The sequence below is a fragment of the Streptomyces sp. NPDC005791 genome, from assembly GCF_042871485.1.
Taxonomy (GTDB): domain Bacteria; phylum Actinomycetota; class Actinomycetes; order Streptomycetales; family Streptomycetaceae; genus Streptomyces.
In genome coordinates this window covers 333804-446698 of record NZ_JBIAIP010000001.1, presented here as the reverse complement: position 1 = coordinate 446698, position 112895 = coordinate 333804, and the positions used below count along the sequence as shown (strand labels likewise).

Genomic DNA, 112895 nt, shown 5'->3' with positions numbered 1-112895 from the left:
GCCTTCATCGTGCTCTGCATGCTCTTACGCATGGCACGACGGAAGGAGACACGGGAGGAGAGCTGCTCGGCGACGGCCTGGGCCACCAGCTGAGCGTCCACCTCGGGGTTCTTGACCTCGAGGATGTTCAGCTGGACCTGCTTGCCGGTCAGCTTCTCCAGCTCGCCACGGATGCGGTCGGCCTCGGCGCCGCGGCGGCCGATGACGATGCCCGGGCGGGCGGTGTGGATGTCAACGCGGACGCGGTCGCGGGTGCGCTCGATCTCCACCTTGGAGATGCCGGCCCGCTCCATGCCCTTCGTCATCATGCGACGAATGGCGACGTCTTCCTTGACGTAGTCCTTGTACAGCTTGTCGGCGTACCAACGGGACTTGAAGTCCGTGGTAATGCCGAGCCGGAACCCGTGCGGGTTTACCTTCTGGCCCATTACCGGGTTCCTTCCTTGCTGCTGACGACCACGGTGATGTGGCTGGTCCGCTTACGGATCCGGTAGGCACGGCCCTGAGCACGCGGACGGAACCGCTTCAGGGTCGGGCCCTCGTCCACGTACGCCTCGCTGATGACCAGCGAAGAGGCGTCAGGGTGGTCGTAGTTGTGTGCAGCGTTGGCGATGGCGCTGTCAAGCACCTTGCCAACCGGCACGCTCGCGGCCTGCGGGGCGAAACGCAGGACCGCCTGAGCCTCCGTGGCATCCATGCCACGGATGAGGTCCACCACGCGGCGGGCCTTCATGGGCGTGACGCGGATGTACCGCGCCTGGGCCCTGGCTTCCATGGTTGTCCCTTCGGTGTGAGTCATAGTCGTTTCCACCCCGCGCTAGCGGCGCTTCGACTTCCGGTCGTCCTTGACGTGGCCGCGGAAGGTGCGAGTCGGCGAGAACTCGCCGAGCTTGTGGCCGACCATCGACTCGGTGACGAACACCGGGACGTGGATCTTGCCGTTGTGCACCGCGATGGTGTGACCCAGCATGGCCGGGATGATCATCGAGCGACGGGACCAGGTCTTGATGACGTTCTTGGTGCCTGCCTCGTTCTGTACGTCCACCTTCTTGATGAGGTGGCCGTCGACGAAGGGCCCCTTCTTGAGACTGCGCGGCATCTAAACCCGCTCCTAGCGCTTCTTGTTCGTCTTGCGGCGGCGGACGATGTACTTGCTCGATGCCTTCTTCGGCGAGCGAGTACGACCCTCCTTCTGACCCCACGGCGAGACCGGGTGACGTCCACCGGAGGTCTTGCCCTCACCACCACCGTGCGGGTGGTCAACCGGGTTCATCGCGACACCGCGGACGGTCGGGCGGACGCCCTTCCAGCGCATGCGGCCGGCCTTGCCCCAGTTGATGTTCGACTGCTCGGCGTTGCCGACCTCGCCGATCGTGGCGCGGCAGCGGGCGTCGACCAGCCGGATCTCTCCGGAAGGCATACGAAGGTGGGCCATCGTGCCCTCCTTCGCCAGCAGCTGCACGGAGGCACCAGCGGAACGGGCGAACTTCGCGCCGCCGCCGGGCCGCAGCTCGATGGCGTGGATGGTCGTACCGACCGGGATGTTGCGCAGCGCCAGGTTGTTGCCCGGCTTGATGTCGGCGCCCGGACCGTTCTCGACGCGGTCACCCTGCGACAGGCCACGGGGGGCGACGATGTAACGCTTCTCGCCGTCCGCGTAGTGCAGCAGCGCGATGCGCGCGGTGCGGTTCGGGTCGTACTCGATGTGCGCGACCTTGGCCGGCACGCCGTCCTTGTCGTGACGACGGAAGTCGATCACGCGGTAGGCGCGCTTGTGGCCACCACCCTGGTGGCGAACGGTCACACGACCGGCGTTGTTACGGCCGCCCTTGCTGTGCAGGGGGCGGACCAGCGACTTCTCCGGCGTGGACCGCGTGATCTCGACAAAGTCGGCGACGCTGGAGCCACGACGGCCCGGGGTCGTCGGCTTGTACTTGCGGATACCCATTTCTCAGTCCTCGTCCGATTCCGGACGACTCGACCTCACTAGGAGGTCGGGCCGCCGAAGATGTCGATACGGTCGCCCTCGGCGAGGGTCACGATGGCGCGCTTCGTGTCGGCGCGCTTGCCGAAACCGGTCTTGGTGCGCTTGCGCTTACCCTGCCGGTTGATCGTGTTGACCCCGGTGACCTTGACCGAGAAGACCGCTTCCACGGCCTGCTTGATCTGGGTCTTGTTGGAGCCGGGCGCCACGATGAACGTGTACTTGTTCTCGTCGAGCAGCGCGTAGCTCTTCTCGGAAACAACCGGCTTGACGAGAACGTCACGCGGGTCCGAGTAGGTCTTGCTGGTAACGGTCGCCTCACTCATCAGGCGGCGCTCCCTTCGGTCTCAGCGGTCTGGGGGCCAGACACGAAGGACTCGAAAGCGGCCTGGGTGAAGACCACGTCGTCAGAGACGATCACGTCGTACGTGTTCAGCTGGCCCGGCTCCAGGATGTGCACCTGGGGCAGGTTGCGCGCGGACAGCCACGCGGCCTCGTCGGCGCGGTCGACGACCAGGAGCAGGTTGCTGCGCTCCGAGATCTTGCCGAGCAGCGTCTTGGCGGCCTTGGTGGAGATCCCACCCTCGACCACGCCGGTGACGACGTGGATGCGGGAGTGACGCGCCCGGTCCGAGAGGGCACCGCGCAGGGCGGCGGCCTTCATCTTCTTCGGGGTGCGCTGCGAGTAGTCACGCGGCTGCGGGCCGTGGACGACGCCACCGCCGGCGAACTGCGGCGCGCGGGTCGAACCCTGGCGGGCGCGGCCGGTGCCCTTCTGGCGGTACGGCTTGCGCCCACCACCACGGACTTCGCCGCGGGTCTTGGTCTTGTGCGTGCCCTGACGGGCAGCTGCCAGCTGTGCGACGACGACCTGGTGGATCAGCGGAACGCTGGTCTTCGCGTCGAAGATCTCCGCGGGGAGCTCGACGGTACCGGCCTTGTCGCCTGCCGGCGAAAGGATGTCAATGGTGCTCATTACCTCAAGCCCCCTTGGCCGCGGTACGGACCAGGACGAGGCCGCCGTTCGGACCGGGGACCGCGCCCTTGATGAGCAGCAGACCCTTCTCCGCGTCAACCGCGTGGATGGTCAGGTTCTGGGTGGTGACGCGCTCGTTACCCATCCGACCGGCCATGCGCATGCCCTTGAAGACACGCCCAGGGGTGGCACAGCCACCGATCGAACCGGGGGAACGGTGCTTGCGCTGGACGCCGTGGCCGGCGCCGAGGCCCTTGAAGTTGTGACGCTTCATGACACCGGCGAAGCCCTTGCCCTTGCTCTTGCCCGTGACGTCTACCTTGACGCCGGACTCGAACACCTCGGCAGTGACCTCCTGGCCCAGCGTGTACTCGCTGGCGTCAGGGGTGCGGAGCTCCACCAGGTGGCGGCGCGGGGTCACGTCGGCCTTGGCGAAGTGGCCCTTGAGGGGCTTGTTCACCTTGCGCGGGTCGATCTCGCCGAAGGCGATCTGGACCGACTCGTAGCCGTCGCTGTCGTTGGTGCGGACCTGGGTGACGACACAGGGCCCGGCCTTGACGACGGTCACCGGGACGACCCGGTTGTTCTCGTCCCAGACCTGGGTCATGCCGAGCTTCTCGCCCAGGACGCCCTTAATGTTCTTAGCCATCTCGCGCGTCACCTCAGAGCTTGATCTCGATGTCGACGCCCGCCGGCAGGTCGAGACGCATGAGCGAGTCGACCGTCTTCGGCGTGGGGTCGAGGATGTCGATGAGGCGCTTGTGCGTGCGCATCTCGAAGTGCTCGCGCGAGTCCTTGTACTTGTGCGGCGACTTGATGACGCAGTACACGTTCTTCTCAGTGGGCAGCGGCACCGGGCCCGCGACCGACGCACCAGTGCGCGTCACCGTCTCGACGATCTTCTTCGCCGAGGAGTCGATGACCTCGTGGTCGTAGGCCTTGAGCCGGATGCGGATCTTCTGTCCCGCCATGGCTACTAGTAGTCCTGTCTCTCATAACGCCCTGGAACCCGGGAGTTCTCGTAACTTCGCCTCCGACCCACGCGGTCGGGCGTGTCGCATCCCCTCTACGAAGATCTCCCGAAGGATTTCCCAACCAAGGGGGTGCGGGCCGAAACCGCGCTGCCGGGGGCGAAACCCCACCGGGTGCCTGGTCAGCGCCCCACTGACGCTTCCCGAAAGATTCCCGTACGTCCGACCCTGGGGGTCGACGAGTACTGTGGGACTCGCTTCCGGTCCTCCCGGCGGGAGGCGCGCAGCATTGACACTCAACCGAGCAACCTGACCAGTGTGCCACACGGCTCACGCGCCTGGCCAATCGGGTGGGGGATCTTACCCCCTGCGGGTGGCCCGGCCAACGCAGGCGCCCGTCCGCCGGCCTCACCCCGTCCGGCACGGCCCATGGCCCGACGGCACGCGGGTGCCGTCGGGCCATGGTGAGGCGGGGCGTTCGCAGGGTCCGCCCCGGCCGGATCAGGAGTTCAGGAACTTGCCGCAGTCGCCGTGCCAGACCCACTGGTGGGAGCTGATGCTGTTGTTCACCGAGCTGCCGTCGGTGAAGGTGTACCCGGAGAGGTCGTCCATGTAGTACTCGGCCTTCGCGAGGCAGGTGTGACCTCCCGCGTAGCCCGCGTGCCGGAAGAGCTTGACGGCCATGCCGGAGGTCCCCTTGTTCAGGACCGACTGGGCGTCGTCGTTGTCCGCGCCCTGGAAGCCACCGGAGGAGTCGGCCCAGCTGTAGTCCTCGTCGGCGTCCCTGCCGAGGTAGCCGCTGCAGCTGTCGTAGTCGTAGGCGTAGAAGTAGCCCGAGGTCGCGTTCTTGTAGGCGGTGTCACAGGCCGCGGAGGCCTGGGCGGTGGCCGCCGGGACGATGACTCCGAGGCCGGCGAGGCCGAGCGTTGCGGCGGTGGCCAGGATTCTGCGCATGGTGATTCGCTCCTTTGTTCGGTCGGTGCGAGGTGTCCCGCGGCCTTGGTGCCACGGAAATCTGAGGAGTCCGGGGATCTCGATCGGATGCCGGACCGCGCCGGAGCGCCCTCGGGCCTGGTTCCGGCCGGAAGAGGCGGAGCCGGCGGCCCGTACGGCTCAGGCGGCCGGACCGGTGATCTTCCCGGCCCGGCCCAGCGCGTCGAGGCTCATCCGCCGATAGGTGGCGATGTCCTCGGCGTACGGCTGGAGCTTCTCGTCCTGGTACTCGGTCTGCAGCGCGCGCGCCGTGGTCCCCAGGGGCGTCGCGTCGGCGCAGGTGGCTTCGGCGACCGCGAGTTCCACCTCGGCGGCGTACGCCTCCTTCTCGTCCGCCCCGGCGCCGGGGGCCGCGCTCTTCTCGCGGATCTCCGGCGGGTCGGCGTAGACGTGGCCCTTCTCCCGCATGCAGGCCGACCACGCCTCGAGCGCCCGCACGAAGCGCTGGTCCGCGACGAGGGCCGGCACGTACAGCGGGGTCAGGTTCATCGCGGTCTTCTCGGCCCGGAACCAGGTCTCGACGTCTCCGTAGAGCCGTTCCGCCGCTTCGGTCAGACAGCTCTCGCGCGGCATCCGGACGGTGCCGCCCCCGGGCAGCCCTGCCGTCAGCGTCCCGCGCGACGGTGAGCCTTCGAGAGCCGTGGCGTACCGGACCCGCTCCGCGGCCGGAAGCCCGTCGGCATAGGCGTGGTTGCGGTCGGTCCGCCGGGCGTCCTGGGCCTTCTTCCGCAGCCGGCTGCCGTAGCCGTGCTCCTTCGCCCAGGCGACGTCGGTCAGCACGTAGCCGCCACCTTTGAGCTCGTCGACGGTCGGTGACGGCTCCACCCAGTACGTGAAGCCCTCGGCCGCCATGCACTCCTGGACGAGCACCTGCTCCGCACGCTCGACCCGGATCCGCTCGGCGTCGGTCAGTTCGCGGGGCCGCGGGGCGGAGGTCTCGGCCACGGTGTCGGCACCGTCCTGCCGCGCGGGTCCGCCGGGCCGGTCGTCACCGGCGGTGCAGCCGGCCAGCACCCCCGTGAGGGCCAGCACGACCGCGGATGCGCAGGCGAACGAACGCCCCATGGTGACCCACTCCCCCGAGTAGTGGCGCGAGCCCCTCGCGCCTCTTTGCCCTACGAGCTTCGCTGACGCGAGCATGGCCAACCAGGGTTTTTCGCCCGTACCGAAAAGCCCAGGGACACAGGGGGAATTCGATGCTCCGTATCCACTTCACCGATGCCGACCTCGTCAGGACCCGGGTGGCCTCCGTGCCCGACCCGCTGTGGGAGATCTGTCTGAGCCTGCACCGCCTCCAGTCCCGCCACGGGCGCTGGGCCTACGCGGACTGGCACCGCACCGCCCGCACCCGGATGCAGGCCGCTCAGTTCACCCGCACGCTGCGCACCCTGTTACTGCCGCTCGTCCCGCGCGCCGTCTACTTCCCCGACTTCCTCACCCCGCCCGAGGGGGGTGCGGGACTCGACAGCGGCCTGGAGGCCATCCTCGCGGCCCCGCGCAGCCGGGTGCTCCGCGAGGTCGGCGTCCTCGGCCGAACGTCCAGAACTCCTTCCTGGGCGCCTCGCCTGGCCGAGCCGGACATGCGCAAGGAACTGGTCAGGGCGCTGCGGGCCTACCACGACATGGTCATCGCCCCGCACAGCGACCGCGCCCAGGCCCGCATCGACGCCGAACGGTCCGTCCGCGCCCGCACCGTGCTCGACCACGGAGCCGACGGCGTCCTCCAGAGCCTGGGGCCCTGCCTGCGATGGCAGCGTCCGGTACTGCACACCGTCTATCCCGAGGACCGCGACATGCACCTCGGCGGCCGTGGGGTCCACCTGGTCCCGTCGTACTTCTGCTGGGGCAATCCGGTGGCCTTCGCCGACGACTCGCTCGACCCCGTCCTGATCTACTCCCTCAGCCACGAGCCCCACCACACCACCCTGCCGGGAGACCTCAGCAGCGGTGCGCCCCTGGCCACCCTGCTCGGGCGCACCCGCGCGACCGTCCTGCGCGCCGCCGCCCACGGTGCCACCACCGGCGAGCTCGCCCGCGTCGCCGGAGTCTCGGCGTCGTCAGCCAGTCAGCACGCGACCACCCTCCGGGACAACGGCCTCATCGTCAGCAACCGCCACGCCTCCTCCGTCCTGCACACCCTCACCCCGCTCGGCGCCGCCCTACTGCGGGGCAGCACCCGGGCCCCCGGATGACGGGCACGCTTGGCCACGGGACGCCCGCTCTGACATCATCGACAAACGGAGCTTCGCTCCGTTAACGGAGGTGGCGGAGGGGATGGCGCGGTGAGCGACAGCGACGACGGTACGACGCAGGCGGCGGGCCGGCCCAGGCGGGCAGACGCCCGACGCAACAAGGAGACGCTCCTCGACGCGGCCGCGTCGGTCTTCGTGGCGTCCGGAGTGGAAGCGCCGGTACGCGACATCGCGGCCGAGGCGGGCGTGGGGATGGGCACGATCTACCGCCACTTCCCGACGCGGGCGGATCTCATCGTCGCCGTCTACCGGCACCAGATCGAGGCCTGCGCCGAGGCCGGACCCGCCCTGCTGGCGAGCAGTGCGAGCCCGCACGCCGCGCTGGGACGGTGGATCGACCTCTTCGTCGACTTCCTGGTCACCAAGCACGGCCTGGCGGCCGCGCTGCAGTCCGACAGCGTGGGTTTCGAGGCGCTGCACGCCTCCTTCCTCGACCGACTCCTGCCCGTCTGCACCCAACTGCTCGACGCCGCGGCCGAGGCCGGCGAGATCCGGCCCGGCCTCCAGGCCTACGAGCTCATGCGCGGTGTCGGGAACCTCTGCGTGGGTGCGGAGAGCGATCCCCGTTACGACGCGCGCCGCCTGGTCGCACTCCTCGTCGAGGGGCTGCGCCCGCCTCGCTGATCGCGGACACACAAGAGGTCCCTCACCCACGGGTGGGCGAGGGACCTCCGTCCGCACCGGTCTGCAGGGTCAGCTTCCAGCGGTGTGCGACAGGAAGTCCGCCCATGCGGCAGGCGTGAAGCCGAGCTGCGGGCCCGATCCCGGCACGTTCTTGGAGTCCCGCACCTGGATCGTGCTGGAAGTGGCCGCGACCTCGACGCAGTCGGGGCCGTCGTTGCTGCTGTAGCTGCTCTTGCACCACGTCAGCGCGAAGTCGTCTCCGGCAGTGGGCTTGAGGCTCATGTCTCCCCTCGCACTTTCTCGATAAAGGCCGACGACTCACGCGGTGTGAGCGCTTGGGCCCGGATCATTCCATACCGCATCTCCAGGATCTGGACCTCCCTGAGATCAGAAATCAGACGACTGGTGAGCTGCGCCTCCGAGTAGCCCACCGTCGTACCGTCCTTGATCTTCAACACGCGCAGCTCCCCGGCCATACCGGCGTGCTCCTCGCGATCCGTCGGCATCACCTGAATCTCCACGTGCCGCAACTGTCCGACGTCCAACAAGCGTTGGAGCTGACGTCGCAGTACCGACCGTCCGCCGATCGGCCGTTGCAGCGTCACCTCTTCCAAGACGAAGGTGAGCAGCGGGGCAGACCGACGGCTGAAGATCTCCTGCCTGGCCATGCGACCGGCGACATGGCTGTCGATCTCGTCCTCGCCGTACGCCGGACGGCGCATGGCGAACAGCGCTCGCGAGTACTCCTCGGTCTGCAGCAAACCGGGCATGTTGTGGTTGCTGTACGCACCCAGCTCGACCGCGTTGTCCTCCAGCTTCGCCAGATCCCGCACCTTCTTCGGGTAGCGGACCACCGCCACGTCCCCCTGCATCGCGGCGATCCTGCCGCCCGCCTCCAGGACCCGGTCCGCGTTGTCGAGGAACTCGGCTTTCGGGGCCCGCCGACCGCGCTCGACACAGGAGACCATCTCCTCGCTGTATCCGATGGCCGCGCCCAGCTCCGCCTGTTTCAGGCCCGCGGCCTCGCGCCACAGCTTGACCTGTCGGCCGACCGCCTTGAGCACCGCGCCCGAGTCGTCCTCGAGACCGGTGTCCCAGAGCGAGCCGTCCGCTCCATCCGTCGCGCAGTCCACCCGTCCCGCGTCACCACTGTCCACGCCCATACCGCGCCCACCTCCGTCGTGCTCGTGTCCAACAGCGCCCGCTGTCGGCACGTCACGGCGTACCGGCCGGGCCGCTCCGGGCCACAACCGGACAAGGACTCCCAGCACGGGCATCACTCCTTCCGAGAGTAGGCACGGAACGACCACGCTGAGTGACGTGGACCAAGAAATCACCCGAACCGAACATTCCGCTCCTGCGCGGCAGTTCACCGTGCTGCTGTCCCCCACCCGCCGAGCGGCCAGACTCGCCCGCCTGCTCACCACGGCCCATCTCGGCGGCTGGGGACTACCGAGCGAGTCGGCGGCGCACATCGTCGCCGAACTGGCCAACAACGCCGTGCTCCACGGCCACGTACCGGGGCGGGACTTCCGGCTCGGCCTCGCGGTCCGGGGCCCGCTCCTGCGGATCGAGGTGACCGACACCAGGGGCGATCGGCTGCTGTCCGACACCGTGAGCACCCCGAGCCCCGACGCGGAGTCCGGGCGTGGCCTGTTGATCGTCGAGGCGCTCGCCGACCGCTGGGGCGTCACTCCCGGACCCGTGCCCCGCAAGACGATCTGGGCGGAAATCGACCTCGCACCGTGACCGCCGCACCGGGTCGTGGTACCCCGCGACCCGGTGAGCCGCGTGCTGGCGCCCCACGACGCATAAAGCTTTCAAGCACGTGGAGCAACGTCCGGCACAACCTCCCGTTCATCACGGACGTGGCCGAAGCCCGTAAGGACCTCGCACTCGCCGCACTCTCCGCCATCACACACGCCGACAATCCGGACGTCGGTGCCATACTGAAAGCGCTGTCCACCGCGCTGCGGGACACACCGGAAAAGATCGCCAACCCCCTCGTCGAGCTCACCGCACAAGGCCTGGGCACCCGTCCGGCCGCACAACAGTGGAGGAACCAGGTGGCCGTGGACCTGTCTTTCTACACCTCGCCCCTCTCGGAAGAGATCCGAGACGAAGGCCGAGTCGAAGGCCGAGCCGAAGGCCAGGCGAAGAGCCTGCTGCGTATGCTCGACATGCGCGGTGTCGACATCCCCGACGAGGCCCGCGACAAGATCACCGACTGCCGCGACACGGAGCTTCTCCGGTTCCGGAGGCGAGGCCCGGCTCAGGTGCGCGTGACCGTGCCGCAGGACCCGTCCGGCTGCCACTCACTGCGGTCGTACGGGTCCACGTCAGGCCCGGTGGGATTCGGCTCCGCCCTGTCGCTCGGGAACGTCGGATGCAGGAAGCCGTCGTTCACCTCGCACGAGGTGTTTCCGAAGTTCTGCTCGGAACTGACGACGGAGAGCTTGCCGCGCGTCGCCACGAACCGCTCCGGGTCGTGCAGCGCCGTCGTCAGTCTCCGACGCACGATCGTGCGCGCCACCTCGTCCCCGTCCGGCTTCACCAGCGGGTAGACGAAGGTGTAGTCGGCGTGCACCTCCACGGAACCGGCGGCGCCCGTCTCGAAAGTCATCCGCCCCCGGGTCTTGACGACGTCCCCCACCAGCCGTGCCTCGTCCGGATCGAACCGGCTGAACAGCATCAGGGGGTCCTGTTCCGCGCCGGGCTCCGCCAGTGACTGCTCAAGTCGCTCCCGCTCCCCCTCCTGCAGCGGATCGAGCAGCTCCAGAGCCCCGTCAGGCTTCTCCCCGCGCAGGGTGGCCGGGTCGAGGTTGGCGGCGATGAGCAGCTGCCGGGTCGCCTCCAGCGCCTGGTCGACCTGGGCCTTGCTCATTCCTCCGGCCGCCTTGGCCTCGGGGACCTCGATCCCCGCCGCGCCGTCCGCCCAGCGGGCCGCGGGCGAGCCCCGGAACGGCTCCTCGCGCGTGGGCCGGTCCAGCGCGGACCCGGCGGCGGGCGCGTCGGTCGGCGTCGCCGTTTCCGCCGGCAGCGGCGCGGCGTCGTCCCCCGGGAGGTGGTCGGTCAGCAGGCTCGGCCGCATGGCGACCACGAGGCCCCCCACGACCACGGCCATCCCCAGAATCGCGGCGAGGCGGCGTCGCTTCTGCCGCCGGCCGTCGCGCTCCCGCCAGGCGGGTCCGGTACGCCAGCCTTCCGGCTGCCACGGTTCAGCCGGTTCGCTCTTCCCGCCCCAGCGCCGCCTGCGGCCCCGGGTACGCGCGGCGTCCTCGTCCAGGGCCCGCAGCCGGTCGGTCACCATGCGGGCACGGGCCGAGGGTTCCTTCGGAGCTCCGCCGGTCCCGCTCTCCGCCTGCCGGACGAACTCGGCCCACTGCTCGTCGGTGGGGGAGCCCGGGCCCCCGGGCCGTCCCGGACGGTCTTCCGACGGCGCGCCGTTCCCGCTCACTGTGCTGCCCACTCCCCCGTGCCGCTGTCCCCGTCAGTTCATAACCTGACGCCCCGGCAGACAAGGGGCAAGCGCGTTCTGTGACGGTCATGTGATCGTCACGTGGCAGCCCTGGCTGCCGTCCTGCTTGACAGGTGACGGACGGATACATGTAATGAGCGCGGTGTCGCGTGGCGCCGGCCACAGAGCAGTGGGCCGGCCGGCGATCGGGCGAACACCCATCAGTCAGGGGATCCGCCATGAGTTCGTACTCCGCGCCCTGTCCATGACGTAGCGCAGCCGCACGTCGTCTTCCCTCGCGCTTCCGGCACAGCCCCGCGCCCCGAGACCGTGCGGCCACTCACTCCGCCCTGCGCACGTCATCCCCGGCCCTGCCCGCAGTCACCGCGGTGCGCGCCCGTATCCACCGGAGACACACAGCCGTATGCCCACGTCCTTCAATGAATCGGTCATCGAGGAGTTCCGTGCCAACCAGGGGAAGGTGGGCGGCCCGTTCGAAGGCGGGGACCTGCTCCTGCTGACGACCACCGGCGCCAGGTCCGGGACCGAGCGGACCACCCCCCTCGGTTACGTCCGCCATGGCGAGACCCTTCTCGTCGTCGGTTCCGACCTCGGCGGCCCGCGCCACCCCGCCTGGTACCACAACCTGCTCGCCCACCCCGTGGTGCGGGTGGAGGTCGGCACCCGCACCTTCCAGGCCCTCGCGGTCCCCGCCGAGGGGTCCAGGCGCGAGGAGCTCTTCGCGCACGCCGTGCGGGAGGCCCCCGGGTACGGCGACTACCAGGCCCGGACCACCCGCACCCTGCCGGTCGTGGTGCTGGAGCGGGCCGAGCCCGACGGGTGGGACGCTCCCCGCGAGGTCGTCACCCTCGCCGACAAGCTGATGGAGGTCCACACCTGGCTGCGCGCCCAGTTGCGCCACGTGAAGGCGGAGGCCGACGCCCACTTCGCCGCACGCGCGGCGCACCGGGGGCCCGGCGAACCACCCCCGCCCGGTCTCGGACTGCAGATCCGGCAGCGCTGCCTGGCGTTCTGCCAGGCCCTGGAGTTCCACCACACCAGCGAGGACGACCATCTGTTCCCGGGGATCGCCCGCCACCACCCCCACCTGACCGACACCTTCGACCGGCTGCGCGACGAACACCTCACCGTCGCGCGCATCCAGGGTGAGCTGGTGACTTTGCTGGCCGGTATCACCGTCGCCGACCCGGAGCGCTTCCGCACCGAGCTGGACGCGATGTCCACGGAGCTGAACGCCCACCTCGACCACGAGGAGGAGTCGCTCCTGCCCCTGTTGGCCGATGTCCCCTGGCCACCAGCACCCCCCGCGCGCCGGGCGCAGGACGGCGAAGAGGCCACCGGCTGACACGCTCGCGGGGCCGGTTGCCCGATCCGTACGCCAACGCGGCACACGGTGCAGGCAACCGGTCCACCCCCGACTCCGTCTGTCCGTGCGGGACGGCTCGACCCGCCGGCCCCCGTCGAGCGACGGGTACGCAGCACGAGGCAGTCGGCCACCCGCTGCGGGGGAAGCGGATGGAGCACACGGCATGACGGATCGATCCCGCACGCACCTGCACGCCCAGGGCCCGGCGGCCACCGGCACGCCGTCCCCGCCCTCCACCCCGACCGGTCCACGGCGCCGCACGGTGGTCGCCGCCCTCGCCGCCGGGACCGGCACGGCGGTACTCGGCGCCTGCTCGGTTCCGGCGCCCCGGCGCACCGATCCCGCGCCCGATCCGGCGCCGGGCCAGCCCATCAGCACCGCGCGACGGGCCCTGCTGATGCAGATACTCGCCCACCCGGACGACGACCTGTACTTCATGAATCCGGACACCCGGCGCGCCCTGGACGCCGGCACCCCGCTGGTCTGCGTGTACCTCACGGCCGGTGAGGCCGACGGCGTCAACAAGATCCCCGGCGCACCCCGCCCCCGGCCCGACAAGGCGGCGTACTCCTCCGCCCGCCACCAGGGACTACGGCAGGCGTACGCGACCCTGCTCGGGCTGGAGATGTTCGCGCCCTGGGAGGTGTCCGTCGCCGATCTCGGCGACGGACACCGCGCCGAGGTCAACACCCTGACCGCCGGGACGCGCAGGGTGGAGCTGATCTTCCTCAACACCGCCATGCACACCGGACGGCGCCGGCTCGGGTTGCCCAGCCTCTGGCAGGACCGCCGGCTCACCCTGCGCACGGTCGTCGCCGACGACTCACCACTGCGGCACGCCGGTTCGTACACGTACGACGAGCTGATCGACGTCCTCGCCGGGCTGCTGGAGCGCTACCGGCCCACCGTCGTGCACACCCTGGACCCCGACCCGGACATCCAGCACAGCACCGAGGCGGTCCGGCGCGCCGACAGCGAACAGCACGGCTACTCCGACCACGCGGACCACACCGCCGCCGCCTGCTTCGGATGGGCGGCGATGATCCGGTGGGTGGCCGGTGTCAGGGCGGGCGGCGGCGACGTGCCCGGCTTCGTGACCACCGCGTTCCGCGGCTACTACAACCGGCACTGGCCGAAGAACCTGCCGCCCGCCGTGCTGCGCGAGAAGGCCGCCCCGCTCGTCCCGTACGGCGGCTCCCCCGACTGGGAGTGCGGCAATCCGTCGGGGTGCGGGGACTACAACGTGGGGGGCGACCGGCCGCTGACCAACCGGAAGGGGTGGGTCCGCTCCACTCGCCACCGCTACCCGGGCCCCCGGGCCGTCGTCACCACGGAACCCGGTGGGCGGCTCACCGCGTACGCGGTGGTGGGGCTCCGCGTGGTCCGGTGGCAGGAGACCGAGGCGGGCGGTGGCGTCTGGGGCCCACCGCACGACCTCGGCGGCGGTCCGCTGGCACCCACGCTGGGGGCCGCGACCACCCCCGACGGGCGCCTGCTCCTCTTCGGTCTCCGCTTCACGGCGTTCGGCGGCCACGGCGCCGACAACGAGCGCGAGATCGTCCTGCTGGAGCAGGCGGCACCCGCCGGCGGCTTCCGCGCGTGGCGGGGCCTGGGCAATCCTTCCCCCGGGCGGGACGAGGGCCGGCGCGTCGGCGTACCGGTCGCCGTCACGTCGCCTGACGGCCGGATCCACCTCTTCGTACGCAACGCCGAGAAAGGGCTCAGCACCCGGGTCCGGGAGACGGACGGATCCTGGGACGGGTGGCGGGACACGGGCGGCGGAGAGATCCAGGACGGCCTCAGCGCCGTGGTGGACGGCGCCGGCCGGGTCCACGTCCACGCGGCGGGCCATCACGCTGTGCACCACTGGACCCAGGACGCGCCGGGCGCCGCACTCACGGCCCGTACGCAGATCGAGGCCGGCCCCGTACCCGGCGGAGCCCCCGCCGCACGGCAGGCGGCCGACGGGTCCGTGGACCTGTTCTACCGGGCCGAGGCATGGGCCGGGACGACGGCCGTTCGGGGCGGGGCGGCCTCGGACCTCACCGGCTTCGACGGATACGGGGAGCTGACCGCCGCCGGCCCCGCGCTGCTCGGCCGCACCGCCGAGGGCCTGCTGCAGCTCCGTACCGGAGCACGGCACTCCGTGCGGTCGCAGGGACCCGTCGCCCTGGACGGGCCCGCGCTCCACCTCGGCGGCGACGACCGCCCGGTGGTGGTGGGGCTGGGCCCGGACGCGCTGCCCTGGACCTGGCGCCCGTAGGGCAACCGGCCACACCACAGCAGAGGGGCCCCGTCCCACCGCTCACGCGGTGGGACGGGGCCCCTCGAGGTGCTCTGTGCGGAGCAACCAGGTCAGACAGTCAGGTGATTACTTGACGATCTTGGTGACCTGGCCGGCGCCCACGGTCCGGCCACCCTCACGGATGGCGAACTTCAGGCCCTCTTCCATGGCGACCGGCTGGATCAGCGCGACGTCCATGAGGGTGTTGTCACCCGGCATGACCATCTCGGTGCCCTCGGGAAGGGTCACAACGCCCGTCACGTCCGTGGTACGGAAGTAGAACTGCGGGCGGTAGTTGTTGAAGAAGGGGGTGTGACGGCCACCCTCGTCCTTCGACAGGATGTAGGCCTGGGCCTGGAAGTCGGTGTGCGGCGTGACCGAACCCGGCTTGATGATGACCTGGCCGCGCTCGACGTCCTCGCGCTTGATGCCGCGAAGCAGCAGACCGACGTTCTCACCGGCCTGGCCCTCGTCGAGCAGCTTGCGGAACATCTCGATGCCGGTGACCGTGGTGGTGGTCTTCTCCTGCTTGATGCCCACGATGTCAACGGTCTCGTTGACCTTGAGGACACCACGCTCGATGCGGCCGGTGACGACCGTACCGCGACCGGTGATCGTGAAGACGTCCTCGATCGGCATGAGGAACGGCTTCTCGACGTCACGCTCGGGCTGCGGGATGGACTCGTCGACGGCCTTCATCAGGTCGAGAACGGTCTGGCCCCACTCGGCGTCGCCCTCGAGGGCCTTGAGCGCCGAGACCTTGACGACCGGAAGGTCGTCGCCCGGGAACTCGTACTCGGAGAGGAGCTCACGAACCTCGAGCTCGACGAGCTCCAGGATCTCCTCGTCGTCCACCATGTCGGCCTTGTTCAGCGCGACGACGATGTACGGCACGCCTACCTGGCGGGCCAGGAGCACGTGCTCCTTGGTCTGCGGCATCGGGCCGTCGGTGGCCGCGACCACGAGGATGGCGCCGTCCATCTGCGCCGCACCCGTGATCATGTTCTTGATGTAGTCGGCGTGACCCGGGCAGTCGACGTGCGCGTAGTGACGCGACTCCGTCTGGTACTCGACGTGCGCGATCGAGATCGTGATACCGCGCTGACGCTCCTCAGGAGCCTTGTCGATCTGGTCGAAGGCCGAGGCCTCGTTCAGGTCCGGGTACGCGTCGTGCAGCACCTTGGTAATGGCGGCCGTGAGGGTCGTCTTACCGTGGTCGATGTGACCGATGGTGCCGATGTTGACGTGCGGCTTAGTCCGCTCGAACTTTGCCTTCGCCACTGGGGTCCTCCTGAGTGGTTCTGTACGCCTTGCTTCATCGGCGCCAGGTGATCTTTGCTGGAATGCCGGTGCCGGGGGCATTCGCCACGAGAGCGAACTCTGCGACGAATGCCCTACCGGGCTCCGGTGACAAGCCTAAAGCGTGAACTCGGAAGAGTTACTCGCCCTTGGCCTTCGCGATGATCTCCTCGGCGACGTTCCGCGGAACCTCGGCGTAGGAGTCGAACTGCATCGAGTAGCTTGCGCGACCCGAGGTCTTGCTGCGGAGGTCTCCGACGTAGCCGAACATCTCCGAGAGGGGCACGAGGCCCTTCACGACGCGAGCGCCGCTGCGCTCCTCCATGGCCTGGATCTGGCCACGGCGGGAGTTGAGGTCGCCGATCACATCGCCCATGTAGTCCTCGGGCGTGGTGACCTCGACGGCCATCATCGGCTCGAGGAGCACGGGGGACGCCTTGCGGGCACCCTCCTTGAACGCCTGCGAACCGGCGATCTTGAAGGCGAGCTCCGAGGAGTCGACCTCGTGGTAACCACCGTCGAGAAGGGTGACGCGGACGCCGACCATCTCGTAACCGGCCAGGATGCCGAACTGCATGGCTTCCTGGGCACCCGCGTCCACCGAGGGAATGTACTCACGGGGGATGCGGCCACCGGTGACCTTGTTGACGAACTCGTAGGAGGCGTCGCCACCCTCGATGGGCTCGAGGGCGATCTGCACCTTCGCGAACTGGCCGGTACCACCAGTCTGCTTCTTGTGCGTGTAGTCGATGCGCTCGACGGTCTTGCGGATCGTCTCGCGGTACGCGACCTGGGGCTTGCCGACGTTCGCCTCGACGCGGAACTCGCGCTTCATGCGGTCGACGAGCACCTCGAGGTGAAGCTCGCCCATACCACCGATGATGGTCTGGCCGGTCTCCTCGTCGGAGTGCACCTGGAAGGAGGGGTCCTCCTCGGAGAGGCGCTGGATGGCTACACCCAGCTTCTCCTGGTCACCCTTGGACTTGGGCTCGATGGCGACCTGGATGACCGGCGCCGGGAAGTCCATGGACTCCAGGATCACCGGGTGCTTGTCGTCGGACAGCGTCTCACCCGTGGTGGTCTGCTTCAGGCCCATGACGGCGACGATGTCACCGGCGCCCACCGACGCGATCTCCTCACGCTTGTTCGCGTGCATACGGTAGATCTTGCCGATGCGCTCCTTCTTGCCCTTGACCGAGTTCAGCACCGCGGTGCCGGCCTCGAGGCGACCGGAGTAGATCCGGACGAAGGTGAGCTTACCCAGGTGCGGGTCGCTGGCGATCTTGAACGCGAGGCCGGAGAACGGCTCGTCGTCCGAAGGCTTGCGCTTGACGACCAGCTCCGGGTCCTTGACGTCGTGGCCTTCGATGGCCTCGACGTCCAGGGGGGAAGGCAGGTAGCGGACGACCGCGTCGAGCAGGGGCTGGACGCCCTTGTTCTTGAACGCCGTGCCACAGAAGACGGGGGTCACGGTGACGGAGTCGGCCGAGCCCTTCGACGCAAGGGTGATCCTACGGATCGCGTCGTGCAGCTGCTCCTCGGTGGGCTCGACGCCCTCGAGGTACAGCTCCATCATCTGGTCGTCGTTCTCCGAGACGGCCTCGAGGAGCTTGCCGCGCCATTCCTCGGCGGCCTCCTTGTGGGTGTCCGGGATCTCGACGGTGTCGTACATCTCGCCCTTGGCGGCCTCTTCCGACCACACGAAGGCCTTCATCGACACGAGGTCGACGACGCCCTTGAAGTCGGCTTCGGCACCGATGGGGAGCTGCATGACCAGCGGAACCGCACCGAGGCGGTCGACGATCATGTCGACGCAGCGGAGGAACTCGGCACCGGTGCGGTCGAGCTTGTTGACGAAGCAGATACGCGGCACGCCGTAGCGGTCCGCCTGACGCCAGACGGTCTCGGACTGCGGTTCGACGCCGGCCACACCGTCGAACACGGTGACGGCGCCGTCGAGGACGCGGAGCGAACGCTCCACCTCGACGGTGAAGTCCACGTGACCCGGGGTGTCGATGATGTTGATGGTGTGGTCGACATCATCGAGCGGCCAGTGACAGGTCGTCGCGGCGGACGTGATCGTGATGCCGCGCTCCTGCTCCTGCTCCATCCAGTCCATCGTGGCTGCGCCGTCGTGGACTTCACCGATCTTGTACGAGACGCCGGTGTAGAAGAGGATCCGCTCAGTGGTGGTCGTCTTGCCCGCGTCGATGTGGGCCATGATCCCGATGTTGCGGACCTTGGCCAGGTCAAGCGAAGTGGTGGCCATAAGGCTCAATCTTCTCTCGGTCTCGATGGGGTGAGCGACTACCAGCGGTAGTGCGCGAAGGCCTTGTTGGACTCGGCCATCTTGTGGGTGTCCTCGCGCTTCTTGACGGCAGCGCCAAGACCGTTGGAGGCGTCGAGCAGCTCGTTCATGAGGCGCTCGGTCATGGTCTTCTCGCGACGGGCGCGGGAGTAACCGACGACCCAGCGCAGAGCAAGGGTGGCGGCGCGACCGGGCTTGACCTCGATCGGCACCTGGTAGGTGGCGCCACCGACACGGCGGGACTTGACCTCGAGCGAGGGCTTGACGTTCTCAAGCGCGCGCTTCAGCGTGATAACCGGGTCAGCGCCGGTCTTCTCGCGGAGGCCTTCCATGGCGCCGTACACGATCCGCTCGGCGGTGGAACGCTTGCCGTCGAGCAGGATCTTGTTGATCAGCGAGGTGACAAGAGGAGAGCTGTAGACCGGGTCGATGATGACCGGGCGCTTCGGGGCGGGGCCCTTACGAGGCATTCTTACTTCTCCTTCTTGGCGCCGTAGCGGCTGCGGGCCTGCTTGCGGTTCTTGACACCCTGGGTGTCGAGCGAACCGCGGATGATCTTGTAACGAACACCCGGCAGGTCCTTCACACGGCCACCACGCACGAGCACGATGGAGTGCTCCTGCAGGTTGTGCCCCTCACCCGGGATGTAGGCCGTGACCTCGATACCGGAGGTCAGACGCACACGCGCGACCTTACGGAGCGCCGAGTTCGGCTTCTTCGGGGTGGTCGTGAACACACGCGTGCAGACGCCACGACGCTGGGGCGAACCCTCGAGCGCGGGCGTCTTGTTCTTCTCGACCTTGTCCTGCCGGCCCTTCCGGACCAGCTGCTGGATCGTAGGCACTACTTCTCCGGTTTCTGTGTGCCGTTCGGTGAAACTAACCTGGAACAGTCACCGACCCACGCGGTCGGGTGTGTCGAATACTGCACGCCCCCGCTGGAAGGCAGGAGGAACACAGATTGCGGTGGCCACTTACGGACTCGCCATGCGGTTGAGGACACGCACCCGAGCCCAGGCACACCCCAGGCACAAGGCTTGAGCGTACCTACCTCACGGAGCTGGGTCAAAACAAATGCTGTCCACCCCGCGCCCCCGGACCTCGTGGCTCGGCGCGACCGGACGGGACATCGGCCCGCAGCAGCGGCTTTCCGGCCCGGACAGGCGTCCTCACCTGCGTGAACGAGCCGACCGGAGACACGGAACCGGTCACCCGGCCGGCCGGCACGACCGGACGCCGGTCACCCCGGGTGACCGACTTCACGACGGCCCGCCCGGACACACAGAAGGGCGGCCACCCCGTCGCAACGGGATGGCCGCCCTTCTCACTCACTTCTACTGGTTGTACGGACCGTAGTCGTAGTCCTCCAGCGGAACGGCCTGGCCGGAGCCCGTGCCGAACGGCGAGTAGTCGATGTCGTCGTAGCCGACGGCCGAGTACATCGCGGCCTTGGCTTCCTCGGTCGGCTCGACCCGGATGTTGCGGTAGCGGGACAGACCCGTACCGGCCGGGATGAGCTTACCGATGATGACGTTCTCCTTGAGGCCGATCAGGGAGTCCGACTTGGCGTTGATCGCCGCGTCGGTCAGGACCCTGGTCGTCTCCTGGAAGGACGCCGCCGACAGCCACGACTCGGTGGCGAGCGAGGCCTTGGTGATACCCATCAGCTGCGGACGGCCGGAGGCGGGGTGTCCGCCCTCGGTGACCACACGACGGTTCTCGGTCTCGAACTTCGAGCGCTCGACGAGCTCACCCGGCAGCAGCTCCGCGTCGCCGGACTCGATGATCGTCACACGGCGCAGCATCTGCCGGATGATGATCTCGATGTGCTTGTCGTGGATCGACACGCCCTGCGAGTTGTAGACCTTCTGGACCTCGCCGACCAGGTGGACCTGGACCGCGCGCTGACCGAGGATCCGCAGCACGTCGTGCGGGTTGGTGGCACCGACGGTGAGCTTCTGGCCCACCTCGACCGGGTCGCCCTCGCCCACCAGGAGACGGGCACGCTTGGAGATCGGGAACGCCGTCTCCTCGCTGCCGTCGTCCGGGGTGACGACGAGCTTCTTGGTCTTCTCGGTCTCCTCGATCCGGACGCGGCCGGCCGCCTCCGAGATCGGGGCGACACCCTTGGGCGTACGCGCCTCGAAGAGCTCGACGACACGCGGCAGACCCTGGGTGATGTCGTCACCGGCCACACCACCGGTGTGGAAGGTACGCATCGTCAGCTGGGTACCGGGCTCACCGATGGACTGGGCGGCGATGATGCCGACCGCCTCACCGATGTCGACCAGCTTGCCGGTGGCGAGCGAGCGTCCGTAGCAGAAGGCACAGGTGCCGACCGCGGACTCACAGGTCAGGACCGAGCGGGTCTTGACCTCCTCGACGCCGGCGCCCACCAGGGCGTCGATCAGGACGTCACCGAGGTCGACGTTGGCAGGCGCGATGACCTTGCCGTCGACGACGACGTCCTCGGCGAGCATGCGGGCGTAGACCGAGGTCTCGACGTCCTCCGTCTTGCGGAGCACGCCGTCGGCGCCCTTGACCGCGATCTTCAGCTTGAGGCCGCGGTCGGTGCCACAGTCCTCCTCGCGGATGATCACGTCCTGCGAGACGTCCACCAGACGACGGGTCAGGTAACCCGAGTCGGCGGTACGCAGGGCGGTGTCCGCCAGACCCTTACGGGCACCGTGCGTGGAGATGAAGTACTCCAGAACGGTGAGGCCCTCACGGAAGGACGCCTTGATGGGACGAGGAATCGTCTCGTTCTTGGCGTTCGACACCAGACCACGCATACCCGCGATCTGACGCATCTGCATCATGTTTCCTCGGGCACCCGAGTCGACCATCATGAAGATGGGGTTCGTCTTCGGGAAGTTCGCGTTCATCGCCTCGGCGACCTCGTTGGTCGCCTTGGTCCAGATCGCGATGAGCTCCTGCGTGCGCTCGTCCTTGGTGATCAGACCGCGCTCGTACTGCTTCTGGACCTTCTCGTCCTGCTCCTCGTAGCCCCTGACGATGGCCTTCTTGGCCTCGGGCACGACGACGTCGGAGATGGCCACGGTCACACCGGAGCGGGTCGCCCAGTGGAAACCGGCCGCCTTCAGGTTGTCGAGCGTCGCCGCCACGATGACCTTGGGGTAGCGCTCGGCCAGGTCGTTGACGATCTCGGAGAGCTGCTTCTTGCCCACCGAGTAGTCGACGAACGGGTAGTCCTCGGGCAGCAGCTCGTTGAAGAGCGCGCGGCCCAGGCTCGTACGCAGCCGGAAGGTGTCACCCGGCTGGTACTCGGGCTCGCCCTCCTCCGCGACCGGCGGCACCCAGCCACGCGGCGGGATGGTGCCCACCGGGAAGCGGATGTCGACCTTCGCCTGGAGCGACAGCTCGCGGGCGTCGAAGGCCATGGTGGCCTCGGCCGTGGAGCCGAACGCGCGGTCCGTGCCCTTGGCGTTGCGGCCCTCTTCGTCCGTGGTGAGGAAGAAGAGGCCCAGCACCATGTCCTGGGTCGGCATGGTGACGGGACGACCGTCGGCCGGCTTCAGGATGTTGTTCGAGGACAGCATCAGGATGCGGGCCTCGGCCTGCGCCTCCGCGGAGAGCGGCAGGTGCACGGCCATCTGGTCACCGTCGAAGTCCGCGTTGAACGCGGTGCAGACGAGCGGGTGGATCTGGATGGCCTTGCCCTCGACCAGCTGCGGCTCGAAGGCCTGGATGCCGAGGCGGTGCAGGGTGGGCGCACGGTTCAGCAGCACCGGGTGCTCGGCGATGACCTCTTCGAGGACGTCGTACACGACGGTGCGGCCGCGCTCGACCATGCGCTTGGCCGACTTGATGTTCTGCGCGTGGTTCAGGTCCACCAGGCGCTTCATCACGAACGGCTTGAAGAGCTCCAGCGCCATCGCCTTCGGCAGACCGCACTGGTGCAGCTTGAGCTGCGGACCGACGACGATCACGGAACGCGCGGAGTAGTCCACGCGCTTGCCGAGGAGGTTCTGACGGAAACGGCCCTGCTTGCCCTTCAGCATGTCGCTGAGGGACTTCAGGGGACGGTTACCGGGACCGGTGACCGGGCGACCGCGGCGGCCGTTGTCGAACAGCGCGTCGACGGCCTCCTGCAGCATCCGCTTCTCGTTGTTCACGATGATCTCGGGAGCGCCGAGGTCGAGGAGACGCTTGAGGCGGTTGTTGCGGTTGATCACACGGCGGTACAGGTCGTTCAGGTCGGAGGTCGCGAAGCGGCCACCGTCCAGCTGCACCATCGGACGCAGGTCCGGCGGGATGACCGGCACGCAGTCGAGCACCATGCCCTTGGGCTTGTTGCTGGTCTGCAGGAACGCCGAGACGACCTTGAGGCGCTTGAGCGCACGGGTCTTCTTCTGGCCCTTGCCGGTGCGGATGATCTCGCGGAGGCGCTCGGCCTCCTCGTCGAGGTCGAAGGACTCCAGGCGCTTCTGCAGGGCGGCAGCACCCATGCAGCCGTCGAAGTACGTGCCGAAACGGTCACGCAGCTCGCGGTAGAGCAGCTCGTCGCCCTCGAGGTCCTGGACCTTGAGGTTCTTGAAGCGGCTCCACACCTCGTCGAGACGGTCGATCTCGCGCTGCGCACGGTCACGCAGCTGCTTCATCTCACGCTCGGCACCTTCGCGCACCTTGCGGCGTACGTCGGCCTTGGCGCCCTCGGCCTCGAGCTCGGCCAGGTCGGTCTCGAGCTTCTTGGCGCGGTTCTCGAGGTCCGAGTCGCGACGGTTCTCGACCTGCTGACGCTCGACGGAGACGTGCGCCTCCAGCGACGGGAGGTCACGCGTGCGGCGCTCCTCGTCGACGAACGTGATCATGTACGCGGCGAAGTAGATGACCTTCTCGAGGTCCTTCGGCGCGAGGTCCAGCAGGTAGCCGAGGCGCGACGGGACGCCCTTGAAGTACCAGATGTGGGTGACGGGAGCGGCAAGCTCGATGTGACCCATGCGTTCACGGCGCACCTTGGCGCGCGTGACCTCGACGCCACAACGCTCACAGATGATGCCCTTGAAGCGGACACGCTTGTACTTGCCGCAGTAGCACTCCCAGTCCCGGGTCGGACCGAAGATCTTCTCGCAGAAGAGTCCGTCCTTCTCGGGCTTGAGCGTGCGGTAGTTGATGGTCTCCGGCTTCTTCACTTCGCCGTGGGACCAGGTCCGGATGTCGTCCGCGGTGGCAAGGCCGATCCGCAGCTCGTCGAAGAAGTTGACGTCGAGCACTTGTCGTCAATCCCTCTTTCGGGGGTTCGAGCCCCCTCGCTTCACGCGAGAAATCGGGGCACTTCAGCAATGGTCTGAACGGGTCCGGGGAGAGCCGGCCGGATCACGGGGATCCGGCCGGGCAACCCGTCAGACCTCTTCGACGCTGCTCGGCTCGCGCCGGGACAGGTCGATACCGAGCTCCTCCGCCGCGCGGAAGACGTCCTCGTCCGTGTCGCGCATCTCGATGGACATACCGTCCGAGGACAGCACCTCCACGTTGAGGCAGAGCGACTGCATTTCCTTGATGAGCACCTTGAAGGACTCGGGAATGCCGGGCTCGGGGATGTTCTCGCCCTTGACGATCGCCTCGTAGACCTTCACACGGCCGGTGACGTCGTCGGACTTGATCGTCAGGAGTTCCTGGAGGGCGTATGCGGCGCCGTAAGCCTCAAGGGCCCACACCTCCATCTCACCGAATCGCTGACCACCGAACTGCGCCTTACCACCCAGCGGCTGCTGCGTGATCATGGAGTACGGGCCGGTCGACCGCGCGTGGAGCTTGTCGTCGACCAGGTGGTGCAGCTTGAGGATGTACATGTACCCGATCGAGACCGGGTCCGGGAACGGCTCGCCGGAGCGGCCGTCGAACAGGTTGGCCTTGCCCGAGGGCAGGACCAGCCGGTCGCCGTCGCGGTTCGGGATCGTGGCCTGGAAGAGGCCGGTGATCTCGTCCTCGCGCGCACCGTCGAAGACGGGCGTGGCGACGTTGGTGCCGGGGGCGACCTGGTCGGCGCCGATGGCCTGCAGGCGCTGGGCCCACTCGTCACCGAGGCCGGAGACGTCCCAGCCGCGGCTGGCGAGCCAGCCGAGGTGGATCTCCAGGACCTGTCCCGGGTTCATTCGGGACGGGACACCCAGCGGGTTGAGGATGATGTCGACCGGGGTGCCGTCCTCCAGGAACGGCATGTCCTCGATCGGCAGGATCTTGGAGATGACGCCCTTGTTGCCGTGACGGCCGGCGAGCTTGTCACCATCGGTGATCTTGCGCTTCTGTGCGACGTAGACGCGGACCAGCTGGTTCACGCCCGGCGGCAGCTCGTCGCCCTCTTCGCGGTCGAAGACGCGGACGCCGATGACCTTGCCGATCTCGCCGTGCGGGACCTTCAGCGAGGTGTCGCGCACCTCGCGCGCCTTCTCACCGAAGATCGCGCGGAGCAGGCGCTCCTCCGGGGTCAGCTCGGTCTCACCCTTGGGCGTGACCTTGCCGACGAGGATGTCGCCGGCGACGACCTCGGCACCGATGCGGATGATGCCGCGCTCGTCCAGGTCGGCGAGGACCTCTTCGGAGACGTTCGGGATGTCCCGGGTGATCTCCTCCGGGCCGAGCTTGGTGTCACGGGCGTCGACCTCGTGCTCCTCGATGTGGATCGAGGAGAGGACGTCGTCCTGCACGAGGCGCTGCGACAGGATGATCGCGTCCTCGTAGTTGTGACCCTCCCACGGCATGAACGCCACGAGCAGGTTCTTGCCGAGCGCCATCTCACCGTTCTCGGTGGCCGGCCCGTCGGCGAGGACCTGGCTCTCGATGACCCGGTCGCCCTCGGAGACGACGACCTTCTGGTTCACCGAGGTGCCCTGGTTCGAGCGCGAGAACTTGGCGATGCGGTACGTGGTGTACGTGCCGTCGTCGTTCGTGACGGTGATGTAGTCCGCGGAGACCTCCTGGACCACACCCGCCTTCTCGGCCTTGAGCACGTCACCGGCGTCGGTGGCGCAGCGGTACTCCATGCCCGTGCCGACCAGCGGCGCCTCGCTCTTGATGAGCGGGACGGCCTGACGCATCATGTTCGCGCCCATGAGGGCACGGTTGGCGTCGTCGTGCTCGAGGAACGGGATCATCGCGGTGGCGACCGACACCATCTGGCGCGGCGAGACGTCCATGTAGTCGACGTCGTCACCGGGGATGTAGTCGATCTCCCCGCCACGACGGCGGACCAGGACGCGGGCCTCGGTGAAGCGCATCTCCTCGGAGAGCGTCGCGTTCGCCTGGGCGATCACGAAGCGGTCCTCTTCGTCGGCCGTCAGGTAGTCGACGTCGTCGGTGACGACGCCTTCGACGACCTTGCGGTACGGCGTCTCGATGAAGCCGAACGGGTTGATGCGCCCGTAGGAGGCCAGCGAGCCGATCAGACCGATGTTCGGGCCTTCGGGCGTCTCGATCGGGCACATGCGGCCGTAGTGCGACGGGTGGACGTCACGGACCTCGAAGCCGGCCCGCTCACGGGACAGACCACCCGGGCCGAGGGCGTTGAGACGACGCTTGTGCGTCAGACCCGACAGCGGGTTGTTCTGGTCCATGAACTGCGACAGCTGGCTGGTGCCGAAGAACTCCTTGATGGAGGCGACGACCGGCCGGATGTTGATCAGGGTCTGCGGCGTGATCGCCTCGACGTCCTGGGTGGTCATGCGCTCACGCACGACACGCTCCATACGGGCGAGACCCGTACGGACCTGGTTCTGGATCAGCTCACCGACGTTACGGATACGACGGTTGCCGAAGTGGTCGATGTCGTCGGTCTCGACCATGATCGAACGGCCGGACTCACCGACCGTCTCGGTCTCACCGGCGTGCAGCTTCACCAGGTACTTGATGGTGGCGATGATGTCGTCGCTGGTGAGGACACCGGCGTCGAGCGGCTCGTCGGCGCCGAGCTTCTTGTTCACCTTGTAGCGGCCGACCTTCGCGAGGTCGTAGCGCTTCGGGTTGAAGTAGAGGTTCTCGAGCAGCGTCTGAGCGGCCTCACGCGTCGGCGGCTCGCCCGGACGCAGCTTGCGGTAGATGTCGAGCAGCGCGTCGTCCTGGCCCTGGGTGTGGTCCTTCTCCAGGGTGGCGCGCATCGACTCGTACTCGCCGAACTCCTCCAGGATCTGCTCGGTGGTCCAGCCGAGAGCCTTCAGGAGGACGGTGACGGACTGCTTGCGCTTGCGGTCGATGCGGACACCGACCATGTCGCGCTTGTCGATCTCCATCTCCAGCCAGGCACCCCGGGACGGGATGATCTTGGCGGAGAAGATGTCCTTGTCGGACGTCTTGTCGATGGAGGAGTCGAAGTAGACACCCGGCGAGCGCACGAGCTGCGACACGACGACACGCTCGGTGCCGTTGATGACGAAGGTGCCCTTGTTGGTCATGAGCGGGAAGTCGCCCATGAAGACCGTCTGGGACTTGATCTCGCCGGTCTCGTTGTTGGTGAACTCGGCCGTGACGAAGAGCGGCGCGGCGAACGTGAAGTCGCGCTCCTTGCACTCGTCGATCGAGTTCTTCGGGGGCTCGAAGCGGTGGTCGCGGAACGTGAGCGACATCGACCCGGAGAAGTCCTCGATCGGCGAAATCTCCTCGAAGATTTCCTCCAGGCCGGACTTGGTGGGGACGTCTTGTCCGCTGTCCAGAGCAGCCTCGACGCGAGCCTTCCAGGCGGCGTTGCCCAGGAGCCAGTCAAAGCTCTCGGTCTGCAGCGCGAGGAGGTTCGGAACCTCGAGGGGCTCCTTGATCTTTGCAAAAGAGATGCGCAGCGGGGCGGTGCTGGCACCGTTGTTCGTATTCGAGGTCGAGGCGTTGCGCGAGGCGGCCAAGAGGGGGTCCTTCCGAGGGCTCGGACTCACTACGCGCGTACCGGCCCCAAGCCGCACACAGAGACAGAAATCCCAAGGTCAGGGTGTATCCGGTCATCGGTGCTAGGCGTGGGCATGCCCCTGGTGACGGGCAGGAGGCAGCTAACAGGCAGCGCAAAGGGTCAGTGTAGCCAAACGCCACACTGATGTCCAGTCGCGGTTCTCAGAGACCCACGTTGTTCGCAACAGCTGTTCTCAACACCTATGAATAGACCCCGCGCGGTGTGCGCCCTTCTTTACTGCCCTCTTCGCTCTCGATCCATGCCTCGGATGCGGATCGAGATGACGACGCGTCCTGAGAATTGCGCGCCGCGTGCGGTTCGTCAAGGCCCCGAGGCCCCGACGGACGACCGTCGATCTTCACCTGCGCCCGGAGGACGCCTGTTGACGGCCCTCCACGCACCCGGGAGAGAGGCACGGCGAAGATCACCCTACTCTCCGGGACGGGAAGATCAAGGCAGCGTCCTGGGGCACGCCAAAGGGCGACCACCCGGATGGGTGATCGCCCTTTGCGATGTGACATCTCCGCCTTGCGGCAGGGACGGTCCTGAGGAGTCAGAGGACTCGCAGGGTCACTTGACCTCGACGGAGGCGCCGGCGCCCTTGAGGGACTCGGCAGCCTTCTCGGCGGCCTCCTTGGCGACCTTCTCGAGGACGGGCTTCGGGGCGCCGTCGACGAGGTCCTTGGCCTCCTTGAGACCCAGCGAGGTCAGCTCACGCACGACCTTGATGACCTGGATCTTCTTGTCGCCGGCAGCCGTGAGGACGACGTCGAACTCGTCCTGCTCGGCCTCGGCCTCGACCGGGGCGCCCGGGCCCGCGGGACCGGCAACGGCGACCGCGGCGGCGGCGGTGACGTCGAACTTCTCCTCGAAGGCCTTCACGAACTCGGAGAGCTCGATGAGGGTGAGCTCCTCGAACTGAGCGAGCAGGTCTTCCTGGCTGAGCTTCGCCATGATGGCGTCCTTCCACTAATTCGGCAGGTGCCGGATGTATATGTCGGCGGGCGTACGGGCCCGCTGCGAGCCGTGGGGCGGAGTGTTACTCCGCCACCTCGGCGTCGGCGGGAGCCGGCGTACCGGCACCGCCCTGCTCGGCCTTCTTGGCGCGAAGCGCTTCCGCGGTGCGGACGAACTTCGACGGCAGAGCCTGGAAGAGCTGCGCAGCCTGAGTCTGCTTGCCCTTCATGGCGCCGGCCAGCTTGGCGAGCAGAACCTCGCGGGACTCGAGGTCCGCGAGCTTCTTGATCTCATCGGCGGACAGCGCCTTACCGTCAAGGACACCGCCCTTGATGATGAGGTTGGGGTTGTCCTTGGCGAAGTCACGAAGACCCTTCGCCGACTCCACCGGGTCACCGGTGACGAAGGCAACCGCCGTCGGACCCGAGAACAGGTCGTCCAGCGTGTCGATCCCGGCCTCGTTGGCCGCAATCTTGGTCAGCGTGTTCTTCACCACGGCGTACTGGGCGTTCTCACCGAGCGAACGGCGCAGCTCCTTGAGCTGTGCCACGGTGAGACCCCGGTACTCGGTCAGCACGGCGGCGTTCGAGCTGCGGAACTGGTCCGTCAGCTCGGCTACCGCGGCAGCCTTGTCGGGCCTTGCCATGAGCGTCGGCCTCCTTCCGGGTGATGAGGACCGCTCAGAAGGGCCGGGAAAGACGAAACGCCCCGGCGCAGGCGCCAGGGCGTAGCTCGACCGAACGAATTCGGGAGCTTTCCACAGTCACCTGCGCAGGTCGTCCGTCTTGACGGATCCTTCGGTCACCGTTTCCTCTGACGAGAGCACGGCGACGACCAGCGGTCTTTGGCTTCCTGCTGAGACTACGCGACCGTAGCCGCCCGGAGCAAATCCGTCCCGGTTCGACCGGTGCGAGAGGTTTGAATGCCTCTCGGGCGGCGCAGGGCGCCCTCGTACGCGGACGGGCCCCGCACCCTCCGAAGAAGAGGCTGCGGGGCCCGTCCCATGCCGTGACGCGGCTACCGGGTGAGCGCGGGGGCTCAGACGGCGGCCGGGTCCTCCTCGACGAGGAGGTTGCGCACGCGGTTGGCGTCCAGCGGGATGCCGGGGCCCATCGTCGTGCTCATGGTCGCCTTCTTGATGAAGCGACCCTTCGCGGCGGACGGCTTCAGACGGAGGATCTCCTCCAGGGCCGCGCCGTAGTTCTCGACCAGCTTCGTGTCATCGAAAGAGGTCTTCCCGATGATGAAGTGGAGGTTCGAGTGCTTGTCGACGCGGAACTCGATCTTTCCGCCCTTGATGTCGTTGACAGCCTTGACGACATCGGGGGTGACGGTGCCGGTCTTCGGGTTCGGCATCAGACCACGCGGACCGAGCACACGGCCCAGGCGGCCGACCTTGCCCATGAGGTCCGGCGTGGCGACGACGGCGTCGAAGTCCAGACGGCCCTTCGCCACCTCGTCGATGAGCTCGTCGGCGCCGACGATGTCGGCGCCCGCGGCTTCCGCGGCCGCAGCACGGTCACCGGTCGCGAAGACCAGGACCCGGGCGGTCTTGCCGGTGCCGTGCGGGAGGTTCACGGTGCCACGGACCATCTGGTCGGCCTTGCGAGGGTCAACACCCAGGCAGAACGCGACCTCGACGGTGCCGTCGAACTTGGTGGCGGCGGTGTCCTTGGCGAGACGGACGGCCTCGAGCGGGGCGTACGTACGCTCCCGGTCGATCTTCGCGTCCGCAGCGCGGAGGTTCTTGCTGCGCTTCACATCTACTCCTGTGGTTTTCAGAGTGTGGAGTCGTGGTGCGGACCAGCGCTTGGTCCTACCACTGTGGGGCTACGGGGCTGACTCAGCCTTCGACCGTGATGCCCATGGAACGGGCGGTGCCAGCGATGATCTTCGACGCGGCGTCGAGGTCGTTGGCGTTCAGGTCGGGAAGCTTGGTCGTGGCGATCTCACGGACCTGGTCGGCCGTCAGCTTGGCGACCTTGGTCTTGTGCGGCTCGCCGGAGCCCTTGTCCACACCCGCGGCCTTGAGGATCAGCTTGGCGGCCGGCGGAGTCTTCGTGATGAAGGTGAAGGAGCGGTCGTCGTAGACCGTGATCTCCACCGGCACGACCATGCCACGCTGCGACTCGGTCGCGGCGTTGTAGGCCTTGCAGAACTCCATGATGTTGACGCCGTGCTGGCCCAGTGCGGGACCGACCGGCGGCGCCGGGTTGGCCGCACCGGCGTTGATCTGGAGCTTGATAAGCCCCGTGACCTTCTTCTTCTTGGGAGGCATTGCTCTCTCCGGGTCCTAGTGAGAGTGTTTCGCCGCCGTTCCGGTCATCCGGACGGAGGCATACCGCACAACGATAACGGGTATAGCTGCGCGACCAAAAACCGAGCAGGTCAGACCGGCTGCGAAGCCGGTCCGACCTGCTCGGTAGGCATATGTCCTGAAGCCGGCGGGAAGCCCGTCAGTTCTTCTGGATCTGGTCGAAGCTGAGCTCGACCGGGGTCTCGCGACCGAAGATCTCGACGAGGCCCTTGACCTTCTTCGAGTCGGCGTTGATCTCGTTGATCGTCGCCTGCAGGGTCGCGAACGGGCCGTCCGTGACGGTGACCGAGTCGCCCACCTCGAAGTCCAGGACCTGGACCTCGACCTTGCGGGCCGGAGCCGGCTTGCCCTCGGCCTCGGCAGCCTCGCGGGCCGCCTTCTCCTCGGCCTCGGGGGCGAGCATCTTGACGATCTCGTCCAGGGTCAGCGGGTACGGGTCGTAGGCGTTGCCCACGAAGCCGGTGACGCCCGGCGTGTTGCGCACGACACCCCAGGACTCGTTCGTCAGGTCCATGCGCACCAGGACGTATCCCGGGAGCTTGTTCTGACGGACGTTCTTCCGCTCACCGTTCTTGATCTGGACGATCTCTTCCTCGGGCACCTCGGCCTGGTAGATGAAGTCCTCGACGTTGAGCGAGACGGCGCGCTGCTCCAGGTTGGCCTTCACGCGCTTCTCGTAACCGGCGTACGTGTGGATGACGTACCACTCGCCGGGGAGTCCTCGCAGCTCGTCGCGCAGGGCGGCCACGGCGTCCACGGGGGCGGCCGGCTCGGCCTCCTCGGCGGACTCGTCGTCGTCGGACCCGTCCGTGGACTCTTCGTCCTCGGCGGTCTCTTCGTCCTCGGCGGTCTCTTCGTCCTCGTCGGCGGCGACGGGCTCGGCGTCCTCGTCGGACTCGACACGTACGGCGTCCTGCTCGGCGGGCTCGCCCGCGGCGGCGTCAGCAGCGTCGACCTGGTCCGGGGCCACGGCGTCCGACGCCTCGACGATGTCGAGCTCGTCCTCGGCGGACTCGACGGCGCTCGCCGTGGGCTCGGCGTCGTCGTTCAGGTTCGGGTCAGACACGATGGCTGCTTCTTCCTGGATACAAATGGGTGGAACATGCGAAAGGGGCGCCGATGAGGCGCCCTCCGCGGGGATCAGCCGAAGACGTACTTGATGACCCGCGCAAATCCGAAGTCAATCACGGTGACAAGACCGATCATGACGACCACAAACACGATCACCACGGCCGTGTACGTGGACAGCTGGCTGCGCGTGGGCCATACGACCTTGCGGAGCTCGGCGACGATCTGGCGGTAGAACAGCGCGAGACGGCCCAGAGGGCCCTTCTTGCCGCGCTTGCCGCCCTTCCGGGTCTTCTTCTTCGACTCGGGGGCTTCGTCCTCGGCATCAGGCATGTCGATGGAGCCCACGGCGTCCGTCACGCTACTCACCTGATTCCGGGTCGTGGCCGTGCCGCGCCCGGTGGAGCCGCACGGCGGTGCATTGAAGTACGTACATGCGCACACATCCTGGCGAAGGAGTGTGTAGCAGGGCCGGAGGGACTTGAACCCCCAACCGCTGGTTTTGGAGACCAGTGCTCTACCAATTGAGCTACGACCCTTTGTGGTTTCCACCAACCTACCGCATCTTCCCCGGTGAGCCGGATGGGAAAACGGTGCGGCTGATGAAGGCCAACGACAGGTGAGTGTACGTGCTCAGGGCCGCCGCGTCGAACAGACAACTACCGACCGGTCCTGTCCGGATGCTGTCCGGGTCCTGTCCGGTCCCTGAAACCGCTGTGCCGAGGCGGATTCCGGTCTGCGAGCATGGGGGGCATGAGCGCTGCAACTTCCCCCACCGAGCGCCGGGTTTCGGCCCGCGTCGGTGCGATCTCCGAGTCCGCCACCCTCGCCGTCGACGCCAAGGCCAAGGCCCTCAAGGCCGCGGGGCGTCCGGTGATCGGCTTCGGCGCCGGCGAGCCCGACTTCCCGACCCCCGGTTACATCGTGGACGCCGCGATCGAGGCGTGCCGTAATCCGAAGTACCACCGCTACACCCCGGCGGGCGGGCTCCCCGAGCTCAAGGCCGCCATCGTGGCGAAGACGCTGCGCGACTCCGGATACGAGATCGACGCCTCCCAGGTCCTGGTGACCAACGGCGGCAAGCAGGCCATCTACGAGGCCTTCGCCGCGGTCCTCGACCCGGGCGACGAGGTCATCGTCCCCGCCCCGTACTGGACGACCTACCCCGAGTCGATCCGTCTCGCCGGCGGTGTCCCGGTCGAGGTCGTGGCCGACGAGACCACCGGCTACCGCGTCTCGGTCGAGCAGCTGGAGGCGGCCCGGACCGAGCGCACGAAGGTGGTCCTCTTCGTGTCCCCGTCCAACCCGACGGGCGCGGTCTACGGCGAGGCCGAGACCGAGGCCATCGGCCGCTGGGCCGTCGAGCACGGCCTGTGGGTGATGACCGACGAGATCTACGAGCACCTGGTCTACGGTGGCGCGGCCGCCGCCTCGCTCCCCGCGGTCGTGCCCGAGCTGCGCGACAGGTGCATCGTGGTCAACGGCGTCGCCAAGACCTACGCCATGACGGGCTGGCGGGTGGGCTGGATCGTCGGTCCGAAGGACATCGTGAAGGCCGCGACCAACCTGCAGTCCCACGCGACCTCCAACGTCAGCAACGTCGCGCAGGTCGCCGCGCTGGCAGCGGTCTCCGGGTCGCTGGACGCGGTAGCCGAGATGCGGACGGCCTTCGACCGCCGCCGTAAGACGATCGTGCGCATGCTCAACGAGATCGACGGCGTGCTCTGCCCCGAGCCCGAGGGCGCGTTCTACGTGTACCCGTCGGTGAAGGGGCTGCTCGGCAAGGAGATCCGCGGCAAGCGCCCGGCGGACTCCGTCGAGCTCGCGGCCCTCATCCTGGACGAGGCCGAGGTCGCCGTGGTGCCCGGCGAGGCCTTCGGTACGCCGGGTTATCTGCGGCTCTCCTACGCACTGGGCGACGACGACCTGGCCGAGGGTGTCTCGCGGATCCAGAAGCTGCTGGGCGAGGCCCGCGACTGACCGGGCACGCGTTCCGGTAAGTGGCTCCCGGCTCCGGCCGGGAGCCACTTTTTTTGTTCGAGAGGTAATCCGGGACGGGAACCGGGTGACGCGACACCCCTGGGATGCGGCAAGATCCATGGATGGAGCGTGACGTACGGCTGTTGCCCAAGGCCCACCTGCACCTGCACTTCACCGGGTCGATGCGGCCCACGACCCTGCTCGAACTGGCGGACAAGTACGGGGTACGCCTGCCCGATGCCCTGACCGGCGGCGAGCCGCCCGAGCTACGGGCCACCGACGAGCGCGGCTGGTTCCGTTTCCAGCGCCTCTACGACATCGCCCGGTCCTGCCTCCGCTCCCCGGAGGACATCCAGCGGCTCGTGCGCGAGACCGCCATGGAGGACGTCGCGGACGGCTCCGGGTGGCTGGAGATCCAGGTCGACCCGACCTCGTACGCCCCGCTGCTCGGCGGGCTCATCCCTGCGATCGAGATCATCCTGGACGCCGTGGACCGCGCGGCCGTCGAGACCGGGCTGGGGATCCGGGTGGTGATCGCGGCGAACCGGATGAAGCATCCGCTGGACGCCCGCACGCTGGCCCGGCTCGCCGTGCGGTACGCGGACCGGGGCGTCATCGGCTTCGGGCTCTCCAACGACGAACGCCGCGGGATGGCCCGCGACTTCGACCGCGCCTTCGCCATCGCCCGCGAGGGCGGTCTGCTCGCCGCCCCGCACGGCGGCGAGCTCTCCGGCCCCTCCAGCGTCCGGGACTGCCTGGACGACCTCGACGCCGCCCGGATCGGGCACGGCGTACGGGCGGCCGAGGACCCGAGGCTGCTGCGCGAGCTCGCGGAGCGGGGGGTGACCTGCGAGGTCTGCCCGGCGTCCAACGTGGCGCTCGGCGTCTACGAGAAGCCGGCCGACGTCCCCCTGCGCACGCTGTTCGACGCGGGGGTGCCGATGGCGCTCGGCGCGGACGACCCCCTGCTGTTCGGTTCCCGGCTGGCCGCGCAGTACGACCTCGTACGCCGCCATCACGCCTTCACGGACGAGGAACTGGCCGAGCTGGCCCGGCAGTCCGTGCGGGGGTCGGTGGCGCCCGTCGAGGTGCGGGAGAAGCTGCTGGGCGGGATCGACGCGTGGCTGGCTAGCTGATGCCGTCCAGCAGGGTACGCGCGAGGGACGCCGCGAAGTCGTCCAGCGACCGCGGGGCCGCGGCCGTGTCGTAGGCGAAAGCACGCTGGGCGCAGGCGCCCAGCAACAGCGAGGCCGCCGCGTGGGTGTCGACACCGGCGCCGACACGGCCTGCTCGCTGCTCGGCGCGGAGATAGGCGTCGAGGCCCTCGATCGGCTTGTGCGGGCCCGTGCCCATCTCACGCATCGCCGCTTCGTGACGGCGCTTGAGCCTGGGTTCCGCGTACAGCGAGGCGAGCACCGGGAAGCTCTGCTGGTAGAAGAGCGCGGCCTGGCGGGCTACGGCGGTGAGATTCTGCTCCAGATCTCCCTCACCCGCCTCCAGATCGCTCAGGAGCGGGCCCAGCCTCGGCATGCGCTCGCCCAGCACCGTCACGAAGAGCTCTTCCTTGCTGCTGAAGTACTTGTACAGCGCCGCCTCGGAGCAGCCGGCGGCCTTGGCGATCTCCTTGGTCGTCGTCCGTGCGAGACCGATGCCGAGCATGAGCTCATGGGCCGCATCGACGATGCGGACGCGGGCCGGCTTCTGCTCCATGAAGGCTCCAACAAGGCTTGACGAAAAGGTGAGCGTCCACTCACCGTATGGGTAAGTGAATACTCACCCACTCAGGAGGGGCGTGCGCGATGAGGCTCACAGTGTTCGGAGCGACGGGGGCCGTCGGCCAGGAGATCGTGCGTCAGGCGATGGCAGCGGGGCACGAGGTGACCGCGGTGGTCCGCGACCCCGCCCGGCTCCCGGAGGGGCTCGGCGCGGAACCGCACACCGTCGTGCCGCTGGGCGACCCGGCCGCGGTGCGCGCGGCGGTCGCGGGACGGCACGCCGTACTCTCGGGGCTCGGGGCCCGGGGCCGGAAGGCAGGTGACGTCGCGGAGCGCCTCACCCGGCGGGTGCTGGAGGCGATGGAGGCGGAGGGGACACGGCGGCTGCTGGTCGTCAGCGCGGCGCCGGTCGGCCCGGAGCCCGCGGACGACCCGCTGCTCGACCGGACGGTCCGCAAGGTGATCGGCGCGGTCCTCAAGGAGGTGTACGCGGATTTGACGCGTATGGAGGCCGCGTTGGCCGCGAGCGCGGCGGACTGGACGTCGGTGCGGCCGCCGAAGCTGACGAACGGCCCCCTGACGGGGACGTACCGGACGGTCGTGGGCGGCACCCCGCGCAGCGGCCGGTCCATCGCGCGGGCCGACGTCGCTCACGCGATGCTGACGCTGATCGACGAGCCGGCCGCGGTGGGACAGGGCGTGGGCGTCGCCTACTGAGCCTGTGGCCCGGCGCCGGGCCACAGGCTGACGCCGACCGTCACCGGTTCGTTGACCAGCGTGACCCCGAAGGCCTCGTGGACCCCCGCGACGACCTCGCGGGCCAGGGCCAGCAGGTCGTCGGTGGTCGCGTCGCCCCGGTTGGTGAGGGCGAGTGTGTGCTTGGTGGAGATGCGCGCGGGCCCCGTGCCGTACCCCTTGGTGAAGCCCGCCCTGTCGATGAGCCAGGCGGCCGACGTCTTGACCCTGCCGTCGCCGGCGGGGAAAGCGGGGGGCGTGACGTCCGCGCCCAGGCGCTCCTGGGCGCGGACGAGGAAGGCCGCGTGCTCCGCCTCGTCAAGGATCGGGTTGGTGAAGAAGGACCCGGCCGACCAGGTGTCGTGGTCCTCCGGATCGAGGACCATCCCCTTGCCCGCCCTCAGCCGGAGGACGGTTTCGCGGGCGGCGACGGCGGGAACGCGGTCACCCTGCTCGACACCCATGACCCTGGCCGTCTCGGGGTAACGGAGGGGCGCGGACTGTCCGCCCGCGTCCTCCAGGGCGAACCGGACCCGGAGCACCACGAAACGATCGGGTTCGGCCTTGAAGCGGCTGTGGCGGTAGGAGAACGCGCAGTCCTCGTTCGGGAGGGTGACGGTCTCCCGGGTGTGCCGGTCGTAGGCGACGACCTCGGTGATGACCGAGGACACCTCCTGCCCGTACGCACCGACGTTCTGGATCGGTGTCGCTCCGGCGGACCCGGGGATCCCGGCGAGGCACTCGATACCGGCCAGCCCCGCATCGACCGTACGGGCCACGGCGTCGGTCCAGACCTCACCGGCGGCCAGTTCGAGCGTCGTACCGGAGAGCTCGAAGCCCTTCGTCGCGATGCGCAGGGCAGTGCCGTCGAAACCCTTGTCGCCGATGACCAGGTTGGAACCGCCGCCGATGACCAGGAGCGGGGTTCCGCTGTCGTCGGCCTCGCGTACGGCGGCGATCACCTCCGCGTCGGTGGTGGCCGTCAGGAGGCGATCGGCCGGGCCGCCGAGCCGGAAGGTGGTCAGGGGGGCGAGGGGGGCGTCGTGGAGTTCCAGCACGGGGACAAGAGTACGGCCCGTGGCCGCACCGCTCGGGCGGGGCCACGGACCGGGGTCCTGCGGGCGGCGCGACGTGCGCTCCGCCGTGGGCGCCGCGCCTCAGGCGAGGCGGACGACCGCGCGGGACATGCCCAGCACCTTCTTGCCGTCGCTCATCGCGACCAGGTCGACCCGGACGAGGTTGTCGTCCAGCTTGGCGGCCACCTTGCCGCTGACCTCGATCAGCGCGCCGGTGTCGTCGTTCGGTACGACGACCGGCTTGGTGAAACGCACCCCGTACTCGACGACCGCACCCGGGTCGCCTGCCCAGTCCGTGACCACACGGATCGCCTCGGCCATGGTGAACATGCCGTGCGCGATCACGTCCGGCAGGCCGACCTCGCGCGCGAACTTCTCGTTCCAGTGGATCGGGTTGAAATCGCCGGACGCGCCCGCGTACTGCACCAGCGTCGCCCGCGTCACCGGGAACGACTGCGCCGGCAGTTCCGTACCGACCTCGACAGCCCCGTAAGCAATGCTCGCCGTCATCACGCCTCCTCGGCGGCCCGCGCCACCAGCTTCGTCCACGCGGTCACGACGTGCTCACCGGACTCGTCGTGCACCTCGCCGCGGATGTCCACGATGTCGTTGCCCGCCATCGACTTGATGCCCTCGATGGTCGAGGTGACCGTCAGCCGGTCCCCCGCCCGGACGGGGCGCGCGTAGGCGAACTTCTGGTCGCCGTGCACCACACGGCTGTAGTCCAGGCCCAACTGCGGGTCCTGGATCACCTGGCCGGCCGCCCGGAAGGTGATCGAGAAGACGAACGTCGGCGGAGCGATCACATCCGCGTGCCCCAGCGCCTTGGCGGCCTCCGGGTCCACGTACGCCGGGTTGGTGTCACCCACCGCCTCCGCGAACTCCCGGATCTTCTCCCGGCCGACCTCGTACGCCGGGGTGGGCGGATAGGTCCGCCCCACGAAGGACTGGTCGAGCGCCATGAGCCCGGTACCTCCTGGTGAAAAGTCGAATAGGGCGAGGGACAACCCCTACAACGACACGAGGCCGCCCCCAACGGGGGCGGCCTCGTGTACGAGCCTGATTCAGCGCGTTTCGCGGTGCGCGGTGTGCGAGTTGCAGCGCGGGCAATGCTTCTTCATCTCAAGACGGTCCGGGTTGTTACGCCGGTTCTTCTTGGTGATGTAGTTCCGCTCCTTGCACTCCACGCAGGCCAGCGTGATCTTCGGGCGGACGTCGGTGGCAGCCACGTGAGTGCTCCTTGGACGGACGATGGACGGATGAACGCAAAAAAGAGTAGCCGATCGAAGGACCGACCCCACAATCGGCTACCGTTAGTAGCGGTGACCGGACTTGAACCGGTGACACAGCGATTATGAGCCGCTTGCTCTACCGACTGAGCTACACCGCTTTGATGCCGAGTTTCCCCGCCGAAGCGGGGTCACCCGATCACCAGAGCCCCAATGCGGAATCGAACCGCAGACCTTCTCCTTACCATGGAGACGCTCTACCGACTGAGCTATTGGGGCGAGCGAGGAAGACATTACACGGTCTGCCGCCGATCGCCCAAATCCGTTTCCGTCGCCCCCGCCGGACCCTCTCCCGGCCCCCTGGCCGACCCTGCCGCCACCTCCCTGATCAGGGCCTTTGATCAACTCGTACGCCTTCCCGTCGGACCGCCTCGCGGACCCCTCGGACGCCCTCCGCGCACCGCCCCACAAGGCCACATTCGTACGACTGACACGCCCTTCCCGGATGCGGCCCGAACCCCCGCCTAGGCTCGGGCGCACTCTGTGTGTTGCCGCATTCCTCCCAGGAGGGGCGTGATGCCCGAAGGCCCGGACGACGCGCCCCCGCTGCTCCTCAGCGGGGCGCGGCTCGCCGACGGGCGCACCGTCGACGTACGGATCGGCGGCCCGGCCATCGAGGCGGTCGGCACCGCGGGCAGCCTCGCCACCCGGGGGACGCGTCTGGACCTGCGCGGCTACCTCCTGCTGCCCGCCCCCGCCGAGCCCCACGCCCACGCCGACACGGCCCTCACCGCCACGGCGACAGGCCCGCCGTCCTACCGGCCCGAGGACGTACGGCGCCGCGCGGTCGAGGCCGCGCTGCTCCAGCTCAGCCACGGGGCGACCGCACTGCGCGCCCACGTGAGGGTCGGCGGCGCACACGGCCTCGGCGCCCTGGAAGGTGTCCTGGCGGCACGGCGCTCCCTGCGCGGGTTCACCGACCTGACGGCCGTCGCCGTACCCCGGCTCCTCACCGGCGTCGCGGGCGCGGACGGCCTCGCCACGCTCCGGGACGCCCTGGAGATGGGCGCGGGCGTGATCGGCGGCCACCCCGGCCTCGACCCCGATCCGGCCGGCTGGACCGCGGCGGCCCTGGATCTCGCCGCCACCCACGACAGGCCCCTGGACCTGCACACGGACGGTGACGACCCCGACCGTCTCGCGCGCCTGGCCGCGATGGCCGACGGGCTCCACCAGGCCGTCTGCCTCAGCCCCTGTGCGGGCCTCTCACGGCTGCCCGCCGACGAGGTGGCCCGCACCGCCGACCGGCTCGCCGCCGCCGCTGTGACCGTGGTCTGCCTCCCCCAGGGCGGCTGCTCCGGCACGCGCCGCCGCGGAACACCTCCCGTAAGGCTGCTGCGTGCCGCCGGGGTGCGGGTCGCGGCGGGGAGCGGCGCCCTGCGCGACCGCTTCGACCCCGTCGGTCGCGGCGACCCACTGGAGGCGGCGTACCTGCTGGCCTCGCAGCAGGGCCTCAGCCCCGAACAGGCCTACGACGCCGTCTCCGGCGCCGCCAGGGCGGCCCTGGGTCTGCCCGGGGTGCGCGTCGAGGCCGGCTTCCCGGCCGAGCTGCTCGCCGTGCGCGGGGACGGGCTGGCCGGGGCGCTCTCGCTCGCGTACAGCAGGATCGTGGTGCACCGGGGACGCGTGGTGGCCCGCACCAGCGCCGTACGCGAGTACCGCGACTCCGGGGCAGCCGCCGCCCTCGGCCTTCCGCATCAGGGACGCCCCGATTCCGGTTCCGGCGGCGGGCCTTGAGCGCGAGCGCGCCCCGCGGCGTACGGTCGGGACCATGCGCATTGTCATTGCAGGTGGACATGGTCAGATCGCGCTGCGGCTCGAGCGGCTGCTCGCCGCGCGCGGTGACGAAGCGGTGGGCGTCATCCGCAACCCGCAGCAGAGTGCGGACCTGAGGGAGGCAGGGGCGGAGCCCGTCGTGCTCGACCTCGAGTCGGCGTCCGTCGAGGCGGCGGCGGACGTTCTGCGAGGGGCGGACGCGGCGGTCTTCGCGGCAGGAGCAGGCCCGAACAGCGGCTCGGCGCGGAAGGACACGGTGGACCGCGGAGCGGCCGTGCTCTTCGCGGACGCGGCGGAACAGGCGGGAGTGCGGCGCTACGTCGTGGTGTCCTCCATGGGCGCCGACCCCGACCACGCGGGCGACGAGGTCTTCGACGTCTACCAGCGGGCCAAGGGCGAGGCGGACGCCGACGTACGCGCGAGGACCGGGCTGGACTGGACGATCCTGCGCCCCGGGATGCTGACGAACGACGCCGGTACCGGCCAGGTCCTGCTCACCGCCTCGACGGGCCGGGGCCCGGTCCCCCGGGACGACGTGGCAGCGGTGCTGCTGGAACTGCTGGACACCCCGGCGACGGCAGGCCTGACGCTGGAGCTGATCAGCGGGGCCAAGCCGGTGGCCGTCGCGGTGAAGGACATCGCGGGGAACTGAGGCCTGCGCCGCTCCGTCGCACGCCCGTACGTCCTCGCCTTTCCGCCCGCGTGGAGAGGTGCGAGGCGTTCGGACGTGCCGGAGCCTCCTGGGGATAGCGTCGGCCGCATGGACGGTGTCCTTGATCGCCGAGGCTGGCTCCCCTGTTACCTCAGCGGGGCGGTGTTCGCCGTGTGCATGGCGGGAACCACCTTGCCGACCCCCCTCTACGGCCTCTACCAGGAGAAGTTCGGGTTCTCCGAGCTGACGGTGACCGTGGTGTACGCCGTGTACGCCTTCGGCGTCATCGGGGTGCTCCTGCTGGCGGGCGACGCCTCCGACGCGGTGGGCCGCCGCCCCGTGCTGCTGTGGGGCCTGGGCTGCGCTGCGGCGAGCGCGGCCTGCTTCCTGTGCGCCACGGCTCTGGGCTGGCTGTACGCGGGACGGCTGTTGTCGGGCCTCTCTGCGGGGCTGTTCACCGGGGCGGCCACCGCGTACGTCATGGAGCTGGCGCCCGGCAAGGGCTCCCCCAGGGCCTCGTTCGTGGCGACGGCGGCCAACATGGGCGGCCTGGGCTGCGGCCCGCTGCTCGCCGGAGTCCTCGCGCAGTACGCACCATGGCCGCTGCACCTGCCGTTCGTCGTGCACCTGGTGCTGCTGGCCGCTTCTGCGGTCCTCCTGCTGGGTCTGAAGGACACCGTGAGCGAGCGGCGGCCACTGAGCACCGTCCGCCCGCAGCGGCCCGGGCTTCCGCCCCAGGTCCGCGCGGTGTTCCGGCCGGCGGCGCTCGCCTCCTTCGTGGGATTCGCACTGTTCGGGGTGTTCACATCGGTCAGCCCGGCGTTCCTCTCCCGGTTCCTGGACGTGGAGAACCACGCCGTGAGCGGGCTGATCGTCGCGCTGGCCTTCTTCGCCTCGATCGCCGGGCAGTCGGTGGTGGGCCTGATCGGCGAGCGGCGGTCCCTGCCGCTGGGCTGCGCCGCCCTCCTCGGCGGACTGGCCCTGCTCACGGCCGCACTGTGGTGGCACCTGCTGCCCCTGATCGTGCTGAGCGCCCTCCTCGGCGGCGCGGGTCAGGGACTCGCCTTCCGGGCAGCCCTGTCCCAGGTGGCCGCGGCGTCACCCTCGGACCGACGGGCGGCGGTGATCTCGACGCTGTTCGTGGTGGCGTACGCGGGTATCTCGCTGCCGGTGATCGGCGTGGGCGTCCTCGCGGACCACATCGGCCTCCAGGACGCCGGCCTGGTCTTCATCGCCTCCATGGCCGTCCTGGTCACGTACGCGGGCGTGCACCTGGCACGGCAGTCTGCCGGGCCTGAGCACCTGAAGAGCGCCTGAGCACCTGTCGTGCGCCTGCCTCGACAAGGTGGCGGGCAACGCCTGTGGAAACTCTTGACCACAGAATACTTTGCGTCGCAAAGTAGACCCGAGGGGCGACCGTCCGGACGCCGCTTCCCTGCGCCACCGAGGCGCGACGCACCTGGGGGCTCCCGTGGGAACACCGTCGACGCACCACCCGGAACCCGGACCGAGGGCACACGCGGCCGACCTGCTGGCGGCGGCGGAAGGTCTGCGCACCAGGACCCGCGCGCAGATGAACGGCTCCTGGATCTCCCTGCTCGGCTTCGGCCTTCTCGCGCTGGTGGCCGCTCCGGTTGCCCGGTACGCCTTCAACTTCGGAGCCCACGCCCGCAGCATCGAGTCCTACCCGGCCTTCGCATACGCGGAGGTGACCGGCCTGTGCGTCGTACATGAACCGGGAACGCCGTGTCTGCAGGACGAGTTCGACGGTGCCGCCCTCCGCTTCGCGGCCTGGGGCGTGTGGTTCGCGCTCCTCCCACTGGCGTGGTTCTTCTTCGCGCGCTGGTACCGCCTGCGTGGCGAGTTGCGGGGTGTCGTCCCCCGCCGCAGCGCGTGGATCCGCACGACCGCCACAGCCACCGCGCTCATCACGGCCGCCCTGCTCGTGCTGCTGTTCGGCCGGGACCAGCCGTGGGAGGCCGTGGTGCTGGAGAACAGATACGCCTCCCCGTGGTACCTGGCCGGAATCGGGCTCGTCGCTCTCGGGGTGGCCGAACGCAGCTGGATCACCGCGGCCGCGGGCCTCGCTCACGCCTTGCTGCTCACCGGCTACCTCGGTGCCTCCTGGGGCAGCGGATGGCTCCCCTGGCAGCACCCGGCACACCCGGGGTGGACCGATGGGCCGCAGGCCAAGGCGCTGTTGCTCGCCGCCCTCCTGCTCCTCCCCGGCCTGGCCCAGTGGGCGGCAGCCCGACGCCGGGCCGCGTCCGGCACCGACAGTGGCGGTACGGTTGCCGCATGAGTGGCGAGGGCTCGGCGGCTACGGCGGATGGCCAGGAAGGACTCCATCCGACCCAGTCGCTGGACGACACCGTTCATCAACGTGTGCGACTCGGCATTCTCACCGTCGCCAGGGAAGCCGACCGGGTGGAGTTCGGCTTTCTGAAGAAGCAGCTGGCCGTCACGGACGGCAACCTCTCCCGCCACCTGCGGGTGCTGGAGGAGTCGAATCTGATCACCATGGAGAAGGGCTACGCCGGCCGGCGCCCCCGAACCTGGATCACCCTGACCCGCGAGGGCGCACAGGCACTGGACGCCGAACTCCGCGCCCTGCGCGCACTCGTCGCCCGCCTGGACGGCGCCGCCGCCTCCTGAGCAACAGGAGCGAAGGGCGCCCTCCGCGGTCACACGTGCACACATGCAGAAACCCCGCCCGACCTGCGATTAAGCAGGTCGGACGGGGTTTCTCGTCCTGTGGCGGCGCCAGGGTTCGAACCTGGGTAGGCTGAGCCGGCAGATTTACAGTCTGCTCCCTTTGGCCACTCGGGCACACCGCCTGGAACGACGCGTCGGAATCCTGTTCGGGTCTCCTTGGCGACGACGTAAACGATACCCGATGCCCAGGGGTGCTCCGCCACCTGATTGATCAGCGCCGGGCGTGCGCGGGTGTGGCTAGGCTTTGGGCCGTACCCCAACGCATACGACGCAAGGAGCCACACGTCATGGCCGACTCCAGTTTCGACATCGTCTCGAAGGTCGAGCGGCAGGAGGTCGACAACGCCCTCAACCAGGCCGCCAAGGAGATCTCCCAGCGCTACGACTTCAAGGGCACGGGTGCGTCGATCTCCTGGTCCGGCGAGAAGATCCTGATGGAGGCGAACGGCGAGGAGCGGGTCAAGGCGATCCTCGACATCTTCCAGTCCAAGCTGATCAAGCGCGGGATCTCCCTGAAGTCGCTGGACGCGGGAGAGCCGCAGCTCTCCGGCAAGGAGTACAAGATCTTCGCCACGATCGAGGAGGGCATCTCCCAGGAGAACGCCAAGAAGGTGGCGAAGATCATCCGCGATGAGGGCCCGAAGGGCGTCAAGGCACTGGTCCAGGGCGACGAGCTGCGGGTCAGCTCCAAGAGCCGGGACGACCTCCAGGCCGTACAGGCGCTGATCAAGGGCAAGGACCTCGATTTCGCGGTGCAGTTCGCCAACTACCGGTAGGCGGTTCGCTGCCGTGTGCAGCGGGTCGCGGGCGGGGCGGGGCGTGCCGGGCGGCATGGCCCGCCCCGTAGCCATGTCCGGTGGTCTGTGCGGGCGGCGTCAGCGGCGTTCGCGGGAGTTCCCGAAGAGCAGCCGGTAGGCGATCAGCAGGACGAGGGATCCGGCGACGGCCGCGACCCAGGTGGCCGTGTCGTAGAAGTCCGTGCTGATCGGGCGGTCGAGGAAGCGGGACGACAGCCAGCCGCCGAGGAAGGCGCCCACGATGCCGATGAGGGTGGTGCCGATGATGCCGCCGGGGTCGCGGCCCGGCAGGAGGAACTTGGCTATGGCTCCGGCCAGCAGCCCGAGGATGATCCAACTGATGATGCTCATGTGCGCGTACCTACCCGTCACTCGTTCCTGCAAGCCATGACGCCGGCGGGGACGGGTGCGGTTGCCTTCCGGGCGCTTTCAGCGGGTCGCGAACGGCTGGTCCGTGCGGACGATCTCCTTGCCGAAGGGCATCAGCGAGACCGGGATGAGCTTGAAGTTCGCGATGCCGAGCGGAATACCGATGATCGTCACGCACAGGGCGAGGCCGGTGAAGACGTGGCCGAGCGCGAGCCACCAGCCGGCGAGAACCACCCACAGGACGTTGCCGATCAGGGAGGCGCCTCCGGCGTCGCGCCGGTCGACGACGGTGTGGCCGAAGGGCCAGAGGGCGTACACGCCGATGCGGAACGCTGCCAGGCCGAAGGGGATGCCGATGATCGTGATGCAGAGCAGGAGCCCTGCGGCCAGGTAGCCGAGGAACATCCAGAATCCGCACAGGACCAGCCATATGACGTTCAGAATCGTCTTCACGGTCGATACCCTGCCATCTGCTCGAGTCGGGCGATGCGTTCAGCCATGGGTGGATGGGTGGAGAACATCTTGGACATGCCCTGGCCAGGCCGGAACGGGTTCGCGATCATCATGTGGCTCGCGGTCTCGATCCGCGGTTCGGGCGGGAGCGGAAGCTGTTTGGTGCCGGCTTCGAGCTTGCGCAGGGCGGACGCGAGAGCGAGCGGGTCACCGGTGAGCTGAGCCCCGGACGCGTCGGCCTGGTACTCGCGGGAACGGCTCACGGCGAGCTGGATCACGGAGGCGGCGAGCGGGCCGAGGATCATGACCAGGAGCATCCCGAGGAGCCCGGGCCCGTCGTCGTCGTCGGACCGGCCCACGGGGATGAGCCAGGCGAAGTTGACCAGGAACATGACGACCGAGGCGAGGGCACCCGCGACGGACGAGATGAGGATGTCCCGGTTGTAGACATGGCTCAGCTCATGGCCGAGGACGCCGCGCAGCTCCCGCTCGTCGAGGATCTGCAGGATGCCCTCGGTGCAGCACACTGCGGCGTTGCGGGGGTTGCGGCCGGTGGCGAAGGCGTTGGGTGCCTGCGTCGGGGAGATGTACAGCCGGGGCATGGGCTGGCGTGCCGCGGTCGAGAGCTCGCGGACAGTGCGGTAGAGCTGCGGCGCCTCGAACTCGCTGACCGGGCGTGCCCTCATGGCACGCAGGGCGAGCTTGTCACTGTTCCAGTACGCGTAGGCGTTGGTGGCGAGCGCGACGAGGACGGCCACGATGAGGCCGGTCTGTCCGAAGAGGCTGCCGATGACGATGATGAGGGCCGAGAGGCCCCCGAGGAGTACTGCGGTTCTCAGCCCGTTGTGCCGGCGGTGCACGGTACGCCCTCCAAGTGGTGCGGCAGGGGAACCCTTGCTCGTGGTGCTCCACTCCCCAGTGGAACTTCCCGTATTGGTCAACGCGAGGCGGAGGGAGCTAGTTCCCTTGTGCGAGGTGGCCGGGGCACAGGCAGCAGGGGCGGATCCGGGTGGATCCGCCCCTGGGCCGTACGGGTGGGCGTGTCCGCGGGCGAGCGGCAGCGGTCAGCGCTGAGCGGGGAGTCCCGCGAGTGCGCGGGCTTCCGGGTCCGGCTCGACATCACTGGTGCAGTGGGCGCAGCGGGTGGCGATGGCGGGGATCTCGGTGTAGCAGCGCGGGCAGTCGCGGAGGGCGGCCTTGATGTTCGCCTTCTGCTCCTCCTCCTTGGCCGTGAAGCGGTTCTGGACCTTGGCCATGGGGAGGACGACCAGGAAGTAGAGGACGGCGGCGGTGATGAGGAAGGCGATGGCGGCGCTGATGAAGAGGCCGTAAGGGAACGTCACGCCGTCGACGCTGAACGAGGCCTTGCCGAAGTCGCCGGTGCCGCGGGTGAAGAGGCCGATCAGCGGCACGATGAACGCGTTGCTGAAGCCGGTGACGACGGCGGTGAAGGCCGCTCCCACTGCGAGGCCGATGGCCATGGAGATGACGTTCCCGCGCAGGATGAAGTCTTTGAACCCGTTCAGCACCGCTTTGTCTCCTCTTTGTCGCTCTTGCGTGTTTTACGTGATGTGTGCACGCATGACCATGCCCTGTGCGTGGCCGCACGGGCAAGTCGGCCGGAGCCGTCAGAAGAGGCTGACCGCGGCGAACCTGAGGATGAGCTGGGGCGCGGCGGAGAGTGTGATTCCGGCTACTGCGGTGAGGGTGATCGCCCAGGTGAGAGGAGCCGGAACCCGGTGTTGGGGTGCGGTGGGCGTTTCCTCGGCGCCTTGGGGCGTCCCGGGGGCCTGGAAGAGGGCGGCTGTCCACCGGAGGTAGTAGTACAGCGCGATCACCACGTTGACGGCCATGACGACGGCCAGCCAGCCGAGGCCGGCGTCGACGGCCGAGGAGAAGACCGTGACCTTGGCGAAGAGACCGATGATGCCGGGCGGCAGGCCCGCCAGGCAGAGCAGGAAGAAGCCCAGGGCGAGCGCGGCCAGGGGGCGGGTGGCGTACAGGCCACGGTAGTCACCGAGCCGGTTGCCGGGGTGGCTGCGGGCCACGAGAGCGGCTACCGCGAAGGCTCCGAGGTTCACCACGGCGTACATCAGCGCGTAGGCGACGGTGGAGCCGATCTGGTCGTCGCTGGAGTACGCGGCGGCGGCGATCGGGACGAGGAGGTAGCCCGCCTGCCCGACGGACGACCAGGCGAGGAGGCGTACGGCGCTGCGGGCGCGGGTGGCGGTCTGCCGGAGTGCGGCGAGGTTGCCGATGGTCATGGTGAGCGCGGCGAGCACGGCCAGGGCGGGGCCCCAGACGTCGGCGTACGACGGGAAGCCGATCACCGTGACGAGGACGAGGCCGGAGAAGCCGACGGCCTTGCCGACGACGGAGAGGTAGGCGGCGACGGGGAGGGGGGCTCCCACATAGGTGTCGGGGACCCAGAAGTGGAACGGTGCGGCGGCCGTCTTGAAGGCGAAGCCCACGAGGGTGAGGACCACGCCGGCCTCGGCGAGGATCGCGAACCTGGCCGGTACGTCGTCGAGACGGGCGGCGATCTCCGTGAGGTGCATGGTGCCGGTGGTCGCGTAGACGAAGCTGACACCCAGGAGCATGACGGCGGTGGCGACGACGGAGGAGAGGAAGAACTTCAGGGCCGCTTCGGAGGAGCGACGGTCACCGCGCTTGATGCCGACGAGGGCGAACGCGGGGAGCGAGGCGACTTCGAGGGCGACGACGAGGGTGGCGAGGTCCCGGGCCGCGGGCAGCAGTGCGGCGCCCGCTGCGGAGGACAGCAGCAGGAACCAGAACTCGCCCGCTGGGAGCTTGCGGGTGTCGCCGATCGACAGCAGTGCGGTGAGCAGGGCGCCGCCGAGCACGAGGGCCTGGATGACGAGGGCGAAGTGGTCGGCGGTGTAGCTGCACGCCTGGGTCCCGCCGGTGAGGCAGAAGGTGGAGCGGTCCCCGGCACGCAGCGGGACGAGCACGGCGAGCGCGGCGACGAGCCCGGCGACGGCTCCGTAGCCGAGGAGCGGCTTGCGCCGTTCGCTGACGAACAGGTCGGCGACGAGGACGAGCAGGGCCACGGACGCCGCGATGACGGGCGGTGCGATCGCGAGCCAGTCGACGGACTGGACGAGGCTTGCCGCCCCGGTTGCGCTGTCGGCTGCCACGGTCACGACTTGCCTCCTGCGAGGAGCTTCTGCACGGCCGGGTCGGTGAGGCCGAGGAGGACGGCGGGCCAGAGTCCGGCGAGGACGGTCAGGGCGGCGAGCGGCGTCCAGGCGGCCAATTCGTGGCGCTGGATGTCGGCGACCGGGTGCGGCTGCTCACGGTGCTCGCCCATGCAGACGCGGCGTACGACGATCAGCATGTACGCGGCGGTGAGCAGGGTACCGAGAGCGCCGATGGACATGAAGGTGAGGAAGGCGGGGCGGCTGAGCCCTTCGGCGGGGTCGAAGGCGCCGAACAGGGTGAGCATCTCGCCCCAGAACCCGGCGAGGCCCGGGAGCCCGAGCGAGGCGACGGCGGCGAAGGCGAGGAGGCCGCCGAGCCGGGGGGCGCGGCCGTACAGGGCGGCCCCGGTGGCGCCGGCGAGGGTGTCGAGGTCGGCCGTGCCGTAGCGGTCCTTGATGGCTCCGACCAGGAAGAACAGCAGACCGGTGATGAGGCCGTGGGCGATGTTGGCGAAGAGCGCGCCGTTCACACCCGTGGGCGTCATGGTCGCGATCCCGAGCAGCACGAAGCCCATGTGGCCCACGGAGGAGTAGGCGATCAGCCGCTTGAGGTCGCCCTTGGCGCCGGGACGGGCCAGGGCGAGGCAGGCGAGGGAGCCGTAGATGATCCCGACGACGGCGAACGCCGCGAGATACGGCGCGAAGGTCTGCATTCCCTCGGGTGCGACGGGGAGCAGGATGCGGACGAATCCGTACGTACCCATCTTCAGCAGTACGCCGGCGAGGAGGACGGAGCCGACGGTGGGTGCCGCGGTGTGGGCGTCGGGCAGCCAGCTGTGCAGGGGCCACATCGGGGTCTTCACGGCCAGCCCGATCCCGACGGCCAGTACGGCGATGACCTGCACGGATGTGGTGAGGCCGCGGCCGTTGTCAGAGGCGAGTGCCACCATGTCGAATGTGCCGCTCTTCAGTCCGATGAGGAGCAGCCCCAGCAGCATGATCACGGAGCCGAGCAGCGTGTAGAGGATGAACTTCCAGGCGGCGGGCTGCTTCCTGTCGCCGCCCCAGCGGGCGATGAGGAAGTACATCGGGATGAGGACCATCTCGAAGGCCAGGAAGAACAGCAGCAGGTCGAGGACGGCGAAGGTCGCGAGGGTGCCGGACTCGAGGACGAGGACCAGGGCGACGAAGGCCTTCGGGGAGGGGCCTGCGGGAGGCTTGAAGTAGCTGTGGAGCGCGCAGAGAAAGGTCAGCAGCGCGGTCAGCACGAGAAGGGGGAGCGAGATGCCGTCGGTACCGAGGTGGATCCGGACGTCCAGTGCCGGGATCCAGCTGATGTCCGTGGTGGCCTGCATCTTCGACGGGTGGTCGTGGTCGAAGCCCGCGGCCAGGACGAGCGCGGCGAGGAGCACGGCGCCGGTGACCGTCACACCGTGGCGGAGCACGGCCTGGTCGGCGTTCCTGCCCTTGAGCCCGGGCGGGGCCGGCAGGAGCGCGGCGGCCGCGCCGAGGAGCGGGGCGACGACGATGAACGCCAGAAGGAACTGCATCACGGATGCGCTGATATCGAACACGGTTCACGCCCCGGCGTAGACGTTGGCAAAGACGACGGCGGCGATCGCCAGGACAAGGGTTCCGGCGAGCAGCGCGCCGAGGTAGGTCTGCACGTTGCCGGTCTGGGCGCGGCGGATCAGGGTGCCGAGTCCGCGGGCCAGGGAGCCCGAGCCGTGTACGTAGGTGTCGACGACCTCGCGGTCCAGGAAGCGGACGAGGCCTGCGGCGGCCCGCACGGGGCGGACGAACAGCGCCGTGTACAGCGCGTCGAGGTGGAAGCCGGTGACGGCGTGGCGGTGCAGCGGCCCCAGCAGGAGCCGGCCGGGGTCCGAGGGGTCCGTGGCGCCCGCGATGGTGCCGTACACCGCGGTGTGCGAGGCCATGGCCTCGGCCTCCACCAGCGCGGGTTCGGCACCGGGGTGGGCGACGACCGCACCGACCGGGGGACGGCCGGCGAGCGCCGTGGTGTGGCGCCACGCGCCGTAGGTGACGAGCCCGCCGACGAGTCCGACGCCGGTGGAGAGGACGGCGGTCATGAGGGAGGGGGTGAGGCTGTGTCCGTCGAACCAGTCGGTGAGGGCGCCGGCGGTGAGCCCGAAGGCGATCGTGGGGACGGCGAGGACCCAGAGGACGGAGGTCATCGCGACGGGCTGCCGGCCGTGGTCGGGGGTCTGCGGGCCGCGCCCGCGGAAGGCGAGGAGCCATAGCCGCGTGGCGTAGGCGGCGGTGAGGACCGCGGCGGCGAGCCCGGCCACGAGGATCGTCCAGCCGGCCGCCGCCGGGGCGACGTCGCGGTCTCCGAAGGCGGTGTGCTCGGCGGCGACGAGGACGGCTTCCTTGGAGAAGAAACCGGCGAACGGGGGGATGGCGGCGAGCGCGAGCAGGGCGACGGTCATCGTCCAGTAGGCGTCGGGGATGCGCTTGGTCAGCCCGCCCATGCGGGACATGGCGGCCAGCGAGTTGGTGCCCGCCGCATGGATGACGACGCCCGCCGCGAGGAAGAGGACGGCCTTGAACGCACCGTGCGACAGGAGGTGGAAGACAGCTGCCCCGCGGTCACCGACGGCCAGGGCGCCGGACATGTAACCGAGCTGCCCGATGGTCGAGTAGGCGAGGACGCGCTTGATGTCGTCCTGTGCGAGTGCGGCGAGCCCGGAGCCGATCATCGTGACGGCCGCCATCACGGCGAGGACGACGAGGGCTGCGCCGGAGGCGGCGAAGACGGGGATGAGCCGGGCCACGAAGTAGATGCCGGCGGCGACCATCGTCGCGGCGTGGATGAGCGCGGAGACGGGGGTGGGGCCGGCCATCGCGTCGGGCAGCCAGGTGTGCAGGGGGAACTGCGCGGACTTGCCCGCGACGCCGGCGAGGAGCAGCAGAGCGATGAGGGTGGGGTGGTCGAGACCGCCGTTGTTCACGGCGGCCAGGATTCCCGTGATGCGGAAGGTGCCGGTGTCGGCGGCGAGCGCGAACAGGCCGATGAGGAAGGGCACGTCGCCGAGCTTGGTGACGAGGAATGCCTTGAGGGAGGCGGCGCGCGCCTCGGGTGTCTCCCAGTAGTGGCCGACGAGGAAGTAGGAGCAGATGCCCATGATCTCCCAGCCGACCAGGAGCACCATCAGGTCGCCGGAGTAGACGACGAGCAGCATCGCGGAGGTGAAGAGGGAGACGAGGGCCGCGTACGAGGGGTAGCGGGCGTCGTCCTTGAGGTACGCCGTCGAGTAGATCTGCACACAGGTGGCGACAAGGCCGACGAGGACGGCGACGAGGACGGCGAAGCCGTCCAGGTGCAGGGCCAGGTCGATGGGGACCGAGCCGGTGGGGGTCAGCTGGGTCGCGGCGTCGACGGGCCTGCCGCCGCCCTGGCGTACGGCGACGACGACGGCGAGGACGGCGGCGAGGAGCGTCGGCAGGACGGCGAGGGGACGGACGAAGCCGGGCGCGGTCCGGCCCAGGAACAGTCCTGCGGCGGCGCCCAGGAAGGGCAGGAGGGGGACGAGGGCAGCGAGGGTCGTGGTGGTCACGCGGTGGCCTCTGCCTTCTTTGCCTTCCCTGCCGGAGCAGTGGCCTGATCTGCGGTGGTGCCCTGGGCGGCGTCGTCGGCGTCGGTGTGGTCGTCGGCGTCACCGGGGAGTGTTTCGGCGTCGTCGGTCTCCGCGGTGTCGCGGAGCCGGTCGACGTCCGAGCTGCCGCGGTTGCGGTAGACGGCCAGGACGATGGCGAGGCCGATGCCGATCTCGGCTGCGGCGATGGCGATCGTGAAGAGGGTGAGGGCCTGGCCGGCGTGGAGGGCGTCGCGGAGCCAGACGTCGAAGGCGACCAGGTTGAGGTTGACGGCGTTGAGCATGAGCTCGACGGACATCAGGACGAGGATCGCGTTGCGGCGGGCGAGTACCCCGTACAGCCCGACGCAGAAGAGGAGGACGGCCAGGACGGCGGGATAGGCGAGGTGCATCAGCTCTTGTCCTCCCGGTTCGCGACGGGGCGGTCCGCTCGGTCGCTCTGCCGGCCCTTGCCGTCCGGCCGGGCCTCGCCGTTCTGCCGGCCCTTGCGGGACAGGACGATCGCGCCCACGAGAGCGGCCAGCAGGAGCACGGAGAGGGCCTCGAAGGGGAGGACCCAGTGCCGGAAGAGGAACTCTCCGGACGCTTTGGTGGAGCCCTGGGCCGGGCCGTCCAGATCGATCCAGGTCGTACGGAAGGCGTCCACGACGACCCAGACGAGGGTCGCTGCCGAGGCCACGGCAGCGCCGAGGGCGACCCAGCGGTTGCCCGAGTCGGCATCCGCGGAACGGCCGATGGGGGCCCTGGTGAGCATCAGCCCGAAGAGGAGGAGGACCACGACGGAACCGACGTAGATGAGGACCTGCACCCACGCGATGAACTCGGCCGTGAGCAGGAGGTACTCCACCGCGATGCCGCCGAGCGCCACGACGAGCCAGAGGGCCGCGTGCACGAGCTGCTTGGTCGTGACGGTGATCAGTGCGGCGCCGAGGGTGGCGAGTCCGACCAGGAGGAAGGCGATCTCGACGCCGGTCGGTGAGAGGAAGCCGGGATGTCCGGCAGTGGCCGCGAGGGTCACTCCTGCCCCTCCTGTTCTGATGCCTGGGGCGACTGGGCTTCCTGCGCCGGCGACTCGGCTGCCTGGGCCTCCTGCGCTGCCTGTGCCTGGAGCTTGTCGGCCGTCTTGCGTGCGGCGGCGATCTCCTTGGGCTCCTCGGCTCCGGGGTCGAGCGCGGGCGGCTCAGGAACGGTCCACATCCACTCGCGGAGCTTGTCCCGCTCGTGGGTGAGTTCGTGGATGTCCGTCTCCGCGTACTCGAACTCGGGCGACCAGAACAGCGCGTCGAAAGGACAGACCTCGATGCAGATACCGCAGTACATGCACAGGGCGAAGTCGATCGCGAAGCGGTCCAGGACGTTGCGGCTGCGCTCACGGCCACCGGGGGCGGCCGCCGGCACCGTCTCCTTGTGGGAGTCGATGTAGATGCACCAGTCGGGGCATTCACGGGCGCAGAGCATGCAGACCGTGCAGTTCTCCTCGAAGAGCCCGATGACGCCCCGGGTGCGGGGCGGGAGTTCGGGCTGGACATCCGGGTACTGCGCGGTGACCGTGCGCTTCGTCATGGTCCGCAGGGTGACGGCGAGACCCTTGGCCAGGCCTGAGCCGGGGATCGGGGGCACTAGTCGATCGCCACCTTCACGATGCCGGTGAGCGCGATCTGCGCGAGAGCGAGGGGGATGAGCGTGGTCCAGGCGAGCTTCTGCAGCTGGTCCTCGCGCAGGCGGGGGTAGGTGACCCGGAGCCAGATGACGACGAACGCGAGGACGCCGGTCTTGAGCAGGGTCCAGACCCAGCCGAGCCCGTCGGCGCCGAGCGGTCCGTGCCATCCGCCGAGGAACAGGACGGTCGTCAGGCCGCACAGGACGACGATTCCGGCGTACTCGGCCAGCAGGAACAGGGCGAAGCGGAGACCCGTGTACTCGGTGTACGCACCGAAGATGATCTCCGAGTCGGCGACCGGCATGTCGAAGGGCGGGCGCTGCAGTTCGGCGAGCCCCGCGACGAAGAAGACCAGGGCGCCGACGATCTGCCAGGGCAGCCACCACCACTCGAAGGCGTTGAGGATGCCGGGGAGCGAGACGGTACCGGCGGCCATGGCCACGGAGGCCGCGGCGAGGAGCATCGGCAGTTCGTACGCGAGCAGCTGCGCGGCGGTGCGGAGACCGCCGAGGAGGGAGTACTTGTTGGCCGAGGCCCAGCCGGCCATCAGCGAGCCGAGCACGCCGACGCCCATGACGGCGAGCGCGAAGAAGACGCCGGCGTCGACGACCTGCCCGACGGCTCCCTCGCCGGGGCCGATCGGGATGACGAGGATCACGAGGAGGTACGGGAGCAGGGCGACGGCGGGGGCCAGCTGGAAGATGCGGCGGTCCGCGTCGGCCGGGACGACGTCCTCCTTCTGTGCGAACTTCACCCCGTCCGCGACGAGCTGGGCCCAGCCGTGGAAACCACCCGCGTACATCGGGCCGAGACGGCCCTGCATGTGGGCCATCACCTTGTGCTCCGCCTGCCCCACGACGAGCGGGACCACCATGAACACGGCGAAGACGATGACGAGGCGGAGGGCGACGTCGAGTACGTCGTTCACGCGGTATCGCCTCCGGCGGTTCGGTCGGGACGGTCAGGACCGGCGGTACGGTCCGTTCCGGACGAGGAGTCGGGGGCGGGGTCGGGCTCGGGATCGGGGCCGCTGTTCTCCGGGGCCGGGCCGCTGTCGGCCTCGGGGCCGGGGGTGCTGTCCGGGCCGCGGGCGGGGGCGTCCTTCGCGGAGGCCTCCGATTCCTCTGGCTCCGACGACCGCTCAGCTTCCGGCCGGGGTTCCGGCGACCGCTCGGGTTCCGGCGCCGGCGCAGGCTGCGGTCCCGGCTCGGCCTCGGGCTCAGGCGGCGCGGACTCCGACTGCTGGGGCTCCGGCGGCGCAGGCCGTTCCGGCGCCGGCTGCTTCGGCGCGTCGTCGAAGGCGGGGCGCGCGTCGTGCCAGGGCGCGTCGGCGCTGCCGGCCGCTCCTGTCGCGCGTGCCGCGTCACCGGGGTCCGTCGTACCGGCCGGAGGTGTGGGTGCCGGGCCGGTGGCCTGACTCGCCGAGCCCTGGGAGGCGCTACGGGCGCGGCGTGGCCGAGCCGCCTGCGGGGTCTCCGCCGCGTCCGGTGCGCCTGCGGCGTCCGGCGGCGTGACAGGCCGCTGCGCCGCCGAACCCTCGCTCGCGCTGCGGGCCCGGCGCGCCGGCCGGTCGCCCGCCGTGCGCGCCCCTCGGGCCGGCCGGGCCGGAGCGGGTGGCAACTGCCCCTTGAGCGGGCCCCACTCATTGGGATCGGGCACGCCGGGCGGCAGCATGGTGCGCCGCTTGGGCCCGCCGTGTTCGGACTCGCCCGGCTCCTTCGCCCCCGGCCACGCCTTGGCGACACGGGCCGCCAGGACGAAGTCCTTGCGCAGCGGGTGGCCCTCGAAGCTCTCGGGCAGCAGCAACGGGACAAGATGCGGGTGGTCCTCAAAACCGATGCCGAACATCTCGTGCGTCTCGCGCTCGTGCCAGGCCGCGCCCGCGTAGACGCCGACGGCGGTGGGCAGGGTGGGCGCCTCGTGCGGGACGGTCGTACGGAGCAGCAGGCGGCGGACCGTGCCGCCGCCGAGAGCCGCGACATGGGCGCAGACGCGGAAGCCGGTGCCAGGTTCGTCGACGGCGCTCAGCCAGTCGAAGTAGGTGCAGCCCAACGCGTCGCGGGCCGTTTCGAGAGCGGCGGTCCAGGAGGCGGCAGGGACGTCGACGGTCAGCAGGTCGTAGGCGTGCGCGGCCGTGGCGTCCGCGCCGAAGACGTCGTTGACGGCGTCGGGCAGCCGGGCGTAGGTGTCCGAGGCGGTCGTCACCGGCGCTCCTCCCCCGGCGTCTTCGGCGCTGCGACGAGACCGCTGCGCAGGGCGGCGGCCGAGGGACGGGCCGCGTCCCCGGTGGCGTACCGCTCGGCGAGCGATTCGCGGGCGATCTTCTCCTGGAGCTTGAGGATGCCCTGGAGGAGCGCCTCGGGCCGGGGCGGGCAGCCGGGCACGTACACGTCGACGGGGATGATCTGGTCGACGCCCTTCGTCACGGAGTACGAATCCCAGTACGGACCACCGCAGTTGGAGCAGGCGCCGAAGGAGATGACGTACTTCGGCTCGGGCATCTGCTCGTAGAGCCGTTTCACGGCCGGGGCCATCTTGTCCGTCACCGTGCCGGACACGACCATCAGGTCGGCCTGCCGGGGGCCGGGCGCGAACGGGATGACGCCGAGCCGGATGAAGTCGTGCCGTGCCATGGAGGCGGCGATGAACTCGATGGCGCAGCAGGCGAGTCCGAAGTTGAAGACCCAGAGGCTGTAGCGGCGGCCCCAGTTGAGGACCACCTTCATCGGTTCGGGCGCGAGCCGGGACAGCACGCCGAGCTTCTTCAGCTCGGGCAGGCGCGTCGGGTCGGGCAGCGACACGGGGGGTTCGGGGTTCGGCCGGCTCGTCACGCCCATTCGAGGACGCCCTTCTTCCATGCGTAGAGCAGTCCCACGGCCAGGAAACCGAGGAAGATGAACATCTCCACCAGCGTCGTCGCCCCGTATCCCGGAGCCGCGAACACCGTCGCCCACGGGAACAGGAAGATGGAGTCGACGGCGAAGATCACGTACAGGAAGGCGTACACGTAATAGCGCACCTGGGTGTGGGCCCAGCCCTCCCCCACGGGGTCCACGCCGCACTCGTACGTGAGGAGTTTCTCCGGCGTCGGGACCACGGGCCTCAGCAGCCGGCCGGCCCCGAAGGCGACGGCGACGAACAGCACACCCACCAGGGCGAGCAGTCCGACCACTGAGTAGCTGTGGAAGTAGTCCGACGCGAGAACGGTCGGTCCCGGCACGTCCGCCACGTCCGCCCCTCGCTCCCTCAACCTGTTCGACGGTCTGTACGCACGGGAGTCTAGGCCCTGTCAAAGCCACGGTAGGCAGCCCCGTCGCACAACGAGCGGGAGAGCGGGTGACACGCGAGGTGGGGATATCCCTACTCGGCCCCACCCACGAACCCCATGGCGTGGGCGCCTGCGGCCCGGCACGCTGGTCGTATGACCATGAGCCCCTCCCTGCCGGACAACGACCGGCCGCCGCCCGCGCGCTTCGCCTTCGACCGGTGGACGTGGAAGGAGATCGCGTATCTCCTGGCCAATCTGCCGATGGCTGTCGCCGGGTTCGTCTACACCGTGTTCCTGATCGGTGTGGGCGTCGGGCTCTCCGTCACCGTGATCGGACTGCCGCTGCTCGCGCTGGGCCTCCAGGGCGCGCGCGGCCTCGGCCGGGCCGAACGCGGCCGGGCGCGGCGGATGCTCGGGCTGCGGATCGAGGAGCCGAGCCCGATGGCGCGGAGCCGCCGGGGCCAGGGCTTCTTCACCTGGTTGTGGTCGGGGCTGAAGGACCCGGTGGGCTGGCGGTCGTTGCTGTACATGTTCATCCGGCTGCCGTGGGGCGTGGCGACGTTCGTGGTGACGCTGGTGAGCCTGTTCGTCCTCTGGCCCGTCCTTCCGTACCTCGCGCGCGGGCTGACGAACGCGGACCGGGCGATGGCGCGGGCACTGCTCTCGCCCTCCGACGAGCTGGAACGCAGGATCGCCGAGCTGGAGTCGGACCGGGGTGTGGTCGTGGACACCGCGGCCGCGGACCTGCGCCGCATCGAACGCGACCTCCACGACGGCGCACAGGCACGGCTCGTCGCCCTCGCCATGGGCCTGGGTCTGGCGAAGGAGAAGCTCACCGACGACCCCGAAGCCGCCGCCCGCATGGTCGACGAGGCCCACGGCGAGGTCAAGGTCGCCCTCCAGGAACTCCGCGACCTCGCCCGCGGCATCCACCCCGCCGTCCTCACCGACCGCGGACTCGACGCCGCACTCTCCGCCATCGCCTCCCGCTGCACCGTCCCCGTGAAGGTCGTGGTGGACCTGGAGTCGAGGCCCGCGCAGGCCATCGAGGGCATCGCCTACTTCACCGTCTCCGAACTCCTCCAGAACGTCAGCAAGCACAGCCGCGCCCGTGCGGCGTCGGTCGACGTGTGGCGGTCCGGTGACCGGCTGATGCTCCAGGTCCGGGACGACGGGACGGGTGGCGCCCGGCTCGACGGCGGTACGGGCATGTCGGGGCTGGCGGAGCGGCTGGGAGCGGTCGACGGACTGTTCGTCCTGGACTCCCCCGAGGGCGGCCCCACCACGGTCACCGCCGAGCTGCCCTGGCGCGAACGCGCGGACACGGCAGCCGAGCGGGCCGGTGCGGCGTGACACGGAGGCGGAACGGCGGTGCGCCGGGGCGGACCGGCGGTGCGCAAGGCACGACCGCGTGCCGCCATGGTGGGGAAAACCCCCTGCCGGATACGGAGACGGCCCTCATGGTGCCGAGATCCCCGGAACAGCAGTCTTGAGTCATCAGCCGTTGTATCGGCCCGCGGGGACCTCCCGCTCAGAAGAAACGGACGGACGCCACTGATGGCCACGGCATACGGACCGGCCTCGCGGGACCACCACAGCCCCGGCACCGGGTCCGGGGGCCACCCCCCGGCGAAACACCTCTTCCCCGCGGCGCTGCGCGCGCCCCTCGATGCGCGTACCTGGCGCGAGCTGGGCTACCTGGTCCTGAGCCTGCCGATCAGCGTGGTGCTGTTCAGCTTCGCGGTCACCATGGTGTCGCTGGGCATGGGCATGCTGATCACCTTCCTCGGCATTCCGATACTCGCCGCCGGCCTCGCCATGTGCCGCGGCTTCGGTGTCATGGAGCGCGGCAGGGCGCGCGGGCTGCTGAGGCTGGAGGTAGCGGACCCCGCGCCGGTGCGCGGGAAGGGCGGCCTGATGTCCTGGGTCGGCGCGGTGCTGAAGAGCGGGGTGTCCTGGCGGCATCTGCTCTACGCGGTGCTGCACATGCCCTGGGCGGTGTTCGCGTTCACCGTGGCGGTGACGTTCTGGTCATACGGCTGGGCCGCGTTCACCTACCCGCTGTGGCGCTGGGTCTTCCCGGTGTACGCGAGTGTCGACGGCATCCAGCTCTACGGCGACGCCACGCATCAGATCTACCTCGACTCCCCCTTCGAACTGGCGGTCACGAGCACGCTCGGTCTGGCTCTCGTCCTGGTCACACCGTGGATCGTCCGTGGCCTGGTGTCCGTGGACCGTCTGATGGTGCTGGGGCTGCTCGGCCCTTCCCGGCTGGCCTCCAGGGTCTCGGAGCTGGAGTCGGACCGGGGTGTGGTCGTGGACACCGCGGCCGCGGACCTGCGCCGCATCGAACGCGACCTCCACGACGGCGCACAGGCACGGCTCGTCGCCCTCGCCATGGATCTGGGTCTGGCGAAGGAGAAGCTCACCGACGACCCCGAAGCCGCCGCCCGCATGGTCGACGAGGCCCACGGCGAGGTCAAGGTCGCCCTCCAGGAACTCCGCGACCTCGCCCGCGGCATCCACCCCGCCGTCCTCACCGACCGCGGACTCGACGCCGCACTCTCCGCCATCGCCTCCCGCTGCACCGTCCCCGTGAAGGTCGTGGTGGACCTGGAGTCGAGGCCCGCGCAGGCCATCGAGGGCATCGCCTACTTCACCGTCTCCGAACTCCTCCAGAACGTCAGCAAGCACGCCCGGGCCACCCGTGCCTCGGTCGACGTGTGGCGGGCGGCGGACCGGCTGATGCTCCAGGTCACCGACGACGGGCGCGGCGGAGCCGGTGTGTCGACGGGCAGTGGGCTGGCCGGGCTGACGGAGCGGCTGGACGCGGTCGACGGCGTCCTCGTCGTCGACTCCCCCGCCGGCGGCCCGACGACGGTCACCGCCGAGCTGCCCTGGCGCGGCTGATGTTCCGGCTCGGTACGCGAGCCCGGGCTCCGTCCCGAGCCGGAGCCCCGCACCCCAGCCGGAAGCGCAGTGCCCCGGCCGCCACCACGGCGGCCGGGGCACTGCCGCGCGTCCGGTGGCACCGGAACCGCCGGTGTACGGCCCGCCCGGGCGCCGATGCTGGAATGCTGGACGGACAAGGGCGGCGCACACAGCGGCGTACACGAGGAACACCGACAGTGGGGGACACAACGTCGTGGAGGACAGAGTGCGGGTCGTCATCGCCGAGGATTCGGTGCTGCTCCGGGAAGGACTCACCCGGCTGCTGACCGATCTCGGGCACGACGTCGTCGCCGGGGTGGGGGACGCCGAGGCACTGATCAAGACGATCAGCGATCTCGCGGGGCAGGACGCGCTGCCGGACGTGGTGGTCGCCGACGTACGGATGCCGCCGACCCACACCGACGAGGGCGTACGGGCGGCCGTGCGGCTGCGCAAGGACTACCCGGGCATCGGGGTGCTGGTGCTCTCGCAGTACGTCGAGGAGCAGTACGCCACCGAACTGCTGGCCGGCAGCAGTCGCGGAGTGGGCTACCTCCTGAAGGACCGGGTCGCCGAGGTCAGGGAGTTCGTGGACGCCGTGGTGCGGGTGGCGCAGGGCGGGACCGCGCTGGACCCCGAGGTGGTGGCCCAGCTGCTGGGCCGCAGCCGCAAGCAGGACGTGCTGGCGGGGCTCACGCCGCGCGAGCGGGAGGTCCTCGGTCTGATGGCGGAGGGACGCACGAATTCAGCCGTCGCCCGCCAGCTGGTGGTCAGCGACGGAGCCGTGGAGAAGCACGTCAGCAACATCTTCCTGAAACTGGGCCTGGCACCGAGTGACGGGGATCACCGACGCGTTCTCGCCGTTCTCACTTATCTGAACTCATGACGACGCGATGATCTACCCGTGATCATCTGGATGTTCCCACCGGCCGTCGAGCGATCACCCGGCTCACCACGACCTACGACGAAAGGATGAGCGCCGACGGGGGATCATCCGGTGAACAATGATCGACAGGTCCGGCCCATATGGCAAAGCGTGACGCATTCACGTCCTGAAAACGCGTCCACCATATGACCGGTCCCAAGGAAGGCGACCCTTACAGAAGTAGGGTGGGGCCTGGACCGCCGGCGGGTCGGCCGGTCCCGAGCCGCCGCCCCGAGGGAGGTCCAGTTCAGTGACCAGCCAGGTCAGTAGCCCAGCCGGAAAGTCCGATGAGGCCGGCGAAACCGTCGTCGGGGAGCAGCGCGCCCCGCACATTGATCGTACGGGTGCCACCGAGAAGGAAATCCGCCGTCTGGACCGGGTGATCATTCGTTTCGCGGGTGATTCGGGTGACGGTATGCAGTTGACGGGGGACCGGTTCACGTCGGAGACGGCTTCCTTCGGGAACGACTTGTCGACGCTGCCGAACTTCCCGGCCGAGATCCGGGCGCCCGCCGGTACGTTGCCGGGTGTGTCGTCGTTCCAGCTGCATTTCGCGGACCACGACATCCTGACACCGGGTGACGCGCCGAACGTACTGGTCGCGATGAATCCGGCGGCGTTGAAGGCGAATATCGCCGATGTGCCGCGCGGGGCCGACATCATCGTGAACACGGATGAGTTCACGAAGCGCCCGATGGCGAAGGTCGGATACGCCGAATCCCCTCTCGAGGACGGATCGCTCGAGGCGTACAGCGTGCATCCTGTGCCGTTGACGACGTTGACGATCGAGGCGTTGAAGGATTTCGGTCTTTCCCGTAAGGAGGCCGAGCGGTCGAAGAACATGTTCGCGCTTGGCCTGTTGTCCTGGATGTACAACCGTCCGACCGAGGGGACGGAGGCGTTCCTGCGGTCGAAGTTCGCGAAGAAACCGGTGATCGCCGAGGCGAATGTGGCGGCTTTCCGCGCGGGCTGGAATTTCGGCGAGACGACGGAGGATTTCGCGGTCTCGTACGAGGTCGCACCGGCGTCGAAGGCTTTCCCGACGGGTACGTACCGCAATATCTCGGGAAACCTGGCGTTGTCGTACGGGTTGATCGCGGCGGGCCGGCAGGCGGATCTGCCGGTGTATCTCGGTTCGTACCCGATCACTCCGGCGTCCGACATCCTGCACGAGCTCAGCAAGCACAAGAACTTCGGGGTACGGACGTTCCAGGCGGAGGACGAGATCGCCGGGATCGGGGCGGCTCTCGGCGCCGCGTTCGGCGGTGCGCTGGGAGTGACGACCACGTCGGGTCCCGGGGTGGCGCTGAAGTCGGAGACGATCGGGCTGGCGGTGTCGCTGGAGCTGCCGCTGCTGATCATCGACATCCAGCGCGGGGGTCCCTCGACGGGTCTTCCCACCAAGACGGAGCAGGCGGATCTGCTTCAGGCCATGTACGGGCGCAACGGTGAGGCACCGGTCCCGATCGTGGCACCGAAAACCCCGGCGGACTGCTTCGACGCGGCCCTGGACGCCGCCAGGATCGCGCTGACGTACCGCACCCCGGTGTTCCTGCTCTCGGACGGGTATCTGGCCAACGGCTCGGAGCCGTGGCGGATCCCCGAGGTCGACGGTCTCCCGGACCTGCGCACGCGGTTCGCGTCGGGCCCGAACCACACGCTCGCGGACGGCACGGAGGTGTTCTGGCCGTACAAGCGGGACCCGGAGACCCTGGCCCGTCCCTGGGCGGTGCCCGGCACCCCGGGGCTCGAGCACCGGATCGGCGGGATCGAGAAGCAGGACGGCTCGGGGAACATCTCCTACGACCCGGCCAACCACGACCACATGGTCCGTACCCGCCAGGCGAAGATCGACGGCATCCAGGTGCCCGACCTCGAGGTCGACGACCCGGCCGGCGCGAGAACCCTGGTCCTGGGCTGGGGCTCGACGTACGGACCGATCACCGCGGCGGTACGCCGGCTCCGTGCGGACGGGCAGACCATCGCACAGGCCCACCTGCGCCACCTCAACCCCTTCCCGGCCAACCTCGGGCAGGTACTGAAGGGGTACGACAAGGTCGTCGTGCCGGAGATGAACCTCGGCCAGCTCGCCATGCTGCTGCGGGCCAGGTACCTGGTGGACGCCCTCAGTCACACCCAGGTCAACGGAATGCCCTTCAAGGCCGAGCAGCTCGCCACAGTCCTCAAGGAGGCCAACGGTGCCTGACGCCAACGCCAACGAACTCCTCCAACTGGTCCCCAAGGCCGCGGGCAAGCAGTCCATGAAGGACTTCAAGTCCGACCAGGAGGTGCGCTGGTGCCCGGGCTGCGGTGACTACGCCGTGCTCGCGGCCGTGCAGGGCTTCATGCCCGAACTGGGCCTGGCCAAGGAGAACATCACCTTCGTCTCCGGCATCGGCTGCAGCTCCCGCTTCCCGTACTACATGAACACCTACGGGATGCACTCCATCCACGGCCGCGCCCCCTCCATCGCCACGGGCCTGGCCACCTCCCGCCGCGACCTGTCCGTCTGGGTCGTCACCGGCGACGGCGACGCGCTGTCCATCGGCGGGAACCACCTCATCCACGCCCTGCGCCGCAACGTCAACCTCAAGATCCTGCTGTTCAACAACCGGATCTACGGACTGACCAAAGGCCAGTACAGCCCCACCTCCGAAGTCGGCAAGATCACCAAGTCGACGCCCATGGGCTCCCTCGACGCCCCCTTCAACCCCCTCTCCCTCGCCCTGGGAGCCGAAGCCTCCTTCGTCGCCCGCACCGTCGACTCCGACCGCAAGCACCTCACCGGGGTGCTCCGCGCGGCCGCCGACCACCCCGGCACCGCCCTCGTGGAGATCTACCAGAACTGCAACATCTTCAACGACGGCGCCTTCGACGCGCTCAAGGACAAGGAACGGGCCCAGGAAGCGGTCATCCGCCTCGAACACGGCCAGCCGATCCTCTTCGGCACCGAGAACACCAAGGGCGTCGTCCGTGACCCCCTCACCGGCGACCTGAGCGTCGTCACGGTCACCGAGGACAACCGGTCCCGCATCCTCGTGCACGACGCCCACAATCCCAGCCCCACCACCGCGTTCGCCCTGACCCGCCTGGCCGACACCGACACACTCCACCACACACCCATCGGCGTACTCCGCAGTGTCGAACGCCCCGTCTACGACGCGCTCATGTCCGACCAGCTCGATGCCGCCGTCGAGCAGCGGGGCAAGGGCGACCTGAGCACGCTGCTCGCCGGCAACGACACGTGGACCGTGGTCGGCTGACCCGCCGTCACCCCTGTTCACCGGGGCCCGGGGCCGACTGGCTCCGGGCCTCGTCGTATGTCTCACGGGCTTCCTCCACGGCGTCCAGCCGCCGCTCGACCCACCGGACCAGCCCCCGGACCCGCTCCGCGGCCTCCCTGCCGAGCGGGGTCAGCGAGTAGTCCACCCTCGGCGGGATCACGGGCTTGGCGTCCCGGTGCACCAAGCCGTCACGCTCCAGCGTCTGCAGGGTCTGGGCCAGCATCTTCTCGCTGACACCACCCACGGTGCGGCGGAGCTCGCCGAAGCGGTGCGACCGCTCCAGCAGCGCGGCGAGCACCAGTACGCCCCAGCGGCTGGTGACGTGTTCCAGCACCAGCCGGGAGGGGCACATCGGCTGGTTGACGTCCGGTCGCCTGATCGCACTTACGCTCATGCCAGTACCTTACTTCAAAGTGGGTACTTTCGAAGAGAAAGTGCACCTCTTACAGTGAGTGCACAGAAAGCCGCACCCAGGATCAGCGCACCAGGAGGAATCCCATGAGCATCGTCGTCACCGGAGCCACCGGCCAGCTCGGCCGTCTCGTCATCGAGCGACTGCTCGACACGGTCCCCGCGGAGTCGGTCGCGGCGGTCGTCCGCGACAAGGAGAAGGCCGCCCCGCTCGCCGCCCGCGGCGTGGAGCTCCGCATCGCGGACTACGACCGGCCCGAGACCCTGGCCGGCGCGTTCCGGGCCGGGGACCGGGTGCTGCTGATCTCGGCCGACGAGGTCGGCCGGCGCGTTCCCCAGCACACCGCCGTGATCGAGGCCGCGAAGGCCGCGGGCGTCGCACAGCTCGCGTACACCGGCGTACTGGGCGGTCCCGGCGCGGACTTCCGGCTGGCCGCCGAACACAAGGTGACCGAGCAGCTGATCCTGGACTCCGGTCTTCCCCACACCTTCCTGCGCAACGGCTGGTACACCGAGAACTACACGGCGAATCTGGCGCCCGTGCTGGAGCACGGCGCCGTCGTCGCCAACGCCGGCGACGGCCGCATCGCCTCCGCCACCCGGGCCGACTACGCGGACGCGGCCGCAGCCGTGCTGACCGGCGAGGGGCACCTCAACGCCGCGTACGAGCTGAGTGGCGACGTGGCCTGGTCGCTGACCGAGTACGCCGCGGTGGTGGCCGCCGCGACCGGCAAGGAGATCGCCTACAAGAACGTGCCGGCCGCCGCCCATCAGGAGATCCTCGTCGGGGCCGGGCTGCCCGAACCCTTCGCCGCGATCCTCGTGGACGTGGACGAGGCCATCGCCCGCGGACTGCTCGCCGGGACGAGCGGCGACCTGGCCCGTCTGATCGGCCGCCCCACCACCCCCCTGGCCGAAACGGTCGCCGCGGCGGTCACCGGCGCCTGACCGGCCACGCCTCGCACCCTGTCATGACCGTTGCCATGAGACGGCAATGACAGCAGGGCCGTTGCGGCGCTACCGTCGTGCAGTCGGCGGCTCGCCGACCGCACGCGTCGCATGAGCGCCGGGAGGGCCCGTGGAAGGGAAGAACGAACAGCGGGCAGGCCTGCTGTACGGAATCGGCGCGTACGGGATGTGGGGCATCGTCCCCCTCTTCTGGCCGCTGCTGGAACCGTCGGGAGCGGTGGAGATCCTCGCTCACCGGATGGTGTGGTCGCTGGGCGTCGTAGGCGTCGCCCTGCTGCTCCTGCGCCGCTGGGCGTGGATCGGCGAGCTGGTACGGCAGCCCCGACGACTGGGGCTGATAGCGATCGCCGCGACCGTGATCTCGGTCAACTGGGGTCTCTACATCTGGTCCGTCAACAACGGCCATGTGGTCGAGGCATCGCTCGGCTACTTCATCAATCCCCTGGTGACGATCGCGATGGGCGTCCTGCTGCTCGGCGAGCGGCTGAGGCCGGTCCAGTGGACCGCGGTGGCGACCGGTCTCGCCGCGGTGCTCGTGCTGGCGATCGGTTACGGGCAGCCGCCGTGGATCTCGCTGGTGCTGGCGTTCTCGTTCGCCACGTACGGCCTGGTGAAGAAGAAGGTCGGCATGGGCGGCCTGGAGTCGCTGGCCGCCGAGACCGCCGTGCTGTTCGTACCGGCCCTGGGCTTCCTGCTGTGGCTCGGGGCGAGCGGCGACGCGACGTTCCTGGCCGGGGGCGCGGGGCACGGAGCGCTCCTCGCCACGACGGGGCTCGTCACCGCGATCCCGCTCGTCTGCTTCGGTGCCGCGGCGATCCGGGTGCCGCTGTCCGTCCTGGGCCTGCTGCAGTACCTGGCGCCGGTGTTCCAGTTCGCGCTCGGCATCCTGTACTTCCACGAGGCGATGCCGCCCGAGCGGTGGGCCGGCTTCGCGCTGGTCTGGGTGGCGCTGATGCTGCTGACCTGGGACGCGCTGCGGACGGCGCGACGCACGCGGGCGGAGGCCCTGCGCCTGGCCCTCCGGACGGCGCAGGCCGCGGCCCCCGTGGGGACGGCTTCCGCTTCCGCGCCGGACACACCCACACCCGCGAAATAGTTACCCAGTTGCTTTTTTAACTCGGTTGCGTTTTCCTGGTCGACAGGACCGACGTCGAACCGAGGAGCCGGCATGACCGACGTACTGATCGTGGGCGCGGGCCCGACCGGACTGACACTGGCCTGCGATCTCGCCCGGCGTGGCCTCGCCGTCCGGATCGTGGACAAGTCACCGCGGTACCCGCGCAGTTCCCGGTCCAAGGGGCCCAATCCCCGGTCGCTGGAGGTGCTGGAGGACCTGGGGGTCGTCGACGCGGTGCTGGCCGCGGGGGCGCCGCCGCTCCCGATGCGCAAGTACCGCGACGGAGTACCGGTCGCCGAGACCGATCCGTACGCCACCTCCTCACCGACACCGGACGCGCCCTACGACCGGGGCCGGCTGATCGCCCAGTGGCGGCTGGAGGAGATCCTGCGTGACCGCCTCGCGGAGTACGGCGTGCGCGTGGAGACCGGTACCGAGGTCGTGGGCCTCACCGACGACGGCGCCTCCGTGACCGTCGCACTCGCCGACGGCTCCACCACCGGCGCGCGCTTCGTGGTGGGCTGCGACGGCGCCCACAGCCGCGTACGGAAACTGCTCGGCGTCCCGTTCGACGGGGAGACGGACGAGGAGCAGATGATGGTCTGCGGCGATGTCGAGATCACCCCCGGTGTACTGGACCGGGGCGTCTGGCACCAGTGGTTCGACGAGGACGGAGCGGTCATGCTCTGCCCCGTCCCCGGCACGCGGACGGGCTGGTGGTTCCAGGCCGGCCCGGAACGGGACGCGAACGGCCGGCCCCTCGCACCCTCCCTCGACGGTTTCGGACGCCTCTTCGCCCGGCACACCCGGCTTCCGGCCGGTCACCTCACCGAGGCCTCGTTGCTCTCCACCTACCGCGTCAACGTGCGCATGGCGGACCACTACCGGGTGGGGAGGACGTTCCTGGCCGGGGACGCCGCCCATGTGCACGCGATCGCCGGCGGCCTGGGCATGAACACCGGCATCCAGGACGCCTTCAACCTCGGCTGGAAGCTCGCCCAGGTGCTGCGGGGGCGAGCGGACCCGGGGCTGCTGGACACCTACGAGGAGGAGCGGCTGCCCGTCGCCGCCTGGACGCTGGACCTCACGTCGGAGCGGCTGCGGGAGACGCTGGCGGCGATCAGGAAGCCGGGCGGCGGGCTCGACACCGCCGTCACCCCGTCCACGTCGGGTCTCGACCGCGGGTACCGGTGGAGCTCCCTGGCCCGCCCCGGTGGCCACGGCGGTCCACGGTCCGGCGACCGCGCTCCGGACGCCCCCTGCACCGAGGCGGCGACGGGCGCCCCCACCCGTCTGTTCCGCGCCTTCGCGGGCCCGCACATCACGCTGCTGGGCTTCGGCGCCGGCGCGGAGCGGGCGCTCGGGGAGGCGACCACCACCCATGGCGACGCGGTGCGGGCCTTCCGGCTGTACGGCGCCGAGCCCCCGGAACCCGGAGCGCCCACCGCCGGCCGGGAGGCCCTGCACGACCGGCAAGGGCACGCCCGCGCGGCGTACGGCATCGACCGGGACACCGTCGTCGTGGTCCGGCCGGACAACCACGTGGGGCTGATCGCCGACGCGGACGACCACGACGCGGTACGCCGGTACCTGGACGCGCTGGACAGGCCGCGAGAACCGGATTCGATGCGTGTGGCAGACATGGTGGACGGCACTCACAAAGGCTGATTGAGTGCCCGGATGGGGACGATCCTGAAGGACATGAGGCACGTTCAGTGGCATGAGCTGCGCCATGCCCAGGGCTCCGCCTCCCAGGTCCCCGGGATGCTGTCGCGGATCGCGTGGGGCGACGACGAGTCGGCCGAGGACGCGCTGAGCGATCTGGGGCAGTGCATCGGCGCCATGGCCGCGTTCGACGCCACGGTCGCCACGGTCCCGTTCCTGTGGGAACTCGCCGCCATGGAGACCGTGAAGGACCGTGCCGGGGTGCTCGCCCTGCTGGGGACGATCCTCGCCCATGGACACGCCCTCCACCCGGAGTGGACCCGGGACGCGCACCTGGCGGTCCTGACCGGCCGGATGACGGCCGAGCGGCTGGCGTCGGACGGTGACCCGGCCGTGCGCACGGCGGCCGGGGAACTCCTGGCGGCACTCGGCGCACACGCCTGCGCGACCTGCCCGCAGGAGTGAGGCCGTGGCCCGGCCGGAGGACACCGGCCACGTGCCGGACGCGGGGCTGAGCGCTCCGGCTCCCCCTGACGCGCGCCGGAGAACGCGGCCTGATTCCGGCGTTGCCGTTGCGGCTCCCTCGGGGGAACCGCTAGGAACGGTCGTATGACCCTGCACTGGAAAGTCGTCATCGACGCCGGCGACCCGCACGCCCAGGCCGACTTCTGGGCCGAGACCCTCGGCTATCTCGTCGAGGACAACAGCGCCCTGATCGAGGAACTGCTCGCCGTCGGAGCCGTGCCCGAGGCCGCGACGGTCGAGCCGCACGGGCACCGCGCGTGGCGCGATCTCGCCGCGGTCCGCCATCCGGACGATCCGTACGAGGAGAAGAGCGGGACCGGGCTGGGGCGCAGGCTGCTCTTCCAGCGTGTGGCGGAGGTCAAGACGGTGAAGAACCGCGTCCACCTGGACGTCCACTCGGCCCCCGGGCAGCGCGAGGCCGAGGTGGAACGGCTGCTGGGACTGGGCGCGAGCGTGCTGCGGATCGTCGAGGGACCCGGCGGGTCGTGGCAGGTGCTCCTGGACCCGGAGGGCAACGAATTCTGCGTCCACTGAGGGGGCCGACCGTCCGCGCAGGTCAGCGAGGTCCGGCGGAACGGCGATCTCTCTAGGCTGACCTCATGTTCACGCCACTGGCCGCATACACCCTGGTCGCCACGGATCTGGACGGCACGCTGCTGCGTTCCGACGACACCGTGAGCCCACGCTCCCGCGCCGCCCTCGCCCTCGCGGCGTCGGCAGGGGCACGGCATCTGATCGTCACGGGCCGTCCGGTGCCCGGCATACGCGCCCTGCTCGCGGACCTGGGCTACGACGGCCTCGTGGTCTGCGGGCAGGGCGCCCAGGTGTACGACGCCGGGTCGGCCCGCATCCTGCGCTCGGTCACGCTCGACCGGGACCTGGCCGAAGCCGCGCTCGGCAAGATCGAGGCCGAGGTGGGACAGGTGTTCGCCGCGGTCGACCAGGACGGCGCCGAGGGCATGACCCTGATCGAGCCGGGCTACCGCATGCCGCACGCCACCCTCCCCGCACGGCGAGCCGAACGCCGCGAGGAGCTGTGGGCTGCGCCGGTCATCAAGGTGCTCGTACGGCACCCCGAGCTGACGGACGACGAACTGGCCGCGACCGCCCGGGCGGCGGTGGGCGATCTGGCGTCCGTCACGATGGCGGGCCCGGGCACGGTGGAGCTGGCGCCGTACGGCGTGGACAAGGGGACCGGTGTCGCGGAGGCGGCCGGACTACTGGGCCGCGACCCCGCCGGCGCGGTCGCGTTCGGCGACATGCCCAACGACCTGCCGATGTTCCGCCTGGCGGGCCACCGGGTGGCGATGGCCGACGCCCACGCGGAGCTGCGTGCCGAAGCCGACGAGATCACGCTGTCGAACGAGGACGACGGAGTCGCGGTGGTCCTGGAGCGGCTCTTCGCCCGCACCTGAGAGTGCTCCCCGCCCGAGGCCGGAAAACACCTCCCGGAATGTCAATGCACATGCATATGATGCATGCGCCGGTAAAAACCGTACGCATTCACCTGGGGGCATCCATGACCACGCGCACCTTCCTCTTCCTGCTCGGCAGCAGCCGCGCCGCCGGCAACACCGAGCTGCTCGCCCGCCTCGCGGCCGAGCAGCTCCCGCCCGGCACGGAACAGCGCTGGCTGGACCTGCGGGACCTTCCGCTGCCCTCCTTCGAGGACCTGCGGCACACGGAGGGCCACACCGCTCCCACCGGGCACTCCGCGACCTTGCTGGAGGCGACACTCGCCGCCACCGACGTGGTCGTCGCCTCACCGCTGTACTGGTACTCGGTCTCCTCGTCCACCAAGCGCTACCTGGACCACTGGTCGGCCTGGCTGGAGGCGCCCGGCATCGACTTCCAGCGGCGGATGGCCGGGAAGACCCTCTGGGGGGTCACCGCACTCGCCGCCACCGACCTCACCGCCGCGGAACCCCTCGCGGGTACGCTGCGCAATTCGGCGCACTACCTGGGGATGCGCTGGGGCGGGGTACTGCTCGGCAACGGCAGCAAGCCCGGTGACGTACTGACCGACACCCGCGCGGTGGCCGACGCGAAGGCCTTCTTCAACTGACGCGTCACGGGGCCAGGGACCGCAGGACGTGCGACACCAGCGCGGCGACCGCGGTCTCGTCCTGCGCCGGTTTCCGCAGCACGAGCCGGTAGTAGACGGGACCGTAGAGCAGCTCCACCGCGAGGGGCAGATCGGCACCGGCAGGGATCTGCCCCTGCTCCTGAGCATGGCGCAGGCGCCCCACGGCGGCATCGACGCGAGGGCCGACGAGCTGCTCGCGGACGGACCGCGCGAGGCCGTCGTCGTGGTGCATCTCCGACAGGATCCCGGCGTAGAGCGGCCCGTAGGGCGGCGTGGAGATCAGCTTCACCAGACCGTTGACGTGAGTCCGCAGATCAGCCTCGATGTCACCGGTGTCGACGAACGGCGTGGCGTCGGCCAGCATCTCGGAGAGGGCCTCCAGCATCACGGCGCCCTTCGACGGCCACCAGCGGTAGATCGTCTTCTTGCTCACGCCGGCGCGCGCCGCGATGGCCTCGACGGTGACCCGGCCGTACGCCTTCTCCGCACACAGCTCCAGGGCGGCGTCCAGCGTCGCCCGTCGTGACCTCTCGCTGCGGCGCAGGGAACTCGGCGATGTGATCATTCGGTGAGCATAGGGGGATTCCCCCCACCGCTTGTTGACAGGTCGTCGCCAATAGTCGAACAATGACCAGGCCGGAAACGGAACGTACCGTGTCGTCGCGTTCCGCGCAGTACACCGTTCGTGCCGTTCGTGCCGCGACGAGCCGATCGGGGGACGGCTCGACCGGCCGACGGCACGGACGGCCCGTGCCGGGTCCCCCTCACACGCTGATGTCCTTCGTCGTGAAGCGCGCCCAGGCCGCGGAGCCGAACACCGCCGCGTAGAGCGCCTGCAGACCCAGGTTCCTGGCCATCTCGTCCCAGTAGACCGGTTCGCGCAGCAGGTCCGTGAAGGACAGCCAGTAGTGCGGGAAGAGATAGGGATGGATACCGTCGAGCTGCGGCATCGTGTCCAAAATCTGCACGGTGATCAGTACCCCGACCGTGGTCGCCATCGCCGCGATCCCGCTGTTGGTGAGGGTCGAGACGAAGAGACCCAGCGCCGCGAAGCCGATGAGGGACACCGCCACCGCGACCGCGATCATCCCCGCCCGCAGAAGTCCCTCGCCGAAGCCGATCCGGGTCCCCGAGATCGTCGTGACCTCACCGACGGGGAAGAGCAGCGACCCGGTCGCGAGTGCCGAGACCGCCACCACCAGGGTGGCGACCAGGCAGAACACCAGGACGGACGCGTACTTCGCGAGCAGCAGCCGGGTACGGCCCGCCGGCGCGACCAGCAGGTAACGCAAGGTGCCACCACTCGCCTCACCCGCCACGGAGTCCCCCGCGACGACGCCGACGGCCATCGGGAGGAAGACGGGAAGGGTCGCGGACAGCGCCGCGAAGACCAGGAACAGACCGTTGTGGGTGACCTGGGAGAGAAACGCGGGGCCGCCGCCGCCCGCCCCGCCCCGCGAGCCGTCACCCGTCTCGATGCGAACGGCGATCCCGATGAGGACGGGCACGGCCGCCAGCACACCGAGCAGGGCCAGGGTGCGCCACCGGCGAAGGGTGGTGACCAGTTCGGAGCGGAGGATTCCGAGGGTCCGGAGCGCACGGCGCGGTGCGCCGGCCGCCGGGACCGCAGTGAGTTCAGCCTGCGACATCGAATCCCTCTCCGGTGAGTGCGACGAAGGCGTCCTCCAGCGAGGCCCCCTCGACGCCGAAGGCGCGTACGCGCACACCGCCGCGCACCAGGGCGGCGTTGAGGTCCGCGAGTTCCGTCCCTGCCGGCGGAGCGTCGGCGCTCACCCGGTCCCCGTCGGTCACGAGGCCCGTCACCCCGTGTTCCGCGAGGACACGGGCCGCGCCGGCCGGGTCGGGGGTGGTCACGGCGAGCCGGCCCCGGGCGCCCGCCGCGAGCGCGGCGACCGGGCCCTGGACGAGGAGCCTGCCACGGGCCATCACCGCGGCGTGGGTGCAGACCTGTTCGATCTCGTCGAGCAGGTGCGAGGAGAGAAAGACGGTGGTGCCCTCGGCCGCCAGCTCCCGGACCAGGGTGCGGATCTCGCGCATGCCCTGCGGGTCGAGACCGTTGGTCGGTTCGTCCAGCACGAGCAGCCGGCGCGGCTGGAGGAGAGCGGCGGCCAGCCCGAGGCGCTGCTTCATCCCGAGCGAGTACGCCCTGGCCTTCTTGCCGGCCGCGGCGGCGAGCCCGACCCGGTCCAGGGCGCTGCCGACCCGCGCGCGCCGGGTACGGGGATCGGCCGCCGGGTCGGCGGAGTCGAAGCGTACGAGATTGTCACGGCCTGTCAGGAACCCGTACAGCGCGGGCCCTTCGATGAGCGCGCCGACCTGCGGGAGCACCGTGCGGGCGGCGGCCGGCATGGGGCGGCCCAGGACGTGTGCCGTGCCGGAGGTCGGGGTGATGAGCCCCATCAGCATCCGGATCGTCGTGGTCTTGCCGGAGCCGTTGGGCCCCAGGAAGCCGAAGACGCTCCCGGCCGGAACGGCGAGGTCGAGCCCGTCGACGGCCGGCTGCCCGCCGCGATACCGCTTGGTGAGCCCGCGCGTCTCGATCACGGTCCCGGGCTCCGGCCCCGTGTCCGCCCCCGCCCCCACCGTCCTGGCCGCTGTGTCGGTCATCCGCTCTCCCGGTCCTGTCGCCGCGCCGTGTACGCAACCGCCCCGCCGTACGGAGCGTACGACGGGGCGGGACCTGCGATGCGTCCTACTCGGCGGCGTTTTTTTCGGCCGCCTTCACCAGCGTGTCCGCGGTGACCGCGCCGACGTAGACCTTGCCGTCGTCCGTCATCAGCGCGTTGACGAGGCGCGTCTTGAAGACCGTGCCCGAGCCGAAGTCGCCGGTGACCTTGTCGCCGAGCGCGTCCAGGAACTGCTGCGCCTGCGGCGGTACGTCCCCGGAGCCCTCGGTGGGCAGTCCCGCCCCGCCCGGGAGCTCGATCTCGGCGACGGCGTTCCAGCCCTCGCCGATGACGTCGAGGCCCTTGAAGTCCTTGAGTGCGGACAGGTCCTCCTGGGCCTTCTCCGCCGCGCCCTTCTGCGCCGCCCCGGCCTCCAGCTCGTCGGCCTCGGTCACCTTCGCGCCCTTGGGCGGGGTGAAGGTGAAGGAGGAGGCCGCGGGCTTCGCGAAGTCGACCTCGGTGAAGCCGGCGTCGACCGCGGCCTTGCCGCCACCGCTCGGGGCCAGCGTGAACTTCAGCGGCACCCCGGTCGAGGCGTCGACGGCGACCGTGACGGAGCCGATCGTCGAACCGGACTGCTTGGGCTTGATCACGAGCTTGTAGGCGTCGCGCCCCGCCACCTGCGCCGTACCGTCGACGGTGACGGACGTGGTGTCACCGGCGGCGGCGAGCGCCTCCTCGGCGAACTCCTTCGGAGTGGCCGGCACCCCCTCGGGCGCCTTGTGCTGCTCGGACTTGCCGTCCTCGCGCCCGGCGCCCTCGGACCGCGCGTGGTAGACCTCGTTGCTCTCGCTGTCGTAGCCCCAGACGTCGTCCCCGTTGTGGACGAGGCTGTACTCGGAGCCCTCACCGAGGACGGAGAGCCGCTGCTTGTCGGGGCCGTCGACCGCGACGCGGAGCGTGTGCGTCCCGGAGGCGAGCTCCATCAGCTTGGTGTCGGGGGCCGCGCTCGACTCGCCCGAACCCGATCCGGCGCCCTGCGCGAAGGAGCCCGCGAGCCCGCCGAGCGAGGGGATGCCGAGGTCGGTGCTGATCTTCACCGTGCCGGAGAGCTGCTCCTCGTCCGACGCGGCGATCTTCTCGATGAGTTCCTGAGCGGTGATGTCCGGCAGATCCGGGTCGCCGGAGGCGGCGAGCGCCGGGACGAGTCCGATCGTCGCCGCCGCCACGCCCGCCACCGCGAACGGGACGATGTAGCGCGCCGCCTTCCGGCGGCCCACGACAGTGCCCGTGGCCTCGCCGTTGGTCTGTGCGCTGTCGTTCGGTGCCATGTGTGCTCTACCTCCGTGGTCGGCGGCTGCCATCCCGTTGCACGTTTCCACTCCCCGCCGCCATTCTCACCCGATGTGGTCAGGAGTGGTTGACATCCATCTGACCAAATCGGGCGGCGACAAGCGTCAGCCCCCGGGAGCAACTATGCGTACCTCTCGGGGATGACCCCGGTGCACCGGGGACGCGGGCACCCCTAGGGGTCACCCCGCGCGGTGCACCACGGCGTCGCACAGTTCCTCGAGCGCGGCCTTCGCGTAGCACTCGGGCAGCGGTGCCAGCGTCGCCCGTGCCTCCTGGGCGTAGCGGACGGTGTCGCGCCGCGCCTGTTCGAGTGCCGGGTGGGCGCGCAGCCGGCGCAGGGCCTCGGCGAGGTCGGCGTCGTCGCCGAGGTCACCGTCCAGCAGCTCCACGAGCTCCTTGTCCTCCGGGCGGCCCTCGGCCGCCGCCCGCGCGCGCAGGTGGAGGACCGGCAGGGTGGGGATGCCCTCGCGCAGGTCGGTGCCGGGCGTCTTGCCCGACTCGTGGGAGTCGGAGGCGATGTCCAGGACGTCGTCGGCGAGCTGGAAGGCGATGCCGAGGCGTTCGCCGTACTGGGTGAGGATGTCGACGACCGACTCGTCGGCCCCCGCCATCAGCGCGCCGAACCGGCCGGACACGGCGACCAGCGAGCCGGTCTTACCGCTCAGCACGTCCATGTAGTGGTCCACCGGGTCACGCCCGTCCCGGGGGCCCGCGGTCTCCAGGATCTGCCCCGTGACCAGCCGTTCGAACGCCTCCGCCTGGATGCGTACGGCCTCCGGGCCGAGGTCGGCCAGGATGTGCGAGGCGCGGGCGAAGAGGAAGTCACCCGTCAGGACGGCGACGGAGTTGCCCCAGCGGGTGTTGGCGCTCTCCACCCCGCGGCGTACGTCCGCCTCGTCCATCACGTCGTCGTGGTACAGCGTCGCCAGGTGCGTCAGTTCGACGACCACGGCGGCGGGGACGACGCCCGGGGCGTCGGGGTCACCGAACTGGGACGCGAGCATCACCAGCAGCGGCCGGAAACGCTTTCCGCCGGCGCTCACGAGGTGCTGTGCGGCCTCCGTGATGAACGGGACCTCGCTTTTGGTGGCAGTCAGCAAGCCCGCCTCGACAGCGGCCAAACCGGCCTGGACATCGGCCTCAAGAGCCTGGTCCCGCACGCTCAGTCCGAACGGCCCGACGACGGTCACGAGGGGATCTCCTGTCTGCTGACGATCACACGGAATGTCGATGTGTCGTTGTCCTCACTCGAGTCAGCGTATCCGGTCCCCTTTGGATCACCGTGGGCGCCTTCCCGCCGCCGCCGGTATGTTCGGCATCAGCTCATACGATCAGGAGTTGTCGCTTTGTCCCACACCGCGACCGGTACCGAACCGGTCCAGCCCCCGCCCGGAGACGGCCAGGCCTTCTTCGGCCAGCCACGTGGTCTGATGACCTTGTCCGGGCTGGAGGTCTGGGAGCGTTTCTCGTTCCTCGGGATGCAGGCCATCCTGGTCCTCTTCTTCGCCGACAAGGTCTCCGACGACGGCATGGGCATGGACCCGGGCACGGCCGCCTCCGTGTCCGCCGCCTACGGCACCCTGGTCTACCTCGTGTCCGTGGCGGGCGGCTGGCTGGCCGACCGGATCCTCGGTTCGTACCGCGCCGTGCTCTACGGCGGCATCCTCATCGCCTGCGGCCACTACGCCATGGCCGTGCCCACCGCCACGATGACCTGGGTGGGCCTCGGTCTGATCAGCGCGGGGACGGGGCTGCTCAAGCCCAATGTCGCCTCGATGGTCGGCAAGCTCTACCGCACGGAGGACCAGCGCCGCGACGCCGGCTTCGCGCTCTACTACATGGGCATCAACATCGGTGCCTTCGCCGGGCCGCTGGTCACCGGATGGCTCGGCGAGCACGCGGGCTGGCACTGGGGCTTCTCGGCCGCGGCGATCGGCATGACGCTCGGCCTGGTCCAGTACGTCGCGGGCCGGCGTCACCTGGCCGGGCGAAAGCACGCGGCGGAGTACGCCCTCGCACCCGGCCCGATGCGCCGGGCCGTGCTGACGATCGTGGCCGGCATCGTGGCGGCCGCCCTGGTGGCGACCGCCCTCGCGCTGGCCGGCCGGCTCACGACGGACCGCTTCGTCGACGTGCTCACCCTCGTCTCGGTGATCGCGCCCGTCGTGTACTTCGTCGTGATGTTCAGGAGCCCCCGGGTCACCCCGGAGGAGCGCGGCAGGCTCCGGCCGTACGTCGTGCTGTTCCTGGCCTCCGTGGTGTTCAACTTCATCCTCTTCCAGGCGTACTCGACGATGATGCTGCTCGCCTCGACGAACGCCCGTACGGAGATCTTCGGCTTCCACTTCCCGGCGAGCTGGTACGCCTCCGCCCTGGGGGCCTTCGAGGTCGCACTGGCGCCCGTCGTCGCCGCCGTATGGGCCCGGATGGGGCCGCGCCAGCCGCACGCCTCGAACAAGATCGCGATCGGGGTGATCCTCGGCGGGCTCTCCTTCCTCCTGATGGTCCTTCCGACCTCCGGCCACGCGGACGACACGTACGAGATGGCCGCCTGGTGGATCGTCGGCTCCTACCTGCTGCTCGGCCTCGGTGACATCCTGCTGGAGACCTCCGGCATGTCCGCCACCACGAAGCTCGCGCCCAAGGCGTTCGCCAGCCAGACCATGGCGCTGTGGTTCCTGTCGCTGGCCCTCGCCAACGGCATCCAGGCACAGATCGTGAAGCTCTACGGCGAGGTCTCCATCCCCGCCTACTTCGGTGTCAATGGCGCCATCGCGGTGGTGGCCGGTGTGGCCGTCATCGCCGCCGCTCCTTGGCTCAGGCGCACCATGCACCCCGTCCACTGAGGTACCACCATGCACATCCGCACCGATTTCCCGTACGAGACCACCCACGAGGACCTCTACATCCCCCTCGCGGACGGCACCCAGCTGTACGCCAGGATCTGGCGTCCGGTCACCGGCGAACCGGTGCCCGCCCTGCTGGAGTACCTGCCCTACCGGCTCAGCGACTGGACGGCGCCGCGCGACCGGCAGCGCCACCCCTGGTACGCGGGCCACGGTTACGCCTCCGTACGGGTCGACGTCCGCGGACACGGCAACAGCGAGGGCGTGCCCGGGGACGAGTACGACGCGACGGAACTCGCCGACGGGGTCGCCGTCGTGCACTGGCTGGCCCAGCAGGAGTGGTGCTCGGGCAGGGTCGGCATGTTCGGTATCTCCTGGGGCGGCTTCAACGCGCTCCAGATCGCGGCGCTCGCCCCGGAGCCCCTGAAGGCGGTCGTCACCGTGTGCTCGGCCGACGACCGCTACGACAACGACGTCCACTACATGGGCGGCTCCGTCCTCGGTGTGGACATGCACGCCTGGGCCTCCACCATGCTGGCCTTCGTCTCCCGGCCCCCGGACCCGGCGGACGTCGGTGACGACTGGCGCGACATGTGGCTGCGGCGGCTCGAGAAGGTCGAGCCGTTCATCCATACGTGGCTGGCACACCAGACCCGTGACGACTACTGGAAGCACGGCAGCGTCTGTGAGGACTACGGCGCCGTCGAGGCGAAGGTCCTGGCCGTGGGCGGCTGGCACGACCCCTACCGGGACACCGTCCTGAGACTCGTCGAGCATCTGGACCCCGGACAGGTGCGCGGACTGATCGGTCCCTGGTCCCATCAGTACCCGGACCGGGGCCTGCCCCCGGGACCCGCGATCGGCTTCCTCCAGGAGACCCTGCGCTGGTGGGACCAGCACCTGAAGGACCAGGACACCGGGGTGATGAACGAGCCCCTGCTGCGGTCCTGGATCAGCGGCTCGCACCGCCCCGCCACGGTCTACGAGACACTGCCCGGCCGCTGGGTCGGCGACGCGGCCTGGCCGTCCGAGAACGTCGCTCCGGTCACATACGGCCTGGAGGGCGGGCCACAGACCGTCCGCTCGCCGCAGCAGACCGGGCTGGACGCTGGCCGCTTCTTCCCGTTCGGCAACGACGCCGACCTGCCACCGGACCAGCGGGACGAGGACGCCAAGTCGGTGTGCTTCGAGTTTCCCGTCGAGGACGCCCCGATCGAGATCCTCGGCCGTCCACAGGTGACGCTCCTGCTCCGGATGGACGTACCGCGCGGCCAGGTGATCGCCCGGCTCTGCGACGTGGCCCCGGACGGGGCCTCCACCCTGGTGACCCGTGGGGCCCTCAACCTGGCCACCCGTCACGGGCGCGACCGCGCGGAGGACTGGCCCGTCGGGGAAACCGAGTACGTGACCTTCCAGCTGAACGGCATCGGGCACACCTTCCCGCCCGGCCACCGGATCAGGCTCGCCGTCTCCTCCTCGTACTGGCCGTGGATCTGGCCCCAGGCCGGTTCGGCGGGCTTCACGCTCGAGGCGGAGGGCAGCCTCGTCGAGCTCCCGGTGCGCCGGCACACCGAGGACCCCGCGATCACCTTCGGTGAACCGGAGCAGGCGGAGCCGCTCGGCGTGGTCTTCCCGGTCACGCTCGACGAGCAGCGCCCTGAGCGTCTGGTGGTCCGTGACGTCGCCAAGGGCGAATGGCGTCTGGAGGTCGATCCGCGCTACGGCGGTACGCGGGTCTACCCCGACGGGCTGGAGTTCACCGAGGACGCGCTGGAGACGTACACCATCCAGCAGGACGACCCACTGTCGGCCAGGGCCCGTTCGGACTGGACGATCCGGCTGCACCGTCCCGAGATGGCCTGGGACGTGCGTGTGGAGACGCGTTCGGAGACGAGCGCCGACGCGGACGACTTCATCACGTCCAACGAGGTCGTGTGCAGGGACGGTGACGAGATCGTCTTCCACCGCACCTGGGAGAAGCGGATCCCGCGCACGGCGGGCTGACCAGGGTTGACGCGTAACTTTCCGGGCATCACGCCTACTTGAGGCACTGCCGCGGAGCGGTGACGCCGACGTACCGTGTTCCTCACGCGACTGGAAAGGGGCAGCGACAGATGCCCGAGCAGAGCAGCCCGCTCGACCTGGCCGAGGGCGATCCCTTCGGTCCGCACAACCTTCCCTACGGTGTGTTCTCCACCCCCGGACACCCCGAGGACCGAAGGGTCGGAGTGCGTATCGGCCGGCATGTGCTGGACGCCGGAGCGGCGGCACACGCACTCGGTTCGCCGTACGCCAGACTGCTGGCGCAGCCCAGCCTGATGCCGCTGCTGGCGGCGGGCCGCACCGCGTGGCGCGACGTACGGCGGGCACTGACGGCGTGGGTGACGGTGCCGTCCCACCGCCCGGACCTGGAGCCGCTGCTCCACCCGCTGGACGCGGTGACCCTGCACCTGCCGTACGAGGTCGCGGACTACGTCGACTTCTACGCCAGCGAGCACCACGCCACCAACGTGGGGCGGATCTTCCGTCCCGACGGCGCGGCACTCACCCCCAACTGGAAGCACCTGCCGATCGGTTACCACGGGCGGGCCGGCACGGTCGTCGTCTCCGGCACGGACGTGGTCCGCCCCTCCGGGCAGCGCAAGGCGCCGGCCGACCCCGTCCCCGTCTTCGGCCCCTCGGTGAAGCTGGACATCGAGGCCGAGGTCGGCTTCGTCGTCGGCGTCCCCTCGGAGCAGGGCTCCCCCGTGGCGCTCGGCGACTTCCGCGAGCACGTCTTCGGGCTGTCCCTGCTCAACGACTGGTCGGCGCGGGACATCCAGGCCTGGGAGTACGTGCCGCTGGGCCCGTTCCTCGGCAAGTCCTTCGCCACCTCGGTGTCGGCGTGGGTGACTCCGCTGGAGGCCCTGGACGCGGCCCGCACGGCGCCGCCCACGAGGGACGCCGAACTCCTTCCCTATCTGGAGGACGCGGACGACGAGGAACCGGGCGGCTTCGACATCCGCATCTCGGTGGAGATCAACGGCCGGATCGTCTCCGAGCCGCCGTTCGCCTCCATGTACTGGACGGCGGCCCAGCAGCTGGCGCAGATGACGGTGAACGGCGCCTCGCTGCGCACGGGCGACCTCTACGGCTCGGGCACCGTCAGCGGCGCCGAGCCGGGTCAGCGCGGCTCCCTGCTCGAACTCACCTGGAACGGCCGCGATCCGCTGGACCTGGCCGAGGGCAAGCGGACGTTCCTGGAGGACGGCGACACCGTCACCCTGACCGCCTGGGCTCCTGGACCGCACGGCACGCGGGTCGGGCTCGGCGAGGTCACCGGACGGATCACGGCCTCGCCGTGAACGACACCACGCCGACGCTCCCGGAGGAACTGCTGCTGCTCGCCCTGGACCCCGTCCGCGGCAAGCCCTACTGCCGCGGACGGTTCCTGGAGTACGGCGTCGCCGGCGCCGCCCTGGCGGAGCTGGAGCTGCAGGGGCGGGTCGCCGAGGAACGCGGGCGGGTGGTGGTCGTCAATCCGCTGGACCCGCCCGACCCACTGCTCGCGGTGTTCCTGCGGAGCCTCCCACCGCCCGGCAAGAGCAGATTCGGTTCGGGAGCGGCGGCCCGGTGCTGGGTGCGGCAGTCGGGGCGGCGGGCCGAAGGGATGTATCTGGACGCCCTGGTGGAGCGGGGCGTCCTGCGCAGGGAGACCCGGCGGTTCCTCGGGCTGCTCCCCTACCACCGCCACCCTGCGGGCCCCGCCTCCCCGGCCGAACGGATCCGGCAGCGCTTCGAGGCGTCGCGCGCGGCGGGTTTCCCCGACAGCCGTAGCCGGCTGCTCGCGGCGCTGGCGGCGGCGGTGGAACTGCCGGCGGTGGTGAAGCAGGGCGACCGCCGCACACGCGCGGCGGCGCGGGCGCTGGCCCGCCAGGAATGGCCGGCGCTGGCCGTGCACCGCAACGTGCGCCAGGACAAGGCGGCCCAGGCCGGGGGCGGCGACGGCGACGGCGGCGGGGGCGGGGGCGACTGAGCCCGACCGGTGTCCGAAGGGTGGTCATCCAGGTGGCAGATCTTCGTAGGCAGAGGCGATAAGGCCTGGTCACAGCAGTGCGCCCCTGGTCCACAGGTGGCGCAACACTGTGGCAACACCATCGTCGGCACCCCGTCGGTATGGTCCAGCGCATGCCAGCCGAACGCACCCGAGAGCACACCGTGCCCGTCGCCGCCGCCCGTCGGCGCCGGCTGCGCTCGGACCATGCCCGGCTGCTGGCCGACCTGCTGCGTCATCAGGTGCGTACAGGCGGCTTCCCGGGTGGTGTACTGCCCTATGAGGACGCGATCGGCAGCGACTACCGCGTCTCGCGCAACACCGTCCGCCAGGCCCTGGACCTGCTGCGCGCCGAGGGCCTGGTGGAACGGCAGCCCGGTGTCGGCACCGTCGTCGTCAGCGAGAGGTACCCGCACCGCCTCGACCGGCTCCAGGGCCTGGCCGAGACCCTCCGCGAACACGGCCGGGTCACCAACGAGGTCCGTACCGTCGGCCCCGTACCGGCACCGGGTCCCGTCGCGCGGCGGCTACGGATCGCCGAGCACACCGACGTGCTCTACATCGAGCGGCGCCGGCTGCTGAACGGGCTGCCGCTCTCCCTCGACCTCACCTACGTACCCATGGACATCGGGACCGGCCTGCTCGGCTGCGACCTGGAGAACACCGACGTCTTCCGGCTGCTGGAGACCCTCACGGGGCAGCCGCTCGGCACGGCCGAGATCACCATGGAGGCCGTCAACGCCGACGCGCACTCCGCCGCCGTGCTGGAGACCCCGCACGGCTCCGCCGTCCTGATGCTGGAAAGACTCACCCACCTCGCGGACGGCCGGCCGGTGGACCTGGAGTTCATCCGGTTCCGTGGCGACCGCATCAGCATGAGCGGCCTGCTGCACAGGTCCGACTGAGCCCCTCCCCCGCCCCGCATTCCCCCTCTTTCCTGGAGACCGCCATGCCTCTGGCGCCCCAGCGGGCCGATGTGCCCGTGACCATCGACGAGTCCAAGTGCATCGACGGCTGCACCCTCTGCGTCGACATGTGCCCGCTCGATTCCCTCGCCATCCACCCGGACAGCGGCAAGGCGTACATGCACGTCGACGAGTGCTGGTACTGCGGCCCGTGCGCGGCCCGGTGTCCCACCGACGCGGTCACGGTCAACATGCCCTACCTCCTCCGGTGAAAGGCACCACCTCCCATGCGACGCACGGCAAGCCGTACTGCCGGGGCCCTGCTGGCCTCCGCGCTGCTCGTCCCGCTCATGGCGGGCTGCGGTGGCGAGGCGGGCGCGGGTGACGACGGCACGGTCACGGTGACCGTCGGATACCAGTCCAGGACCATCAACACCGTCACGGCGGGCACCCTGCTGCGCTCGCTCGGCTACTTCGAGGACGAGCTGCGCGCCCGGGGCGAGCGGGACGGCGTCACGTACGAGGTGAAGTGGCAGGACTACGCGACCGGCGCCCCGATCACCGCCCAGATGACGGCGGGGAAGATCGACATCGGCTCGATGGGCGACTTCCCGCTGCTGATCAACGCGGCACGCGGCAAGCAGCTGAACCGTCCGACCAAGCTGGTCTCCGTCACCGGATACAACCTTCGGGGCGGTCTCAACACCGTGGTGACCGCCCCGGATTCGCCTCTCGGCTCGTTGAAGGACCTACAGGGCAAGAAGGTCTCCACGAGCGTCGGCTCGGCTGCCGACGGAACACTCGTCCGCGCGCTCCAGCAGGCCGGCCTCGACCCGGAGAAGGACATCCGCAAGCTCAACCAGCAGCCTGCGGTGGGGGCGTCGGCCCTCCAGGCCGGCAGCGCCGACGCGCTCTCGCAGTTCGTGGCGTGGCCGGGGCTGCTGGCCTTCCAGGGCCGGGCGAAGGCCCTCTACGACGGGGCGGAGCTGAATCTCCCCACCTTCCACGGGGTCACCGTGGTCGAGGACTTCGCGAAGGACCGGCCCGCCGTGCTGGAGGACTTCCTCCGGGCGCAGGGCCGTGCGACGGAGTATCTGCACGAGCATCCGGTGGCGGCCTCGGAGTCGGTGGCGAAGGCGACGGGACTGCCGGCCGAGGTCGTCCACCTCTACAACGGCGCCCAGGGCATCGCCACGTTCGACACGACGGTGAAGCCCGCGCTGGTGGCGGCGCTCAAGAAGGACGTCCCGGTGCTGCGTTCGGCGAAACTGGTCGGGGATGTGGACGTCGACGCGTTCGTCGACGAGCAGTACGTGAAGCGGGTGCACGGCTCCGCCTACGCGAAGGCACGGGCCGCCGGCCCGCCCGCCGCACGCGGTGGCGAGGTGTGGCTGAAGGGCGAGGACAGCACGTCGGCCTTCGCCACCTCCGCGGAGGTCCTGCGCTACGCCGCCGGGCACAAGGACCGGCTCCGCGCCGCGTACGTCCCCGACGCGGGCACCGGGACCCTGTGGTTCGCGGACCGCGCGGTCTGGGTGTCGGACGGGCCGGAGCTGAGGCCGTACGTCACCGGGTCCGCGGCCCGCGCCGACGTCGCCGCGCATCCCGGCGCACGCATCGTCCCGTACGCCACCGCGCTCGACCTGGCCCGCCCCTCATGAGGGCGCGGCGGTGGTCCCTCGCGCTGCGGGTGCTGTCACTGGTGGCCGCGCTCGGCATCTGGCAGCTGCTGACCTCCTACGACGTAAACCTGTGGCTGCGTTTCGAACAGTTCCCCACGGTCACCGACGTGGCCCGGGCGTTCGGGGACCGGCTCGGCAGCGACGCGTACTGGCAGGACCTCACCGACAGCCTGACCAGGATCGTCACCGGCTTCTCCCTGGCCGCCGTCCTCGGCATCACGGTCGGCACGGCCGTCGCGCGGTCCCGGGTCGTCTCGGACCTGCTGGGGCCCGTCCTGGAGGTGATACGCCCGGTTCCGGCGATCGCCCTGGTGCCCGTCGCGATCCTGCTCTTCCCCAGCAACGAGCAGGGCATCGTCTTCATCACCTGCACCGCCGCGTTCTTCCCCGTCATGGTCTCCACCCGGCACGCGGTGCGGGCGCTCACCCCGGTGTGGGAGGAGGCGGTCCTGACCATGGGGGGCGGCCGGTGGCGGATCATCGGCTCCGTCGTCCTGCCCGGCGCGCTCCCCGGCATCCTCGGCGGGCTCTCCGTCGGCATGGGGGTGTCGTGGATCTGTGTGATCTCCGCGGAGATGATCTCCGGCGAGTACGGGGTCGGCTACCGCACCTGGCAGGACTACACGGTCGTCGACTATCCGGGGGTCTTCGTCGGCATGGCCACGATCGGCCTGCTCGGGTGGATCACCTCCACGGCGGTGGAGCTGCTCGGCCGCCGGCTCACCCGGTGGCTGCCGCGCACGGAGGACAGCCGTCCTCCGTCCCCCGTACGGCACCGGAACCCGGCCGCGCCCCCGGCGGCGCCGGTCCCCCTGGCGAAGGAGCGGGTGCGCCCATGACCACGACCACTTCCCCGGGCGTCCGGCTGACCCTGCGCGGTGCCGTGCTCGGCCGGGCCGGGGCCCCGGTGCTCGACGGCATCGACCTCGACGTCGTACCCGGCGAGATCCTGGCCGTCGTCGGCCCGTCCGGCTGCGGCAAGTCCACGCTGCTGCGCACCCTGGCCGGGCTGCTGCCCGCCCTCGGCGGCGAGGTCACCCAGGACGGCGACGCGATCACCGCACCCCACGCCGAGCGGGCCCTCGTCTTCCAGGACGACGCGCTGCTGCCCTGGCGCACGGTGCGGGCCAACGTCGAACTCCCCCTGGCCATCGCGGGCATCCCACGGGCCCGACGCCGGACGCACGCCGAGGACTGGCTGGCCCGGGTCGGCCTGGACGCCCACGGGGCGAAGCTCCCGCACCGCATCTCCGGCGGTCAGCGCCAGCGGGTCCAGCTGGCCCGCGCCCTGGCCGCCGAGCCGCGCGCGGTCCTGATGGACGAACCCTTCGGGGCGCTGGACGCCCAGACCAGGGCCGGGATGCAGCAGCTTCTCGTCGACGTCCTCCGGGGCAGGGGCGCCACGGTCGTCTTCGTCACGCACGACGTGGACGAGGCGCTGTTCCTCGGCGACCGGGTCGCGCTGCTGCCCACCGGACGCGTCCTGGACGTACCTCGTCCGCGCGAACGCGCCGCGCACACCGACCCGGCGACCGTCGCGCTGCGCCGCGAGGTCCTCGAATCGCTCACCCCCACCCACTGAAAGGCCCGACCGTGCAGATCCCCGCCCTCGCCGACGCCGAGGAACTCTCCTGCGACGTGCTGGTCGTCGGGGGCGGCACGGCCGGCACGATGGCCGCGCTCACCGCCGCCGAGCACGGCGCCTCCGTCCTGCTGCTGGAGAAGGCGCACGTCCGGCACTCCGGCGCCCTCGCCATGGGCATGGACGGGGTGAACAACGCCGTGATCCCGGGCCGGGCCGAACCCGACGACTACGTCGCGGAGATCACCCGCGCCAACGACGGCATCGTCGACCAGTCCACCGTCCGCCGGACCGCGGAGCGCGGATACGGGATGGTGCGGCGGCTGGAGTCGTACGGGGTGAAGTTCGAGAAGGACGAGCACGGGGAGTACGCCGTCCGGCAGGTGCACCGCTCCGGCTCGTACGTGCTGCCGATGCCCGAGGGCAAGGACGTCAAGAAGGTCCTCTACCGGCAGTTGCGGCGCCGGGAGATGCGGGAGCGGATCCGGATCGAGAACCGGGTGATGCCGGTCCGCGTCCTCACCGGCGACGACGGCCGGGCGATCGGCGCGGCTGCCTTCAACACCCGTACGGGAGCGTTCGTCGTGGTCCGCGCCGGGGCGGTCGTCCTGGCCACCGGCCCCTGCGGGCGGCTCGGCCTGCCCGCGTCGGGGTACCTCTACGGCACGTACGAGAACCCCACCAACGCGGGTGACGGCTACGCGATGGCGTACCACGCGGGCGCCGAGCTGACCGGTATCGAGTGCTTCCAGATCAACCCGCTGATCAAGGACTACAACGGGCCGGCCTGCGCCTACGTCGCCAATCCCTTCGGCGGCTACCAGGTGAACAGGCACGGCGAGCGGTTCGTCGACTCCGACTACTGGTCGGGACAGATGATGTCCGAGTTCGCGGCGGAGGTCGCCTCCGACCGGGGGCCGGTGTACCTGAAACTGAGCCACCTGCCCGAGGAGTCCGTCAGCGCCCTTGAGGGCATCCTGCACTCCACGGAACGGCCGACGCGCGGCACGTTCCACGCGAACCGGGGCCACGACTACCGCACCCACGACATCGAGATGCACATCTCCGAGATCGGTCTGTGCGGCGGGCACTCGGCCTCCGGGGTCCGCGTCGACGACCAGGCGCGCACGACGGTGCCGCGCCTGTACGCGGCCGGGGACCTGGCCTGCGTCCCGCACAACTACATGATCGGCGCGTTCGTCTACGGCGATCTGGCGGGCGCCGACGCCTCGCAGTACACGGCGTACGAGGGCGAACTGCCCGCCGGTCAGCTGCGCGAGGCCCACGAGCTGGTCTACCGGCCGCTGCGCAACCCGGAGGGGCCGCCGCAGCCCCAGGTCGAGTACAAGCTGCGCCGCTTCGTGAACGACTACGTGGCCCCTCCGAAGTCGGGGGCCCGGCTCTCGCTCGCGCTGGAGCACTTCGAGCGGATGCGCACGGACATCGCGGAGATGGGGGCGACGACTCCGCACGAGTTGATGCGGTGCGCTGAGGTGAGCTTCATCCGGGACTGCGCGGAGATGGCGGCGCGCTCCTCGCTGGCCCGCACGGAATCACGCTGGGGTCTGTACCACGAGCGTACGGACCATCCGGAGCGCGATGACACGGACTGGTTCCACCACCTCGACCTGCGCAAGTCGGCTTCGGGCGCGATGGAGTTCACCGCGCGGCCGGTGGCGCCGTACCTCGTGCCGGTGGACGGATACGACCCGGTGGGCGGGCCCTCACGGGAGCTCGGCCAGGTCGAGGCGGAGCAGGTCGCGACGGCGGGGGCGCGGGAGTCGGCCCCCTCCTCCGGTTCCGCGGAGACCGTGCGCGCCGGGGCCTGCGCCTCCGCGTCGGGCGGCCCCTCCCCCCGCATCCTCGAACTCCTCGCGCTGGCGGAGGAGCAACCGGAGCTGCCGGACCTCGCGCCGTATCTCGCGGATGCGGACCCTGGTGTCCGTCGGGCCGCCGTGGCCACGCTCACCGAGGCGACTTTGGAGGGCGCGGGGCCCGCGCTGGCGGCGACGCTCGCGGACCCCGCCCCGTCGGTGCGTGCGGCGGCTGCCGCTTCCCTGCGGGAACTGGTCGAGGTGCTGCCGGCCGAACCGGCCCTGCGCGAGCCGCTGGTGGCGGCCCTGCGCTCGGACGACCCGGTGGTCCGGGCCACGGCGCTGGACACCCTGCGGGCGCTGCGGCTGGGCGACGCGGAGCTGTACGCGGGAACGCTGGGCGACCCCGACATCGACGTACGCATCCACACGGTCAGCGCGCTGGTCTCGGTGGACGCGGCCGGGGCGCTGGCCGCAGCCGTGACCGACCCGTCCCGGGAGGTCCGGGTGGCCGTCGCGAAGGGCCTTGCGGCCACGCGGTCCCCCGGCCCGGAGCGACTGGCCCCGCTCCTGTCGGACCCGGACCTGCTGGTGCGGGCGGCGGCCCTGGCGGCTCTGTCGGCCACGGGGTGCCCGGCCGCCTACGCCGCTACGGCGGTCGCGGCCCTCTCCGATCCGGCCTGGCAGGTCCGGGCGGGGGCGGCGACGGCGCTCTCGTCAGCGGACCCGGGTCCGGCTGTCGCGGCCCTGGCGGAGGTTCTGGGGGACCCGAACGCCGACGTCCGTAAGGCCGCGGTCCTGGCCCTGCTCCACCACACGTCCCACGATGCCGCCCGGGAGGCCCTTGCCCGGGTGCTCACCGACCCGGACGCGGACGTGCGTGCTTATGCGGCCAGGGGTGCGCTGGTCAACGGCGCATGACTCGCTCACACGTGTGGGCGGCCATGATCGGTTCTCGCCGGATACGCTGGCCGGACCCGCGAGACTCCTTCGTATGGGAGCACTGATGAGCATCGAACCCGAGGCCCCCGAGCCGCGGTGGGCGGTCCCGCCCGTGGGCGGCTGGACCGCCGATGACCTGGACACACTCCCGAATCTGCCTCCGCACACGGAGCTGATCGACGGGAGCCTTGTTTTCGTGAGTCCGCAGACCGTTTTCCATGAGCGTGCGATCGACTACGTGAAGTGGCAGTTGCAGTCGCTCGCACCGCTCGACCTGGAAGTCTTTCGCGAGTTCACCATCGACGTCGACTTCCAGAACCGGCCGGAACCCGATGTCGTCGTGGTGCGCGCGGACGCGGTCGAGAGCCTGCGGCAGACACGGTTCCCCGCGAGCAGTGTGCTGCTCGCGATCGAGGTCGTGTCCGACGAGTCCGTCACCCGTGACCGGGAGACCAAGCCCGTGAAGTACGCGCGGGCGAGGATCCCGCACTACTGGCGGGTGGAGAACCAGGACGGCCGGGCGGTCGTCTACGTCTTCGAGCTGGAGCCCGCGACCGGTGCTTACACGTCCACGGGGATCTTCCACGACCGGATGAAGATCTCCACACCCTTTCCCGTCGATCTCGACCTGACCGCGATCGTCTCCCGCCGCCGGGCGGCGGACCCCCGATAAGGCGCGCGGCCCCGGCTCACTCGAACTCGGGCGGCTCCTCGTCCCAGCCGAACTCCGGGTCCACGGCCTGGACAGCGGGCCCGGCCGGTGAAGCCTTGGCCGGGGCCGGAGCGGCGGGCGCGGGGGCCGTTTCCGCGTCCGGAGCGGCGGCGGGGGCCGCTTCTCCCAGCCCCGCCAGCACCTCCAGCACCCCTTCGCCGTACGTCGCGAGCTTCTTCTCCCCGAGTCCGCTGACCCCGCCCAGCTCCGCCAGCGACCCAGGACGCAGCGCGGCGATCTCCCGCAGGGTCGCGTCGTGGAAGATCACGTACGCCGGGAGGCCCAGCTCCTTGGCCTGGGCGCCGCGCCAGGCGCGCAGTGCCTCGAAGACCGGGACGGCCTCCGCCGGAAGGTCGGCCACCGCTGCGGCGGACTTCGCCTTGCGCTCGCCGCCGGACGACGACCGGGTCGTGGGCCGCTTCGGCTCCTTGCGGAGCTGCACCTCGCGCTCCCGGCCGAGCACGGAACCGCTCTCCTCGGTCAGCACCAGCGTGCCGTACTCCCCTTCGACGGCGAGCAGCCCCTGCGCCAGCAGCTGGCGCACCACACCACGCCACTCCGCCTCGGCCAGCTCCTCGCCGATACCGAAGACCGAGAGCTGGTCATGGTCGAACTGGATGACCTTCGCGGTCCTGCGGCCCAGCAGGATGTCGATGATCTGCCCGGCCCCGAACTTCTGGTTCCGCTCCCGCTTCAGCCGGACCACCGTGGACAGCAGCTTTTGGGCGGCCACCGTGCCGTCCCAGGTCTCGGGCGGGGTGAGGCAGGTGTCGCAGTTGCCGCAAGCCTGCTCTCCGGGCTCCTGGCCGAAGTACGTCAGGAGCTGGGCACGGCGGCACTGGACGGTCTCGCAGAGCGCCAGCATGGAGTCGAGGTGCGAGGCGGCACGGCGCCGGAAGGCCTCGTCGCCCTCACCGCTCTGGATCAGCTTGCGCTGCTGGACGACGTCCTGGAGGCCGTACGCCATCCATGCCGTGGACGGTGCCCCGTCACGCCCCGCGCGGCCCGTCTCCTGGTAGTAGCCCTCGACGGACTTCGGCAGGTCGAGGTGGGCGACGAAGCGCACGTCGGGCTTGTCGATGCCCATACCGAAGGCGATGGTCGCGACGACGACCAGTCCCTCCTCGCGCAGGAAACGAGACTGGTGGGCGGCGCGCGTCGCCGCGTCCAGGCCCGCGTGGTAGGGCACGGCCTCGATGCCGTGACGGCAGAGGTACTCGGCGGTCTTCTCCGTCGAGTTGCGCGAGAGGCAGTAGACGATGCCGGCGTCCCCCGCGTGCTCCTCCTTGAGGAAGGTGAGCAGCTGCTTCTTCGGGTCGGACTTCCCCACGATGCGGTACTGGATGTTGGGACGGTCGAAGCTGGCCACGAAGTGCTTGGCCTCGGGCATGCCCAGGCGCTGGGTGATCTCCCGGTGCGTGGCGTCGGTCGCCGTGGCCGTCAGCGCGATACGGGGCACATCGGGCCAGCGCTCGCCCAGCACGGACAGGGCCAGGTAGTCGGGGCGGAAGTCGTGGCCCCACTGGGCGACGCAGTGCGCCTCGTCGATGGCGAAGACGGAGATCTCGCCGCGGGCCAGCAGCGACAGCGTCGAGTCGAGGCGCAGCCGCTCCGGAGCCAGATACAGGACGTCGAGCTCGCCCGCGACGTACTGGGCCTCCATCGAGCGGCGCTCGTCGAAGTCCTGCGTGGAGTTCATGAAGCCCGCGCGGACACCGAGCGCGCGCAAGGCGTCCACCTGGTCCTGCATGAGTGCGATCAGCGGCGAGATCACGATGCCGGTACCGGGCCTGACCAGGGCGGGGATCTGGTAACAGAGGGACTTGCCGCCGCCGGTGGGCATGAGCACGACCGCGTCGCCGCCCTCGACGACGTGCTCGATCACCGCGCCCTGCTCGCCGCGGAACGTCTCGTACCCGAACACCCGGTGCAGCGTCTGCTGCGCGGCGCTCTCGGTCGTCACACTCATGGTCGCGCCCGTCCGTCCGTCTTCACCCGTCACCGGCAACCATAGGCGCCCCCTACGACAACGCCGGACGGCCTTGACATTTCCAAGGCCGTCCGGCGTCGCCACGCTCACGTCGTCACCGCACGAACACACCCGCCTGGCTCGCCAGGTCGAGGAAGTACTGCGGGGCCAGGCCGAGCACCAGGGTCACGGCGACTCCGACCGCGATCGTGGTCATCGTCAGCGGGGACGGGACGGCGACCGTCGGCCCGTCCGCCTTCGGCTCGCTGAAGAACATCAGGACGATGACCCTGATGTAGAAGAACGCGGCGATGGCCGACGAGATCACACCGACCACGACGAGGCCGCTCGCACCACCGTCCGCCGCCGCCTTGAAGACGGCGAACTTGCCGGAGAAGCCCGAGGTGAGCGGGATACCGGCGAAGGACAGCAGGAACACGGCGAAGACCGCCGCGGTGAGCGGCGAGCGCCGGCCGAGACCGGCCCACTTCGACAGATGGGTCGCCTCTCCGCCCGCGTCCCGCACGAGGGTGACGACGGCGAAGGCACCGACCGTCACGAAGGAGTACACCGCCAGGTAGAAGAGGACCGAGGAGATTCCCTCCGGACTGGCGGCGATGACACCCGCGAGGATGAAGCCCGCGTGCGCGATCGAGGAGTAGGCCAGGAGCCGCTTGATGTCGGTCTGGGTGATCGCGACGATCGCCCCGCCCAGCATCGTGACGATCGCGACACCCCACATGACGGGGCGCAGGTCCCAGGTGAGACCCGGCAGCACCACGTACAGCAGACGCAGCAGCGCGCCGAACGCGGCGACCTTCGTGGCCGCCGCCATGAAGCCGGTGACCGGGGTCGGGGCTCCCTGGTAGACGTCCGGGGTCCACATGTGGAACGGGACCGCGCCGACCTTGAAGAGCAGGCCCGTCAGGATCATCGCCCCGCCGATCAGCAACAGCGCGTCGTTGCCCATGGTGGAGGCGAGCGCCGGGTCGATCTGCTGGACGGTGCCGTCGACGACGCGTGCGATGCCCGCGTAGGAGACGGTCCCCGCGTATCCGTAGAGCAGGGCGATCCCGAAGAGCAGGAAGGCCGAGGAGAAGGCACCGAGCAGGAAGTACTTCACGGCGGCTTCCTGTGACATCAGCCGCTTGCGGCGGGCGACGGCACACAGGAGGTAGAGCGGGAGGGAGAACACCTCGAGCGCGATGAAGAGCGTCAGAAGGTCGTTGGCCGCGGGGAAGACCAGCATGCCCGCCACGGAGAAGAGGGCGAGCGGGAAGACCTCGGTCGTGGTGAACCCGGCCTTGACCGCCGCCTTCTCGCTGTCACTGCCGGGCACCGAACCGGCCTGGGCCGCGAAGGAGTCCACCCGGTTACCGTGCGAGGCCGGGTCGAGGCGCCGCTCGGCGAACGTGAAGACGGAGACCATGGAGACGAGCAGGATGGTGCCCTGGAGGAACAGGGCGGGCCCGTCGACGGCGACGGCGCCCATCGCGGCGATGTGTGCGTTGTCCGTGGCGTACCCGTCGGCGGCGAGCCCCACCACCGCGGCGAACGCGGCGGCGATGGCGACGACCGTCAGGAACACCTGGGTGGTGTAGCGGGCCCGTCGGGGGACGAAGGCCTCCACAAGGATGCCGAGAACGGCGGCGCCGACCACGATCAGGACGGGTGCCAGTTGGGCGTACTCGATGGTCGGAGCGGTGAACCTGTCGCCCGGGGCGGCCGATGTCACCCCGCCCGCCGTCGTCCACAGACTGTGGACAGCTGTTGCGCTCACTTGGCGGCCTCCACCTCGGGCTGGGGGTCCTTCTTCTGTACGTCCTGCATGGTGTGCTGCACCGCCGGGTCGACGACGTCGGTGACCGGCTTCGGGAAGACGCCCAGGAAGATCAGCAGGGCGATCAGCGGAAGGGCCACCGCCAGCTCACGGACCTTGAGGTCGGGCATGCCCCCGATCCCCTCCCTGACCGGTCCGGTCATCGTCCGCTGGTAGAGGACGAGGACGTAGAGCGCGGCGAGCACGATGCCGACGGTGGCGACGATGCCGGCCACCGGGTACGCGCTGAACGCGCCGACCAGGACCAGGAACTCGCTGACGAACGGCGCGAGGCCGGGCAGCGACAGGGTGGCCAGACCGCCGACGAGGAAGGTTCCCGCCAGGACGGGCGCCACCTTCTGCACTCCGCCGTAGTCGGCGATGAGCCGCGAGCCGCGCCGGGTGATCAGGAATCCGGCGACCAGCATCAGCGCGGCCGTCGAGAGACCGTGATTGACCATGTAGAGCGTGGCGCCCGACTGGCCCTGGCTGGTCATCGCGAAGATGCCGAGCACGATGAAGCCGAAGTGCGAGATCGACGCGTAGGCGATGAGCCGCTTGATGTCGCGCTGGCCCACGGCGAGCAGGGCGCCGTAGATGATGGAGACCAGCGCCAGGACGATGATCACCGGCGTCGCCCACTTGCTGGCCTCAGGGAACAGCTGGAGGCAGAAGCGGAGCATCGCGAAGGTGCCGACCTTGTCGACGACCGCGGTGATCAGGACGGCCACGGGTGTGGTCGCCTCCCCCATGGCGTTCGGCAGCCAGGTGTGCAGCGGCCACAGCGGGGCCTTCACCGCGAAGGCGAAGAAGAAACCGAGGAACAGCCACCGTTCGGTGGAGGTCGCCATGTCCAGCGAACCGTTGGCACGGGCCTCGGCGATCTCCGCGAGCGAGAAGCTCCCCGCGACGACGTAGAGCCCGATGACGGCGGCCAGCATGATGAGGCCGCCGGCCAGGTTGTAGAGGAGGAACTTCACCGCTGCGTAGCTGCGCTGCGCCGCCGCGTTCTCGTCGCTGCCCGCGTGCGCCCGGTCTCCGAAGCCGCCGATGAGGAAGTACATCGGGATGAGCATGGCTTCGAAGAGGATGTAGAAGAGGAAGACGTCGGTGGCGACGAACGAGAGGACCACCATCGCTTCGACCATCAGGATCAGGGCGAAGAATCCCTGGGTCGGCCGCCAGCGGGAGGTGGTCTCCCCGTGGGGGTCCGCGTCATGCCAGCCCGCGAGGATGACGAAGGGGATCAGCAGCGCGGTGAGCGCGAGCAGCGCCACCCCGATGCCGTCGACGCCCAGTTCGTAGCGGACGCCGAAGTCCTTGATCCACGCGTGCGATTCGGTGAGCTGGTAGCGGTCGCCGCCCGGTTCGAAGCGGGCGAACACGACGCCGGCCAGGACGAGCGTAGCCAGCGAGACGGCCAGGGCGAGCCACTTGGCCGTGGTGCGCCGGGCGGCCGGGACGGCGGCGGTGGCGATCGCGCCGATCGCCGGGAGCGCAGCCGTCGCTGTCAGGAGGGGAAAGGACATGGGATCAGACCGCCCTCATCAGCAGGGTCACGGCGATGAGTACCGCCGCACCGCCGAACATCGAGACCGCGTAGGAGCGGGCGTAGCCGTTCTGCAGCTTGCGCAGCCGGCCGGAGAGCCCGCCCATCGACGCGGCCGTGCCGTTGACGACGCCGTCGACCAGGGTGTGGTCGACGTAGACCAGGGAGCGGGTGAGGTGTTCGCCGCCGCGGACCAGGACCACGTGGTTGAAGTCGTCCTGGAGGAGGTCGCGGCGGGCCGCCCTGGTGAGCAGGGAGCCGCGCGGGGCGACGACGGGGACGGGCTTGCGCCCGTACATGACCCAGGCGATGGCGACACCGATGACGAGCACCACCATGGTGGCGGTGGTGACGGTGGTCGCGCTGACCGGGGCGTGCCCGTGGTCGTGTCCGGTGACGGGCTCCAGCCAGTGCATGAAGCGGTCGCCGATGGAGAAGAAGCCTCCGGCGAAGACCGACCCGAAGGCCAGCACGATCATCGGGATCGTCATGGACTTCGGTGACTCGTGCGGATGCGGCGGGTGGCCCTCGGCGTCCGGCTGCCAGCGCTTCTCGCCGAAGAAGGTCAGCAGCATCACGCGCGTCATGTAGAAGGCGGTGATCGCGGCGCCCAGCAGAGTGACGGAGCCGAGGATCCAGCCCTCGGTGCCGCCCTTGGCGAAGGCCGCCTCGATGATCATGTCCTTGGAGAAGAAGCCGGACAGACCGGGGAAGCCGATGATCGCGAGGTAGCCGAGGCCGAAGGTGACGAAGGTGACCGGCATGAACTTCCGCAGCCCGCCGTACTTCCGCATGTCGACCTCGTCGTTCATGCCGTGCATGACCGAACCGGCGCCGAGGAAGAGCCCGGCCTTGAAGAAGCCGTGCGTCACCAGGTGCATGATCGCGAAGACGTAGCCGATGGGGCCGAGGCCCGCGGCGAGGATCATGTAGCCGATCTGCGACATCGTCGACCCGGCGAGGGCCTTCTTGATGTCGTCCTTCGCGCAACCGACGATCGCACCGAAGAGGAGCGTGACGGCTCCGACGACCACGACGACCAGTTGGGCGTCCGGCGCCCCGTTGAAGATCGCGCCGGAGCGGACGATGAGGTAGACGCCCGCGGTCACCATGGTGGCGGCGTGGATCAGGGCCGAGACCGGGGTCGGGCCCTCCATCGCGTCACCGAGCCAGGACTGCAGCGGCACCTGTGCCGACTTGCCGCAGGCGGCGAGGAGCAGCATCAGGCCGATCGCGGTGAGCTTGCCCTCACTCGTGTCCCCCGTCGCCTCGAGCACCGGCCCGAAGGCGAACGTACCGAAGGTGGTGAACATCAGCATGATCGCGATGGACAGGCCCATGTCACCGACCCGGTTGACCAGGAAGGCCTTCTTGGCGGCGGTGGCCGCGCTGGGCTTGTGCTGCCAGAAGCCGATGAGCAGGTACGACGCCAGGCCGACGCCCTCCCACCCGACGTACAGGAGCAGGTAGTTGTCGGCGATGACCAGGACGAGCATCGCCGCGAGGAACAGGTTCAGATAGCCGAAGAAGCGGCGGCGGCGCTCGTCGTGCTCCATGTAACCGATGGAGTAGATGTGGATCAGCGTGCCCACACCCGTGATCAGCAGGACGAACGTCATCGACAACTGGTCGAGCTGGAAGGCCACGTCGGCCTGGAACCCCTCGACGGGGATCCAGCTGTACAGATGCTGGTGCAGGGCGCGGTCCTCGGCGCCCCTGCCGAGCATGTCGGTGAAGAGCACGACACCGATGACGAACGACGCGGCGGCGAGCACCGTGCCGATCCAGTGTCCCGCCCGGTCGAGCCGCCGGCCGCCGCAGAGCAGGACCGCCGCTCCGAGCAGGGGCGCCGCGACCAGCAGCGCAATCAGGTTTTCCACGATTCCGACCCCTTACAGCTTCATCAGGCTGGCGTCGTCGACCGAGGCCGAGTGGCGGGAACGGAACAGCGACACGATGATCGCGAGCCCGATGACGACCTCCGCGGCGGCGACGACCATCGTGAAGAACGCGATGATCTGGCCGTCGAGATTGCCGTGCATCCGGGAGAACGCGACGAGCGCGAGGTTGCAGGCGTTGAGCATCAGCTCGATGCACATGAACACCACGATCGCGTTCCGCCTGATCAGCACACCGGAGGCGCCGATCGTGAACAAAAGGGCCGCGAGGTAGAGGTAGTTGACCGGATTCACTTGGCGACCTCCTCCTCTTCATCCGCGTGGTCACGGGCTGGTGCGCCGTCACGGCCGAGCCGCTCCCCGGAGCGCTGCTCCAGCGCCTTGAGGTCGGCGAGCGACTCGCGGGACACGTCGCGGATCTGTCCGCGCCGCCGCAGTGTCTGCATGACGGTGAGCTCGGACGGGGTGCCGTCCGGGAGCAGTCCGGCGATGTCCACGGCGTTGTGCCGGGCGTAGACACCGGGAGCCGGCAGCGGCGGCAGGTGGCTGCTGCGCACCCGCTCCTGGGAGAGCTCACGCTGTGTCTTGGCGCGCTCGGTGCGCTCGCGGTGCGTGAGCAGCATCGCGCCGACGGTCGCCGTGATCAGCAGGGCGCCGGTGATCTCGAAGGCGAACACGTACTTGGTGAAGATGAGGTTGGCGAGGCCCTCGACGTTGCCGCCGTGCAGGGCGTTCGCCGTCCCCAGGCCGTTGAAGGTCTGCAGGGACGCCTGTCCGATACCGGCGATCAGCAGGATGCCGAAGCCGAGTCCGCATGCGGCGGCCAGCCAGCGCTGGCCCTTGAGCGTCTCCTTCAGCGAGTCCGCCGCCGTGACGCCCACGAGCATGACCACGAAGAGGAACAGCATCATGATCGCGCCGGTGTAGACGACGACCTGGACGATGCCCAGGAAATAGGCACCGTTGGCGAGGTAGAAGACCGCCAGCACGATCATGGTGCCGGCGAGCGACAGCGCGCTGTGCACCGCCTTCTTCATCAGGACGGTGGAGAGTGCGCCGATGACGGCGACCGTGCCGAGGATCCAGAACTGGACGGCTTCGCCCGTCGAGGTGGCGGTGGCCGCCGCGGCCAGGGTGGAGGTCATGCGTCCACCTCCTTGTCCGCTTCTCCCTGGGACACGGCGGTCTGGCGCTCCGTGCCGGGGGCGGCAGCGGTCACCAGACCTCGGTAGTAGTCCTGTTCGTCCATGCCGGGGAAGAGCGCGTGGGGGCTGTCGACCATGCCTTCGTCGAGCCCCGCGAGCAGCTCGTCCTTGGTGTAGATGAGGCTCTCGCGGGTGGTGTTGGCCAGCTCGAACTGATTGGTCATGGTCAGCGCCCGGGTGGGGCACGCCTCGATGCACAGTCCGCACAGGATGCAGCGCGCGTAGTTGATCTGGTAGACCCGGCCGTAGCGCTCGCCCGGTGAATAGCGCTCCTCGTCGGTGTTGTCCGCGCCCTCCACGTAGATCGCGTCCGCCGGACACGCCCAGGCGCAGAGCTCGCAGCCGACGCACTTCTCCAGCCCGTCCGGGTGACGGTTGAGCTGGTGCCGGCCGTGGAAGCGCGGCGCCGTCACCTTCTGCGTCTCCGGATACTGCTCGGTCAGCCGCTTCTTGAACATGGCCTTGAAGGTCACGCCGAAGCCGGCCACAGGATTCTGGAACTTCTCCCCTGAGGGTTCTGATGACTCAGACACCGTCAGCCTCCCTTCCGTCACTCGAACTTCCGGCACCCACATGGTCGTCACTCCGGGTATCCGGCCCACCACTGACGACGAGTTCCCGCTCCCGTCGTGGCCTGCGTCGCGGCACCGGCGGCACGGCCTGGCCGGGCAGCGGCGGCACGGGGAACCCGCCCGCCATCGGGTCGAACGCCGGCTCCGGGGCGGCCGCCGCCTCCGCCGCCTTGGCCTTCCGGTCGCGGAACGTGTCGGCGACGAAGGAGACCAGCAGGACCGCGATCACGGCCCCGGCGACGTACAGCAGGATGCTCGTGTAGTCGTAGCCCTCGTTGTTGAGGGCCCTGACGGTGGCGACCAGCATCAGCCAGACCACGGAGACCGGGATCAGGACCTTCCAGCCGAGCTTCATCAGCTGGTCGTAGCGGACGCGGGGCAGCGTGCCGCGCAGCCAGATGAAGAAGAAGAGGAGCAACTGGACCTTGAGGACGAACCAGAGCATCGGCCACCAGCCGTGGTTCGCACCCTCCCAGAAGGTGCTGATCGGGTACGGAGCCCGCCAGCCGCCCAGGAACAGGGTCACGGAGACCGCGGAGACGGTGACCATGTTGACGTACTCGGCGAGCATGAACATCGCGAACTTGATCGAGGAGTACTCGGTGTTGAAGCCGCCGACGAGGTCGCCCTCGGACTCCGGCATGTCGAACGGGGCGCGGTTCGTCTCGCCGACCATCGTGACGATGTAGATGATGAAGGAGACCGGCAGCAGGAGGATGAACCAGCGGTCCTCCTGCGCCGCCACGATCTCCGACGTCGACATCGAGCCCGAGTAGAGGAACACCGAGGCGAACGCGGCGCCCATCGCGATCTCGTAGCTGATCATCTGGGCGCAGGAACGCAGACCGCCGAGCAGCGGATACGTCGATCCGGAGGACCAGCCGGCCAGCACGATGCCGTAGATGCCGACGGAGGCGACCGCGAGGATGTAGAGCATCGCGATCGGGAGGTCGGTCAGCTGCATCGTCGTGCGGTGGCCGAAGATCGAGACCTCGTTGCCGGCCGGGCCGAACGGGATCACGGCGATCGCCATGAACGCCGGTGCGGCGGCGACGATCGGGGCCAGGATGTAGACGACCTTGTCGGCCCGTTTGACGACGACGTCTTCCTTCAGCATCAGCTTGATGCCGTCGGCGAGCGACTGGAGCATGCCCCAGGGACCGTGCCGGTTGGGGCCGATGCGCAGCTGCATCCAGGCGACGACCTTGCGCTCCCACACGATGGAGAACAGCACGGTCACCATCAGGAACGCGAAGCAGAACACGGCCTTGACGGCGACGAGCCACCACGGGTCCGTGCCGAACATCGAGAGGTCCTCGGCTGCGAGGACGGCGCTCTGCGGTGCCGTGGCGAGTTGGGCGAGGCCGGTCACTCTCCTACCTCCGTTGTCACGACGTGGGAACCCGGGGCGGCCGGACCGATCCGGACCAGTCCGCCCGGCTGGGCGCCGGTGTCGGCGGGGACGCCCCGGCCGACGGAGTTGAGGGGAACCCACACCACCCGGTCCGGCATCTCGGTGACCACCAGCGGGAGTTCGGCGCTGCCGGCAGGTCCGGTGACGGCCAGCAGATCGCCGTCCTTCACTCCGGACTCGGCGGCGGTGGCCGGGGAGAGCCGGGCGACAGCCGCGTGCCTCGTACCGGCCAGCGCCTCGTCGCCCTCCTGGAGCCGCCCCCGGTCGAGGAGCATCCGGTGGCCCGCGAGGACCGCCTCGCCGTCGCCGGGCCTGGGCACCGGGCGGGACGTCGCCCGCGGGTCGTCGGCGTGGCCGCCCTGCCAGCCGCCGAGCCGGTCCAGCTCACGGCGGGCCGCCCGCAGGTCGGGCAGTCCGAGGTGTACGTCGAGGGCGTCGGCCAGCATGTGCAGCACACGTGCGTCGGTCGGGCAGAGCGTCCTCGGCAACTGTTCGGGCTTCAGTGCGGCCTCGAACATCCGCGCCCTGCCCTCCCAGTTGAGGAAGGTGCCGGGCTTCTCCGGGACGGCCGCGACGGGCAGGACCACGTCGGCGCGCTCGGTGACCGCGCCGGGGCGCAGCTCCAGCGAGACCAGGAAGCCCACCTCGTCCAGCGCCTCCAGGGCGCGTGCCGGATCGGGCAGGTCCTCGGGGTCGACCCCCGCGACCAGCAGCGCGGCCAGCTCGCCGGTGGCCGCGGCCTCCACGATCTGGCCGGTGTCCCGGCCGAAGCGGGACGGGAGCCGGGCGACGCCCCAGAGGGACGCCACCTCCTCGCGTGCCCGGGGGTCCGTCGCGGGCCGGCCGCCGGGCAGCAGCGACGGGAGCGCGCCCGCCTCCAGTGCACCGCGTTCGCCTGCCCTGCGCGGGATCCACACCAGCGCGGCGCCGGTCGCCGCCGCGGTGCGCACCGCGGCGGTCAGTCCGCCGGGCACCCCGGCGAGTCGCTCGCCCACGACGATCACGGCGCCCTCGCCGCGCAGCGCTTCGGCCGCGACGGCTCCGTCACCCTCCAGGCCGACCCCGCCCGCGAGGGCGTCCAGCCACTCGGTCTCGGTGCCGGGGGCGGCGGGGAGCAGGGTGCCGCCCGCCTTCTCCAGGCCCCGGCTTGCGTGCGAGGCGAGCGCGAACGTCCGCTGTCCTCGCTTACGGAAGGCCTTCCGCAGCCGCAGGAAGACGCCGGGTGCCTCCTCCTCGGACTCGAAGCCGGCCAGCAGGACGGCCGGTGCCTTCTCCAGCGCGGTGTACGTGATCCCACCGCCGTCCAGATCGCGCCCGCGCCCGGCGACGCGCGCCGCCAGGAAGTCGGCTTCCTCACCGCTGTGGACGCGGGCCCGGAAGTCGATGTCGTTGGTGTCGAGGGCGACCCGCGCGAACTTGCTGTACGCGTAGGCGTCCTCGACGGTCAGCCGGCCACCGGTGAGCACACCGGTCCTGCCGCGCGCCCCCGAGAGACCGGCCGCCGCGGCCTCCAGCGCCTCGGGCCAGCTCGCCGGCTCCAGGACGCCGTCCGCGTTGCGTACCAGCGGAATGGTGAGCCGGTCGCGCTGCTGGGCGTAGCGGAAACCGAAGCGGCCCTTGTCGCAGAGCCACTCCTCGTTGACCTCGGGGTCGTTTGCGGCGAGCCGCCGCATGACCTTGCCGCGCCGGTGGTCGGTCCGGGTCGCGCAGCCGCCGGCGCAGTGTTCGCACACCGAAGGCGCCGACACCAGGTCGAAGGGCCGGGAGCGGAAGCGGTACGCCGCCGAGGTCAGTGCCCCGACCGGACAGATCTGGATGGTGTTGCCGGAGAAGTACGACTCGAAGGGGTCACCCTCGCCGGTACCGACCTGCTGGAGCGCGCCGCGCTCGATCAGCTCGATCATCGGGTCGCCCGCCACCTGGTTGGAGAACCGGGTGCAGCGTGCGCAGAGCACGCACCGCTCGCGGTCCAGCAGCACCTGGGTGGAGATGGGGACGGGCTTCTCGAAGGTGCGCTTCCTCCCGTCGAAGCGGGAGTCCGCGCCGCCGTGCGACATCGCCTGGTTCTGCAGGGGGCACTCGCCGCCCTTGTCGCAGACCGGGCAGTCCAGCGGGTGGTTGATGAGCAGGAGCTCCATCACCCCCTTCTGGGCCTTCTCCGCGACGGGCGAGGTGATCTGCGACTTCACGACCATCCCGTCGGTGCACGTGATGGTGCAGGACGCCATCGGTTTGCGCTGGCCCTCGACCTCGACGATGCACTGCCGGCAGGCGCCGGCCGGATCGAGGAGCGGGTGGTCGCAGAAGCGTGGGATCTCGATGCCGAGGAGTTCGGCGGCGCGGATGACCAGGGTGCCCTTGGGCACGCTGATCTCGATGCCGTCGATCGTGAGCGTGACGAGGTCCTCGGGCGGAACGGCCGCCTCGCCGCCCCCGGAGGGCGCACTCGTGGTGACTGTCATGCGTTCACCCCCCGGTGAGCGTTCTTGTCGTCCTTGTCGTCGGCCCAGAGGGTCGACCTGGCGGGGTCGAAGGGGCAGCCCTTGCCGGTGATGTGCTGCTCGTACTCCTCGCGGAAGTACTTCAGCGAGGAGAAGATCGGCGAGGCGGCGCCGTCGCCGAGGGCGCAGAAGGACTTGCCGTTGATGTTGTCGGCGATGTCGTTGAGCTTGTCGAGGTCGCTTGGGACGCCGTCCCCGCTTTCGATGTCGCGGAGCAGCTGGACGAGCCAGTAGGTGCCCTCACGGCACGGCGTGCACTTGCCGCAGGACTCGTGGGCGTAGAACTCGGTCCAGCGGGTGACGGCCCGCACCACACAGGTGGTCTCGTCGAAGCACTGCAGCGCCTTGGTGCCGAGCATGGACCCGGCGGCGCCGACGCCCTCGTAGTCGAGGGGGACGTCGAGGTGCTCCTCGGTGAACATCGGGGTGGAGGAGCCGCCGGGGGTCCAGAACTTCAGGCGGTGCCCGGCCCGCATGCCGCCGCTCATGTCGAGCAGCTGGCGCAGGGTGATGCCGAGCGGGGCCTCGTACTGGCCGGGGCTGGTGACGTGCCCGCTGAGCGAGTACAGCGTGAAGCCCGGGGACTTCTCGCTGCCCATCGACTTGAACCAGTCCTTGCCCCGGTTCAGGATCGCGGGAACCGAGGCGATGGACTCGACGTTGTTCACGACGGTGGGACAGGCGTACAGACCGGCGACCGCGGGGAAGGGGGGACGGAGCCGGGGCTGGCCGCGTCGTCCTTCGAGCGAGTCGAGCAGCGCGGTCTCCTCTCCACAGATGTACGCGCCGGCGCCCGCGTGCACCGTGAGTGTCAGGTCGAGTCCCGAACCCAGGACGTTCGTCCCCAGATAACCCGCCTCGTACGCTTCACGTACCGCTTCGTGCAGCCTCCGCAGCACGGGGACGACTTCACCGCGCAGGTAGATGAAGGCGTGCGACGACCGGATCGCGTAGCAGGCGATCACGATGCCCTCGATGAGGCTGTGCGGGTTCGCGAAGAGGAGCGGGATGTCCTTGCAGGTCCCGGGCTCCGACTCGTCGGCGTTGACCACGAGGTAGTGCGGCTTGCCGTCGCCCTGAGGGATGAACTGCCACTTCATCCCGGTGGGGAAGCCGGCGCCTCCGCGTCCGCGCAGACCGGAGTCCTTGACGTACGCGATGAGGTCGTCCGGCGACATGGCCAGCGCCTTGCGCAGGCCCTCGTACCCGTCGTGCCGGTGGTAGGTGTCCAGGGTCCAGGACTCCGGCTCGTCCCAGAAGGAGGAGAGGACGGGTGCCAGGAGCTTCTCCGGGCTGGTCCCGTTCTTTCCGATCTCGGCTGCCAACGTCATCACTCCCCCTCCTCGGCTGCGGGCCCGGCCGGGTGCTCGGGGTCGGAGGCCGAGGTCTGCTGCGGTGCGTCGTGCGAGCTCAGGTGCTCGGCGCCCTTCTGGGGGCGTTCGCGCGGGGCTTCGCCGCGCGGGCCGACCACCCGGGCCTGCGGGACGGCCTCGCCCTTGGCGAGCTTCAGCCCGATCAGTGAGGCGGCGCCCGCCCCACCGCTCGCCTCGACGGCGCCGGGGCGCGCGTCGGGGAAGCCGGCCAGGATCCGGGCGGTCTCCTTGTAGGTGCAGAGGGGCGCGCCACGGGTGGGCTCGACGGTGCGGCCGGCGATCAGGTCGTCGACGATCCGCGTCGCGCTCTCGGGCGTCTGGTTGTCGAAGAACTCCCAGTTGACCATCACGACGGGCGCGAAGTCGCAGGCCGCGTTGCACTCGATGTGTTCGAGGGTGACCTTGCCGTCGTCAGTCGTCATGTCGGACCCGTCGTCGCCGACGCCCAGGTGCTCCTTGAGCCGGTCGAAGATGGCGTCGCCGCCCATGACCGCGCAGAGGGTGTTGGTGCAGACCCCGACCTGGTAGTCACCGCTCGGCCGGCGGCGGTACATCGTGTAGAAGGTGGCGACCGCGGTGACCTCGGCGGTGGTGAGGCCGAGCTGGTCGGCGCAGAACGCCATGCCCGTACGGGAGACGAACCCTTCCTCCGACTGCACCAGGTGCAGCAGCGGCAGCAGCGCGGAGCGGCTGTCGGGGTAGCGCGCGATCACCTCCTTCGCGTCCGCCTCGAGCCGGGCGAGCACGTCGGCCGGGTAGGCGGGGGCGGGGAGCTGCGGCATCCCCAGGCTGACTTCTCGGTTGGACGCGGTCACCGGTCGACGCCTCCCATCACGGGGTCGATGGACGCGACGGCGACGATGACGTCGGCGACCTGGCCGCCCTCGCACATCGCCGCCATGGCCTGGAGGTTGGTGAAGGACGGGTCGCGGAAGTGGACCCGGAAGGGGCGTGTGCCGCCGTCCGAGACGACATGCACGCCCAGTTCGCCCTTGGGGGACTCTATGGCGGTGTACGTCTGCCCGGCCGGGACCCGGAAGCCCTCGGTCACCAGCTTGAAGTGGTGGATCAGGGCCTCCATGGAGGTGCCCATGATCTTCTTGATGTGGTCGAGCGAGTTGCCGAGTCCGTCGGGTCCCAGCGCGAGCTGCGCGGGCCAGGCGATCTTCTTGTCAGCCACCATGACCGGGCCCGGCTCCAGCCGCTCCAGGCACTGCTCGACGATCCTGAGCGACTGGCGCATCTCCTCCAGCCGGATGAGGAAACGGCCGTAGGCGTCACAGGAGTCCGCGGTGGGCACGTCGAACTCGTAGGTCTCGTAACCGCAGTACGGATCGGACTTGCGCAGGTCGTGCGGGAGCCCTGCGGACCGGAGGACCGGGCCGGTGGCGCCGAGCGCCATGCAGCCGGTCAGGTCGAGGTACCCGACGTCCTGCATACGGGCCTTGAAGATGGGGTTGCCGGTCGCGAGCTTGTCGTACTCCGGCAGGTTCTTCTTCATGGTCCTGACGAACTCACGGAGCCGGTCGATCGCGCCCATGGGCAGGTCCTGGGCGAGGCCGCCGGGGCGGATGAACGCGTGGTTCATGCGCAGCCCGGTGATCAGCTCGAAGAGGTCGAGAACGAGTTCACGGTCGCGGAAGCCGTAGATCATGATCGTCGTGGCGCCCAGTTCCATGCCGCCGGTGGCGATGCACACCAGGTGCGAGGAGATCCGGTTGAGCTCCATCAGGAGCACCCGCAGGACGGTGGCCCGGTCGGGGATCTGGTCCTCGATGCCGAGGAGCTTCTCGACCCCGAGGCAGTAGGCCGCCTCGTTGAAGAACGGGGTCAGGTAGTCCATGCGGGTGACGAAGGTGGTGCCCTGCGTCCAGTTACGGAATTCGAGGTTCTTCTCGATGCCGGTGTGGAGGTAGCCGATGCCGCAGCGGGCCTCGGTGACGGTCTCGCCGTCGATCTCCAGGATCAGCCGCAGCACGCCGTGCGTGGACGGGTGCTGGGGCCCCATGTTGACGATGATGCGTTCGTCGTCCGACGTGGCGGCGGATTCGACGACCTCGTCCCAGTCGCCGCCGGTGACTGTATATACAGTCCCCTCGGTCGTGGCGCGGGGTGTCGCTCGGGGAGTAGTCATCAGCTGTACGACCTCCGCTGGTCCGGAGCCGGGATCTGGGCGCCCTTGTACTCGACGGCGATGCCGCCGAGCGGGTAGTCCTTGCGCTGCGGGAAGCCCTGCCAGTCGTCCGGCATCATGATCCGGGTCAGGGCGGGGTGCCCGTCGAAGATCAGGCCGAAGAAGTCGTAGGTCTCGCGCTCGTGCCAGTCGTTGGTCGGGTAGACCCCGACGAGTGACGGGATGTGCGGGTCGCTGTCGGGGGCGGACACCTCGAGCCGGATGAGCCGCCCGTGGGTGAGCGAGCGCAGGTGGTAGACGGCGTGCAGCTCGCGCCCCTTGTCCCCCAGGTAGTGGACACCGCTGACGCCCGTGCAGAGCTCGAAGCGCAGCGCCGGGTCGTCGCGCAGGGTGCGGGCGACCTGGACCAGGTGCTCCCTGGCGATGAAGAAGGTGAGCTCTGCCCGGTCCACGACCGTCTTCTCGATGGCGTCGGCGGGCAGCAGGTCCTGTTCCTCCAGGGCGCCTTCCAGCTCGTCGGCGACTTCGTCGAACCAGCCGCCGTACGGCCGGGAGGTGGCTCCCGGGAGGGCCACCGTGCGGACGAGTCCGCCGTAACCGGAGGTGTCGCCGCCGTTGTCGGCACCGAACATGCCCTTGCGTACGCCGATGACCTCACCGGAGTCGTCGCGTGGGGTGGGCACCCCGTTGCCGTTCTGCTCGTCGCTCACCGCAGCAGCCCCTTCATCTCGATCAGGGGGAGCGCCTTGAGGGCCGCCTCCTCCGCCTCGCGGGCGGCCTCCTCCGCGTTGACCCCGAGCTTGGAGCCCTGGATCTTCTGGTGGAGTTTGAGGATGGCGTCGATCAGCATCTCGGGACGGGGCGGGCACCCCGGCAGATAGATGTCGACCGGGACAATATGATCAACACCCTGAACAATGGCGTAGTTGTTGAACATTCCACCCGATGACGCGCAAACCCCCATGGAGATGACCCACTTGGGGCTGGGCATCTGGTCGTAGACCTGCCGCAGGACGGGCGCCATCTTCTGGCTCACCCGCCCTGCGACGATCATCAGGTCCGCCTGCCGCGGCGATCCGCGGAAGACCTCCATGCCGAAACGGGCCAGGTCGTACCGTCCGGCGCCGGTCGTCATCATCTCGATGGCGCAGCAGGCGAGGCCGAAGGTGGCGGGGAAGACGGACGACTTCCGCACCCAGCCGGCGGCCTGCTCGACAGTGGTCAGAACGAAGCCGCTCGGCAGCTTCTCTTCGAGTCCCATGGTGTGCCCCTCAGCCCCTCAGTCCCATTCCAGGCCGCCCCGGCGCCACACATACGCGTAGGCGACGAAGACGGTGAGCACGAAGAGCAGCATCTCCACGAGCCCGAAGATCCCCAGGGCGTCGAAGGTGACCGCCCAGGGATAGAGGAAGACGATCTCGATGTCGAAGACGATGAACAGCATCGCCGTCAGGTAGTACTTGATGGGGAAACGGCCGCCTCCGGCTGGAGTGGGGGTGGGTTCGATACCGCACTCGTACGCTTCGAGCTTTGCCCGGTTGTACCGCTTGGGGCCGATAAGCGTGGCCATGACCACGGAGAAGATCGCAAACCCTGCCCCGAGGGCGCCGAGCACGAGGACGGGCGCGTAGGCATTCACGCTCCTCGCTCCTTCCAGTCGTCCTTGACCGTTGGACCGCATCGGGCAACCGGCTCGCCGCCTCAGCAAGATCGTGCACATGTGAGGCAGTTCACAAGCCCGACTGCCCCGCATCCTATGCCTGCCGTCCTGTGATCTGCGACACGGGGTACGCCAACGTCTTTGTGATCTACGCCACCTGACGAACGATCATCAAGTCGGATGAGCAGTGATCTTCACACTCGAAGCGGTCGCGCGGTCACGAGACGTGACATCTCGAGGCGTTACCGCTGGTCAAAGGCGGTCGGCACTATCAATCGACGGCCCGTACAAGCAAATTGGATATGGACACCTGGTCGGTGATATAGGAATCAGCCATGCGTGGCAGCCACTCGGACGAGGGGTCTCCGGTACCGATGTGGACAATGTGCGCGCATTCACGAACTTCCGGGCGGCCGGCGCGAGCCTCGGCCGGACGCCCCCGGCGGGTACCCCCGACGGCGCCCGCCCGATGCCCGCCGACGATCCACGGGCGACCGACGGGCAGCCGTGGATACGGACATGACTCACCAATAGGTCAGGTCACCCCGGGGCGGCTGCGACCCTCGCGCCGCACGCGTCGCGCGAACCGCGCGGTCACCTCTCACCGAAGACTCACGCTGTGACCTGCGTCACTCCACGCGCGCCCCAAGAAAAGCGGGCTTGGCCATCCGTGTGAACGGATGGTAAGCGACGGGCAATTCGGGCGAATCAAAAGAACCCGGTGATCACAGGGGTGGACGCGCATGACCGTTATGCCCGTTAGGGCGTCAATAAGGGTCCGCAATAAGCGGATTCACAGCTTCCGGACGTAACTGTGTCGCACCCCACGTTTCTTGATGGGACCCCTACAGCCCTGATAGCGCTAGTACTCATGTCCCACACCGCTCACATACCCAGCCACCGGAAGCCCCGCCAGAGTGCCTCGAAGACGGCGCTGCGGGCAGGAGTTGCCGGTGGCGTCCTCAGCACCATCGCGGTCGCGGGTGCCGCCGGTCCGGCTCAGGCCGAGCCGGTGACCCAGACCATCGAGATGCCCACCATCACGGCCGGGCTCTCCACCTCCGTCGCCGCGTCCGCGCAGGCAACCCAGGCGGTCGCTCTCGACCTGGAGATCCAGGCCTACGAGGACGCCGCTGCCGACACCGCCGCCAAGACCGCCAAGAAGGCCAAGGCGGAAGCGGTCCGCAAGGCAGAGGCCAAGAAGAAGGCCGAAGCCGCCGCCAAGGCGAAGGCGGAAGCGGAGGCAGCCGCCGAGCGCGCCTCCCGCTCCACCGAGCGCACGACGCTCAGCGCGTCCTCCGGCTCATCGGCGGGCTCGGGGTCCTCCTCCTCCTACTCCTCGAGCGCCACCGGGTCCGCCGCGTCCGTCATCGCGTTCGCGCAGTCGCAGATCGGTGACGCGTACGTCTCCGGCGGCACCGGCCCGAACTCGTGGGACTGCTCGGGCCTGGTCCAGGCCGCGTTCGGCACGGTGGGTGTCGACCTGCCGCGCGTCTCGCAGAGCCAGTCGACCGCCGGGACCCAGGTCTCGCTCGACAACCTGCAGCCCGGCGACATCCTGTACTGGGGCGGTGCCGGCAGCGCGTACCACGTCGGTATCTACGTGGGCGGCGGCCAGTTCGTCGGCGCGCAGAACTCCAGCACCGGTGTCGTGCAGAAGTCCCTGGACTACGACCCGCCGTCGGGCGCCGTCCGCGTTCTCTGATTCACAAGCTCCGTACGCCTGGGCGCGATCACGGGCCGTCACTCCTGCGACCGGGAGTGGCGGCCCGTCATCGTGCGGGGGGCGCGTCCGCTTCCAGGACGTCCTCCGCCGGCAGACGCTGCCCCGGCACCCGCCCCGGTCCCCCGGCGTCCCGGTCCCTCTCCCGGCGCAGGAGCACCACGCCGGCCGCGCACACGAGACCGGCCAGCACGAAGCCGTACGGCGGGGTCGAGCCCGAAGGCTGCGTCTCGTAGACGAGCGCGGCCGACAGCACGGTCACCGCGCCCAGGGCCCGGCCACCGCTCGCGGTGGCGGCGATCACCGCCGTCGCCCACAGCAGGTACCACGGCTGCACCATCGGCGAGAGCGCGACCAAGGCCAGCAGCGCGAGGCCCAGAGCACGCACGGGTTCCGTACGCCCGGTCGTCGCATGCCATGCGAGGCGGGCGATCAGGACCAGGGCGATCAGCAGTCCCAGGTTCTGCACGGCGGACTTGACCGGATCCGGGTCGGTCCCGGCGAGCAGCCGCAGGAGTTCACCCAGCCCCAGGCCGAGGTCGCTGCTGAGGGACAGCGCGGTGTGGATGCGTGCCGCGACGCCCTGGGTCCCGAGCCAGCCGAAACCGGTGCCACCGATGAACGTCGCGCCGACGGCCACCGCCCCGGCGACCAGGCCGGGCGCGAGGAGCCCCTTCGCCACCCGCCGTACGACCGGCCCGCTCGCGGCCCGGCCCACCACCACGCCGACGAACAACAGCGCCACCGCCGCGGGCGACTTGACCATCATGGCGAGGCCGCCCAGCACCGACCCGGTGATCCACCTCCCGCGCAGGGCCAGCAGCACACCGGCCAGCATGAGACCGGTCATCAGCCCGTCGTTGTGGACGCCGCCCACGACGTGGATGAGCAGCAGCGGATTCAGTGCCCCGAGCCACAGCGCGGCGCTCTCGCTGCGGCCGTGCTCCCGGGCGAGGTTCCGCAGGGCCCAGACGATCAGCACCAGCCCGCCCAGGGCGATGACGCGCATCCCCAGCACGGCGGGCACGATCGTGCCGCCGGTCGCCCAGGCCACGACACGCGCCAGAGCGAGGAAGAACGGCCCGTACGGCGCCGGGGTGTCGGTCCAGTGCCCGCCGACGCTCGCCGCGGCGTCGCCGCCGGGCCCGTCGGGGTCGAGGACGGACGGCCCCACGCTGTAGACGTCGTGCCCTTCGAGGACCATCGCGCCCTGCGCGATGTAGCTGTAGACGTCGGCGCTGTAGAGCGGGGGCGCCAGGACCAGGGGGGCCGTCCACCAGGCGAGGGTGACGAGGGTGTCACGTACGGAGGCACCCGCACGCCCGTACAGCCACCAGGCGACGACGAGGACCGTCAGCCCCCCGTACGCCAGTGCGTAGCCGACGGCGGTCACCGCCGCCCCGTGGGTGACCCACAGGCCCCACGGGTCGTGCGCCGGCAGTGTGCCGACGGCCCAGCCGCCCAGCGCGACCGCAAGCGATCCGGCCGCGCCGAGCCGTCGGTGACCGCCGGTGGTCCATGCCCCGGTGGTCCATGCCCCGGTGATCCGTCCCGAGCCGGTCCGTGCCCCTGTTGCCCCCATGGCCGCAACCTATCGCGGCCCCGCGCGGTCAGGCCTTCGGGGCGACCTTCGAGAGGCCGTTGATGATGCGGTCCATGGCGTCGCCGCCCGTCGGGTCGGTGAGGTTCGCGAGCATCTTCAGCGTGAACTTCATCAGGACCGGGTGGGTCAGTCCGCGCTGCGTCGCGATCTTCATGACCTGCGGGTTCCCGATCATCTTCACGAAGGCGCGGCCCAGCGTGTAGTAACCGCCGTAGGTGTCCTTGAGGATCTTCGGGTAGTGGTGCAGCGCCAGTTCCCGCTGCGCCGGCGTCGCGCGGGCGTGCGCCTGGACGATGACGTCCGCGGCGATCTGGCCCGACTCCATGGCGTACGCGATGCCTTCACCGTTGAACGGGTTGACGAGCCCGCCCGCGTCGCCGACCAGCAGCAGGCCCTTGGTGTAGTGCGGCTGGCGGTTGAAGGCCATCGGGAGCGCCGCGCCACGGATCGGCGTCGTCATGTTCTCGGGGGTGTAGCCCCAGTCCTCCGGCATGGATGCGCACCAGGCCTTGAGGACCTCGCGCCAGTCCAGCTCCTTGAAGGCGGACGAGGAGTTGAGGATGCCGAGGCCGACGTTGGACGTGCCGTCGCCCATGCCGAAGATCCAGCCGTAGCCGGGCAGCAGACGGTCCTCGGCGCCACGGCGGTCCCACAGCTCCAGCCAGGACTCCAGGTAGTCGTCGTCGTGGCGGGGCGAGGTGAAGTACGTACGGACCGCGACGCCCATCGGGCGGTCCTCGCGGCGGTGCAGGCCCATGTGAAGGGAGAGCCGGGTGGAGTTGCCGTCGGCGGCGACGACGAGGGGGGCGTGGAAGGTGACCGGGGTCTTCTCCTCGCCGAGCTTCGCGTGGACGCCGGTGATGCGGCCGGTGCGCTCGTCCTTGACCGGCTCGCCGACGTTGCAGCGCTCGTACAGCCGGGCGCCCGCCTTCTGCGCCTGGCGGGCCAGCTGCTCGTCGAAGTCGTCGCGCTTGCGGACCAGACCGTAGTCCGGGTACGAGGCCAGGTCCGGCCAGTCCAGCTGGAGGCGGACACCGCCACCGATGATGCGCAGGCCCTTGTTGCGCAGCCAGCCCGCCTCTTCGGAGATGTCGATGCCCATGGAGACGAGCTGCTTGGTGGCGCGCGGGGTGAGACCGTCACCGCAGACCTTCTCCCGGGGGAAGGCCGTCTTCTCCAGCAGGAGGACGTCGAGTCCGGACTTGGCGAGGTGGTACGCGGTCGCGGAGCCGGCTGGGCCCGCTCCGACGACGATCACGTCCGCGCTGTGCTCGGAGAGGGGCTCGGTCACGGTCGGATCTCCCGAAGACTCGAATTCGCGTGCCGCGCGGCACATGTCACGTGCAGTCTATGGGTGCCTGCTGATCACCTTCCGAAGGGCTCCCCGATGCCGCACGCGCCTGACTCGACTCCGTCCGTACACCTGCGTGTCCCCACCGACGAGGACGCGCTGAGCTGGTACCGGGTGTTCGACGATCCGGAGGTCATGGAATTCCATGGCGGCCGTTCGGCGGAGTACTCCGTGTACGAGGAGCTGACCGCACGCCAGCGCCGGCACGACGCGGAACTCGGCCACTGCCTGTGGACGGTGCTGGACGACGCCGGTGAGGTGCTGGGGTTCACGGGCGCCCAGCCGTGGCCGCACACGTCCTTCGGCCCGGTGGGCGAGATCGAGATCGGCTGGCGGCTGGGCCGGGCCGCGTGGGGGCACGGTTACGCGACCGCGGCCGCACGCACCACGCTGGAACGGGTACGGGCGCGCGGGTTGCGCGAGGTCGTGGCCATGATCGACACGCGTAACGAGCGCTCGCTCGCGGTGGCCCGGCGTCTCGGCATGCGGCAGGCCGAGAGGTACACCTCCCCGGTGACCGCGCGGGAGGCGTACTGCTTCCGGCTGGAGCTCTGAGCCCGCGGGGCTCAGTCGCGCACGCCCCGGTGCAGCGCCACCACGCCGCCGGTGAGATTGCGCCAGGCCACGTCCGACCAGCCGGCCTTCTGCAGCAGCGCCGCGAGGCCGGCCTGGTCGGGCCAGGCGCG

The 112895-nt window shown here is 69.9% G+C and carries 107 protein-coding genes, 4 tRNA genes and 1 pseudogene (2 of these 112 cut by a window edge); 40 read left to right on the top strand and 72 right to left on the bottom strand.

Translation table 11 applies throughout. From position 1 onward, the window contains the following. The 10 genes from rpsC to ACFYSH_RS02180 form a co-directional block, all read right to left on the bottom strand. Nucleotides 1-428, bottom strand: the 5' portion of a protein-coding gene (rpsC, locus tag ACFYSH_RS02225) for a 30S ribosomal protein S3 (protein ID WP_327115670.1). Its footprint begins 409 nt before the window's first position; the window shows 428 of its 837 coding nt (coding positions 1-428); its start codon is at nt 426-428; its stop codon lies beyond the left edge, outside the window. Continuing rightward, nucleotides 428-775, bottom strand: coding sequence for a 50S ribosomal protein L22 (gene rplV, locus ACFYSH_RS02220; protein WP_026290933.1), 348 nt, complete (start codon nt 773-775; stop codon nt 428-430). Before rplV ends, rpsC begins: the two co-directional genes overlap by 1 nt. A 42-nt stretch (nt 776-817) precedes the next feature. Then, nucleotides 818-1099 carry a 30S ribosomal protein S19 gene (gene rpsS / locus ACFYSH_RS02215; protein ID WP_023539342.1) on the bottom strand — a complete coding sequence of 94 codons (282 nt, stop codon included), beginning with the start codon at nt 1097-1099 and terminating at the stop codon, nt 818-820. A 12-nt stretch (nt 1100-1111) separates the two neighbouring features. Then, entirely contained in the window at nt 1112-1948 is an 837-nt protein-coding gene (gene rplB / locus ACFYSH_RS02210; RefSeq protein ID WP_099173848.1) for a 50S ribosomal protein L2, read from the bottom strand. 38 nt (nt 1949-1986) lie between these two features. Continuing rightward, nucleotides 1987-2310, bottom strand: coding sequence for a 50S ribosomal protein L23 (rplW, locus tag ACFYSH_RS02205; protein ID WP_014154589.1), 324 nt, complete (start codon nt 2308-2310; stop codon nt 1987-1989). Continuing rightward, nucleotides 2310-2960 carry a 50S ribosomal protein L4 gene (gene rplD / locus ACFYSH_RS02200; protein ID WP_033297600.1) on the bottom strand — a complete coding sequence of 217 codons (651 nt, stop codon included), beginning with the start codon at nt 2958-2960 and terminating at the stop codon, nt 2310-2312. The genes rplW and rplD overlap by 1 nt, the downstream gene beginning before the upstream one ends. Before the next feature lie 4 nt (nt 2961-2964). After that, entirely contained in the window at nt 2965-3609 is a 645-nt protein-coding gene (rplC, locus tag ACFYSH_RS02195) for a 50S ribosomal protein L3 (RefSeq protein WP_014047781.1), read from the bottom strand. Between the two features lie 13 nt (nt 3610-3622). Then, on the bottom strand, nt 3623-3931 hold the full coding sequence (gene rpsJ, locus ACFYSH_RS02190) for a 30S ribosomal protein S10 (RefSeq protein ID WP_003948644.1): 309 nt from the start codon (nt 3929-3931) through the stop codon (nt 3623-3625). 501 nt (nt 3932-4432) lie between these two features. Beyond that, complete coding sequence (locus ACFYSH_RS02185; RefSeq protein ID WP_359469509.1) at nt 4433-4885, bottom strand: hypothetical protein; 453 nt, start codon at nt 4883-4885, stop codon at nt 4433-4435. Nucleotides 4886-5044: 159 nt separating this feature from the next. Then, nucleotides 5045-5989: a hypothetical protein gene (locus ACFYSH_RS02180; protein WP_388750387.1), complete on the bottom strand. Its 945-nt coding sequence runs from the start codon at nt 5987-5989 to the stop codon at nt 5045-5047. A gap of 131 nt (nt 5990-6120) precedes the next feature. Between ACFYSH_RS02180 and ACFYSH_RS02175 the strand changes: the two genes are divergently transcribed. Together ACFYSH_RS02175 and ACFYSH_RS02170 are read left to right on the top strand one after the other, a co-directional pair. Continuing rightward, the gene (locus tag ACFYSH_RS02175; protein WP_388750384.1) at nt 6121-7116 is read left to right on the top strand and encodes an ArsR/SmtB family transcription factor; all 996 of its coding nucleotides are present in this window, start codon (nt 6121-6123) and stop codon (nt 7114-7116) included. Between the two features lie 90 nt (nt 7117-7206). Continuing rightward, nucleotides 7207-7800, top strand: coding sequence for a TetR/AcrR family transcriptional regulator (locus tag ACFYSH_RS02170; RefSeq protein WP_388750381.1), 594 nt, complete (start codon nt 7207-7209; stop codon nt 7798-7800). Between the two features lie 69 nt (nt 7801-7869). On the opposite strand, the gene ACFYSH_RS02165 is transcribed toward ACFYSH_RS02170, so the two are convergent. After that, on the bottom strand, nt 7870-8082 hold the full coding sequence (locus ACFYSH_RS02165) for a DUF397 domain-containing protein (protein ID WP_359469498.1): 213 nt from the start codon (nt 8080-8082) through the stop codon (nt 7870-7872). Next, nucleotides 8079-8963, bottom strand: coding sequence for a helix-turn-helix domain-containing protein (locus tag ACFYSH_RS02160; RefSeq protein WP_388750378.1), 885 nt, complete (start codon nt 8961-8963; stop codon nt 8079-8081). The genes ACFYSH_RS02165 and ACFYSH_RS02160 overlap by 4 nt, the downstream gene beginning before the upstream one ends. Nucleotides 8964-9120: 157 nt before the next feature. Here ACFYSH_RS02160 and ACFYSH_RS02155 point away from each other — a divergent pair, with 157 nt between their 5' ends. After that, a complete protein-coding gene (locus ACFYSH_RS02155) occupies nt 9121-9549 on the top strand; it encodes an ATP-binding protein (RefSeq protein WP_359469493.1) in 429 nt (142 codons plus the stop codon). A gap of 95 nt (nt 9550-9644) precedes the next feature. After that, nucleotides 9645-10052: pseudogene (locus ACFYSH_RS02150) on the top strand (hypothetical protein); the annotation flags it as partial. A 20-nt stretch (nt 10053-10072) separates the two neighbouring features. Here ACFYSH_RS02150 and ACFYSH_RS02145 read toward each other — a convergent pair. Next, complete coding sequence (locus tag ACFYSH_RS02145; RefSeq protein ID WP_359469491.1) at nt 10073-11257, bottom strand: hypothetical protein; 1185 nt, start codon at nt 11255-11257, stop codon at nt 10073-10075. Between the two features lie 424 nt (nt 11258-11681). Between ACFYSH_RS02145 and ACFYSH_RS02140 the strand changes: the two genes are divergently transcribed. Then, complete coding sequence (locus ACFYSH_RS02140; RefSeq protein WP_388750375.1) at nt 11682-12623, top strand: nitroreductase/quinone reductase family protein; 942 nt, start codon at nt 11682-11684, stop codon at nt 12621-12623. Nucleotides 12624-12807: 184 nt separating this feature from the next. Next, entirely contained in the window at nt 12808-14907 is a 2100-nt protein-coding gene (locus ACFYSH_RS02135; protein WP_388750372.1) for a PIG-L family deacetylase, read from the top strand. Nucleotides 14908-15015: 108 nt separating this feature from the next. Here ACFYSH_RS02135 and tuf read toward each other — a convergent pair whose 3' ends face one another. The 13 genes from tuf to ACFYSH_RS02070 all read right to left on the bottom strand — a co-directional run bounded on the left by tuf (nt 15016) and on the right by ACFYSH_RS02070 (nt 32305). Beyond that, nucleotides 15016-16209 (bottom strand): elongation factor Tu, encoded by a 1194-nt coding sequence (tuf, locus tag ACFYSH_RS02130; protein ID WP_359469483.1) that lies wholly within the window; start codon nt 16207-16209, stop codon nt 15016-15018. A 157-nt stretch (nt 16210-16366) separates the two neighbouring features. Further along, the gene (fusA, locus tag ACFYSH_RS02125) at nt 16367-18496 is read right to left on the bottom strand and encodes an elongation factor G (RefSeq protein ID WP_359469480.1); all 2130 of its coding nucleotides are present in this window, start codon (nt 18494-18496) and stop codon (nt 16367-16369) included. Nucleotides 18497-18534: 38 nt separating this feature from the next. Continuing rightward, nucleotides 18535-19005, bottom strand: a complete 471-nt coding sequence (gene rpsG / locus ACFYSH_RS02120; protein ID WP_018101248.1) for a 30S ribosomal protein S7 — start codon at nt 19003-19005, stop codon at nt 18535-18537. A gap of 2 nt (nt 19006-19007) precedes the next feature. After that, a complete protein-coding gene (gene rpsL, locus ACFYSH_RS02115; RefSeq protein ID WP_003948652.1) occupies nt 19008-19379 on the bottom strand; it encodes a 30S ribosomal protein S12 in 372 nt (123 codons plus the stop codon). 489 nt (nt 19380-19868) lie between these two features. After that, nucleotides 19869-23768 carry a DNA-directed RNA polymerase subunit beta' gene (locus tag ACFYSH_RS02110; protein ID WP_359469476.1) on the bottom strand — a complete coding sequence of 1300 codons (3900 nt, stop codon included), beginning with the start codon at nt 23766-23768 and terminating at the stop codon, nt 19869-19871. Between the two features lie 129 nt (nt 23769-23897). Beyond that, complete coding sequence (rpoB, locus tag ACFYSH_RS02105; RefSeq protein WP_359469474.1) at nt 23898-27383, bottom strand: DNA-directed RNA polymerase subunit beta; 3486 nt, start codon at nt 27381-27383, stop codon at nt 23898-23900. Between the two features lie 611 nt (nt 27384-27994). Continuing rightward, a complete protein-coding gene (rplL, locus tag ACFYSH_RS02100; RefSeq protein WP_359469472.1) occupies nt 27995-28378 on the bottom strand; it encodes a 50S ribosomal protein L7/L12 in 384 nt (127 codons plus the stop codon). An 85-nt stretch (nt 28379-28463) separates the two neighbouring features. After that, nucleotides 28464-29027 carry a 50S ribosomal protein L10 gene (gene rplJ, locus ACFYSH_RS02095; RefSeq protein WP_104788253.1) on the bottom strand — a complete coding sequence of 188 codons (564 nt, stop codon included), beginning with the start codon at nt 29025-29027 and terminating at the stop codon, nt 28464-28466. A gap of 392 nt (nt 29028-29419) precedes the next feature. Beyond that, nucleotides 29420-30142: a 50S ribosomal protein L1 gene (rplA, locus tag ACFYSH_RS02090; RefSeq protein ID WP_014154604.1), complete on the bottom strand. Its 723-nt coding sequence runs from the start codon at nt 30140-30142 to the stop codon at nt 29420-29422. A gap of 82 nt (nt 30143-30224) precedes the next feature. Then, the gene (gene rplK, locus ACFYSH_RS02085; protein ID WP_351277518.1) at nt 30225-30659 is read right to left on the bottom strand and encodes a 50S ribosomal protein L11; all 435 of its coding nucleotides are present in this window, start codon (nt 30657-30659) and stop codon (nt 30225-30227) included. Between the two features lie 178 nt (nt 30660-30837). Further along, complete coding sequence (nusG, locus tag ACFYSH_RS02080) at nt 30838-31764, bottom strand: transcription termination/antitermination protein NusG (protein ID WP_388750363.1); 927 nt, start codon at nt 31762-31764, stop codon at nt 30838-30840. A 74-nt stretch (nt 31765-31838) separates the two neighbouring features. Beyond that, entirely contained in the window at nt 31839-32126 is a 288-nt protein-coding gene (gene secE, locus ACFYSH_RS02075; protein WP_031096325.1) for a preprotein translocase subunit SecE, read from the bottom strand. Between the two features lie 106 nt (nt 32127-32232). Further along, nucleotides 32233-32305, bottom strand: a tRNA-Trp gene (locus tag ACFYSH_RS02070). A 214-nt stretch (nt 32306-32519) separates the two neighbouring features. Between ACFYSH_RS02070 and ACFYSH_RS02065 the strand changes: the two genes are divergently transcribed. Further along, nucleotides 32520-33746, top strand: coding sequence for a pyridoxal phosphate-dependent aminotransferase (locus ACFYSH_RS02065; protein ID WP_359469463.1), 1227 nt, complete (start codon nt 32520-32522; stop codon nt 33744-33746). A gap of 122 nt (nt 33747-33868) precedes the next feature. Continuing rightward, entirely contained in the window at nt 33869-34882 is a 1014-nt protein-coding gene (locus ACFYSH_RS02060) for an adenosine deaminase (RefSeq protein WP_359469461.1), read from the top strand. On the opposite strand, the gene ACFYSH_RS02055 is transcribed toward ACFYSH_RS02060, so the two are convergent. Then, a complete protein-coding gene (locus ACFYSH_RS02055) occupies nt 34875-35456 on the bottom strand; it encodes a helix-turn-helix domain-containing protein (RefSeq protein WP_359469458.1) in 582 nt (193 codons plus the stop codon). The genes ACFYSH_RS02060 and ACFYSH_RS02055 overlap by 8 nt on opposite strands. An 89-nt stretch (nt 35457-35545) precedes the next feature. On the opposite strand from ACFYSH_RS02055, the gene ACFYSH_RS02050 reads away from it, so the two are divergent. Further along, nucleotides 35546-36178, top strand: a complete 633-nt coding sequence (locus tag ACFYSH_RS02050; protein WP_388750358.1) for an NAD(P)-dependent oxidoreductase — start codon at nt 35546-35548, stop codon at nt 36176-36178. On the opposite strand, the gene ACFYSH_RS02045 is transcribed toward ACFYSH_RS02050, so the two are convergent. From ACFYSH_RS02045 to ACFYSH_RS02020, 6 genes are all read right to left on the bottom strand, one after another. Beyond that, on the bottom strand, nt 36172-37254 hold the full coding sequence (locus tag ACFYSH_RS02045) for a UDP-N-acetylmuramate dehydrogenase (protein WP_388750355.1): 1083 nt from the start codon (nt 37252-37254) through the stop codon (nt 36172-36174). The genes ACFYSH_RS02050 and ACFYSH_RS02045 overlap by 7 nt on opposite strands. 99 nt (nt 37255-37353) lie before the next feature. Further along, complete coding sequence (locus tag ACFYSH_RS02040; RefSeq protein ID WP_359469452.1) at nt 37354-37782, bottom strand: MaoC family dehydratase; 429 nt, start codon at nt 37780-37782, stop codon at nt 37354-37356. Then, nucleotides 37782-38234: a MaoC family dehydratase N-terminal domain-containing protein gene (locus ACFYSH_RS02035; protein WP_388750352.1), complete on the bottom strand. Its 453-nt coding sequence runs from the start codon at nt 38232-38234 to the stop codon at nt 37782-37784. Before ACFYSH_RS02035 ends, ACFYSH_RS02040 begins: the two co-directional genes overlap by 1 nt. 102 nt (nt 38235-38336) lie before the next feature. After that, entirely contained in the window at nt 38337-38501 is a 165-nt protein-coding gene (gene rpmG / locus ACFYSH_RS02030; protein WP_003956487.1) for a 50S ribosomal protein L33, read from the bottom strand. An 88-nt stretch (nt 38502-38589) separates the two neighbouring features. After that, nucleotides 38590-38662: transfer RNA gene (locus ACFYSH_RS02025), tRNA-Met, on the bottom strand. A gap of 45 nt (nt 38663-38707) precedes the next feature. Then, a tRNA-Thr gene (locus tag ACFYSH_RS02020) sits at nt 38708-38780 on the bottom strand. 297 nt (nt 38781-39077) lie between these two features. On the opposite strand from ACFYSH_RS02020, the gene ACFYSH_RS02015 reads away from it, so the two are divergent. The 5 genes from ACFYSH_RS02015 to ACFYSH_RS01995 all read left to right on the top strand — a co-directional run bounded on the left by ACFYSH_RS02015 (nt 39078) and on the right by ACFYSH_RS01995 (nt 43644). Beyond that, nucleotides 39078-40298 (top strand): amidohydrolase family protein, encoded by a 1221-nt coding sequence (locus ACFYSH_RS02015; protein WP_359469446.1) that lies wholly within the window; start codon nt 39078-39080, stop codon nt 40296-40298. Between the two features lie 34 nt (nt 40299-40332). Continuing rightward, complete coding sequence (locus tag ACFYSH_RS02010; protein ID WP_359469443.1) at nt 40333-40989, top strand: SDR family oxidoreductase; 657 nt, start codon at nt 40333-40335, stop codon at nt 40987-40989. A gap of 108 nt (nt 40990-41097) precedes the next feature. After that, complete coding sequence (locus ACFYSH_RS02005) at nt 41098-42306, top strand: MFS transporter (protein ID WP_388750348.1); 1209 nt, start codon at nt 41098-41100, stop codon at nt 42304-42306. A gap of 154 nt (nt 42307-42460) precedes the next feature. Then, complete coding sequence (locus ACFYSH_RS02000) at nt 42461-43291, top strand: hypothetical protein (protein ID WP_359469437.1); 831 nt, start codon at nt 42461-42463, stop codon at nt 43289-43291. Beyond that, complete coding sequence (locus ACFYSH_RS01995) at nt 43288-43644, top strand: transcriptional regulator (protein ID WP_359469434.1); 357 nt, start codon at nt 43288-43290, stop codon at nt 43642-43644. The genes ACFYSH_RS02000 and ACFYSH_RS01995 overlap by 4 nt, the downstream gene beginning before the upstream one ends. A gap of 100 nt (nt 43645-43744) precedes the next feature. On the opposite strand, the gene ACFYSH_RS01990 is transcribed toward ACFYSH_RS01995, so the two are convergent. Further along, nucleotides 43745-43826 (bottom strand) — tRNA-Tyr (locus ACFYSH_RS01990). A gap of 165 nt (nt 43827-43991) precedes the next feature. Between ACFYSH_RS01990 and ACFYSH_RS01985 the strand changes: the two genes are divergently transcribed. After that, nucleotides 43992-44480 carry a YajQ family cyclic di-GMP-binding protein gene (locus tag ACFYSH_RS01985; protein WP_329040019.1) on the top strand — a complete coding sequence of 163 codons (489 nt, stop codon included), beginning with the start codon at nt 43992-43994 and terminating at the stop codon, nt 44478-44480. Between the two features lie 99 nt (nt 44481-44579). Here the strand turns inward: ACFYSH_RS01985 and ACFYSH_RS01980 are convergent, their stop codons facing one another. The 14 genes from ACFYSH_RS01980 to ACFYSH_RS01915 form a co-directional block, all read right to left on the bottom strand. After that, complete coding sequence (locus ACFYSH_RS01980) at nt 44580-44852, bottom strand: GlsB/YeaQ/YmgE family stress response membrane protein (RefSeq protein WP_359469430.1); 273 nt, start codon at nt 44850-44852, stop codon at nt 44580-44582. Between the two features lie 78 nt (nt 44853-44930). Beyond that, entirely contained in the window at nt 44931-45323 is a 393-nt protein-coding gene (locus ACFYSH_RS01975; RefSeq protein WP_359469427.1) for a YccF domain-containing protein, read from the bottom strand. Then, nucleotides 45320-46183 (bottom strand): zinc metalloprotease HtpX, encoded by an 864-nt coding sequence (htpX, locus tag ACFYSH_RS01970; RefSeq protein WP_388750343.1) that lies wholly within the window; start codon nt 46181-46183, stop codon nt 45320-45322. Before htpX ends, ACFYSH_RS01975 begins: the two co-directional genes overlap by 4 nt. A 204-nt stretch (nt 46184-46387) precedes the next feature. Beyond that, on the bottom strand, nt 46388-46852 hold the full coding sequence (gene mscL, locus ACFYSH_RS01965) for a large conductance mechanosensitive channel protein MscL (RefSeq protein ID WP_359469421.1): 465 nt from the start codon (nt 46850-46852) through the stop codon (nt 46388-46390). Between the two features lie 99 nt (nt 46853-46951). Next, the gene (locus ACFYSH_RS01960; protein ID WP_359469418.1) at nt 46952-48487 is read right to left on the bottom strand and encodes an NADH-quinone oxidoreductase subunit N; all 1536 of its coding nucleotides are present in this window, start codon (nt 48485-48487) and stop codon (nt 46952-46954) included. Beyond that, a complete protein-coding gene (locus tag ACFYSH_RS01955) occupies nt 48484-50034 on the bottom strand; it encodes an NADH-quinone oxidoreductase subunit M (protein WP_359469715.1) in 1551 nt (516 codons plus the stop codon). Before ACFYSH_RS01955 ends, ACFYSH_RS01960 begins: the two co-directional genes overlap by 4 nt. Before the next feature lie 27 nt (nt 50035-50061). Beyond that, a complete protein-coding gene (locus tag ACFYSH_RS01950) occupies nt 50062-52062 on the bottom strand; it encodes an NADH-quinone oxidoreductase subunit L (RefSeq protein WP_359469415.1) in 2001 nt (666 codons plus the stop codon). Then, nucleotides 52059-52493 (bottom strand): NADH-quinone oxidoreductase subunit NuoK, encoded by a 435-nt coding sequence (nuoK, locus tag ACFYSH_RS01945; protein WP_359469412.1) that lies wholly within the window; start codon nt 52491-52493, stop codon nt 52059-52061. Before nuoK (ACFYSH_RS01945) ends, ACFYSH_RS01950 begins: the two co-directional genes overlap by 4 nt. Next, nucleotides 52493-53119, bottom strand: coding sequence for an NADH-quinone oxidoreductase subunit J (locus ACFYSH_RS01940; RefSeq protein WP_359469409.1), 627 nt, complete (start codon nt 53117-53119; stop codon nt 52493-52495). Before ACFYSH_RS01940 ends, nuoK (ACFYSH_RS01945) begins: the two co-directional genes overlap by 1 nt. Next, entirely contained in the window at nt 53116-53721 is a 606-nt protein-coding gene (locus tag ACFYSH_RS01935; protein WP_359469406.1) for an NADH-quinone oxidoreductase subunit I, read from the bottom strand. The genes ACFYSH_RS01940 and ACFYSH_RS01935 overlap by 4 nt, the downstream gene beginning before the upstream one ends. Beyond that, nucleotides 53721-54689 (bottom strand): complex I subunit 1 family protein, encoded by a 969-nt coding sequence (locus ACFYSH_RS01930; RefSeq protein WP_359469403.1) that lies wholly within the window; start codon nt 54687-54689, stop codon nt 53721-53723. Before ACFYSH_RS01930 ends, ACFYSH_RS01935 begins: the two co-directional genes overlap by 1 nt. Next, nucleotides 54686-55966 carry an NADH-quinone oxidoreductase subunit C gene (locus ACFYSH_RS01925; RefSeq protein WP_388750337.1) on the bottom strand — a complete coding sequence of 427 codons (1281 nt, stop codon included), beginning with the start codon at nt 55964-55966 and terminating at the stop codon, nt 54686-54688. Before ACFYSH_RS01925 ends, ACFYSH_RS01930 begins: the two co-directional genes overlap by 4 nt. After that, the gene (locus ACFYSH_RS01920; RefSeq protein WP_359469397.1) at nt 55963-56598 is read right to left on the bottom strand and encodes an NADH-quinone oxidoreductase subunit B family protein; all 636 of its coding nucleotides are present in this window, start codon (nt 56596-56598) and stop codon (nt 55963-55965) included. The genes ACFYSH_RS01925 and ACFYSH_RS01920 overlap by 4 nt, the downstream gene beginning before the upstream one ends. Beyond that, complete coding sequence (locus ACFYSH_RS01915) at nt 56589-56990, bottom strand: NADH-quinone oxidoreductase subunit A (protein ID WP_359469394.1); 402 nt, start codon at nt 56988-56990, stop codon at nt 56589-56591. Before ACFYSH_RS01915 ends, ACFYSH_RS01920 begins: the two co-directional genes overlap by 10 nt. A gap of 192 nt (nt 56991-57182) precedes the next feature. On the opposite strand from ACFYSH_RS01915, the gene ACFYSH_RS01910 reads away from it, so the two are divergent. The 5 genes from ACFYSH_RS01910 (at nt 57183) to ACFYSH_RS01890 (ending at nt 64148) form a co-directional block, all read left to right on the top strand. Further along, a complete protein-coding gene (locus ACFYSH_RS01910; protein WP_388750334.1) occupies nt 57183-58382 on the top strand; it encodes a sensor histidine kinase in 1200 nt (399 codons plus the stop codon). A 204-nt stretch (nt 58383-58586) separates the two neighbouring features. Further along, nucleotides 58587-59939: a sensor histidine kinase gene (locus tag ACFYSH_RS01905; RefSeq protein ID WP_388750331.1), complete on the top strand. Its 1353-nt coding sequence runs from the start codon at nt 58587-58589 to the stop codon at nt 59937-59939. A gap of 247 nt (nt 59940-60186) precedes the next feature. Further along, nucleotides 60187-60846, top strand: a complete 660-nt coding sequence (locus ACFYSH_RS01900; RefSeq protein ID WP_359465601.1) for a response regulator transcription factor — start codon at nt 60187-60189, stop codon at nt 60844-60846. 289 nt (nt 60847-61135) lie between these two features. Then, complete coding sequence (locus ACFYSH_RS01895; protein WP_388750328.1) at nt 61136-63091, top strand: 2-oxoacid:acceptor oxidoreductase subunit alpha; 1956 nt, start codon at nt 61136-61138, stop codon at nt 63089-63091. A 55-nt stretch (nt 63092-63146) separates the two neighbouring features. After that, on the top strand, nt 63147-64148 hold the full coding sequence (locus ACFYSH_RS01890) for a 2-oxoacid:ferredoxin oxidoreductase subunit beta (RefSeq protein ID WP_388750837.1): 1002 nt from the start codon (nt 63147-63149) through the stop codon (nt 64146-64148). A 7-nt stretch (nt 64149-64155) separates the two neighbouring features. Here ACFYSH_RS01890 and ACFYSH_RS01885 read toward each other — a convergent pair whose 3' ends face one another. Next, nucleotides 64156-64563, bottom strand: a complete 408-nt coding sequence (locus tag ACFYSH_RS01885) for a helix-turn-helix domain-containing protein (protein WP_359465267.1) — start codon at nt 64561-64563, stop codon at nt 64156-64158. Nucleotides 64564-64667: 104 nt separating this feature from the next. Between ACFYSH_RS01885 and ACFYSH_RS01880 the strand changes: the two genes are divergently transcribed. The 7 genes from ACFYSH_RS01880 to ACFYSH_RS01850 all read left to right on the top strand — a co-directional run bounded on the left by ACFYSH_RS01880 (nt 64668) and on the right by ACFYSH_RS01850 (nt 70921). Beyond that, the gene (locus ACFYSH_RS01880) at nt 64668-65528 is read left to right on the top strand and encodes an SDR family oxidoreductase (RefSeq protein WP_388750325.1); all 861 of its coding nucleotides are present in this window, start codon (nt 64668-64670) and stop codon (nt 65526-65528) included. Between the two features lie 130 nt (nt 65529-65658). Then, the gene (rarD, locus tag ACFYSH_RS01875) at nt 65659-66645 is read left to right on the top strand and encodes an EamA family transporter RarD (protein WP_388750322.1); all 987 of its coding nucleotides are present in this window, start codon (nt 65659-65661) and stop codon (nt 66643-66645) included. A gap of 72 nt (nt 66646-66717) precedes the next feature. Next, the gene (locus ACFYSH_RS01870) at nt 66718-68334 is read left to right on the top strand and encodes an FAD-dependent monooxygenase (protein ID WP_388750319.1); all 1617 of its coding nucleotides are present in this window, start codon (nt 66718-66720) and stop codon (nt 68332-68334) included. A gap of 12 nt (nt 68335-68346) precedes the next feature. Further along, complete coding sequence (locus ACFYSH_RS01865) at nt 68347-68796, top strand: hypothetical protein (RefSeq protein WP_359465272.1); 450 nt, start codon at nt 68347-68349, stop codon at nt 68794-68796. A gap of 144 nt (nt 68797-68940) precedes the next feature. Continuing rightward, nucleotides 68941-69390 (top strand): VOC family protein, encoded by a 450-nt coding sequence (locus tag ACFYSH_RS01860; protein ID WP_388750316.1) that lies wholly within the window; start codon nt 68941-68943, stop codon nt 69388-69390. A gap of 65 nt (nt 69391-69455) precedes the next feature. Next, complete coding sequence (locus ACFYSH_RS01855; protein WP_359465275.1) at nt 69456-70271, top strand: HAD family hydrolase; 816 nt, start codon at nt 69456-69458, stop codon at nt 70269-70271. A 104-nt stretch (nt 70272-70375) separates the two neighbouring features. Next, nucleotides 70376-70921 carry an NAD(P)H-dependent oxidoreductase gene (locus ACFYSH_RS01850; protein ID WP_359465277.1) on the top strand — a complete coding sequence of 182 codons (546 nt, stop codon included), beginning with the start codon at nt 70376-70378 and terminating at the stop codon, nt 70919-70921. A gap of 4 nt (nt 70922-70925) precedes the next feature. On the opposite strand, the gene ACFYSH_RS01845 is transcribed toward ACFYSH_RS01850, so the two are convergent. The 5 genes from ACFYSH_RS01845 to ACFYSH_RS01825 all read right to left on the bottom strand — a co-directional run bounded on the left by ACFYSH_RS01845 (nt 70926) and on the right by ACFYSH_RS01825 (nt 76112). After that, nucleotides 70926-71507: a TetR/AcrR family transcriptional regulator gene (locus tag ACFYSH_RS01845; RefSeq protein ID WP_359465278.1), complete on the bottom strand. Its 582-nt coding sequence runs from the start codon at nt 71505-71507 to the stop codon at nt 70926-70928. A gap of 199 nt (nt 71508-71706) precedes the next feature. Continuing rightward, nucleotides 71707-72591, bottom strand: a complete 885-nt coding sequence (locus tag ACFYSH_RS01840) for an ABC transporter permease (RefSeq protein ID WP_359465279.1) — start codon at nt 72589-72591, stop codon at nt 71707-71709. Further along, nucleotides 72578-73570, bottom strand: coding sequence for an ABC transporter ATP-binding protein (locus tag ACFYSH_RS01835; RefSeq protein WP_359465280.1), 993 nt, complete (start codon nt 73568-73570; stop codon nt 72578-72580). Before ACFYSH_RS01835 ends, ACFYSH_RS01840 begins: the two co-directional genes overlap by 14 nt. Before the next feature lie 85 nt (nt 73571-73655). Further along, a complete protein-coding gene (locus ACFYSH_RS01830; RefSeq protein WP_359465282.1) occupies nt 73656-74900 on the bottom strand; it encodes a DUF2092 domain-containing protein in 1245 nt (414 codons plus the stop codon). Between the two features lie 201 nt (nt 74901-75101). After that, nucleotides 75102-76112, bottom strand: a complete 1011-nt coding sequence (locus ACFYSH_RS01825; RefSeq protein ID WP_359465284.1) for a polyprenyl synthetase family protein — start codon at nt 76110-76112, stop codon at nt 75102-75104. Between the two features lie 156 nt (nt 76113-76268). On the opposite strand from ACFYSH_RS01825, the gene ACFYSH_RS01820 reads away from it, so the two are divergent. The 11 genes from ACFYSH_RS01820 (at nt 76269) to ACFYSH_RS01770 (ending at nt 89399) form a co-directional block, all read left to right on the top strand. Next, a complete protein-coding gene (locus tag ACFYSH_RS01820; RefSeq protein ID WP_359465286.1) occupies nt 76269-77768 on the top strand; it encodes a peptide MFS transporter in 1500 nt (499 codons plus the stop codon). A gap of 9 nt (nt 77769-77777) precedes the next feature. Next, nucleotides 77778-79772, top strand: a complete 1995-nt coding sequence (locus tag ACFYSH_RS01815; RefSeq protein ID WP_359465288.1) for a CocE/NonD family hydrolase — start codon at nt 77778-77780, stop codon at nt 79770-79772. A gap of 110 nt (nt 79773-79882) precedes the next feature. After that, nucleotides 79883-81112: a fumarylacetoacetase gene (gene fahA, locus ACFYSH_RS01810; protein WP_359465290.1), complete on the top strand. Its 1230-nt coding sequence runs from the start codon at nt 79883-79885 to the stop codon at nt 81110-81112. Then, nucleotides 81109-81783: a GPP34 family phosphoprotein gene (locus tag ACFYSH_RS01805; protein ID WP_359465292.1), complete on the top strand. Its 675-nt coding sequence runs from the start codon at nt 81109-81111 to the stop codon at nt 81781-81783. Before fahA ends, ACFYSH_RS01805 begins: the two co-directional genes overlap by 4 nt. Before the next feature lie 152 nt (nt 81784-81935). Further along, a complete protein-coding gene (locus ACFYSH_RS01800; RefSeq protein WP_359465293.1) occupies nt 81936-82706 on the top strand; it encodes a GntR family transcriptional regulator in 771 nt (256 codons plus the stop codon). Between the two features lie 44 nt (nt 82707-82750). Further along, entirely contained in the window at nt 82751-82978 is a 228-nt protein-coding gene (locus ACFYSH_RS01795) for a ferredoxin family protein (protein WP_033297536.1), read from the top strand. A gap of 15 nt (nt 82979-82993) precedes the next feature. Continuing rightward, nucleotides 82994-84367: an ABC transporter substrate-binding protein gene (locus ACFYSH_RS01790; protein WP_359465295.1), complete on the top strand. Its 1374-nt coding sequence runs from the start codon at nt 82994-82996 to the stop codon at nt 84365-84367. Then, nucleotides 84364-85227 (top strand): ABC transporter permease, encoded by an 864-nt coding sequence (locus tag ACFYSH_RS01785; RefSeq protein WP_359465296.1) that lies wholly within the window; start codon nt 84364-84366, stop codon nt 85225-85227. The genes ACFYSH_RS01790 and ACFYSH_RS01785 overlap by 4 nt, the downstream gene beginning before the upstream one ends. After that, nucleotides 85224-85970 carry an ABC transporter ATP-binding protein gene (locus ACFYSH_RS01780; protein WP_388750306.1) on the top strand — a complete coding sequence of 249 codons (747 nt, stop codon included), beginning with the start codon at nt 85224-85226 and terminating at the stop codon, nt 85968-85970. The genes ACFYSH_RS01785 and ACFYSH_RS01780 overlap by 4 nt, the downstream gene beginning before the upstream one ends. A gap of 11 nt (nt 85971-85981) precedes the next feature. Then, nucleotides 85982-88705, top strand: a complete 2724-nt coding sequence (locus ACFYSH_RS01775; RefSeq protein ID WP_388750304.1) for a fumarate reductase/succinate dehydrogenase flavoprotein subunit — start codon at nt 85982-85984, stop codon at nt 88703-88705. A gap of 85 nt (nt 88706-88790) precedes the next feature. Then, nucleotides 88791-89399, top strand: a complete 609-nt coding sequence (locus ACFYSH_RS01770) for a Uma2 family endonuclease (RefSeq protein WP_359465300.1) — start codon at nt 88791-88793, stop codon at nt 89397-89399. 16 nt (nt 89400-89415) lie between these two features. Here ACFYSH_RS01770 and recQ read toward each other — a convergent pair whose 3' ends face one another. The 15 genes from recQ to ACFYSH_RS01695 form a co-directional block, all read right to left on the bottom strand. Then, complete coding sequence (recQ, locus tag ACFYSH_RS01765; protein WP_359465302.1) at nt 89416-91407, bottom strand: DNA helicase RecQ; 1992 nt, start codon at nt 91405-91407, stop codon at nt 89416-89418. 115 nt (nt 91408-91522) lie between these two features. Then, a complete protein-coding gene (gene nuoN / locus ACFYSH_RS01760; RefSeq protein ID WP_359465303.1) occupies nt 91523-93187 on the bottom strand; it encodes an NADH-quinone oxidoreductase subunit NuoN in 1665 nt (554 codons plus the stop codon). Next, nucleotides 93184-94755, bottom strand: coding sequence for an NADH-quinone oxidoreductase subunit M (locus ACFYSH_RS01755; protein WP_388750300.1), 1572 nt, complete (start codon nt 94753-94755; stop codon nt 93184-93186). Before ACFYSH_RS01755 ends, nuoN begins: the two co-directional genes overlap by 4 nt. A 4-nt stretch (nt 94756-94759) precedes the next feature. After that, on the bottom strand, nt 94760-96655 hold the full coding sequence (gene nuoL, locus ACFYSH_RS01750) for an NADH-quinone oxidoreductase subunit L (RefSeq protein WP_388750298.1): 1896 nt from the start codon (nt 96653-96655) through the stop codon (nt 94760-94762). A gap of 12 nt (nt 96656-96667) precedes the next feature. Next, nucleotides 96668-96967 carry an NADH-quinone oxidoreductase subunit NuoK gene (gene nuoK, locus ACFYSH_RS01745; RefSeq protein WP_033297526.1) on the bottom strand — a complete coding sequence of 100 codons (300 nt, stop codon included), beginning with the start codon at nt 96965-96967 and terminating at the stop codon, nt 96668-96670. Continuing rightward, entirely contained in the window at nt 96964-97818 is an 855-nt protein-coding gene (locus ACFYSH_RS01740; RefSeq protein ID WP_359465309.1) for an NADH-quinone oxidoreductase subunit J, read from the bottom strand. Before ACFYSH_RS01740 ends, nuoK (ACFYSH_RS01745) begins: the two co-directional genes overlap by 4 nt. Beyond that, nucleotides 97815-98453 (bottom strand): NADH-quinone oxidoreductase subunit NuoI, encoded by a 639-nt coding sequence (gene nuoI, locus ACFYSH_RS01735; RefSeq protein WP_359465310.1) that lies wholly within the window; start codon nt 98451-98453, stop codon nt 97815-97817. The genes ACFYSH_RS01740 and nuoI overlap by 4 nt, the downstream gene beginning before the upstream one ends. Continuing rightward, a complete protein-coding gene (gene nuoH / locus ACFYSH_RS01730; protein WP_388750293.1) occupies nt 98404-99822 on the bottom strand; it encodes an NADH-quinone oxidoreductase subunit NuoH in 1419 nt (472 codons plus the stop codon). Before nuoH ends, nuoI begins: the two co-directional genes overlap by 50 nt. Then, on the bottom strand, nt 99819-102326 hold the full coding sequence (locus ACFYSH_RS01725) for an NADH-quinone oxidoreductase subunit G (RefSeq protein ID WP_388750290.1): 2508 nt from the start codon (nt 102324-102326) through the stop codon (nt 99819-99821). The genes nuoH and ACFYSH_RS01725 overlap by 4 nt, the downstream gene beginning before the upstream one ends. Beyond that, entirely contained in the window at nt 102323-103696 is a 1374-nt protein-coding gene (nuoF, locus tag ACFYSH_RS01720; RefSeq protein ID WP_359465314.1) for an NADH-quinone oxidoreductase subunit NuoF, read from the bottom strand. Before nuoF ends, ACFYSH_RS01725 begins: the two co-directional genes overlap by 4 nt. Next, nucleotides 103696-104520, bottom strand: a complete 825-nt coding sequence (nuoE, locus tag ACFYSH_RS01715) for an NADH-quinone oxidoreductase subunit NuoE (RefSeq protein ID WP_359465603.1) — start codon at nt 104518-104520, stop codon at nt 103696-103698. The genes nuoF and nuoE overlap by 1 nt, the downstream gene beginning before the upstream one ends. 29 nt (nt 104521-104549) lie before the next feature. Next, the gene (locus ACFYSH_RS01710) at nt 104550-105872 is read right to left on the bottom strand and encodes an NADH-quinone oxidoreductase subunit D (RefSeq protein ID WP_388750287.1); all 1323 of its coding nucleotides are present in this window, start codon (nt 105870-105872) and stop codon (nt 104550-104552) included. Further along, nucleotides 105872-106582 (bottom strand): NADH-quinone oxidoreductase subunit C, encoded by a 711-nt coding sequence (locus tag ACFYSH_RS01705; RefSeq protein WP_388750284.1) that lies wholly within the window; start codon nt 106580-106582, stop codon nt 105872-105874. Before ACFYSH_RS01705 ends, ACFYSH_RS01710 begins: the two co-directional genes overlap by 1 nt. Then, nucleotides 106579-107133 carry an NADH-quinone oxidoreductase subunit B family protein gene (locus ACFYSH_RS01700; RefSeq protein ID WP_014154689.1) on the bottom strand — a complete coding sequence of 185 codons (555 nt, stop codon included), beginning with the start codon at nt 107131-107133 and terminating at the stop codon, nt 106579-106581. The genes ACFYSH_RS01705 and ACFYSH_RS01700 overlap by 4 nt, the downstream gene beginning before the upstream one ends. An 18-nt stretch (nt 107134-107151) precedes the next feature. Continuing rightward, a complete protein-coding gene (locus tag ACFYSH_RS01695) occupies nt 107152-107511 on the bottom strand; it encodes an NADH-quinone oxidoreductase subunit A (RefSeq protein ID WP_053644853.1) in 360 nt (119 codons plus the stop codon). An 892-nt stretch (nt 107512-108403) separates the two neighbouring features. On the opposite strand from ACFYSH_RS01695, the gene ACFYSH_RS01690 reads away from it, so the two are divergent. Then, the gene (locus ACFYSH_RS01690) at nt 108404-109237 is read left to right on the top strand and encodes a C40 family peptidase (RefSeq protein ID WP_359465317.1); all 834 of its coding nucleotides are present in this window, start codon (nt 108404-108406) and stop codon (nt 109235-109237) included. A gap of 67 nt (nt 109238-109304) precedes the next feature. On the opposite strand, the gene mptB is transcribed toward ACFYSH_RS01690, so the two are convergent. Together mptB and ACFYSH_RS01680 are read right to left on the bottom strand one after the other, a co-directional pair. Then, entirely contained in the window at nt 109305-110837 is a 1533-nt protein-coding gene (gene mptB / locus ACFYSH_RS01685) for a polyprenol phosphomannose-dependent alpha 1,6 mannosyltransferase MptB (RefSeq protein ID WP_388750279.1), read from the bottom strand. Between the two features lie 28 nt (nt 110838-110865). Beyond that, the gene (locus tag ACFYSH_RS01680; protein WP_359465319.1) at nt 110866-112149 is read right to left on the bottom strand and encodes a geranylgeranyl reductase family protein; all 1284 of its coding nucleotides are present in this window, start codon (nt 112147-112149) and stop codon (nt 110866-110868) included. A 96-nt stretch (nt 112150-112245) separates the two neighbouring features. Between ACFYSH_RS01680 and ACFYSH_RS01675 the strand changes: the two genes are divergently transcribed. Further along, nucleotides 112246-112764, top strand: a complete 519-nt coding sequence (locus ACFYSH_RS01675; RefSeq protein ID WP_359465320.1) for a GNAT family N-acetyltransferase — start codon at nt 112246-112248, stop codon at nt 112762-112764. An 11-nt stretch (nt 112765-112775) separates the two neighbouring features. On the opposite strand, the gene ACFYSH_RS01670 is transcribed toward ACFYSH_RS01675, so the two are convergent. After that, on the bottom strand, nt 112776-112895 hold the final stretch of the coding sequence (locus ACFYSH_RS01670) for a demethylmenaquinone methyltransferase (protein ID WP_359465321.1). Its footprint extends 573 nt past the window's final position; the window shows 120 of its 693 coding nt (coding positions 574-693); the start codon falls outside the window, past its right edge; the stop codon is at nt 112776-112778.

Excerpts from the sequence above, each read along its gene's own strand:
- rplV (WP_026290933.1), bottom strand. The coding sequence starts at position 775 with ATGGAAGCCAGGGCCCAGGCGCGGTACATCCGCGTCACGCCCATGAAG.
- rpsS (WP_023539342.1), bottom strand. The coding sequence starts at position 1,099 with ATGCCGCGCAGTCTCAAGAAGGGGCCCTTCGTCGACGGCCACCTCATC.
- rplB (WP_099173848.1), bottom strand. The coding sequence starts at position 1,948 with ATGGGTATCCGCAAGTACAAGCCGACGACCCCGGGCCGTCGTGGCTCC.
- rplW (WP_014154589.1), bottom strand. The coding sequence starts at position 2,310 with ATGAGTGAGGCGACCGTTACCAGCAAGACCTACTCGGACCCGCGTGAC.
- rplD (WP_033297600.1), bottom strand. The coding sequence starts at position 2,960 with ATGAGCACCATTGACATCCTTTCGCCGGCAGGCGACAAGGCCGGTACC.
- rplC (WP_014047781.1), bottom strand. The coding sequence starts at position 3,609 with ATGGCTAAGAACATTAAGGGCGTCCTGGGCGAGAAGCTCGGCATGACC.
- rpsJ (WP_003948644.1), bottom strand. The coding sequence starts at position 3,931 with ATGGCGGGACAGAAGATCCGCATCCGGCTCAAGGCCTACGACCACGAG.
- ACFYSH_RS02185 (WP_359469509.1), bottom strand. The coding sequence starts at position 4,885 with ATGCGCAGAATCCTGGCCACCGCCGCAACGCTCGGCCTCGCCGGCCTC.
- ACFYSH_RS02180 (WP_388750387.1), bottom strand. The coding sequence starts at position 5,989 with ATGGGGCGTTCGTTCGCCTGCGCATCCGCGGTCGTGCTGGCCCTCACG.
- ACFYSH_RS02175 (WP_388750384.1), top strand. The coding sequence starts at position 6,121 with ATGCTCCGTATCCACTTCACCGATGCCGACCTCGTCAGGACCCGGGTG.
- ACFYSH_RS02165 (WP_359469498.1), bottom strand. The coding sequence starts at position 8,082 with ATGAGCCTCAAGCCCACTGCCGGAGACGACTTCGCGCTGACGTGGTGC.
- ACFYSH_RS02160 (WP_388750378.1), bottom strand. The coding sequence starts at position 8,963 with ATGGGCGTGGACAGTGGTGACGCGGGACGGGTGGACTGCGCGACGGAT.
- ACFYSH_RS02140 (WP_388750375.1), top strand. The coding sequence starts at position 11,682 with ATGCCCACGTCCTTCAATGAATCGGTCATCGAGGAGTTCCGTGCCAAC.
- ACFYSH_RS02135 (WP_388750372.1), top strand. The coding sequence starts at position 12,808 with ATGACGGATCGATCCCGCACGCACCTGCACGCCCAGGGCCCGGCGGCC.
- fusA (WP_359469480.1), bottom strand. The coding sequence starts at position 18,496 with ATGGCCACCACTTCGCTTGACCTGGCCAAGGTCCGCAACATCGGGATC.
- rpsG (WP_018101248.1), bottom strand. The coding sequence starts at position 19,005 with ATGCCTCGTAAGGGCCCCGCCCCGAAGCGCCCGGTCATCATCGACCCG.
- rplL (WP_359469472.1), bottom strand. The coding sequence starts at position 28,378 with ATGGCGAAGCTCAGCCAGGAAGACCTGCTCGCTCAGTTCGAGGAGCTC.
- rplJ (WP_104788253.1), bottom strand. The coding sequence starts at position 29,027 with ATGGCAAGGCCCGACAAGGCTGCCGCGGTAGCCGAGCTGACGGACCAG.
- rplK (WP_351277518.1), bottom strand. The coding sequence starts at position 30,659 with ATGCCTCCCAAGAAGAAGAAGGTCACGGGGCTTATCAAGCTCCAGATC.
- ACFYSH_RS02065 (WP_359469463.1), top strand. The coding sequence starts at position 32,520 with ATGAGCGCTGCAACTTCCCCCACCGAGCGCCGGGTTTCGGCCCGCGTC.
- ACFYSH_RS02060 (WP_359469461.1), top strand. The coding sequence starts at position 33,869 with ATGGAGCGTGACGTACGGCTGTTGCCCAAGGCCCACCTGCACCTGCAC.
- ACFYSH_RS02055 (WP_359469458.1), bottom strand. The coding sequence starts at position 35,456 with ATGGAGCAGAAGCCGGCCCGCGTCCGCATCGTCGATGCGGCCCATGAG.
- ACFYSH_RS02050 (WP_388750358.1), top strand. The coding sequence starts at position 35,546 with ATGAGGCTCACAGTGTTCGGAGCGACGGGGGCCGTCGGCCAGGAGATC.
- ACFYSH_RS02040 (WP_359469452.1), bottom strand. The coding sequence starts at position 37,782 with ATGACGGCGAGCATTGCTTACGGGGCTGTCGAGGTCGGTACGGAACTG.
- ACFYSH_RS02035 (WP_388750352.1), bottom strand. The coding sequence starts at position 38,234 with ATGGCGCTCGACCAGTCCTTCGTGGGGCGGACCTATCCGCCCACCCCG.
- ACFYSH_RS02015 (WP_359469446.1), top strand. The coding sequence starts at position 39,078 with ATGCCCGAAGGCCCGGACGACGCGCCCCCGCTGCTCCTCAGCGGGGCG.
- ACFYSH_RS02010 (WP_359469443.1), top strand. The coding sequence starts at position 40,333 with ATGCGCATTGTCATTGCAGGTGGACATGGTCAGATCGCGCTGCGGCTC.
- ACFYSH_RS02005 (WP_388750348.1), top strand. The coding sequence starts at position 41,098 with ATGGACGGTGTCCTTGATCGCCGAGGCTGGCTCCCCTGTTACCTCAGC.
- ACFYSH_RS01995 (WP_359469434.1), top strand. The coding sequence starts at position 43,288 with ATGAGTGGCGAGGGCTCGGCGGCTACGGCGGATGGCCAGGAAGGACTC.
- ACFYSH_RS01985 (WP_329040019.1), top strand. The coding sequence starts at position 43,992 with ATGGCCGACTCCAGTTTCGACATCGTCTCGAAGGTCGAGCGGCAGGAG.
- ACFYSH_RS01980 (WP_359469430.1), bottom strand. The coding sequence starts at position 44,852 with ATGAGCATCATCAGTTGGATCATCCTCGGGCTGCTGGCCGGAGCCATA.
- ACFYSH_RS01955 (WP_359469715.1), bottom strand. The coding sequence starts at position 50,034 with ATGCAGTTCCTTCTGGCGTTCATCGTCGTCGCCCCGCTCCTCGGCGCG.
- nuoK (WP_359469412.1), bottom strand. The coding sequence starts at position 52,493 with ATGCACCTCGCCTATCCCGCCGTCCTGGCCGTCCTCCTCTTCTGCGTC.
- ACFYSH_RS01920 (WP_359469397.1), bottom strand. The coding sequence starts at position 56,598 with ATGGGCGTGACGAGCCGGCCGAACCCCGAACCCCCCGTGTCGCTGCCC.
- ACFYSH_RS01910 (WP_388750334.1), top strand. The coding sequence starts at position 57,183 with ATGACCATGAGCCCCTCCCTGCCGGACAACGACCGGCCGCCGCCCGCG.
- ACFYSH_RS01905 (WP_388750331.1), top strand. The coding sequence starts at position 58,587 with ATGGCCACGGCATACGGACCGGCCTCGCGGGACCACCACAGCCCCGGC.
- ACFYSH_RS01890 (WP_388750837.1), top strand. The coding sequence starts at position 63,147 with ATGAAGGACTTCAAGTCCGACCAGGAGGTGCGCTGGTGCCCGGGCTGC.
- ACFYSH_RS01885 (WP_359465267.1), bottom strand. The coding sequence starts at position 64,563 with ATGAGCGTAAGTGCGATCAGGCGACCGGACGTCAACCAGCCGATGTGC.
- ACFYSH_RS01880 (WP_388750325.1), top strand. The coding sequence starts at position 64,668 with ATGAGCATCGTCGTCACCGGAGCCACCGGCCAGCTCGGCCGTCTCGTC.
- ACFYSH_RS01870 (WP_388750319.1), top strand. The coding sequence starts at position 66,718 with ATGACCGACGTACTGATCGTGGGCGCGGGCCCGACCGGACTGACACTG.
- ACFYSH_RS01865 (WP_359465272.1), top strand. The coding sequence starts at position 68,347 with ATGGGGACGATCCTGAAGGACATGAGGCACGTTCAGTGGCATGAGCTG.
- ACFYSH_RS01860 (WP_388750316.1), top strand. The coding sequence starts at position 68,941 with ATGACCCTGCACTGGAAAGTCGTCATCGACGCCGGCGACCCGCACGCC.
- ACFYSH_RS01855 (WP_359465275.1), top strand. The coding sequence starts at position 69,456 with ATGTTCACGCCACTGGCCGCATACACCCTGGTCGCCACGGATCTGGAC.
- ACFYSH_RS01850 (WP_359465277.1), top strand. The coding sequence starts at position 70,376 with ATGACCACGCGCACCTTCCTCTTCCTGCTCGGCAGCAGCCGCGCCGCC.
- ACFYSH_RS01845 (WP_359465278.1), bottom strand. The coding sequence starts at position 71,507 with ATGATCACATCGCCGAGTTCCCTGCGCCGCAGCGAGAGGTCACGACGG.
- ACFYSH_RS01840 (WP_359465279.1), bottom strand. The coding sequence starts at position 72,591 with ATGTCGCAGGCTGAACTCACTGCGGTCCCGGCGGCCGGCGCACCGCGC.
- ACFYSH_RS01835 (WP_359465280.1), bottom strand. The coding sequence starts at position 73,570 with ATGACCGACACAGCGGCCAGGACGGTGGGGGCGGGGGCGGACACGGGG.
- ACFYSH_RS01830 (WP_359465282.1), bottom strand. The coding sequence starts at position 74,900 with ATGGCACCGAACGACAGCGCACAGACCAACGGCGAGGCCACGGGCACT.
- ACFYSH_RS01815 (WP_359465288.1), top strand. The coding sequence starts at position 77,778 with ATGCACATCCGCACCGATTTCCCGTACGAGACCACCCACGAGGACCTC.
- fahA (WP_359465290.1), top strand. The coding sequence starts at position 79,883 with ATGCCCGAGCAGAGCAGCCCGCTCGACCTGGCCGAGGGCGATCCCTTC.
- ACFYSH_RS01800 (WP_359465293.1), top strand. The coding sequence starts at position 81,936 with ATGCCAGCCGAACGCACCCGAGAGCACACCGTGCCCGTCGCCGCCGCC.
- ACFYSH_RS01795 (WP_033297536.1), top strand. The coding sequence starts at position 82,751 with ATGCCTCTGGCGCCCCAGCGGGCCGATGTGCCCGTGACCATCGACGAG.
- ACFYSH_RS01790 (WP_359465295.1), top strand. The coding sequence starts at position 82,994 with ATGCGACGCACGGCAAGCCGTACTGCCGGGGCCCTGCTGGCCTCCGCG.
- ACFYSH_RS01785 (WP_359465296.1), top strand. The coding sequence starts at position 84,364 with ATGAGGGCGCGGCGGTGGTCCCTCGCGCTGCGGGTGCTGTCACTGGTG.
- ACFYSH_RS01780 (WP_388750306.1), top strand. The coding sequence starts at position 85,224 with ATGACCACGACCACTTCCCCGGGCGTCCGGCTGACCCTGCGCGGTGCC.
- ACFYSH_RS01770 (WP_359465300.1), top strand. The coding sequence starts at position 88,791 with ATGAGCATCGAACCCGAGGCCCCCGAGCCGCGGTGGGCGGTCCCGCCC.
- recQ (WP_359465302.1), bottom strand. The coding sequence starts at position 91,407 with ATGAGTGTGACGACCGAGAGCGCCGCGCAGCAGACGCTGCACCGGGTG.
- ACFYSH_RS01755 (WP_388750300.1), bottom strand. The coding sequence starts at position 94,755 with ATGTCCTTTCCCCTCCTGACAGCGACGGCTGCGCTCCCGGCGATCGGC.
- ACFYSH_RS01740 (WP_359465309.1), bottom strand. The coding sequence starts at position 97,818 with ATGACCTCCACCCTGGCCGCGGCGGCCACCGCCACCTCGACGGGCGAA.
- nuoI (WP_359465310.1), bottom strand. The coding sequence starts at position 98,453 with ATGTGGGTGCCGGAAGTTCGAGTGACGGAAGGGAGGCTGACGGTGTCT.
- ACFYSH_RS01725 (WP_388750290.1), bottom strand. The coding sequence starts at position 102,326 with ATGACAGTCACCACGAGTGCGCCCTCCGGGGGCGGCGAGGCGGCCGTT.
- nuoF (WP_359465314.1), bottom strand. The coding sequence starts at position 103,696 with ATGACGTTGGCAGCCGAGATCGGAAAGAACGGGACCAGCCCGGAGAAG.
- nuoE (WP_359465603.1), bottom strand. The coding sequence starts at position 104,520 with ATGCCGCAGCTCCCCGCCCCCGCCTACCCGGCCGACGTGCTCGCCCGG.
- ACFYSH_RS01710 (WP_388750287.1), bottom strand. The coding sequence starts at position 105,872 with ATGACTACTCCCCGAGCGACACCCCGCGCCACGACCGAGGGGACTGTA.
- ACFYSH_RS01700 (WP_014154689.1), bottom strand. The coding sequence starts at position 107,133 with ATGGGACTCGAAGAGAAGCTGCCGAGCGGCTTCGTTCTGACCACTGTC.
- ACFYSH_RS01690 (WP_359465317.1), top strand. The coding sequence starts at position 108,404 with ATGTCCCACACCGCTCACATACCCAGCCACCGGAAGCCCCGCCAGAGT.
- mptB (WP_388750279.1), bottom strand. The coding sequence starts at position 110,837 with ATGGGGGCAACAGGGGCACGGACCGGCTCGGGACGGATCACCGGGGCA.
- ACFYSH_RS01675 (WP_359465320.1), top strand. The coding sequence starts at position 112,246 with ATGCCGCACGCGCCTGACTCGACTCCGTCCGTACACCTGCGTGTCCCC.